Origin of the sequence: Kaistella pullorum (genome assembly GCF_014837035.1) — a bacterium.
In the GTDB taxonomy this organism is placed as follows: Bacteria; Bacteroidota; Bacteroidia; order Flavobacteriales; family Weeksellaceae; genus Kaistella; species Kaistella rhinocerotis.
Genome location: NZ_JACSPS010000001.1, coordinates 287060 through 402402 on the forward strand (window position 1 = coordinate 287060; position 115343 = coordinate 402402).

Here is a 115343-nt window from a genome sequence, read left to right on the forward strand (position 1 = left end):
TCTGGTTTGCCAAAGACCTTACGGCGTATGATGATGTGATCAAACTTCCGTTTAACATCCCTTTCCTGGGAGAACACCTGAGTATTTTCGCGATCGCGTGTACGGTGGTAATCCTTATTTATACGGTAATGACTTCGGGCAACATTCAGCAGCCACAGCAGGAAGGAATGCCGAACATGAAAGTGCTGATGTATATCTTCCCGATTACTTTCCTGTTCTTCCTGAATACTTCAGCTTCTGGTCTGTCATGGTACTATTTTGTGTCGAATGCGATTAACATTCTGATCATCCTCGTCATCAAATACTGGATTTTGGATGAGAAGAAAATACACGCGACCATTCAGGCCAACAAACAGAAAGAGCCTAAGAAAGAAGGCAAGTTCCAGAAAAGAATGCGCGAGATGATGGAAAAGGCACAGGAGCAGCAAAAACTTCAGCAACAGCAGGCTGGAAAGAAAAAATAAGTACTCCTTATTATATATAAGAAAAACCGGAAGTTAATTCCGGTTTTTTCTATTTTATTGAATATCACCCTGCGTCCTCCAATTCTTCCGCTATTGTATAGCTATAATCTAACCGGAAAGAACGGCGGTGATGTATCGTCGGGCCCAAACGGTTCAGTGCATCGCGGTGTTCACGCGTGGCATAGCCCATATTCGTTTTCCATCCATAGTCGGGAAATTCGTCGTGCAGTTTAATCATCAGTTCGTCCCGATAATTTTTTGCAATCACAGACGCACAGGCAATCGACAGTACCGATGCATCGCCTTTGATAATGCACTGATGCGGAATGAAATTGTAGGGATGAAAACGGTTTCCGTCAACCAGAATGAGTTCAGGTCTGGTTTGGAGCTGATCCAGCGCACGGTGCATCGCATGGATACTTGCGTTGAGAATGTTGTGTTCATCGATGTGCGAGGGCGGCAGTTCGGCAATTGCGTACTCTTTCACGTTATCTTTTATGTAGCTGTCGAGGTAGTTTCGGGTTTTTGCACTTAATTTTTTGGAATCATCTACCAGATTTTGCACAAATTTTTCGTCCAAAATAACCGCTGCGGCTACTACGGGACCACACAGACAACCGCGCCCTACCTCGTCGCACCCTGCTTCAAGATAATTTTCTGACCATTTTATTAGTAAGTCCATAAAAATAGGATGGTGAATTATCGATTTTTTACGATATATTTAATTATGCAAAGTTATTAAGAATTTTTTAACAAAACGTTTGTTCAATTTATGAAAGTTTTGCACATTTGTTACAATGAAAAATTTAATTTGATATGAAGAAACTAACAACAAGCGTTTTAGCAGTAGTGCTAACCTCGTCATTCGCTTTGCTGAATGCACAGGTTGACACCGCCAGAACGCAGGACATCGAAGGCGTTGTAGTAACAGCCTTGGGTATTAGGAGAGAAAAGAAATCTTTAGGTTATGCTACACAGAGCATTGAATCTGAAGATATCACCAAAACTCCAACCGCTAACTTCACAAGCAACCTTTCTGGTAAGGTAGCCGGACTTAGCATTAAAACCAGCGGTAACGTAGGCGGGTCCGTGGACGTGACGCTGCGTGGCTACAGATCAATGTCGGGGAATAACCAGGTGCTTTTTGTTGTAGATGGTGCGCCGATGATCAACAGCAGTAGTGCAATTAATACTTCAGGTCTTTCTGTAGATACCGGTAACACGATTTCTGACATCAACCCTGAGGACATCGCTGAGGTAAACGTACTGAAAGGTGCGGCTGCAACGGCACTGTACGGTTCCAGAGCGGCGAATGGTGCGATCATCATCACCACTAAAAAAGGAAAGCGTTCCAACAAACTTGATTTGGATGTCTCTTCATCAGTTTCTTATTCAGAAGTGAACAAAGAGACCTTCCCTACTTATCAGACGCAGTATGGTCAGGGTTACGGACCGTTGTACGGACCAACTTTTGATTCTTACTTCGAAGTTTACAATGGTCAGCCGCAGTCTCCAACTTATGAAGATGCGTCTTACGGTGCTGCTTATGACCCAAATTTGATGGTATATCAATACAATGCGTTCATACCGGGATCACCAAACTTCGGAAAACAGACACCTTGGGTTATGGCCAAGAATGGTCCGATAAAATTATTTGAAAAAGCATTTAATTTTAACAATTCATTCTCCATTTCAAAAGGTAATGACGTTTCATCATTCCGTTTGTCGTACCAGAACGTACAGGGCAATGATATCCTGCCAAACACAAGACTGGATAAAAACAGCTTTACCGGTAACGCTTCCTACAAGATTACAGATAATTTAACGGCTAATTTATTTGCAACCTACGTGAATCAGGAAACTGTAGGTAAAAACCCTACCGGTTATCATGGTGCAATGGGTAATTTCCGTCAGTGGTGGGCTACAAACGTAGACATTCTTGAGCAGAGAGATCTGTACTTCATGAACAGAAGAAATAACTCCTGGAACATTCAGGGACCATCAAACACGGCGCCTCTTTACTGGGATAACCCATATTTCCGTTTCTACGAAAATTATGTAAGTGATGAGAGAAACAGATTTGCGGGGAATTTCAGCTTAAACTGGGATATCTCTAGCAAGTTCAACCTATTGGGTAGAGTTTCTCACGATGGATTTACGTACATGATTGACGAAAGACGTGCAGTAGGTTCATTGCCAGATGCAATGTCAATCGGACCAGCTACAGGAAACCAGCAGTCTGGTTATGCAGTTGTAAACCAAAGAAGAAACGAGGAAAACTACGATGCTATCCTATCGTACAAGGATAAATTCTCTGATAATATCACTTTGAACGCATTAGTGGGTTCTAACGTGAACGTTCAGACATTTTATTCAAATGCTCAAGGTACGCAGCAAGCATTGTTCATCCCTGGAGTATATTCAGTAACCAACTCGGCATCTACGCCAAACGCGCCGATCGTTCGTGATACTGAAAAGAGAATCTATGGTTTATTCGCACAGGCATCATTAGGCTTTATGGACACTTACTTCGTTGAGGGAAGTATCCGTCGTGATGTTTCTACAGCATTACCTACAGATAACAACACTTACTGGTACCCATCTGTGTCTTTAAGTGCTGTAATTTCGAACTGGTCTTTCCTTCAGGATTCTGCGCTTAATTTTGGTAAAATCCGTGCATCTTACGCTGTTGTAGGTAATGATACTGACCCGAACCAGTTACTGAATACTTATTCACCAACTACAGCATTCGGAAGCCCGACTTACATCTACAATACGACGGCAAAGAACCCATTCCTAAAGCCTGAAATGACGGAAGCTTTAGAAGCAGGTATCAACTTGCAGTTCTTCAGAAACCGTTTGGGTATTGATGCAGGATGGTTCAGCACTGATACGAGAGATCAGATACTTGCATTGCCTGTGAGTACCGCGACAGGTAACGCAGCTAAATTCCAGAACGTTGGTAACATGCGTTCAGAAGGCTTCGAAATTGCTTTGAACACGGTTCCTGTAAAAACTACAGATTTCACATGGGGCTTGGATGTAAACTGGTCTAACCCACGTTCGAAGGTAACAGAACTTGCTTCTGGTGTTGAAAACATTACAATTGGTTCATTCCAGGGTGGTGTGACAATCAACGCTTCACTGAATGATGATTATGGAACTATCAAAGGTTCAGACTTCGTATATGACGGTAACGGTAATAAAGTGGTTTCAGCTGCAGGTAAATATCTTGTTACGAACACGAACTCAGTTATCGGAAACATGCAGGCTGATTGGTTTGGTAGTGTAATCAACAGATTGGCTTACAAGAATTTGGCACTTTCATTCCAGGTCGACGTAAGACAGGGCGGTGATATCTTCTCACTTGACCAATATTACGGACAGGCTTCCGGTCTATATGAAAACAGCGTATTTATCAATGATCTCGGCAATCCAGTACGTAATGCTCTTGCAGACGGCGGTGGACTTATCCTTCCGGGTGTTGTGAATACAGGTACTGCAGCGAATCCCAACTACGTTCAGAATACCACAAGAATTGATGCCAGCTACACGAATGCTTTTGGTTACCTTGCATATCCAGCAAAAGAATTTGTTTATGACGCATCTTATGTAAAACTTAGAGAAGTGGCACTTACTTATACTTTGCCTGAGAAATTCCTAAACTCTACATTTGTACAGGGAGCATCATTCAGCTTAGTTGGTAACAACCTTTGGATCATCAGCAAAAACATCCCGGACGCAGATCCCGAATCCGGATTGGCAGCTGGTAACGCACAGGGATACCAAACCAGTGTTCTTCCTACAACAAGAACAATCTCTTTTAACGTAAGACTTAATTTTTAATAAAAAATCAAATGAAAAAAATATTAATGCCATTCCTTCTAATTGGTCTGCTGCAATCTTGCGGTAGAGAATCAATGGAGGAATTAAATACAGATCCGAACAGTTACTACACCACTGTTCCGTCTACGCTTGTAACCTACGCTGAAAAACAACTGGCAGATTACGTGACCACTCCTAACGTGAACACTAACAACTTCCGTTTCTTAATGCAGTACTGGCAGGCTACTACATATGCAGACGAAAGTAGATACGACTATTCTACAAGAAACGTTTCGAACAGCGTATGGACATTCCTTTATGTTCGCACACTTAAGAACCTTGAAGAGGCTAAAAAACTGGTAAATAACTATGCGCCAACTGCTGCGGAAGCTGCAACTTGGGATACTACCAAAAAAAATCAGTTAGCTGTGATTGACTTGATGCAGGTTTACACTTATCAGATTCTTGTAGATACTTACGGTGACGTTCCATATACAGAAGCGCTGGATGTTGATAAATATCCGTTGCCAAAATATGATTCAGGAAGCGTAATCTACGAAGACCTGATTAAAAGAACGCAGCAAGACATCCAAAACATTAACACTTCTGCCGGAAGTTTCTCCTCAGGTGAAAAATTCTACAACGGAAATACGACCAAGTGGAAAAAATTCGGAAACTCATTACTGTTGAAATTGGGTATCACACTTGCTGACTCTAACCCTACACTTGCTCAGTCTACCGTGCAGGCAGCGATCAATGGAGGCGTATTCACTTCATCCGCAGATGACTTCCTGATGCCGTACAGTACATCGCCAAACTTCAGCCAGCTTTACAGTAACCTTGTTGCAAGTAACCGTAATGACTATGTTGCTGGTAAAACTTTGGTTGATTACATGAATGCGTCAGCTGACCCAAGAAGAAGTTCTTACTTCCAATTGAGAAATGGCCAGTATATTGGAGGACCAATTGGTGTAAATTCTCCGTTTTCCGGATATTCTTCGCCTGGTACATACGCGTATACACAAACAACACCGGGTATTTTGCTTAATTACACTGAAGTTGCATTTTACTTAGCTGAAGCTGCCGCAAGATGGAACATTGGTGGTAGCGCAGCAGCAAACTACGCAACTGCAGTTACAGCATCATTCCTACAGTGGGGTAAAACTGCTGCAGAAGCTACAGCGTATCTTGCTACACATCCATATGATCCAGCAAACTGGAAAAAATCAATTGGTGAGCAAGCTTGGGTAGCGATGTATGATCAGCCGATCACGAGCTGGACTTTCTGGAGAAGACTTGACTATCCACAACTTACACCAGCAGCTAATGCCGTGGCAGAATCTGAAGGTAAAGTCCCTGTAAGACTGAAATATCCAGTATCTGAGCAGACCACCAACCCAACAAACTATGGTGCTGCTTCTACAGCGATCAACGGAGACAAACTTACCTCCAAAATCTTCTGGGATAAGTTCTAATACATTTTCCATAGATTATATCTCAAACCACCCTCACGGGTGGTTTTTTTATTTCCGTATATTTGTTTTGAGAAAATATGCGACTATGAATATTAAAAATATTATTGAAAATAAAATCGGTGAAGTCATCCAAAATGTCTTTCAGATCGATGATCTTAACCATAAACATAATCTCAAACTCGAGGTGCAGCAAAACAGGAGCGGCTTCGAAGGAGATTTCAGCGTAGTCACCTTCCCGCTTGTCAAAATCGTAAAGAAAACGCCGGATCATGTGGCAACAGAGCTCGGCGATGCACTCTCCACGCAATCAGATTTTGTAGAAAGCTTCAATGTGGTCAATGGTTTTCTTAATCTCAAGATCAAGAACAGCTTCTTTCTGAACAATTTTTATTCTGCCAAAGAAAACCTCGATCAAACGTCGGATAAGCAGCAAACCGTAATGATTGAGTACTCCTCCCCAAATACCAACAAACCTTTGCACCTTGGCCATATCCGGAACAATCTCCTCGGATATTCCGTTGCGGAGATTCTGAAAGCAGACGGATATAATGTGATTAAGACGCAGATCGTCAACGACCGGGGGATCCATATCTGCAAATCAATGCTTGCATGGGAAAAATTCGGGAACGGCTCTACTCCAGAATCACTCTCGCTGAAAGGGGACAAACTTGTCGGCAACTATTATGTAGAATTCGATAAAGTTTACAAAAAGGAAATAGCAGAACTGGTTGCTCAGGGAAAAACCGAAGACGAAGCGAAAAAACAGGCTCCAATCATCCTTGAAGCCCAGAAAATGCTTCTTAACTGGGAGAAAAACGACCCTGCTGTACGCGAATGCTGGCAAACGATGAACAGCTGGGTATACAATGGTTTTGGGCAAACTTACAGCCGATTGGGTGTTGATTTCGATCAGGTTCAGTATGAAAGCGAAACGTATATTTTGGGGAAAGACATCATCCAGCAAGGCCTGTTGAGCGGTGTACTCTACCGAAAAAATGACGGCTCCGTGTGGTGCGATCTTCGCGATGAAGGCCTCGACGAAAAACTTCTGCTACGTGCCGACGGAACATCTGTGTACATGACCCAGGATCTGGGCACTGCCGTGCAGCGATTCAAAGATAACGACATCCAAAAACTAATTTATACCGTGGGCAATGAGCAGGATTATCATTTTGATGTCCTCTTCAAAATCCTCAAAAAACTTGGCTACAGCTGGGCAGAAAATCTCTTCCACCTGTCTTACGGCATGGTAGAACTTCCGGAGGGCAAGATGAAATCCCGTGAAGGCACCGTAGTGGATGCCGATGACCTGATGCAGGAAATGTATGAAACCGCGAAGGAAAAAGCTGAAGAGCTGGGAAAACTCGATGCACTTTCAGCCGACGACAAAGAAAAATCCTACGAAACGGTAGGCATTGGTGCACTGAAATATTTTATGCTGAAGGTGGATCCGCGCAAAAAAATGCTGTTTAATCCCAAAGAAAGCGTGGAGTTCAACGGAAATACCGGTCCGTTCATCCAGTACACGTATGCCCGCATCCAGTCGCTGCTTACGAAGGCAAATTATCAGGAACGAAAAATCTCGGCCTACGAAATGACTCAGACTGAAAAAGAGCTCATCATGAACATCGCCGCGTTCAGAGACACCGTTACGAAGGCTGCAGACACACTGTCCCCGGCGGTTGTGGCCAATTACGTGTATGATTTGGTGAAATCTTACAATTCTTTTTATCAGAACAATCCTATCCTGAATCAGGATGATGAAAATACGCGCCAGTTCAGGCTCGAACTCTCAGACTTAACCGCCAAAATCATCAAAAAAGGCCTTAAATTGCTCGGTATAGGTACCGTGGACCGAATGTAAAATTTGGGCGTGTCCCTTTGTTAACGGCGCGGCATCCGCCCCGCCGTTAACAGGCGGGCCGGTCTCCGGCTCCCAATCTTCGTTAGCCGCCTGGCGGCGGCCAACAAAGGATTTCCGCCTCCGCCCTCACGCGGGACCCCGTATATTTCCCACACAAATTGCAAAAAGATGCTCCTCGATTTCACCCAATATCCGGAAAAGCCATTCCTACGACCTGAAACACCATTTGAAATTAAGGTTTCAGATTTTCTGCATGATTGGTTTTCCGAAGGCGAAACCGTGCCGGTTCAGACATCTGGTTCCACAGGTGTACCGAAAATATTTGACATCGAAAAAAAACGTATGCGTGCTTCCGCCGCAATGACCTGCGATTTTCTGGGGCTGAACCCGGGTGATTCCGCACTGCTTTGCCTGCCGGTTGAATATATTTCAGGAAAAATGATGCTGGTACGCGCAGCCGTACGTAAACTAGAACTTTGGGTTACAAATCCCACCTCAAATCCGCTCGCAAACTTTTCTGAACCCGTAGATTTCTGTGCGATGTCACCGTTACAGGTCGAGAACAGCTTAGACAAACTCCACCTCATCAAAAATCTGATCATCGGCGGAGCCCAGGTTTCGGAAACATTAAAGCAAAAAATCCACAAAATATTGCATGTTTCAGGCGCGGAGGTGCGGATTTATGAAACCTACGGAATGTCTGAAACGCTTTCGCACATTGCCTTCAAGGAAATTTACCCTCATGCGCAAACGCACTTTAAAATATTTGAAGGTGTGGACCTTTCACTCGATAATCGCGGTTGTCTCCGAATCTACGCACCCACGCTCAATCCTGAAATTCTAAATACTAACGATTTAGTTGAACTGACAACAGATTCCAGTTTCAGATTCTTGGGACGTATAGACAACGTTATCAATTCCGGCGGACTGAAGATTCAGCCTGAAGTCTTAGAGTCATTGGTTAAGAAGACGATAAATAATGACGTCTTGTTTTTGGGACTTCCAGACCCAAAACTCGGACAAAAACTGGTGATGGCAATCGAAGGCCCACAGGTCAATGTAGATTCCGTGCTAATCGATCGCGTTTTAAACCAAATCGGAAGGACGTATTCAAAAAACCAAAAACCGCGCGAGATTATCTTTGTTGATAAATTCCCACGGCTGCCCAACGGTAAAATTGACCGGTTAACGCTTCAGCAAGATCTTTCAAAATCAAAATACTAAAAAAAATGAAAGATTTCACCCGGGAATTATCGTTCAAAACATCACGCAGCAGTGGCGCGGGCGGACAGAACGTAAACAAAGTTGAAACTTCGGTGACGGTGATGTGGCCGGTGTCAGAGACTAAAATGTTCAGTGCTGAAGATATTGAATTAATTAAAGATAAGCTCCGCAATCGGATTAACGCTGAGGGTGTGCTGCAACTCACCGTTTCGGAATCGCGGACTCAGCTCCAGAACAAAAAAATTGCGGTTCAAAAGCTTTTGGAACTCGTAAACAGATCGCTGGTGAGACAGAAGCCGCGAAAAGCGACAAAACCTTCAAAAAGACAGATTGAAAAACGAATCCAGGCGAAAAAGCAGATCTCCGAAAAGAAAGAGCAGCGGAAGTTCCGCTTTTGAACGGATTTGTTAATGATTGCTAAATACTTGTTTTATAGTACTTTATTCAGTATGTTTGTACTCAGACAAGAATAATACCTTGACAACACTAACCTTTACATCCGATACGAATCGTGCAGCGAGGCTATTGCAATCATTGCTATATCTGCACACAGATTCGTTCCTAAAAAGTTCCAAAGACTTTATCTCCTGAACCCTGTCCGAATGAGTGACGGGGAAACTCCATTTTTTAATTAAATTTTTCAATGCAGTAAATACAAGATCCGGCTCCCGCACGCGCGGAGGGTCTGGATTTGAATGCACTGCAAATCTTAGAACAAAAATCAAAAGAAATGACAGAACGGATAATTTTAACTACAGGAATTTACGACGCAATCAAAGATCACTTACGCAGAAAACGGGTAACAGCAGCTGAAGAAGAAAGGCTGACCGCGGAGTTGCGGAATGCAGTACAGGTTCGCCGCCGCGAACTTCCGGAAGATGTGGTGACCGTTGATACGAAAGTGACGATAAAAGACCACACCGAAAACCAGGAAAAAGAATACATTTTTGTGGGTGTAAAACAGGCTAAGCCTAAAAAGAACAAGCATTCTATCCTTTCTGACATCGCGTTGGCGACATTAGGCTATAAAGTAGGTGATGTGATTGAATGGCCTTTCGCAGACGGTGAAAGAAAAATCGAAATCCTGAAAGTTGAGCCCTGGTCGCAGAACTAAACTCGATTGTTTTTCCATAACTAAATAAAAAAAGTACAACCAAACCGGTTGTACTTTTAGTTTTTATAAATTTAAGCACTTAAGAATTTTCCAAAATATAAGAGAACATCAATGGCGCACAGATGGTCGCATCACTTTCAACGATAAACTTCGGTGTGTTGATGTCGAGTTTGCCCCAAGTGATTTTTTCGTTTGGTACGGCACCGGAATAAGATCCGTAAGACGTGGTTGAATCTGAAATCTGGCAGAAATAGCTCCAGAACGGAATATCCGTCATTTCCATATCCTGGTACAGCATCGGAACCACGCAGATTGGGAAATCTCCGGCAATACCGCCACCGACCTGGAAGAAACCAACGCCTTTTCCACCCGAATTTTTCGGATACCAGTCAGCCAGATACATCATATATTCAATACCCGACTTCATCGTTGAAGCCTTAAGTTCTCCTTTGATGCAGTAGCTTGAGAAAATATTTCCCATCGTAGAATCTTCCCAGCCCGGCACCACGATCGGCAGGTTTTTCTCCGCCGCGGCCAACATCCAAGAGTTCTCTTTCGGGATTTCGTAGTATTGTTCCAGAACGCCTGAAAGTAGCATTTTGTACATATATTCGTGTGGGAAATATCTTTCGCCCTTGGCTTCCGCGTCTTTCCAGATTTCCACGATATGTTTCTGCAGTCTGCGGAACGCTTCCTCCTCCGGGATACACGTGTCTGTCACACGATTCAGGCCTCTTTCAAGCAAATTCCATTCATCCTGTGCGGTAAGGTCGCGGTAATGCGGCACTCTTTCGTAATGTGAATGCGCAACCAAATTCATTAAATCTTCTTCAAGGTTTGCTCCGGTACATGAAATGATATCCACCTTATCCTGACGGATCATTTCGGCTAAGATCTTACCGATTTCCGCCGTAGACATAGCGCCGGCCAGCGTGATCATCATTTTACCACCGTCTTTCAGGTGCGCCACATAACCCTTAGAAGCGTCTACCAAAGCCGCCGAGTTAAAATGCAGGTAATATTTTTCGATAAATTCTGTAATCGGTTTGTTCATAATTTTTGCTTTGTGCAAAGATAAGGATTTATAAAATCTTAATTTTGAAGGATGGATGAATTGTTCCGGAAGCAGGTTTTTGAGGTGATCCGGCTGATCCCGCCCGGACGCGTCACTTCTTATGGCGCGATCGCAAAAGCGGTCGGCTATCCAAATCATTCACGGCATGTGGGCAATGCACTCAGGAATTACGGTGATGACTTTCCCGCGCACCGCGTTTGCAATTCGTCGGGACGAATTACCGCCAGTTGTCTGCAAGCTTTTACAATTAAATTATACCGTGAAGGAATTGAAGTTGTGGACGGACGAATTGTTGATTTTAAAAACATCTTCTGGAATCCCCTCGAAGAATTATAATCTAAAACTGTCGTTAAAAAACCGGCGGAAAAATTCCACCGGTTTTATTTGAAGCCTTTAGCGTGCGCAAAATAAAATTCTATTTCGCCAGTTCCTGATAACTTCTCTGGATAAAATCAGTCAACTCCTTCCCTTTCAAAAGGTTTTGCGAAAGCTTCGCCAAATCCAGCGCATGCTTAATTTGGGAAATTTTCTCTTCGGCGTTCTCCGTGGTAAGGATTTTTCCGGCCAGCTCACTGTTGGTATTCACCACGAGGTTATACATCTCCGGGAAACCGCCCATCGCGAACATTCCGCCGCCGCCCGTGGCCTGCATATCCTTCATACGGCGCATAAATTCGGGCTGAGTGATGATGAAAGGCGCATCGCTGCTGTCAAGATCTTCAAGCTGAACCGTGAATTTAGCATCTGAAATGCCTTCCTCAACGGTTTTCTTTAAAGTTTCTTTTTCCTCTTCATTCAGTTTTGAGATTACGGGCTCATCTTTTCTGATCAGATTATTGATGTGATCGGCATCCACTCTCGCAAACTGAATTTTTTCTTTCGAACCTTCAAGCTTTTGAATCAGATGCGGCACGATCGGTGAATCCAGAAGCAGTACTTCATACCCTTTGTCTTTCGCGGCCTGCACGTAGCTGTGCTGATCGTGCTCATCGCTGGCGTAAAGGATCACGAGGTTGCCGTCTTTGTCTGTTTGGTTGGCTTTAATTTTTTCCTCCAGCTCACTCCAAAGGAAATACTTGCCGTCAACATTCGGATAAAGCGCAAACTTGTCGGATTTATCGTAGAATTTATCTTCGGAAATCATTCCGTATTCGATCACGATTTTGATGTCATTCCACTTTTTCTCGAAATCTTCACGGTTTTCATTGATCAGCGAAGCCATCTTATCACCAACTTTTTTGGTGATGTAAGAAGAGATTTTCTTCACCGCGCCATCTGCCTGCAGATAAGAACGCGAAACATTCAGCGGAATATCCGGAGAATCGATCACACCTCTTAGAAGCATAAGGAAATCCGGTACAATACCTTTCACCTCATCGGTCACAAATACCTGGTTTTGGTACAGCTGGATTTTATCCTTTTCGATGTTCAGATTATTACCCAATTTCGGGAAGAACAAAATTCCTGTCAGGTTGAACGGATAATCAACATTCAGATGAATATGGAAAAGCGGATCCTCGAACTGCATCGGATACAGTTCGCGGTAGAAATTTTTGTAATCTTCGTCTTTTAATTCAGATGGCGCTTTCGTCCAGGCTGGTGTTGGGTTATTGATGATGTTATCAACTTCCTTGGTTTCAGGTTTTGCATCTTCCGCAGCATCTTCCGGCAATGGCAAAGTTTCCGTTTTTGTTCCGAATTTAATCGGGACGGGCATGAATTTGTTGTATTTCAGCAACAGCTCACGGATTCTGCTTTCTTCCAGAAATTCCGTGGAATCCTCCGCGATGTGCAGAATGATTTCAGTTCCGCGTGTAGCTTTGTCGGTTTCTTCGATTGAATATTCCGGGCTGCCGTCACAGATCCAGCGTACTGCCGGCTCGTCTTTGTAAGATTTGGTGATGATTTCCACCTTTTCAGCCACCATGAACGCAGAATAGAATCCAAGACCGAAATGGCCGATGATTCCTGCGTCTTTCGCGCTGTCTTTGTATTTCTCCAGAAATTCTTCAGCACCGGAAAATGCAACCTGATTGATGTATTTTTCCACTTCTTCACCGGTCATCCCGATTCCCTGATCGATAATGTGAAGCTTCTTGCCTTCTTTGTCGATCTTCACTTCGATCTGAGGCGTTCCGTAATCAACATTAGCTTCACCGATGTTTGTGAGGTGTTTCAGTTTCAAAGTAGCATCTGTAGCATTCGAAATCAGTTCCCGCAGGAAAATTTCGTGGTCGCTGTAGAGAAACTTTTTGATCAGTGGGAAGATATTCTCCACTGAAACATTGATATTTCCTTTAGTCATAATGGTTTAAATTTTATGGCTGGTGTTTTTCAAATTGGGTACCAGCCGGATAAGTTGGACATTTTGGCATTAAGCACAAAAAAAGACAGCCTGAAACTGTCTTTATGTATTTAAAAAAAACCGGATTACTTATTTTTAATAACTTCTCTGATCTTCAGTTCAAGCTCTTCCGCAAGTTCAGGATTGTCTTTCAGCATATCGCGCACGCCGTCACGACCCTGCCCAAGTTTCGTTTCTTCATAGCTGAACCATGAGCCGCTTTTTTTCACCACACCGGTTTCCACAGCCATGTCGAGAATTTCGCCCACTTTTGAAACACCTTCACCGTACATAATGTCGAATTCGGCCATTTTGAACGGAGGTGCAACTTTGTTCTTCACGATTTTCACCTTCACGCGGCTTCCCACAGCTTCATCGCCGGTTTTAATCGGCGCGCTGGCTTTACGGATGTCGATTCTTACCGAAGCATAGAATTTAAGCGCGTTACCACCAGTGGTAGTTTCCGGATTCCCAAACATAACCCCGATTTTTTCACGAAGTTGGTTGATAAATATCACCGTACATTTTGTCTTTGAAATCGTTCCTGTCAGTTTTCTTAAAGCCTGCGACATCAGTCTGGCGTGAAGTCCCATTTTGGAATCACCCATTTCACCTTCGATCTCCGCTTTTGGCGTCAAAGCAGCAACCGAGTCGATTACCACGATGTCGATCGCGCCGGAACGGATCAGGTTATCCGCAATTTCGAGTGCCTGTTCACCATTATCGGGCTGCGAAATGATCAGGTCATCGAGGTTGATCCCAAGTTTCGCGGCGTAATGTCTGTCAAACGCGTGCTCAGCATCTATGAAAGCGGCAATACCGCCGGTCTTCTGCGCTTCCGCGATCGCGTGCAGCGTTAAAGTCGTCTTACCCGAAGATTCCGGTCCGTAAATCTCGATGACGCGGCCGCGCGGATAGCCGCCTACGCCCAAAGCAAAATCGAGACCCAGCGATCCTGAAGGAATCACCTCAATGGTATCATCCACAGAAGCGTCGCCAAGCGTCATCACGGTACCTTTACCGTAGGTTTTATCTAATTTATCAAGCACCAGCGCGAGTGCTTTTTTCTTATCGTCAGTACTGCTCATTTTAAAATAATATTTTATCAAAAATACGAAATTTCAGACAGAAAGAGCCACAAAAAAACGCGGCAAAAAGATTAAATAAATTTTTTGTGGGAAAATTTTTGCATCGAATGAAAATATTTTTTAGATTTGCACCACCAAAATGAAAACAGACCCATGGTGTAACGGTAGCACTCTGGTTTTTGGTACCATCAGTTGGGGTTCGAATCCCTGTGGGTCTACAAAATTTTGATTAAACGCTTCGATTTATCGGAGCGTTTTTTTTAGGTCTTTGCCTAAAGTTTTGGATATCTAGCAGTCAAAAGATTAAAGTCGGTTTGACAATAATCAAAACAAAAAGGCGCAAATTTTGGTGTAGGCTTCGCATGCAGGCAAAGCCAATATTTTACAATTCACCGCACTTCAGGAATTTTTGGGAATCGGGTAACGGCAAAGAATTACTCGAGTGGGCTGAACTGACGCCCGATATCCGCAAGTTTGACCGATTTTCGCACCTCTACTATCTTGTGGATGAACCTGGAGACGCCGCCGTAAAGGAAACTTACCTCTCCATGCCGTATCCGGAGGCTTCGCGTATCATTGAAACAGCCACAAAACAGAAGATCGATAAGGATTCAGATTTGCCTCCCGGCGTGAAAAATCTGTTTCTCCAAATGCAGGAAATCCCCGAATGGTTTAATCAGGAACTTGCGAACACAGGCGCGCGCTTCTGTATGCGCAGCGGCGTGAATTCGCTCATTATCCTGCGCGATTTCTCTTTGATGGGTGGATATGATTATGCCTACCTCAACAAACCGCTTATCTTCACCGGCATCCTGAAAAAAGGCGCCGTGAAAAGATTAAAAGACACTCTCGAGTTCTGGATCCACGTAACGCGTGAAAACGGACTCCAGTTAAATTCCGAAGCCTACCAACTCACGGCGCGGACCAGGCTGATGCACTCGTACGCACGCCTTCAGATCAATAAAAAACGGGACAGCTGGGACGTTGAAAAATGGGGCGAACCGATTAATTTCTGGGATATGATCGCTACCTACACCGGCTTCAGTCTGGTGCTGATGCAGGGTCTGCGCAAACTGGGTATCGTGATCTCGCCTGAGGAGGAAAAGGGTGTATTTCATTTGTGGAAATACATCGGTTATCTGCTGGGTATTCCGCCCGAATACCTTCCCGAAAACCGTCAGGAAGCCGTAGAACAGCTCTATCTGTGGAGCACGGTGCAGGATAAAGGCGATGAAGATTCTGTGCAGCTTGCGCAGGCTTTGCTCGATGAAAACCTGGTGAATACCATCAACCGCTTCATGTTCCAGCGGCGGTTATTGCTCAAACTTCACCAAAGTATGAACTGGCATCTGCTTGACCCCGAAATCAATGAGCGGCTTCAGATTCCAAAGGTTCGCACAGCTGCCATATTTCCGCAGCTGATCATTAAAGCAAACAAAACCGTGCAGCGTTTCTATGACCTGAACGATCCTGCGAAATACCAAAAACTTGTCGAAAAAGGCCACCGCGACCAGATGAAAGTGCTTTCAGATTACATTAAGCATACGCCGGCAAGACATCATTAAATCAGGAAACGATTATAAAACTCAGTCAAAAAGCGTCGGCCGGTAATCCAGATCCACGGCCTGCAAATCACACTCGTGATTGGGATAGGCGAATTCTTCAATTTCGGCACCGCGCAGCCAGTCATTTTCCGTGGCTTTGTAAAGCACCACGGGCATCCGGTGTTTGATGTTGTGAATTTCGGCCATCAGTTCATTTGCCTGCGTTGTCACTACCGAAAATGTGGTCAATTCTTCCTCCGTTTGGGGATTTGTCCAGTGGCTGTAGATGCCAGCGAGCGAAAAAACCTCCTGGTTTTTCAGGGTCAAATAATGCTTGTGCTTTTCGCGGCCTTTGGTATCGAGCCATTTCCATTCATAAAAACCTTTGACGATGACGAGGCAGCGGCTCTCATAGCTTTTGCGGAACGCAGGTTTATCTTTGATGGTTTCAATCTTTGCATTCAAAGTTTGCCGCCGGATCTCTTCATCTTTAGCCCAAACAGGAATAAGACCCCAATTGGCAGCACTCAGCTCCTGCGGTGTTTCGTCCAGAATTACCGGCAGTTTTTCATGGGTAAAACCGCTCATGAAGGCCGTCGGTGTATAATCTGCACCCTCCGTACCGATATTGTAGATGCGCCTGATATCTTTTTTAGTAAGTGAAGAATCAACATAATAACACATAAAAACAGTTTTTAGCGACTTTGAAAAATTTAACTTTAAAAATAAAAAAACCCAGACGAAACATCTGAGTTTAAATTGATTTATTGCGATTTCTTCGCCTTGATCATCGCCTCCAGCATATCCCACATTTCCTGCGGAATCTCTTCTAGCATATTAAATTCACCCGCACCCTGAAGCCATTCACCACCATCGATTGTCACTACTTCGCCGTTCATGTAGGCAGAATAATCGGAGACAAGATAGGCCGCCAGGTTCGCAAGCTCCTGATGTTCGCCTACCCTGCGCAGGGGAACTTTCTTCCTCATATCGAATTTTTCCTGCAAATCGCCGGGCAAAAGTCGGTCCCAGGCACCTTTTGTCGGGAAAGGTCCCGGTGCGATGGCGTTGAAACGGATATTGTACTTAGCCCACTCCACCGCCAGACTTCTGGTCATCGCCAGTACGCCGGCTTTTGCACACGCAGACGGAACGACGTAAGCAGAGCCCGTCCACGAGTAAGTAGTGACGATGTTCAGCACAGTTCCCGGAATTTTATTGTCTATCCAGTATTTACCGACGGAGAGCGTACAATTCTTAGTGCCCTTCAGCACAATATCCAGAATGGAATCAAAGGCCGAATGCGTGAGTCTTTCCGTAGGCGAGATGAAATTGCCGGCAGCATTGTTGAGCAGGATATCAATCCGGCCAAATTCTTTTACCGCCGCTTCTTTCATGGCTTCCACCTCATCCCAGTTCCTTACGTCGCACTGTACACAAAGTACTTTTCCGCCCGTCTGGTCTTCGAGTTCTTTAGCTGTGGCCTGAAGTTTTTCAAGATTTCTGGAGGTAATCACCACTTTCGCACCGAGTTCCAGGAAGTATTTGGTCATGGCTTTTCCGAGACCACTGCCGCCACCGGTTACAATGGCTACTTTATCTTTCAGGGCGCCTTCGCGGAGCATGGGTTCTGTGTATTTCATAGGGTAAGGTTGAGGTTGAGGTTAAGGTTGAGTTTGAGTTTGAGGCTTAAAGTTAATGAAAATTTAAAGCGGTGCTTTTAAGATTGCTATTTGCTAAATAGTTTTGGGGAGTTGGTGGTGCATGCATTCCGGAAGAATCTTCGCAGAGATGCTTTCAGCATGACAAAAATGCGCCTGTAATTTCAAAGGAAACCAGTGGAGCAATCCCAGCTAGCTTCGAGAGCCTCAGCCACCGGATACTTAACCCAACAAAACTTCCAACGCCGTCATTGCGAGCGGAACGCAGTGGAGCGAAGCAATCCCACATTTCCAAACTCACCTTTATACTTCAGCAAGGCTTACTGCTTACAGCTTACAGCTTACTGCCTCCCGCTTATTCCGAAGTATCCGGCGCATTTTCCGGCGGCAGGGTGCGGTGCAGCAGCAAGGTATTATACTGATCGGTGAGTGCGTTGAGCTGATTGATCACCGTGGTGTAGGGCGATGGCGGCGTTTCCACCAGCGTGTGCAGCGCATCGATGCGGTCGCGCAGGGCGTAGTAAGCGACATTCACTTCCTCCCTTTTCGATTTGAGGGTCTCCGGATTGGCGGCGCCGTATTCCTGGGTTCGGGTGAGGTATTCGTCATTGAACTGGGTGTTGGCATCCTGCAGTTCGTCGAGCCAGGGCTGCAGGCTGAAAGCCGTCACCGCCGCGGCCAGTTCGGGTTTGGTGGCGAAATCGTTCAGCATATTGTTCAGCGTGGCGGTTTCCGACTGATAATTCTGGCGCGCGATTCCGTTGCCGTACATGGGCCATATTGGCCAGCAGTTTTTCGGTGTGCTGCTTTTTATCGGCTTCGTAATGGTAGGTGTAGCCCTGCAGGAAGGCCGAGATACCGTTGATGGCATTATCCCGGCGCTCATCCAGCTGCAGGATGACGCGCGTGCGGTCGTTGGCCAGGGCTTTTTTGAAGAGGTCTTCCAGCTCGTCGGTTTTGGTGGTGAAGGCTGTGAGTTTGGCGGCGATCTGCAGGGAGGCCGGATCGTTGAGGTTGATGATGCCTGCAAAATCTTTCATGTACTGCAGGTACTCTGCATTGCGGAGTTTAGGAAAATCAATAGCATTCATGACATTTGTGTTTTTAGTTAAATGAATTATTGAATGAAAAAACTGTTTTCCTGAAGATTTTTTCCCGAAAGTTCAAAGCACGCGTGCGACAACCTTTCGGATGTTCCCGAAAGTCCCAAGCAGAGGTGCAACAACCTTTCGGGTGTTCCCGAAAACCTCAAACACACGTGTAACAACTTTTCGGGAAGTCCCGAAAACTCCAAGCACGCGTGCAACAGGTTTTCGGGAAACTTAGCAGCACCGCCCCATTTTTGTGCTTAAACCAACCTGCATCGTGCTGCGCATCTACGCTTTCGGGCTCTATCAAAATTAAAAAATATATTGCTGAATTGGTAAGGTTTCAAGTGAATATTTTAAGTGTAAATAATGATACTTAGCGTATTCAGGTTATTCCGTAAAAACATTTGGCGGGAAGTGTTTGCGTGGGTGGGTTTTTTGAGTAGATTAGCGAGAGAAAGTATGATGATTTTTATACAAAGCCAACGGGAATTTGTGGGATCTATATAGTTTTGTCATACATATAAACGAGTTACCGCCCATACTACCTTCTGCCGGTCCAAAATCCGTTTTTGTAATTAATTCAGCATTGGAAATCCGGGCTTTTTCCGAGAGCAGGACAACGGGTTCCGGCATTTCGTGATCACTAAGTCGCTCCGGTATTATGTTCCTCGCGCGTACGGGCGGTAACATCGTATATGGCGGATTGCGGAAGTCTGCTTTTGTATCAGAATTTTCGCTAAGTTTAAAGTCCGGATTTTGTACGGAGATCTGGGGCAGCAGCCGCAACCCTCCATATACGCCGGACGTTAGCCGTAATTTATAAAACAGACCGTAAAACATGAAGAAAAACACAATTCTAAGAGAAATTGACAAATACAATTTTGAACAAAAAGACGGAAGAATAATTAAAACTTCAATTTGGAATGGAGTCTATACTTATCCAATGCTTAAAACAAATAATATTGGAAAAAGTAAACTTGCATTCGATGCGCATAACCTACAAAATAATGACGAAATTTTACTTTTAATTCAAAATGGGTTAACCGAAAAAGATTCATTTATTATAACCGAACGTTTCTTTTCATTAGCGGAAAGTAATTGGTTCAGTAAAAATAACCTTTCAAAAATTTTATGGAACGATATTACTTTTATAAGAATTGTGAATCATTCTATTATTGTAAGTTTAAAGAACGGAACTGAAAGTGCTTTCGATGTTGAGAGAATGTTTCCCAAAAACAAAGATAAATCTCAAAATTTAGTTAGTTTGATGCAAAAAATTTTAGAGATTTCACGAGGGCAGCGACAAACACTTATCGGCACAGATAAAACTATAACTAAAAAAAATAAAAATTTTTTATTTGGAGGAATTGGCTTTGGTTTATTATTACTTTTAGCAGGTAGTTTTTGGTTATTTTCACAAGCAGATGAAAAAAGAGACCCTTCCACTTTTGTTAACAGTGAACCACAAAAACCTGCAGTGGTTTTACCAAAATATGATACAATATGGAGTAGTGAAAATAAAAAAGATTTTACAAAATTAGTAACATTCAAACTTATAAATGTTTTCCACGAACCCTACCAAGTGACGATGGAAGCACATAAACTTTTAGGAATGGTAAATATGGGAGGAGATAGAATTATCATTCCAGTTGAAATTCCAGAAAACACAAAATATTGGATTTATCGTTTAACGTTATCCAATGCTAGAGCCGAAAGTGGAGAGGGTAATTTAGTTAATGATGTAAGTTATAGCGTCAAAAAATTATCATTAGCAGGAAAAGCAGTTAAAGAAAATGTAGAAGTTGAATCTTCTTTAACGCGTGAACTATTAAACACTATAACCGCACCAACGAAAGAAGAACCCTTCACTAATGCATATTTTATTGATAGCCAACAGCAGGCAACAAATTTTCAAGATAGTAAAGAATTTAAATATGACATAAATAATTCAATAAAAAATACTCACTCACGAAATGGATTAATCAAATTTAATAAAAATCAATTTGTCTATTTAGGTTTAGAAAATGAGGGTTACACCGATAACATATATGTAGGATTAGAAGTAGTGGCATTAATAGAAAACACAAAATACTATAAACTAGTTGAAAAGAAAATCCTTTGAAGAAATGAGTTATTTGAGAATAGAAAAATTTAAAAACATTGCAGCTCTTCTTTTTTTTGTTGTTTTAATACTTGTCTCTTTTTACTTTGGAAATCCCGAAAAAGAGAAAATTGCAGATTTGACATTTTGGGGACTAATAAAAAGTATAGTTTTAAGCCCATTCAGAGTTTTGTTTAAATGGTTCACATAAAAAAACTACGGCTAACAAGCTATTTCTATTAGCGGGGGTTGAAGTTTACATCATAAAGATTTTCACTATTTTTTCATTTTGTTATATTTACAAAGACCAGTTATCATAATCCCCGCCAACAGAAATACCCAACCGTTATGCGACATTTTATCCAAATCATTTTCTAATGAAAACTTTTAAAAGTTGTTTATTTATTTTTCTTACTTGTTGCACTCTAATTTTTGGTGGAATTTATTTGTATTTCCTGAACCTCAACAAAAGTTGTATTGTAGATCACAATAAAGTTGAACAATCATATTCACAACTTAATTTAAAGCTACAAGAAAGAAATTTATTACTTAAGAAGTTAAACACGAATGACAGCGTGAAAACTCTTATAACAAAATCTGATTCAATCCTCAAACGAACCAAAGACGCAAATCAGTTCCTTTGGACAGAATTTTATCTTAATGAGAAGACTTATAAAAATGACTCATTGAAACAATTTAACAACGAACTGAATCATCTGAAGAATATTTATAATTCAGATTTAAAAAATTTCCATTCGAACTGGACAATTTTCCCAAACAATCTTATTAAAATACGACAGAAATTTCCAAAATACAATTATCTAACTGTAGAGTACGGAGAAAAAAATCAAGAAAACATGAAAAAGAGAAAAGCTGCTGAACATTGGGTTGAAACTGGTGAATGGAAATAAAAAACCCCCGATGCGCAAAGTCTCCTGACTTTGAGCTCTTCACTCGGTGAGATTCTTCCTTCGTCAGAAATCGAAGATTTGGCGAAGCCAATGACAAATATACGTTCATTACCATGACACTAAAAAAACTGCTCCAATCCGGAGCAGTTTCTGTAACTGATATTCTGTAAGGTTTAGTACCCGAAAAGTTCTTCCAGGGTGATTTTCTTCACCTCGCCAATCTTTTTAAGATCGTCCATTTTCATGTTCTTTTCAGAAGCTACCAAAGCATACGTGTAGGGTTTCCCTGAAATGTTGGTCGCATGGAATTTCTGAAGGTCGCTCATCGTGATCCTGTCCACATTGGTGTAGAGGTCTTTGCGAATATCGTCTTTCAGACCGAGCTGCTGCGCGGCCAGATATCTGAAGATGATATCGTCCTGCATAATCCTTTCGGTCTGGATGTCCTTTTTCACTGAATTCTTGGCCAGATCCAGGTTTACCGGAAGCTGAGGCATGGTGGTCAGAAGTTCGTTCATCGCTCCTACCGCATCACCAAACTTATCGGCCTGGCTGCCCACATAACTCATCATATAGTACTGGTCGTCTTTCTTGGAAGGCTGCACATAATACCCGTAAGTACTGTAGGCCAAAGCCTTGCTCTCACGAATGGTCTGGAAAACCACAGAACCCATACCGCCACCGAAATAGTTGTTGAACACCATGACCATTGGGGTTTTTGCCGGATCGTAGGTGTCTGTATTGAGAATCCAACGGGTTTCGGCCTGCACCATATCATAATCGGTGAACAGCACCTGGGTCTTGGTCTGCGGAAGCTGTTTGAAAGTCTTCAGCGGGCCTGCCGAGGCAAAGGTTGCCGGCACTTTGTGCATGGTTCCCAGTTTGGCAGTCAGATTTTTAAGCGGTTCCGGACCGTAATAGATCACAGTCTGCTCGTAGTTGTTCAGATTCTTCATCCGGTCCACCAGTTCCTGCGCGGTAACCGCGTTGATTTCCGCATCGGAAAGTGTGTTGTTGAATTTGTTCTTCGGGCCGTACATCGCATAGCTTGTAAGTCCCTGCAGGATTGCGCCTTTGTTGGCTTTTGCATCTTTCCTGGACTTGGCGATACGTGCTTTCAGCGCTGCAAGAGCGGTTTCGTCCGGCTTAGCGTTCATTACAAGGTCTTCGTAAAGCTTAACAGCTTTGTCAAAATTCTCCTGAAGTCCTTCAATGGTTACCATCGTGTATTCTTCGCCGGTAGAAACATTGAAGCTGGAAGCAATCTTGTAGAACTCCTTTGAAATCTCTTCTGAAGATTTCTTATCCGTTCCCAGGAACTGAAGATACTGGGAAGCCAGCGACTGTTTAGGGTCATTAAGTGTTCCTACTTTGTAACGGTATCTCAGTCTGAAAAGCTGGTTTTCAGTATTCGGCACGTAAAGTACTTCCGCCTTACCAAGTTTTGATTTCTGGATGTCTTTATTAAAATCTAAAAATACCGGTTCTGAAGGTGTAGACGGCATTTCGTTCACCATTTTTACAAACGCCGACTGCTTATCGGGGTTCGTTTCAACAGGCGTGATGGACGGCTTCTCGATTTTCTGAGGGTTCTTGTTCTCCCCTTTTTTCTTAAGGATGGCCACATAATTATTTCCGAAATATTTATTGGCGAAGGCTACAACATCTTCTTTTTTGATTTTGGAGATATCATCTACATATGCAACCTGATCTTTCCAGTCCAGCTCTGCATTGAAGGCGCTTTGCAGCATGGATGCTCTGTCACCGTAACGTTCCAGACTCTGGATTTTCTCTTTCTTGATGTTATTTACAATAGAAGGAATCAGATCAGCATCAAAATTTCCTTTTTTCAGATTTTCGATTTCGCTGAGCACCAAAGTCTGCACTTCTTCCAGCGTCTGTCCCGTAGTTGGAGCTGCGGAAAGATAAAGGATTCCGTGATCCTGCAGCGTGTATGTGAATGCACTTGCACGAAGAAGTTTCTGCTTCTTAACCAGGTTCAGGTCCAGAAGTCCGGCTTTTCCGTTGGTCAGGATAGATCCCACCAAATCTGCAAGCAAAACGTCTTTGTCTTTATTACCCGGTAAACGGTATCCAATAGTAAGGTTTTCGGCATCAGGACCTACAATTTCCTTAATGATAGGAGCCGTCATTGTCTGTTCCGGCTGGAAGGTATATTTCGGAACCGGCTTGTTCTTCATGTAAGAGAAAGCCCGGTCTATTTTCGCAATGGCATCATCAGGATTAAAATCACCTGAAAGGATAACTCCCATGTTATTAGGAACATAGTAATTGTTGAAGTATTTGCGGATCTCCACAAGAGATGGGTTCTTTAAATGCTCAACGGTTCCGATTGTGGTTTGCTTACCGTAGTTGTGGTTTTTGAACAATGTGGCGAACAGAGTTTCGAAAACCTTTCTGCTGTCGGTATCCAAAGTTCTGTTTTTCTCTTCATACACGGCTTCCAATTCTGTATGGAAAATCCTAAGCACAGGATTTCTGAACCTTTCTGCCTGAACAGCAAGGTAACGGTCCAGCGAGCTGGACGGAACATCATCGGTATAAACGGTTTCCTCAAAATTCGTCCATGCGTTGGTGCCCTGGGCTCCCATTGCGGTCATCATTTTGTCGTACTCGTTGGCAATGGCATACTTTGCCGCCACACCTGAAACAGAGTCAATTTTCTTGTAGATGGCTTTACGTTTAACTTCGTCCTTAGACTTGTTGTACTGCTCGTAAAGTGCGTCAATTTTGTCGAGTTCAGCCTTTTCCTTAGCCCAGTCCAGGGAACCGTACTTATCGGTTCCTTTGAAAAGCATATGCTCCAGGTAGTGTGCAAGACCTGTGTTGGTAGCAGGATCTGTCTTACTGCCCGCTTTTGTGGCAATGTATGCCTGGATTCGGGGATCTTTCTTAGTCGGGCTCAGAATTACGGTGAGTCCGTTCTGCAGGGTATAGAATCTGGCCTGTGTAGGATCGTTGGTCACATATTTATACGTGTAACCGCCACTCTTAGCTTCCTTCCACTGGTAATCCTGCGCCTGAGCGGTGAAGAGAATCCCAACAGCAAAAAGCATTAAAAACTTTTTTCTGATCATAATATATTGTTGTTAAAATGGTATTAGACGATTATTTTATGGAATTGTTGCAAGGGGATCCGAATTTTTGATAAAAATTTCCGGCTGAAAAAACTTAAACCGTTTAAACTACAAAAAGCAGCCTTTCGCCAAATTTCTCCGGTTTTACTTCACCGTTCTCATAAGCCAGGTTTCCGTTGACAAAGGTGTGCGTCACTTCTGAGTGCAGTTTCATGCCTTCCAGCGGGCTCCAGCCACACTTATAAAGCATGTTGTCTTTAGCAACTGTCCATTCCGACTGATCATCCACCAAAACCAGATCTGCCTTATAACCTTCGCGTATAAAGCCTCGCTTTTCGATCCTGAAAAGTATTGCCGGGTTGTGGCACATTTTCTCCACAATCTTTTCAATTGAAATCTTGCCGCTGCGGAAATTCTCCAGCATCACCGGCAGTGAATGCTGCACGAGCGGACCTCCGGAAGGTGCCTTTGTGTAAACATTTTCCTTTTCCTCCATTGTATGCGGTGCGTGGTCAGTAGCAATAACGTCGATCCTGTCGTCCAGAAGTGCATCCCACAGACCCTGACGGTCAGCCCTTGTTTTAACCGCAGGATTCCACTTGATCAGGGTTCCTTTGGATTCGTAATCTTTGTTTGTAAATGTAAGGTGATGCACGCAGACTTCAGCAGTAATCTTTTTTTCACTGAGCGGAATATCATTTCTGAAAAGTGAGGTCTCCTTTGCGGTAGACACATGGAAAACATGAAGTCTGGCACCGGTCTTTTCAGCCAGCTCCACCGCTTTTGATGAGGAGATATAACAGGCTGCCTCGCTTCTGATAAGGTGATGAAATTCCATAGGTATATCGTCGCCATACTGCGCGCGGTACATTTCGGTATTCTTCCGGATCGTGGCCTCATCTTCGCAGTGAACAGCAATCAGCATTTTGGTATTGCTGAAGATATTTTCCAGAGTTTCAGGATTGTCAACAAGCATATTTCCGGTAGAGGAACCCAGGAAAAGTTTGATGCCAGCCACATTGCGCGGATTGGTTTTCAGCACTTCCTCCAGATTGTCGTTGGTACCGCCCATCATAAAGGAATAATTGGCAAATGATTTCTGGGCTGCAATCTGATATTTATCCTCCAATAAATCCTGAGTTACCGCATTGGGCACCGTGTTGGGCTGCTCAATAAAACTTGTCACTCCACCTGCAACTGCCGCACGGGACTCACTTTCAATATCTCCTTTATGTGTAAGACCGGGTTCGCGGAAATGGACCTGGTCATCAATCACACCGGGCAGCAGATATTTTCCTTCAGCGTCTATTACCCGGTCTGCATCAGCAACTATATCTTTACCGATCGTATGTATCAGGTCATTTTCGATGAGCAGGTCACTCTCTACGATTTGGTTTTCATTGACGATCCGGGCGTTTTTTATAAGGATTTTCATGGTTGTATTTAAATTTTTCGAAGCGTAAATTTAAGTTATTCGAAACACTTTTTTAGGCTAAATAAGCCTTGAAGGCAGGTTACAATTAAAGCGTCGCTTTTACGGACGGATGGTCAGATTGTCTCCATCGATTCGGTCTCAAACCGAAATCTTCCGGCACATAACCGCAAACTTGACGTTCCGAACCTAAAATTTGGGGTTCTGAGCCCCAATTTTGAGGCTGGAAGCCGCAAAAATGAAGTCTTTGGCCGCATCGATGGGGTCTAAAACCGCAAACATGCGCTCTTCAACCGCAAATTTGAAGTAGCGAAAGCCAAACTTGCCGCTCATCCAAGCTTCATTTCGCAGGTTTTAATTAAAACGATACATTTGCACAAAATTCAGGATTTGTATAAGAAATTGCTGGGACAAACTGCACTTTACGGACTTACGACCGTGGTGATCCGTCTTTTTCCCTTCATCATCAACCCTTATATCACCGATGCTTTCGGGCCGGAAGCCTATGCGCCGTTCGCTGATTTCTATTCGGTGGCAGGTGTGATCGCGGTTTTGCTGACGCACGGCATGGAGACCACATTCTTCCGATTCGCACTCGATGAAAAAAATGACCGCAAACTGATCTCAACAGCATTCTTCAGCGTGCTGGTTGCGACCTTGATTTTTCTCGCATTCTCACTAACTTTCAGGACAGAACTTGCCATTGCATTCAAGACGCCGACACAGGTCAATCTGCTCACCATCCTGGTGCTGATCCTGTCCCTCGACGCGTTTTCCGCAATGCCTTTTGTGATGCTCCGAAAGAATGAAAGACCGCTTAAATACGCCTCCGTAAAGATTGCAAACGGAGTCATTAATTTTGTTCTGGTTGTATTTTTCCTTCAAATATTGCCGCGGCTGGATGACGGTATCATGGGTTATAAGTACAATCCTTCTTTCGGCATTGGTTACGTCTTTGTGGCGAATCTGGTGGCAAGTGCAGTTACTTTTTTACTTTTATTTAAAGACATCTTCGTGGCCAAATTCCGCTATTTCTCGTGGGAACTTTGGCGCAGAATGCTGAAATATTCATGGCCGATTACAATTGCCGGGCTGGCCGGCATCATTAATGAAACACTGGACCGCCAGTTTCTGAAATTCCTGTTACCTGACGAAATTGCAAGGCACGAACTCGGCGTTTATGGTGCTGTGGCGAAGCTTGTGACTTTCGTGGTGCTCTTCCGTCAGGCTTATGTACTGGGAATTGAACCATTTTTCTTCAGCCATTCAAAAAATGAAAACGCCGGGAAAACCTACGCAAAACTGATGGATGTTTTCATTGCGGTGAATTGCCTGATCGTGCTTTTCCTGTGTGTAAACCTCGACTGGATATCGAAATTCTACCTTAACAATCCAGAATATTACGAAGGCATCGGCATTTTGCCCATTCTGTTTTTTGCCAGCCTCTTCCTGGGTATTTATCTTAATCTTTCGGTCTGGTATAAACTGGCCGATAAAACGTTGGTTGGCGCCTACATTTCGGTCCTGGGTGCAGCTGTGACGATTGCCGTGAACTTTTATTTCATTCCGAGATACGGTTATTGGGCTTCGGCATGGGCAACTTTAGCTTCGTATTTTATGATGATGCTGGTTTCGTATGTTTGGGGCCAAAGAAAACACCCGATTCCTTATAATGTGTTCAATAACGTAGTCATCATCCTGCTCACAATGATATTTTCGCTGGTGATTTACCAGAATTTCAGGAGCGAAATTTGGCTCGGCAACTTAATATTTATAGTTTTAGCCGCGATTTTAATTATAGTTCAAAAACTAATACCCGAAAGTCTTCTTCAAAAAATTAAAAGATAGAATGAATATAAAAGTTATCAATAAATCCAGACATCCGCTGCCGAAATACCAGACAGAACTTTCAGCCGGCATGGACCTGTATGCCAATATTGACGAAAGCCTCACGCTGAAACCACTCGAAAGAAAACTCATTCCTACAGGCTTATTCCTTGAATTACCCGCAGGTTTCGAGGCGCAGGTAAGACCCAGAAGCGGACTCGCAGTGAAAAACGGAATCACCGTGCTGAATGCACCGGGAACCATCGATGCAGATTACCGCGGGGAAATCGGTGTCATTCTGGTCAATTTATCTTCAGAGAATTTTATCATTAATGATGGCGACAGAATCGCACAGATGGTCATTGCCCGACACGAAACCATTACCTGGCAGGAAACTGCAGAACTTATCGAAACTTCGCGTGGCGAAGGCGGTTTCGGCAGCACTTCAAACAATATATAAAATAAAGAAACCACGCAGCTGCGTGCAAAATAATTAAGACAAATATGAAAATCATCGTTCCAATGGCGGGCCGCGGCTCCAGACTAAGACCTCACACACTCACCGTTCCTAAACCACTGATCCCTATTGCGGGCAAACCCATCGTGCAGCGGCTGGTAGAAGACATCGCGAAAGTTGCAGGTGAAAAAATAGAGGAAATTGCTTTCATTATCGGCGATTTCGGGCCGGAAGTAGAAGCTTCGCTAATCGGAATTGCTGAATCGCTTGGCGCCAAAGGCAGCGTCTACACTCAGGATGAACCGCTAGGAACAGCGCACGCTATAAAATGTGCGGAAGCCTCGATGCAGGGCGATGTGGTGGTAGCATTTGCCGATACTCTTTTCAAAGCTGATTTTGCGCTGGATAAAAATTCAGACGGCGTGATCTGGGTGAAAAAAGTGGAGGATCCATCGGCTTTCGGGGTGGTGAAACTGGATGATTATGGTTTTATCACAGATTTTGTTGAAAAGCCACAGACGTTTGTATCTGATCTCGCGATCATTGGGATTTATTATTTCAACTCCGCCGAAAAGCTGATGGATGAGATCAATTACATCATGAGCAATGACATCAAGCAAGGCGGCGAGTTCCAACTGACGACCGCGCTTGAAAACCTCAGACAGAAAGGCGGAAAATTCTCCCTCGGAAAGGTGGATGACTGGATGGATTGCGGGAACAAGAACGCCACGGTAGAGACGAACGGCAAAGTGTTGCAATATGAAAAAGATAACGTGGCGAATTATCCCGCGTCGGCCAAAATAGAGAACTGCCTTATCATTCCGCCGTGTTTCATCGGCGAAAATGTGGAGATTTCAAATTCTAAAATCGGCCCGTGCGTATCCATTGGCAACAACACGAAGATCATCAATTCAAACATCGATCATTCACTCATTCAGGAAAATACGCTGATTGACCACGGCAATCTAAGCAACTCGATGATCGGGAATTCTGCGCAGTACTTCGGGGTGGCCCGTGAGATTTCACTTGGCGATTATTCGGTGCTCGACTTCCTTTCTAAAAGCTAAATTCAGCCTGAAAATGTCTTTTGGCGTAAAGTGTGCGGTAAAACATTAGGCAGCGTTTGCCGTTATTAAAAATTCAACACTACCAAAAAAAGATACTGATTATGAAAAATTATATCATCCTTCTACTCCTTTCGTTTGCAATAGTCTCTTGCAAAACTGCCACTGCGAAGCCCGAAAAGCCAATTGCCGTACCTGTTGCGAACGCAGCGTTTTTCCGGGAAATCTCGAAGAAACCTGATTTCGATCAGGTGAAAATCAGCTCGCGGGTTGATGTAGAAACAGGTGCATTCATCCCAACACTTGATGCGACAATCTACATTGAAGATGGCCAAAAAGTTTGGATGAATATGATCGCCGTGTTCCTGAATGTGGGCCGCGGAATCGCAACACCAAACGGAATCCAGGGTTATGAGAAATGGAATAAAACATACATTGAGTCCGATTTTTCTTATCTGAACAAGATGCTGAATGTAGATTTCATCGACTTTGCGGCGCTGCAAAACCTTTTGCTCGGACGTACTTTCATTCCTGTTCAGGAGAAAGATTTCAGTTTCAGTCAGTCCGTGCAGGGATACAGGCTCAATTCTACAAAGAACATTCGCTTCGGGAGCAATGGCAACCAAGCTGATTACGCGGTAGCTTTGCAGTATTCTCCGACTTTTGATCTGATGAATGTGGTTTTGACGGATGTAAAATCTTCGGACAGGCTTGAGGTTTCTTACAGCAACTGGGTAAATTTCGAAAATATGCGTTTGCCTAAAAACGTTAAAATAAATATAAAGGGCCAGAAAACGAGCCAGATTGCGCTTGAAAACACGAAATTTGAAGGCTCGAAAATGGCGACACCGTACTCGGTGCCGGCTAACTATACGAAAACTGAGATCAAATGATAAGGAAAATAAGCTTTTTTATAGGGATTTTTTTGTTCGGAATTTTATTTTCTCAAAAAAAGGAACAATTACAAAAGCAGAATGCAGAACTGAAAAAACAAATTGCGGCGATCAACTCAAACCTGGCCAAAACCCAGCAGCAGTCGAAACTTTCGGTAGCTTATCTCAATGACGTTCAGAAAAAAATCCAGTTACGCGAAAAAGTTTATTCAAACACTCAAAAAGAAAAGAGGCTGATCGAAGACGACATCTACCTGCGTCAGCTTGAGATCAACCGCCAAAACCGTGAACTCGCCGTTTTAAGAAAAAACTATGCGGAAGTTTTGGTGAAAGCTTATAAAAACAAAGGCGTTCAGAACAAAGTCACCTTTATTCTTTCCGCTAAAAACCTGGGCGAAGCGCTGCGCCGCATCCAGTACCTGAAAGATTATTCTGATTATCAGGATAAAAAAGCTGCTGAAATCTCCGAAGCCGCCCGGAAACTCCTGGCCAATATTGAGGCCAAACAACGGTCTGTGAAAGACAAAGAAACCATTTTGACAAACCAGCAAAAGGAGTTGCAAACCATCGCAGTAGAGAAAAAGCAAAAGGAAAAACTGCTTGAAGACTTTAAGAAAAACGAAGCGCAACTCACCGCCGAACTTCGCCAAAAGCAAACCGAATCTAAAAAACTTGAAGGTCAGATCCGTTCCATAATCGCGGAAGAAATCCGTATTGCGAAAGCTAAAGAAGAAGAGCGCAAAAAAGCGGAAGCCGAGAAAATACGTCAGGCCAAGATTGCTGCAGACCGCGAAAAAGCCCGCATCGACGCTGAAAACAAAGCACGAATGGAAGCGTTGGCACTCGAGAAAAAACGAGCTGACGAAGAAGCAAAACGCCTCAAAGACATCGCTGTTAAAAAAGCTGCCGAAGAGGAAGAACGGTCTAAGATCGCCGCCGCTGCGGATCTGAAAAAAGCGGATGATGCCAAGAAAGCGGCAGATGCTGAACGCGCCGAAGCAAGACGAGCCGCAGCTGCACGGGATGCCGCGATAGCCGCTGCCAATGCTAGAGCCGCTGCAGACAAGGCCGCAGACGCCCGGGCTGCAGAAGCCTCACTTGCAAAAAAGAATGAGGAACAGAAAAAAGCCGCTGAAACGCGTGCGATGACCAACTATGGAGTGAGCAGCGCCGTAGGAAACAATTTCGCGGCGAACCGCGGGAAGATGGGGATGCCGGCGTACGGCACCATCACGCACCGTTTTGGGCGCCAGCCGCATCCGGTGTTCAAAAATATTATTGAAGAAAACAACGGGATCAAAATAGCCGTAGCAAAAGGGACCGTAGCCAAATGTGTAGCGCCGGGAACCGTCTCGCGTGTGGTAGTTTCAGGTGACGGCTCTAAGATGGTATTCGTAAAACACGGCGATTATTTCACGATCTACGCAAACCTTTCAAACGCCATGGTTTCGGCCAACCAACAGGTTTCAGCCGGTACCTCAATTGGCGCTGTGGGTGCGGATTTCGATGGAACTTACACCCTCGATTTCCAGATCTGGAACGGTACCAATCCGGTGGATCCGCTCGGTTGGGTGAATTAAAAAATAACTAACTTTGTAAAAAATTTATATAAAGTAATGGAAGCACTTACCATATTAGCCCTTTCCTGGCAGCATTTGCTTATCGTAGCCATCGTATTGCTCGTATTGTTTGGTGGCAGAAAAATCCCTGAGATGATGCGTGGTCTTGGATCCGGCATCAAAGAATTCAAAGATGCAGTGAAGGAGGACGAAAAAAAATCTCCCGAAGAACCAAAAAGCAATTCCACACCTTCGATTTAAGCAACACACTATGGGTTTTTCGGACCGTGCATGGACTATTTTCAACCAATCAATCGCAGATTACCATCTTACAGATGACGTAGATTGCGCTGCATCAAATCCATTTGAAAACGGTAGCCTTGAATGGCTTCTGTATGCAAAAAACTGGATTGATACCGTGCAGTGGCATCTGGAGGATATCATTCGGGACGAAAACATCGAACCCACTCAGGCACTCGCATTAAAAAGAAGAATTGATTCCTCTAATCAGCAGAGAACTGATTTGGTGGAATATATAGACAGCTGGTTTTACAGGAAATACCAAAACGTAAATGCAGCTGATGAGGCCAAGATCAACACGGAGACCCCAGCCTGGGCGGTTGACCGACTCTCCATTTTAGCACTGAAAGTCTTTCACATGTCGCTGGAAGCAAACAGGGATACGGCAAGTGAAGAGCACCGGAACAAATGCTCAGACAAACTTTCGGTACTGCTTGAACAGAAAAAAGACCTTACCGAAGCAATCGACCGGTTGCTGTTTGATATCGAAAACGGCCAGGTGAAGATGAGAGTTTATAAGCAAATGAAGATGTATAATGACGAAAGTCTGAATCCGGTTCTATATCAAAGAATAAAAAATGGCGAAGCCTAAATGTTACTACTTTTTACTATTCTTTATTATATCGTGCTCGGCTGAAAAAATTAATCTTTCACCCACGGGCGATACGCTATTGGGAAACAATAGTGCCTATGTGCCGTTGGAAGGTCAGAAAAACCTTGTGCTCTATTCTTCTGAAATCACCAACCTGATCAGCTCATTCCCAAAGTTCAGAAATGACGCGGTAAATCTTGAGGTGAAAAACCTAAAATCGCATCTGCGCGATTATGTGGATGCGATGAAGAACTTCAACCAGTTTGAAACCGCAAAATCTTATGCCCGTTTCGAACGTTCCTACAAAAAACTCCAGAAGCTCCGCAAGTTCCTGAACAAGGACGAAGATGAAGTGCTGAACCGCTATCTGGTTCGTATTAAAATCAACATGAACCACCTTCAGACCAATCTGCCAAAGGATTCACTATCTTTGCCTTAAATAATTTAATTTTCCGATGCTCACAATTCAGGCGGAAGCCAATGTACCTACCGAGTATGGTAATTTTCGCATGATCGCATTCTCTGAGTCTGCCACAGACTGGATGCCGCACATGGCGATTGTAGCTGAAAATACAGATTTTTCCACAGCTGTCAATATCCGTTTTCATTCTGAATGTATCACGGGTGAGGTATTTCATTCCAAAAAATGCGAATGCGGCCAGCAACTTGATGCGGCCATGAAATACATTCACGACAACGGCGGCATTATCATTTATCTGCGGCAGGAAGGCCGGAATATCGGCATTATCAATAAGCTGAAAGCCTATTCACTGCAGGAAAAAGGATTTGATACCGTGCAGGCCAATCTTGAACTTGGTCTGCCGGCTGATGACCGGAACTTTTCAGCTGCAATTGAAATTCTTAATCTGCTGAAAGTTACAGAAATCAATCTGCTTACAAACAATCCGGAAAAAGTGAAGATTGTGGAAAGCAGTAATATCAAATTAAACAAACGAATTCCGCTTCAGATCAATTCCACACTTGAAAGCAAGGATTATCTAAAGGTAAAAAAAGACTATTTCGGCCATTTTCTCGAAGATGATGACGATATAAAAAACGTAACGCTTTGAAATATTTCAAAGCGTTATTTTTTTATTTAAATGAATCTTAAAGACTTATCGCAGTTTCGAGTGCAAGCTCGATCATCGGTGTAAGTGCTTTTTCGCGCATGTCCGCCGAGATGAATTCCCCTGTTGGGATGATATCTGACACCGTTAGCAGCGTTGCAGCATTTTTTCCTAAATATTGGGCGTTCGCGAAAAGTGCAAATGCCTCCATTTCCACAGCCGTACAGTTATGCTTCACGGCAATCTCAGGTGTTCCTGGATTTTTGCGGTAGAAGATATCGCTCGTGTGGATGTTTGTCGTTTTCAGGTCAAGTGAAAGATTTCTCGCTGTGTCATTGATCACCGAGAAAACGTTACCCTGATGTGACAGAATTTCCTCTTCAATTCCCCAGGCGAATTTCGCGTAAGTTGATTCACTGGCTGCATTTTCTACGTTCAGAACATCAAAAACTTTTAGCTCCGGCGTATAGGCACCGCAAGTACCGATGCGGATGATCGTATCTACATCGTATTCTGTGTAAAGTTCATAGGAATAGATCCCGATGCTTGGCGCACCCATTCCGCTTGCACCAACGGACACTTCACGGCCTTTGTACAGACCTGTATAATAAAAAATATTGCGCGTTTGGCTTACCAGGCGCACGTCCTCCATGAAATTTTCAACAATATATTTTGCGCGCAGCGGGTCGCCGGGCTGCAGCACTGTTTTTGCGATTTCGCCTTTTTGGGCAGCAATATGAACACTCATAATTTTAAAGATATTTTGAACTTTAAAAATACAAAAAACTTTAGGAAGCGGGTTTGCTGCGGCTATGATTTAAATTATATGGGCACTTCCAAACTTTTTCCGTAATGCAGATTGCGGAACCGTCCAAACATAAAAAAACCCGCCAAAAATAGCGGGATTTTATAAGGATTTGTTTTTTTTATGGTCGGTCAGCAATCTGGAAGTGACGCAAAACCGCATTATAATCCGAGAAGTCTACATTCGCATTTTTGCCTTGAGAAGCCGGTACCAGGACGATTCGGAATCGCTGATTATTTAAATACGTGTTGGCTTCGGCACCCGTAAGTGTGGCCTGATCGAAATTTGCTTCCGTATAGATTTCAACATTTTGAGCATCAAACAGGAAATTGTAATCCAACTCACGACCGCTGCCAATAAACTCAGTCTTGGGAATCAGTTGCCATGCGGTGGTTCCGCCATTTCCGGAATTCCTATTTCGGTATACCAAAACCACATCGGTTGCCGCTATATTTATTCCCTGTTCTAAAGTGTAATTATTCGCCGCATTGAATGATCCTGTAACGTCGGTCATCACTGCATACGTATCATTATCTATGTCATCGTTCCTGTCATCGCAGCTGAAAGCAACAAATGCGAATACAGCCAGCAGCATTATTGTAAAAAACTTTTTCATGTCGGTAAATATTTTTTTGATTATTTATGCGTGGTTCAACTCAATTTGTATGCCACAAAACGCAGAGTTTTAAACTATAAATATCGTAATTTTGTTCGTTATCTATATTAAATCTTAATGAATAATTTCCGCGCTACACTCAGCTTGCTGACCGTTTACATATTTAGCCTGACCATTAATGCACAGTTTCAGCCCAAAAATATAAACAGTGGCGAACTGAGAAAAGCGAACCAGTGGGTTGAAAACACGTACAGTTCACTGAGCCAGAAAGAGAAACTTGGCCAGTTGTTCATCATAGCGCTGTATACCAACAAGGGCGAAGATTACATCCAGAATGTGCGTGATATAGTAGAAAATGAACAGATTGGCGGTTTGATCCTGATGCAGGATGATGCGGCACGTGAAATAACGCTGGTGAATGAATTCCAGCAAAAATCGAAAGTACCGCTGATGATTGGGATGGACGCTGAATGGGGCGTTTTCCAGCGGATTGCCGCAGCGCACAAATTCCCGTGGGCGATGACACTCGGGGCTATTCAGGATAAGAATTTAATAAAACAAATGGCTGCAAAGATCGCCGAAGACTGCCAGCGCATGGGCATCAACTGGAATTTTGCACCCGTGGTAGATGTGAACACAAATCCTAATAACCCGATCATCGGAAACCGCAGTTTTGGTTCCGATGTTTCAAATGTCTTAAAATCTGCCGGCGCTTATTCAGCCGGGTTGCAGGAAAACAATGTTTTGGCGGCGATCAAGCATTTTCCGGGTCACGGTGACACCAATACTGATTCGCACCATGATTTGCCTGTAGTCTCTCATAATCTGAATCGCCTGCAGAACGTAGAACTTGCGCCTTTCAAATCACTGATGGATAAAGGAATTGGCGGTGTGATGGTCGCGCATCTGTACGTACCCGCACTCGAGAAAAAAGAAGGCGTTCCAGCTTCGGTATCGAAAGATATTATCACCGGTTTACTAAAAGAAAAATATAGCTACAAAGGTCTGATCATCACTGATGCACTGAATATGGGCGCGGTAGCCAAGCGTTACAAACCCGGCGAACTGGATGCGTTAGCTTTCAAGGCTGGAAATGACATCATGCTGTTTTCAGAAGGTGTAGAAGAAGGTAAAAAGCTCATCCAGCAAGCCATCGATAAGGGCGAAATATCACAGGAACGTGTTGAGGAAAGCGTAAAAAAAATCCTTTTGACCAAATATTTCTTAGGCTTAAATAAATATGAGCCGCGAAATCCTGAAAACATTAACTACGATCTCAACAACGAATCGCACCGAACGCTGGTTCAGAACTTATACGCAAATGCGCTGACTTTGATTAAAAACACCAAGAATCTGCTTCCGTTAAGTTGCAGTGAAACTTACTATTACGTTCCGCTCGAAGAGGCGCCCTACGATACTTTTCTGGACAATTTACAGCGTGAGACGACAGTAATCTTGAAGAAAGCATCTGAGATTTCCACAATTCCTGCAAATTCTAAAGTGATTGTCGGGTTTCACAAAGACAATTCCACTGCGTACAAACCTTACAATATTTCCGCAGAATCGAAAAACATCTTAGCGAAACTTAGTGCGAACAATGACGTCATTTTGTCTGTCTTCGGTTCGCCGTATGCACTGAAAGATGTAGATATCTCGAAAGTCTCAAGCGTTTTGGTTGCGTATGAAAACAATGAGGGCTCAATGCGCGCCGCAGCAGATGCATTTGTCGGCAAAACTGCGATTTCGGGACGTTTACCGGTTTTGGTTAATGACAAATTAAAAGCCGGCAGTGGCATCGACCTGAGATCCACTCCAAAATCTTCTGCAAAGGTTCACGCAGCCAAAAAGTGATTATTTTACCAAAAAAACTGAATCCATTAAAATGAAAATAGGAATTCTCTGTTATCCTACGTACGGCGGAAGCGGTATTGTAGCCACCGAACTGGGCATGGCGCTCGCATACAAAGGGTACGAAGTGCATTTTATAAGTTCAAATCTGCCTGCGCGCCTCGATATCACCAATCCCAACATTTTCTTTCACAAAGTTAATGTGCAGACGTATCCGCTTTTCCAGTATCAGCCGTACGATATCGCGCTTTCCTCCATGATTTACCGCGTTGTAAACCTTTATAAACTCGATCTTTTGCATGCGCACTACGCAATTCCGTATGCGTACGCGGCATTTACCGCAAAACAGATGCTGAAAGAAGAAGGCAAGGATATTCCGCTGGTTACTACGCTTCACGGCACCGATATTACGCTTGTCGGGCAACATCCGAGCTATAAACATGCGGTGGAATTCTCTATAAATCAATCCGATACGATCACGTCAGTTTCAGAAAGTTTAAAGAAAGACACGCTGCAGTTTTTTAATATTAAGAAAGAAATTCAGGTCATCACCAATTTTATAGACAACAGTGATTTCGACAGTCCGAACGATTGCACGCGCCGCCAATTCGCAACCGATGACGAGAAAATCCTGATTCACGTGTCAAATCTCCGTCCTGTAAAAAGAGTCGGTGAAGTACTGACAATATTTAAAAATGTACATAAACTCATCAAGTCCAAACTGATCATCATCGGCGAAGGCCCGGATATGGAGATTATCAGCCAGTTTCTGGAAGAAAACCCCGAACTGATCGGCGAAATCCGGCTTTTGGGAAAAGTAAATGATTTATACAAAATCCTCGAACTTTCAGATGTCTTTCTCCTTCCTTCGGAACAGGAAAGTTTCGGTTTGGCCGCCCTGGAAGCAATGGCAGCACGCACACCAGTCATCAGTTCTAACGCGGGCGGAATACCGGAGGTGAACCTTCAGGGTGTGACAGGTTTTCTGGCCGAAATAGGTAACGTAGAAGCAATGAGCAACTATACCATAAAACTGCTCAGCGACGAGAATCTGCTCGCCGAAATGAAAATAAATGCAAAGGAGCAGGCGCTAAAATTCGACCTTCAGAATGTTTTGCCGGTTTATGAAAAAATGTACGCGGACACGTTGGCAACATTTGGAAAATAAACCGCCGTTTTAAAAACTTAATACCTAAACATTTTTTTCACTAAATTTCTTAACTTCGTTTGACACAAGCGTCTCAAAATGAAGGAGAAACTCCTGCAGTATCTATGGAATTTCAAAATTTTCAATAGTTTTGATTTCACGGATGTGGCCGGAAAGCCTGTTGAGATTATTGACTTTGGCAAATGGAATTTTGATTCCGGACCCGATTTTCTATTCGGTAAAATCAAATTTCAGGGCGTGACACTTGTCGGGCACATTGAACTTCACATCCGCTCCTCCGACTATATTTTTCACCGCCATACGGGAAATCCTGAATTTGAAAACCTGATCCTGCACGTAGTTTATTTTCATGATGCTGATATCCCGGAACTGGTTTCGAGGAACATTCCAACGCTGGAACTGAAGAATTATATCGATGAAACAGTGCTCGATAAATACGCTTCACTCGAAAACGCGAAAGTTTTCATCCCGTGCGAAGAAATTTTTAACGCCAAGAAAATCCCGTTTCAATTTGAAGAAGAGACTTTACTTAAAAAACTGGATCACAAATCATTAGAAATAGAAATCGCGCTCGCAAAAAACAAAAACAATTATGAAGCGGTGCTGTTTCAAAACATTGCCTACGCATTTGGACTAAAGGTAAACGCGCAAATTTTCAGGCAGTTGGCGGAAAATATTGATTTCGCTGTTTTGAATAAAGTCCGGCAAAATCTCACTCAACTCGAAGCTTTGTTTTTCGGCATGTGTGGCTGGCTGCAAAGTCCTGATGACGAACAAACCACGATCTGGAAGCGTGAACTCGACTTTCTGGTCATCAAATATCAACTTAAAACAAGCGGCGTGATACCGAAATTTTCGAAACTTCGGCCGCCGTCTTTCCCCACCGTGCGGCTCGCGCAGCTGGCTTCATTGTATCATCTGAATCAGAATCTTTTTTCGAAAGTGATGACCGCAAAAAGCGTGGGCGATATCGTAAAGGTCTTCCGAAACGTGGTGGCAAGTCCGTACTGGAATGATCATTTTAATTTTGGAAAAGTTTCAACGACTGTGGGCGAAAAAATTCTCACTGATGATTTTATCAGCCTGATTATCATCAATGCAATTTTACCGTTGAAATATACATACCAGAAAAATTCAAATGAAAATATTACAGATGAGATCATTGCGATGTACCGCAGTTTACCAGCCGAAAAGAACACGGTGATTGAAAACTGGAAAGCCCTGAAAACGCCCATTCGCGATGCGCTAGACAGCCAGGCTTTTCTGTTTCATTTTCAGCACTATTGCCAGCCGAAACGCTGCCTCGAATGTGCAATTGGGTTTCAGTTGCTAAAGCACAATTAAAAACCGAAATTTCTTCAAATAGTGACAAATCTCGTGGTATGTATTCAGCCTACGGCAACTTTTCCCCGTAAATTTGTATTAAAATCAGGCTTATGTTAGATTGGTTACGCACGCTGCTTTTACCGGCAGAAAATCCGAATATCACACAGTCCATTGTCGTCATCATGCTCGCAGTAGGCACCGGAATCTTTTTCGGCCGGCTGAAACTGGGCAAAATCACCTTCGGCGTTTCCGCGGTGATGTTCACGGGGCTTATCCTCGGGCATTTCGGATACAGGATTGAGACGCATATTCTGGATTTTATCCGGGATTTTGGACTTATCCTTTTCGTTTACGGCATCGGATTACAGGTTGGTCCGTCATTTTTCTCCTCTTTCCGTAATGAAGGACTTAAATTTAATATTCTTGCCGTATCAACCGTTTTGCTGGGCGGACTCATTACAGCGCTGCTTTTCCATTTTACAGGTTTGAAAATCGAAGATTTAGTCGGCATCATGAGTGGCTCGGTCACCAATACGCCGGGTTTGGGTGCAGCGAAAAACACGATTGAAGAACTACAGCATACCTTTCCGGGCAGACCGTTCAATGATCCTACGATTGGCTATGCGATCACTTATCCCTTGGGCGTATTCGGAATAATCGGCGTGGTGATTCTGTCTAAAATCTTGCTTAAAATTAATCCGGAAGCCGAGATGCGTCGCTTCAGGATGGCAAAGATCAACCGCGAATTACCGTTGGTTCACATGAAAATGCGTGTAACCAACCCTGAATTTTTCGGTAAATCTATTTTTCAGGCCACTAAAGATTTTGGAAGGCCGATTGTGATTTCAAGACTTAAACACAGTGGCAGTGCGGCGGTACAGTCGCCCACGGCGGATATGCTGATGCGCGATCGCGATGTACTGATGCTGGTAGGACTGGAAAATGACCTCAAAGATTTCATTGCAATCGTGGGTCGCCCGTCAACGGACCAATTCATCGAGTCTGACGAGGATATCCACAGCCGCAATATTTTTGTCACGAAGGCCTCTGCCATTCATAAAACCCTTGCAGAGCTCGATCTTTACAACACATATGACCTTAAAGTGACGCGCGTTTTTCGGGCCGGCCGCGAAATTCTGCCCCGACCATCGCTGGAATTGTTCTATGGCGACAAACTGCGTGTCATCGGCGCGAAAGATGCCATCGCAGAGGTGGAGAAGATCATTGGGAACTCTGAAAAGAAACTGCTTGAACCCGACTTTTTGTCCTTGTTTGGCGGTCTGCTGCTGGGCGTAATCTTGGGCTCCATCCCGATTGTCATTCCAAATCTTCCGGTACCGCTAAAACTTGGTTTTGCCGCCGGCCCGCTGATTGTGGCGCTGCTTATATCGAGATTTGGCGGCATTTCGTTCATCCATTCGTACATTAATAACGGCGCGATCTACTTTATGAAAGATTTCGGAATCTGTATGTTCTTCGCCGCAGTCGGGATTCACGCGGGTGACGGTTTCTATGAAAACTTCGTGAAATACAACGGCTGGATGTGGCTTCTGTATGGCTCTGCTATCACCTTCATACCATTAATCCTGATGGTGATCATCGGGCGTTTTATCCTTAAAATCAATTATTTACAGCTCGCAGGCATCATGAGCGGCAGCTATACAGATCCGGCCGCACTTTCGTTCAGCACCAATTATCTGGATTCTGACATTCCCGTGCAAAGCTATGCGCAGGTTTATCCGCTCGTTACTATTTTCCGAATCTTCGTGGCGAGTTTGCTGATTCTGCTCCTTACTTGATTTTACTTTAAATATTTAAATAAAAAAAAGCAACCCGAAAATGAGTTGCTTTTTATTTTTAAATAATGCAGGGATTATTTCTTCTCTTCAGTGCTGTCTGGGAATCGCTGTTGTGTAAACTCCCTTGAGATAGCGGCTTTCTCAAACTTTAATTTGCCCGAAAGCGTCTCAATCACCACACCATCTTCCATGATCTGCGCGATTCTGCCATGCATACCAGACGTAGTCACTACTCTGCTGCCCACTTTCAGCGCAGCCTGAAAACCTTTTTCCTGCTTTGCTTTTTTCATTTGCGGACGGATCATCAGAAAGTAAAACCCGACGAACATCAGTCCCATCATGATCATTGTAGGCATCATGGTATCTGGCGCGGCGGCCTGTAAAAATATTGAAATCATATTAACTTTTTTTTAAATATTAAGGCTGAACATCAGCTGTAAAGCCAATGACAATAGGTGACTTTTCTACGTTTGCGAATACTTCAGCCTGCTTGTTCACAAGCCCGTCAAAATTCCCTGAATCAAACTTCAGCGTAATTTTGCCTTTCTGACCCGGCATGATAGGATCTTTGGTATAATCTGGCGCGGTGCAGCCACAGCCGGGCTTCACCTGTGAGATGATCAGCGGGTTGGTTCCGGTATTTGTCACTTCGTAGATATGCTCTACCTGTTCGCCTTTTTTCACTTTTCCAAATTCAAAAGTAGATTCAGAAAGTGCCACAGTAGTTGTTGGCGCCGTAGAAACCGGTTCTGAAGCAACTGCAGTAGCCGGTTCAGAAGCTACAGCAAGAGAATCTGTAGTTACGATCTGTTCTGCGGATTGGTCTTTTTTGCAGCTTACTAAAGCTAGAGCAGCCACAACTGGCAATAATTTGACTAAATTTTTCATATTAATTTCGGTTAAAATCTTTGGTGTATTTATCTAAAATTCCATTAATGAAAATGTTCGAACGGTCTGTGGAGAAGACTTTTGAGATTTCGATATACTCATTGATGATCACACGTCCGGGCGTGAGCGGAAAGTAATCCAGTTCGGTCATCGCCGTGATAAGTATGATCTTATCGAGCAGTGAAACCCGTTCTATATCCCAGTTTTCGAGACGTGAAATGAGTTTTTTCTCCGTATCATCCCAGTGATTCAGGATTTGGCGTAAGAGTCTTCGTGCAAACTCGCGGTCGTCTTCATCCTTGATCATTTTGATCAATGTATGCGTGGGCTCATTTTCTTTGAAAAAACCAATGGTTTTTTGAATCATCGAGTGTGAGATATGCATATCATCAGACCAGCTGATCTCTTTCTCTTCCAGATGCTCGTGAAAATCTTCATTCTCCGCTACATAGCGTAAAAACAGTTTCCCGATAAACTTTTGATCGGCTTCAAAAGAGTAGCCTTCCTCTTTCATGAAATCCTGATACCGTTTCCCGGCGGTCATTCGCTGAAAGGTTTTTACCAAAAGTTCGTCGTGCAAATCCCATTTCAGTTCCTGATGCTTTGAGGTGAAAGATAACCTTTCGGTATTTTCTTCAAGCATCAAAAGAACCTGATTATTAATGAATTTCTGGTTCGGATTAATGTTTTCATCAGTTTTCAGAAATTTCTTCTTCCCAATCTCAATCTGGTTTTCCGCAAGATGCTTCAGCGCAACCAGGAAATTCAGCTGGTAGATGTACAGGTGGTAAATCTTGTCAATCTGCGTGAACATATTATTTTCAAGCACATCCACTTTCACAGGATTTTGGTAATAAGAATATACCGACTCTACAACTTTTTCACGGATCTGTCTTCTTCCTAGCATTTCAAAGAGCTTATTTTAGTGCGTGCAAAGATAGCATTTTTTTGTAAACTCACAGGTCCGCGATGGCCTTCAGCCGCGCGAAAAACAGGCTCATCAATTTTCATTTTATTACTTTTGTATATCTAATTCAAAAAACCACTCCAACCGCGCATGAACGCCCTGAAAACACTCAATCCCTACTTTTACAAGCACCGAATTCTGCTCTTTTGGGGTTTCCTGTTCATCATAGCGAGCAATTTTTTCAGTATTTACAAAGTACAGTTTGTGGGCCGGTCTGTAGATGAAATTTCGAAGACTACGACTCTTGGCTTTAATCCGCAGGTCCTGATTAATGTGGCAATTATCGTAGTGTCATCAATCCTCACAGGTTTTTTCACCTTCATGATGCGTCAGACCATCATCGTGGCTTCGCGCAGGATAGAATACGAACTTAAAAACAAAATTTACACGCACTATCAGGAACTTTCGGTAACTGATTTTAAAAAAACCACAACCGGTGACCTGATGAACCGCCTGAGTGAAGACGTAGTCGCGGTTCGAATGTATCTGGGCCCAGGCGTGATGTATGTGGTGAACTTGCTTATCCTGTTGATCATCACTTCGGTTTATATGTTGAAGACCGACGTTTCAATGACGATATGGTCTCTGGTTCCGCTGCCCATTTTGTCGTTCGTGATCTATAAGGTAAGCTCGATTATCAATGGGAAATCGAAAGTCATGCAGAAAAGCCAGTCGGCAATTTCAACGTTTGTGCAGGACAGTTTTTCCGGAATTCGCGTGGTGAAATTCTTTGCAAAAGAGAAATACATCGAGAAAAACTATGGTGCGAAAGTGAAAGATTACCAGATAAAGGCGTTGGATTTAGCAAAAACCGAGGCATATTTTTTCACGATCATACTGTTTGTCATCGGTTTGCTGAATGTGGTGATATTGCTTATCGGGGGCCAAAAATACCTTAACAATGAACTGAGCGTTGGTAAGATCGCAGATTTCTTTCTTTATATTAATATTTTAATATGGCCATTTTCAATGGTGGGCTGGGTAACTTCGGTAAATCAGCGCGCAGACGCCTCGATGCAGCGAATCAACGAATTTTTGGATATGAAAACGGACATCATTAATAAAAATAACGACGTCTACCCGATTCGTGGTGAAATCGAATTCCGAAATGTATCGTACGTGTATCCAAATACAGGAATAAAAGCACTAGATAATTTAAGTTTCAAGATTGAAGCCGGAAAGTCGCTCGCAATAATGGGAAAAACCGGGAGCGGAAAATCGACTATCGCATTGCTGCTTTGCCGCCTGATCGATCCGACAGAAGGAGAAATACTGGTTGACGGAGTAAATCTCAAAGACCACAACCTGGGCAATTACCGCAGACACATCGGCTATATTCCGCAGGAAAGCTTCCTGTTTTCAGACACGATTGAGAATAATATCGGTTTTGCGGTTGACAATCCTACGCTTGAACAGGTGACCAAATACGCTAAAAAAGCGGATGTACACAAGAATATTGTAGAGTTCAAGGACCAATATAAAACTTTGGTTGGTGAGCGCGGCGTGATGCTTTCGGGCGGGCAAAAACAACGGATCTGTATTGCAAGAGCATTGATCAAGGAACCGAAAATCCTCATTTTCGATGATTCACTTTCTGCTTTGGATACGGAAACGGAAGAAAATATCCTTCAAAATCTGGAAAACGAAATCCAGAAAAGCACATCAATCATCATTACACACCGCGATAGCAGTGCGAAGCGTGCAGATAAAATACTGAATCTCACCGAAATAGAAACTTCCGAGCCAGCTTAGATGCGAATTCTTTAGGTATAATTCCTTTTTCTTAATAAAAGTTAAAATTTTATTTTGCAATTAAAAGAATTCATTTATATTTGTCTGTATCCATTAAAAACTAAGCTCAAATGAATGATTACAAAGACCGGCAGGAAAATGAAATTTTCACTAAGGTTCTGAAGGCTGGACGGCGAACCTACTTCTTCGATGTGCGCGAGACGAAAGCCGGAGACTACTATCTGACGATTACCGAAAGTAAAAAACACTTCTCAGAAGGTGGCGAGGCCAGCTATGAAAAGCACAAAATCTACCTTTACAAAGAGGATTTCAAAAGTTTTGAGGAAATGTTCACACAGTCGGCGGAGTTTATCATTAACCAAAAAGGTACTGATGTAATCTCAGAACGACACGATAAAGATTTCAAATCGCGTTCTTATACGATAGAATCAGACGAAGAATTCGAATAAAAAATTATTCTCTTTCTATCCCTCGGTTGGGCTTAAAGGATTTGAGCGATTACACGACTGAGCGGAAAGGTAAATAGAGTTGAAAATAACGCAGCAGTGATGCTACAAAGCGTAAACACAAACAGGGAGCGGTGCTTCCTGTTTTTTGTTATAAGGATTGTCTTAAATTTCAGGACTTTTACTCGAAAAAATGCTTAGACAAAAACAAAAACGCTTCCGGTTTGCCGAAAGCGCTTTGTAAAAATCAGGGTGAATGATGGGTCTCGAACCCACGACCTTCGGAACCACAATCCGACGCTCTAACCAACTGAGCTACAATCACCGTTTTAGGTCTGCAAATATAGGCCTTTTCGAGAAATTACAAAACTATTCCGTCAAAATTTTTGAAAGCTAAAAGTTTTTCTGTGGTAAAGCCCTCCGCAAACTCCACACCGGAAAGCCGGCCAAGGTCCTGTGCACGGTAGGTCAGACTTTCAAGGAAATCTTTGGTCGCGATCGGCGTCATCGGTTCTTTGGATCCCGGATCGTAAAACTGCGTTTTGTAGGCCAGGCAGGCTTCGATCTTCTTGTCTATAAAGCCTGAAATATCTACCACGAAATCGGGCGTAATGTTTTTCCACTGAATATAACTGAAAATCTGTTTCGGGCGCCACGCAGTTTGCGGCTGACCGTCCAAAACTGTTTCAATCTTAGGCAAACCCGCCAGAAAACACGCATCTGACACGAGTTTATGCGCTTTCGCATGATCAGGGTGGCGGTCATCGATTGCGTTTGAAAACACAATCGTGGGTTGGTATTTGCGGATCATTTTCACGATCTTAAGCTGATATTCCTCTGAATTCTGAAGAAAACCATCTTTCATTTCAAGGTTTTCGCGTGCTGAAACTTTGAGGATTTCAGATGCTTTGGCGGCTTCTTCAGCACGTGTCAAATCGGTGCCGCGCGTCCCGAGCTCACCACGCGTAAGGTCTACGATCGCTACTGTTTTTCCGGCAGCGATCATTTTAGCAATCGTCCCGCCACATCCTAGTTCTACATCATCGGGATGCGCACCAATCGCTAAGATATCTACTTTTTGCATGGTATAAAGATACGAAATTGAAGATTTACGGGCTTCTGCGTTTCGGGGGAAGAGAGGCCCGACCTTTTAGCCCGGATTGCAGTGGAAATCCTTTTTTGCGGGCTGAGCCTGCGAAGCCCGCAAAAAAGATTGCAACGGAAAGCCGGACGTGTTTCTGTATGGAAACTACTTTTGTTGCTCCTCAAGCGAATCCAACGACTGATAAATGGTAGTGAGAAACTGCGCGTAAGACTGCTCCAGGCGCGTAATATCGCTGGATTTCAGATTGATTCCCGAAGTTCCGTATGGGTTGGTGTTCACAGAAAACGCTGAAAACTGAAAATACTGTACAGGCTGGTTTTCCTGCGCTGAAAGTTTGATGGACGAGCCCAAAAATTTTCGCGTTGAAACTGTGTAAACGGTGCCCGGAAGTAAAGTCTTACGGATAAAAGTACGCGGCTTGAACGCTATTTTCTCCTCATTAAATGAGATTATTTGATCCCTGTACGGTGAAGAAATAAGGTAGACAATGTTCGTTTCGGGCCGGAAATCTGCCTGTTCCACATAATAAAGACTAAGCCTGTAATGCGCCGCATCGAACTTCTGCTGCCCGCCGGTGACTGACTCAAATGGCTTGTATGCAAAGGCGTTCGCGCCAATTTGCTTGGCTTTTTTATAAACTTTCCCGAACATTTCGGCATCATCGTCTGAAAAGCCCCGCACTTCTATTTCGCCTAAATATTCAGCTTTTGTTTCCGCAGGATTGATTTTGTAGAAAACTTTATCGGTATTGCTGTGGCTGCGTTCCACATTATTTAAAATGACATTCTGAGCCACTAAAAAATGGCCAAAAAAAATCACGAAAAGGATGCTTAAGTGCTTCATTTTGTAAGGATTTCGATACAGTCCTGGAGTGAATTTTCCCAATGCTCAGGCTCAATTCCATAAGTTTCCTCAATTTTATCGAGTGCCATGGTGCTGCGTACCGGGCGTTTTGCCGGCGTGGGGAACTGTTCTGTTGTTATCGGATTCAATTTGACTGGTGATTTCGCGAATTCAGCGATCTTCTCTGCAAAATCGAACCAGGTGGTTTCCGGATAATTCGAAAAGTGGAAAACACCGTAAACTTTTGGTTCTGTTCCGATAATTTTTAAAATGGCTTCGGCTAGATCATTCGCATTGGTGGGCTGTCCGAACTGATCGTTCACAATGCCAAGCTCCGGTCTCTGCCTGAAAAGATTCAGCATCGTCTTAACGAAATTCTTACTGAATTCCGAATAAAGCCAGGACGTGCGGATTACCACCGTTTTCGGATTTGCCGCTAAAGCCAACTCCTCGCCCGCCAATTTAGAAGCGCCGTAAACGCCCTGTGGATCGGTAAATGAGTCTTCTGAATACGATATTTGCGTGTCACCATTGAACACGTAATCTGTTGAAACGTGAATTAAGACTGTTTTATATTCCGCGCAGATTTCTGCAAGGTTCTTAATGCCTTCAGCATTCACGCCGAAAGCTTTTTCGCTCTCAGTTTCGGCTAAATCTACGGCTGTGTAAGCTGCGGCATTGATACAAAAATGCGGCTTGTGATCGTAAAAATAATCGGAGACACTGTCTGCATCTGTGATATCGAGCGCCTGTGAATCCGCGAAAATAAACTCAAAACGGTCTTCAAAATCCGGCGCAATTTTTTGGATGCATTGTCCCAGCTGACCATTGGCTCCGGTGACTAAAATTTTCTTCATTGAAGTAATTTAAAACTATTTGGAAACGGACTTGTTTAATTTGCGTAATGACGCCATCCGCGACTTGAAATCAGGTTCCTCAAGATTCACAAGAAAATCTTTGAACAGATTGATGGTTTCCGGCGGCTGAATGGCTGCTCGGCGCGTCTTCATATCAAAATAAATCACCGTGAGCCATAGAACGCTGTGTATCGTGCTGCCGTCCTCGCTTTTCATCAGGATCTCCACTTTTGAAAGCCGGTCGCCAACTTCGATGGTCTTGCTCGTGATCATCACTTTCGCGTTGTAACGCACTTCTTTCAGATACGCAATCTCATTCTGGATGGTGATCCAGGTGCAGCCGGTGCGCCGCGTGTATTCTTCGTACGTGAAGCCATAGCCGTTCTCTACATGGTCTTCACGGGCATTCAGCATATATTCGAGGTATTTTACGTTGTTCAGATGACCGATTGGGTCACAGTCGCTGAAGCGTACTTTTACTACCGTTGAAAGTTCTTTCTGCATTTAAATTAAATTAAAAAACCATCCTGAAAACTCGGGATGGTTTAGGTTATCGAAGACTTTTATTAAAGACCCAACTCTTTTTTAACCAAAGGAGTTGCATCAGGACCTGCCTTGTAGATCAACGCTGTAGAATCGATGATGAAATCAAAACCGTTCGCTTTAGCCACCTTTGTTACTGCATTGTTCAGCTTGTCTATGATTGGCTTCACCGCTGCATCTCTTCTCTGTGCAAGATCCTGCTGGGCAGTCTGCTGAAGTTGCTGAAGGTTTTGCTGCTTCTTCTGAAGATCGCCTTCTTTTGCAGTTCTTTGAGCTTCGGTCATTTTTGCGCCCTCAGCCTGGTACTGCTGAACTTCTTTCTGGAAAGCTTCTGCCTGCTTGTTTAGTTCGTCGCCTTTTGTTTTGCTGAAGGTATCTAAGTCAGTGGTCATTTTTTTAGTTTCGGGCATTGCTGCAAGTACTGATTCGTAATCGATGGAAGCAAGCTTTTGTGCGTTTGCTGTTCCTACGGTTACTAACATCATTACTGCTGCGAATAATACACTTAATTTTTTCATAATTGAAGATAAATAAATTGTTTTGTTTGTTTTATAATTTTAATTTTTTCTCATCTGTTGCTGCTGAATTTCCTGGGCGCCGTTTCTGTCCCCTTCTCTCTGTATTCTTAATTTTTCGTTCCGCGCATCAGATTGCGAAGTGCCGGGCCTTTGATTTACGTTCTCAGTTTTTGCTGTTCCGGCATTTTTCAGAAGCAAATCTAATACTTTATCCGTATAATCATACCTTTTTTCGAGGAAAATGACACTGATGTTGTTGCTTTTGTCAAGAACTATGCCTAACGCATTCTTCTCTGATACCGTGCGGATTGCATTCCAAATCTGATCCTGGAAAGGCTTGGTGAGATTGGAGCGTGCGTTGTTTATTTCACCCAAAGTCCCGAAGCGGTTATTGATCATCGCCTTGATTTTTTTATCAAGATCTTCCACTTCTTTTTCCCTTAATTTCAGCTGATCGCCAATCAAAAGTACACGCTCATTCTCAAGAAGTGTTTTTTTCTTCTCAAAGTCCGACTGCAGCGTCTGAATTTCGGTCTGCCAGTTTTGGATCTGCGCATTCAGGCGTGCTTCAGCGTCTTTGTACTGCGGAAGTTTGCTAAGGATATAGTCTGTGTCCACCACACCAATCTTTTGGGCATTCAGCGTGCCGCAAAAAATAATGAAGGTGAGCGCAAATAATTTAATGTGTTTCATTGTCCATGCTTTTATAAAGATTGATTCATCAGGAAGTGTGTTTTCCAACCTGCCGGTTCTGTGCCGATAAGCGTCTTGTCAAACCCGTAAGCGAAATCGAACCCGATGAGCCCGAAAGCGCCCATATAAACACGCACACCTACACCTGCAGACCTTTTCAGCTGGAACGGATTGTAAGTTCCAAAGGTATTCCAGGCGTTTCCACCTTCCACGAATGACAGTGCGTAAATCTTAGCCGTTTGGTTCATTGAGATCGGATAACGTACTTCTAACGCAAATCTGTTATAAATTGTTGCCCCACCATATGGTGTTACGTCTTCCAGCATTCCGCCGGTAGAAGATGCATTCTCATAACCTCTTAACGGAACAAGTTCACGTCCGTCATACCTTCCACCGAAAAGACCGGTTCCACCTACGTAGAAACGCTCGAATGGCGGTGCGCCAAGGTCAGCATTATAACCGTCCAGGAAGCCCATTTCTGCGGTGCTTCGCAAAACAAGTTTGCCCACTACGGTGTTGTAAACATCGGCTTTTAATTTCACTTTGTAGAATTCGAGCCATTTGTACTTTTCAACATTTGACATTGAAGAGTAATCTTTGTCGCTGAAGAGTGAATACGGTGGCGTAAATTTCACTGTAGCTTCCACATTTGAACCCTGAGTTGGGAAAATTGGGTCAAGTCCGGCAGAATTTCGGCTTAAACCTACATTAAAGCTGAAGTTCTTTGCAGACCCGTTATATTCGGTCTGGTTTCCGAACTGGAAAGGATAATTTCTAAAATCGTAGCTCTGAAACTGAATTCCGGTATAAAGTGAGAAATAATCATCCGGCCATCTCAAAAGTCTATTCAGACCCGCGCTGGCAGAGAAAATATTGAGTTTCTGTGTATCACCGAACTGATCGGTATATCTTACCAAAGATTGGTTTACACTTACTGAAAGTGCTGTAGGTTTGGTACCGAAAAGCCATGGTTCTGTAAATGAAATACCGTAATTCTGGAAGTACTGGCCCGCCTGCGCCTGAATGGAGAGTGTCTGGCCGTCACCCTGAGGAACCGGTTTGAAATCTTTAAATCTCAAAAAGTTTCTCAGCGAGAAGTTATTAAAGGTAAGCCCAAGAGTACCGATAAATGAGCCGCCCCCGTAACCCGCCTGAAGCTGAACCTGCGAAGATCCTTTCTCTACCAGTGTCCAGTGGATATCTACTGTGTTGTCCTGCGGATTAGGGCTGATATTCTGTCCAACCTGCTGAGGATCGAAAAACTGCATCCCCGCTAAGTCAAAATACGTTCTTTTAATGTCGCTTTTCGCGAAAAGACTTCCGGGTTTTGTACGGAGTGAGCGTAAAACCACATGATCGTGTGTTGTAGTGTTTCCACTCCAGGTTACACGGTTCCAAGTCGCTTTCTCGCCTTCAGAAATCCGGATTTCCAGATTGATTGAGTCGCCAACTACGGATTTTTCGATAGGTGTAACGTTTGAAAAAAGATAACCGTTGTTCATGTAGATCGACTTGATGTCTGAGTCGTCTTCTTTACCGCCGTCTTCGCCAACTTTCTTGTTAAATCCTACCGCATCATAGATGTCGCCGGTTTTATAGCCTAAAACTTTCTGCAGATAATCTGTCGGGAACGCGGTATTTCCAAGGAAATTGATGTCGCCGATGTAATATTTTTTCCCTTCGTTCAGTTTTACATTGATCTCAAAATCATTCTTCTGGTTTCTCCAAACCGAGTCTGATACAATCTTGGCATCGCGGAAACCGAGTGAACGGTAATAACTGATCAGGTTGTTTTTATCCTCTTCATATTTTTCCTGGATGAATTTTGAAGGTTTCAGGATACCTTTAATACCAAAGCGGCGTTGCTTGGTATCTTTAAATGCTTTGTTGCGGAGTTTTCTGTCTGAAACGCTTTCATTACCTTCAAACTCGATGTGGCTGATCTTCACTCTCTTGCCACGGTCTACATCAATCGTCCAGTCTATCAGTTCGGGATCCTGTGCGTTCACCTTCTCCTGAATGGTCACCTTCGCGTCAGCATAACCTTTTTTCACATATTCTTTCGGGATATTGGTCTGAAGTGTCGAAACCAGATTCTGGGTGATCTTAGTTCCGGGCTTCAGGTTGTTATCCTTTGCAAGTTTCTCGCTTTTTGTCTTTCCGATACCTTTCCCGGTAAATTTCACTTCACCAAGGTCCTTTAAATCCTGAAGATTAAATCTTAAGACAATTTGGTCGCCCTCAATGCTCTGGATGTAAACCTCAACCTCAGAAAAAGATTGTGTTTCCCACAGTTTCTTGATCGCATTGCTGATCTTCTGTCCCGGAATTTCCACGGTTTCGTTCTTATTCAGACCGGTAAACCTGAGGATCTGTGCGGGGCTGTACTTTTTTACACCATCTACCACGATGTCTTTCAGGATGTAGGTCCCGGCTTCGTTCTGCGCGTATACCGGATTGTTGTCCTGTGGTGTTTGCGTGGGAGTGGTCTGGCCATAGAAATGTGCCGAAGCCACAAACATGATGATGGGTAAGAATTTAAACTTCATTTTTTATGTTGCTAACTGTCTTTTTTTTAAATATTTTCTTCGAGCTGCTCACTGGTCTTACCGAATCGGCGCTCTTTGTTTTGAAAGTTGTAGATACATCTGAAAAAATCCTCGCGCCCGAAATCAGGCCACAAGATATCCAGGAACTGCAGCTCAGCATAGGCAATCTGCCAAAGCAAAAAGTTGCTGATCCTCACTTCTCCGCTGGTACGGATCAGCAGGTCTACCGGCGGAAAATCTTTGGTGTACAGATGATTTTCAAAGACCTCTTCGGTAATTTCATCTTCCGTGAGTTCACCGGCTTTTACTTTTGCGCTGATTTGTTTCACCGCATTCAGCATTTCGTTCTGCGAACCGTAGCTTAGCGCCAGGATTAGATTTCCCTGTTTATTTTCTTTGGTGATATCTACGAGATGCAGCATCTGCTCGCGAACAAGCGGCGGCAGCTTCTCTATATCACCAATGATATGCATCCGCAAACCTTTAGTGAAAATCTCTTCAGCTTCCAGGATAAGCGTCTCAGAAATGAGACTCATTAAGGTATCTACCTCATCTTCAGGCCTGTTCCAGTTTTCAGAAGAAAACGTGTAAAGTGTAAGGTAAGGAATATGGATCTCGTTACAGGCGTTTACCGCTTCACGTACTGCCTTGATGGCGTGCTTGTGCCCAAAAGTTCTCTTTTCGCCGCGCGATTTCGCCCATCTGCCGTTACCGTCCATTATTATGGCAACATGCTGTGGCAGGCGCTCCGGGTTTATTTTGTCTTTAAATGTCTGCATCTTCTAATCTCCACAATAACACGGCGGCCTACCGAATGAATAGCTGATACCAAGGGTTACCGAATTGACCCAGTCCTTGGAATTAGGGTTACCTACCGTACGGTTTTTAAGAAAATCCGCTACACGGCCTTCGGCAACCTCAAGAAAAGGGGTTTCCTGCAACAGCGATTTCGTAGTGCTTCCCGCTGCCAATATATCTTTGTTGTAAGTCACCTGCAGACTGTTTTCATCTACGACACTGTAATCAATCGAGTCTGAAAAAGTAGGTCTGAACATGAACTCGCCGAAAAGTGCCCAGTTGTAATTAAATTTATATTTTAAACCCACACCAAACGGAACACCCATGGTGATTTGGCTTACAGACTGATAATCTCCCTGTCGGGTTACGAAATCCTCGCTGTCAACAGGCGTCTGCGCAGTTCCGCCGGCGTCTCTTCGGAAATCGTGTTCCAGAGCGATTTGAGGCGTGTTGCTTAGCATCGCACCCAGACCCGCAAAAATGTACGGACTAAGCATGCTTTGCTGCTCGTCATTTACCGGCAGGAAATTGTATTCGAAAATAGCATCGGCTTCAATTATTGAATTGGTTCCCCAAAGTTTCCTCCTGTTGCGGTAGGCCTCTTTTGCCGCGCCATCCGCGAATTGAATATGGCTGTACCCGACATTGAAACGCAGGGTTTGGTAAGGATTAAAATTCATCCTGTAAAGAATGCCACCGTAAAACGGGATACCGAAATCACTGATATTGCCTAAAGGTTTCTGCAGCACATAATTGGTCCGGCCAATATCGCCAACCAAATTGCTCGCGCCAAGCTGAACCCCCAATTCATGCCGCTGCCCAAAAGAGAGCGCGGAAAGCAGCATCACAGCAAAAAAGGAAAAAACATAAGTCCTCCTTCTAAACGATTGAAGATCAATTTTCATAAATAATTTTGCAAATATAGGACATTTTGTGGTTAAGCAAATTCTTAATATTTAGTTAAATACCAACAATAAAGCATAATTTACTTACCTGAAAAACGGCAGAAGAACATATTTATGATTAAACAGTTCAAAATCATTTTAAAGCCGGAATTAAGATATTTTACTTTTGTTTGAAAAATGTGCGGATTCTGTCGCGGATTCTGATCAATAAAGGCTGCTGATAGTTCTTATCCTCATCGAAATACCCATAACCGTAACCATAACCGTAGCCGTAGCCATAGCCGTAACCCTGTTTCGCCTCGAAAGCGTTGTAGATAAGGCCCAGGTTTTTCACTTCCTGTGAATGATATTTCTCGGTGATCATCTTCAGCATATACTTTTCGGTATATTCGTGCCTTACCACATAAATGCTGGCATCTGCATAATTCATCAGTTCAAACGGATCTGCCACAAGACCCACCGGCGGAGAATCTATCACGATAAAATCATAATGATTTTTAAGTTCTTCAATGAATTCCCTGTTGCGCTCGCTCATCAGCAGTTCGGAAGGATTCGGCGGTATAGGACCCGATGTAGCGACATGAAGATTGGGGATCTTAGTCGTGTTGATGATTCTTTCGATCTCTACTTCGCCGGTAAGATAATTTGAGATACCGTATTTATTGTCAATTTTAAAATCACCAAAGATCTTCGGTTTCCGGAGGTCCATCCCAAGCAATATCGTTTTCTTTCCGCTTAAACCTAAAACGGAAGCGATGTTGATTGAAATGTACGTCTTTCCTTCACCACCGACCGACGAAGTGAGTAAAATAACTTTCGACTGTTTATCCTCTTTATGCAGAAAACGGAGATTAGCCCGAACACCGCGGAAGGCCTCTGAAATAGACGAACGAGGCTGTTCCAGCACGGTAAGATTGTTTTCATGTGAATTCTTGCCAATGACGCCAAGCAGTGGAATGCGTGTCGCTACTAAAAGGTCTTTTAAATTTCGCACGCGTGAATCTAAAACCTCAGCAATACCCAGAAACAGCAGTGGCAGGAGTACCAATCCACCGATGATGGTGTATTGTGTCCGCTGAACATTGGGCGCGATGGGCCCCTGGCCCAGGTTTTTGGCCGGATCGATCACGGTAATGTCAGATTTATTCGTTGCAACACGCATCTGCGTCTCGTTTTGCTTTGTCAGCAGGATGTTGTACGTAGATTCTATCATATTATAGCCCCGCTCTGCGTCGAGATAGCGGCGCTCTTTTTCAGGATAGGATGCCATTCCGGCACTTTCCGCCGCAATTTCGCGGTCGATCTTAGCGATTTCTACCGCGTAGACATTGTAATAATTCCGCAATGAACCGGTCGAGCTTCCGCGGGCCTCATTTATCAACCTGTTAATCTCGCGCATCGGTTCAGAATTGGGAGTATAGATCAGCGCCAGTTCACGTCTTTTCTCGTACAGTGCTTTTAGTTCAGAAACCGAAGCGGAAAACACACCGTCTTCCACACCGGCTGCACTCGGACTGATCATACGGTCGAGGTTTTGCGACGAAAGTGAGGTGCGAATACTGTTCAGCGAATTGAGTTTTGTGAGAAGATCAGCCTTTTTGAGCTGAAGGTCTTTAATATTTTTAATGGTCTTTTCATCACGGTCTTCGATGTCATAAAGCCCTTCCGAAACTTTCAGCTGGTTCAAAACCGCCGCACTTGAATCCAGCTTTTTACGGATTTCGGCCAGGTTCTGGAACAGATAATCCTGCGTGTTCTTATCTACAGTGTTCTGGTCTATAAGTCTTTTCTTTTGCAGTTCATTTACAGACGTATTAAGAAAATTCACCGTGCCATTCAGGTTATAGCCGCGTTTGCTGATAAGCATTATGCTGTTGATCTCCTTATCAAACTCTACACTGATCGTAGAAACGATATTGTTCACCGTATTGTTGACGGTGGACAGTGTTAGGATGATATTATCAAGCTTTATCTGTGTTTCCTGTGGATTTGGGACAAGTTTGAATTTCAGACCGGGCGATACATACCATTCGTTTATACCAATTATACGGTTTGCAGGCCTTGGGAATGCCGGAACTCGCTGGAAGTTTTCGGCTTTGTACGAATATAGCGTGCTGCTGGGCGCCTCTTCGGGCAAGACAACTTCATAGCGGCTTTTTCCGCGCGGTATAAGTGTGATCGGATAATCTACCTGCTGAAGATGCGATTTATCAACTTCCAGAAAAACCGGTGAATCGTACTTATCGAGATAAGTCCGTTTGATGAGACCTTTTGTGGAATAATTAATAAAAAGATCAAGTTGCTGCACCAAATATTCGTTATGCGAACGCGAAAGGAGCATTTTTTTCAAATAAACACCATCCTGATTACCGGTTTGGCCCCAAATGAAATTAATTGATTGATTTGGCGTGAAATAGCTGGCCGTATTATTTGAAATACTTAAAGAAAGGTTCGAAGCGTAAATGCGTTGCGCGTAGTATTTGCTGTAAATCAGCGAGATAGTGTATCCAAGCAGGGCCATCAGCACAAACCAATACCAGTTGCGAAGTACACGGTGCAGGAAATGCTCGATATCGAACAGCGCGAAGGCACCTAAAGATTCAGATTTTGCCTTTGCTTTATTTTCTTTTTCGGGAATCATCAAAGGCGCGTTAAGATTAGATATATCGAAAGTGCCGTCGTGATGACAGAAACTCCCGTAGTAAGGGTTTGTATCGGATCTTTTCCGAAACCGTTAAGATTCTTTGCCCGCGTATTCAGCAGGATCTCATCGCCGTTCTGTACCCAATAGTAGGGCGAGTTCATCGCATCTTCACGCGTGAGGTCTATTTTCGCAATCTTTATTCCTTCGGGCAGCTTTCTGTGGATGATGATATTCGTGCGGTCCACCGTGCGGTTCAGACCACCATTGATCGCCAATGCTTCTGTAAGTGTGAGTGTGTTTTTATGTGCCTTTTTCTCACCGCTGAGGCCTACGGATTCTACATCACCCAGAATATAATAGGTTATCCCATCGGTATTAAGGCGAACCTCCGATTTACCTTCCACGAAATTCTCATTCACGCGCTGCTGTATTTCCTGCGTGATTTCTTCTAAAGTGCGGCCTTCTGCTTTCACATAGCCAATACCCATTATGTTGATATCACCTTTCGAATCAACCTTTAAACCATTAAAATAAAAAATAGAATTTCCACCCTGACCACCCTGCACATTATTTCCTACAGCGTTTTGTGCGACTCCGCCGCCGTCTGCAGAAGCACTCGTATTCAGGGCAGAATAAAACTGCGCGGCATCACCTTTTGGTGTGGTGAGCACGTTAAGCGTGAGAATATCGTTTTTAGTTACACGGTAAACAGGAACGTTGTACGGAACCAAACCTTCTTCATTGATGACTAATGTTTCGCTGGGCTGGAGATAGCGGACATCTTTAGTAGAAACACAGGAGTGCAGTATTAAGCTTAAAATAATTAAAAAATAAGGGTAATTTTTTTTCATCGATGAAGTGTGTAATAAACAAAAGTAGCAATTAATTGGTTTTCTTTCTTATAAATAGAAGTCCTTTAGGTAAATACGCGCCCATGAACCCTAATGTAATGATGACCAACAGCAGCAGATTTACGTTGATGTGCCTGAAATAATAGGCTGTGCCCACGATCATAAGGTAGTACAGCAGTATATAAAACGTGCTGCGGCGATGTGTGAGACCCAAATCCAGCAACGTATGATGTATATGGTTCCGGTCTGCGCGGAATGGCGACTGACCTTTAAAAGTTCTTATGATGAAGACATTCAGCGTATCTACGATCGGAAGGATCAGGATCGCCATCGCGATAGACGGAGCCGACTGCAAATAATAGCGGGGCACGCCGCGCAGTTCTTTATCTATGAAAATATCAATAAAACAGATGGCTGTGAACGCCAAAAGAAAACCCAAAATCATCGAACCGGTGTCACCCATGAAAATCTTTGTGTTGCGCTGGGCCGAAAGATTATAATATAAAAATGCCGCTACGGACGCAATGATGGTCCCCGACAGCACCACAAGCGGATAATTGTACTCGCCTAAATGGAAATAGCTGATCCCGAACATCGCGCTGCACAGGATCGAGTAACCGCCCGCGAGGCCATCAATACCGTCGATAAGGTTGAATGCGTTAATTAAAACAATGAAAGTGAAGATGCTGATTGCCACGCTGAAGAAATAATTGAGTTCATAAATGCCGAAAAGACCAAAAAAACTTCGCAGCCGCACATCTGAACCAATGACCATGAAGGCGGTGACAATGATTTGCGCGATCAATTTCTTATAGGCACGCATCACCACGATGTCATCCATCACACCGATGTAGAGCAAAATCACAAGCGAGGCAAACAGGAATTTGTAAATATCGAACAGTTCGAATGCAAACACCGAAGCGCAGACGCCAATAGAATAAAAAATAGCGATGCCGCCAAGATTCGGGATTTTACGCAGGTGAGAACTGCGCACGCCCGGCTCATCCATAAGGTTCTTTCGGCGTGAAATCTTCGAAATGGTGGGTATTGTGAAAAATGTCAGCAGAAAAGAACTCAGCATCCCAAAAACTAATTTCAGGTAAAACTGAGGTATGCCGGCATGCTGAAGTAAATTTTTTAATTCATCCATTTGTGTGTTTACCAAAGTGCGTTATTGTACCGGTCTACAGTGAAGCCCCCACGGTGACCGTTGCCGCTGCCAAAATAAAAAAACATCGCGATAAAATATGCCATAAAACCCAAATACAGCACTTGCCGTGTACGTCCTTCCACGGCTTTCACCAAACTCGTAAGGCAAAACATAGTCACAAAAAACATGTAAGCGCCAGGCAGTCTCACCGCAAAAATCTCATTAGACCTGAAAAAATAAAACAGCGCCAGCCCGAAAACGGCAAGATTCCGCATATACTCATACCACCAGATCTCCTCACAACCTTTTTTATCGTAGCGAATTAAAATTACAATAAAAATCAACTTCACCAAATCATTCAGGCCCGTCTCTACCTGCGTACCGTAATAGCGGTCATCCATATAACCCACATATGCACCCGATATGTCCTGAGGCGCCAATGTGCTGAAAAAATCGCCTCCGAGGCGGTAAAGTTCCAGCGGAGAACAGATCAGTGCTACGATGAGCACCCAGAAAATACGCTTGCTGTTCATCGGGATTTTCACAATCCAGTAAGCAGGAAGAAAAACGATGGAAGTTTTGTGGAAGCCGAGCGCGATGTACATGCAAAGCAGAAACATCGGCAGATTTCTGTCCTTAATGAACTTAAAAGAGGCTACGCAAACCGCAATCCCAAGTCCCTGTCGCATCTGCCCGGAATCTTCGAAAAACATGATCGGCATAAAATAAAACAGAATCGCAAGTGACGGATACGCTACATTTTTGAATATCGTAGTGAACTTCAGACTGACTGCAATGATTGCCATGATCAGCGTTACGATATAAAACGGAAAGCCAAAATCAAACACCAGCTTGTTGATGAGCACAAATATCCACTCAATTTCTTCGGTGTTTGGCTGAAACAGCGCTTTATCAAGTACATCCGCATACGTAGTGTACACAGCAAAACCCGAAAAAAGCATCCGGTAAACCGGATAATCTGCGCCTGCATCGAGTCTTAAACCAACGGCGGTGATGATCAGCACGGCGGCAATCCAGGTGTACAAGTTTACTTTTCGGTCCAGTTTAAAGATTTCCATGTAACTCGCGTAGGCAAGAAACAGGAAAATCACGATAAAAACCGGGTGCAGAATCGCCATTTATCAATTTGTGTTTTTAGCCAGCCTTTGCGGCAGGCGACGGAAACCAGCGAAATAAAGCAGGTAAAATATTTGTTTTCCGACGGGTAAAGATAAAAGATAATTTTGCCCAAAACGCTGATAACGTAATATTTCTATGATGCCCAGACCACGATTTTGCGTGAATTTTTTCAGTTCGGCCGCCATTTTCGCTGACGTTTCGGCATCTTTTACAAAAGCCCAGTATGCAAGGAAAGTATAGACACCTTCAAGGATCTGAAAGCGACGCAACTCCTTCTGCTGCCTCCTGTAACGCGATGATGAGAAATATTTCTCCACATCTTCCACCGCGCGCAGAATATCAAGGCCTTTCGAAGTATGCGTGCGCGAAATGGAATCGTTCCTTTCAAGATACCGGTAATAATATTCCGGCGAATGCGCAATGACCGTACTGTCGAGCAAAAGCTGCGGTATAAGCTGAATATCTTCGAAATGAACATCTTTTTTAAACCTTTTGTCTTTAAACAGTTCTTTCTTAAATAATTTATTGCACGCGAAATAAGAAAGGTCCGCAAATGCAGTGAGATCCTCATGAAGGACGACTTTTTCGGGCAAATTTGGAATTTGTGGAAGTTTTTGAAGTTCGTTACCGTACTCATCCACTTTCACGAGGTTGCATAGTGCAATCTGCGCATCGTGTTTTTGGCATAAAGCGTACAATTCCGCGAACATTTTAGGACTCACCTCATCATCGGCATCTACAAAACCAATAAATTCACCCGCCGCGTGGTCGAGACCAAAATTCCGCGCATCGCTCAGGCCGCCATTTTGTTTCTTTAAATGTTTAATGAGTTGCGGATGTTCATTTTCAAATTCTACAATGATAATGGGCGAAGAATCTCTACTACCGTCATCAACCACGATGATTTCAATCTCGCGCAGCGTTTGATTCACCAAAGAACCAAGGCATTTCTTCAGGTATTTCTCAACATTATAAACCGGAACGATCACCGAAACTTTCACCATAACTCAGCGTTTTTTGTACAGGTGATAATCTTTGCCAATTGGCCGAAATTCATAAATCCACTTCAGTATCTGGGGCGCATTTTGCGTCAGTTCCGCAATCTGATAGGTTTTCACGAAACGGTATCGGGAATTGAAAAATTCGGTATCGGCCTGTTTCAGTTGATAATAACTTCCTGTTGCGCCCACTTTGTTTTTTACGGTCAGGATATAATCGGGCTGAAATTTCCGCACAGAATTGACCCACCAGAAATTTTCATCGTTTTGCATTTCAGCGGTAATCTTTTTATTCACCAAACCTACTTCGTCATACGTGTAAAAACCTGTGTAAAACGGAATAATTCCGGCCGGCTCAAGCATTATGGAATGTCGTGGATCGCTATCAACACTCAGTTCTTTCGCAATTTTTCGGCGCTGCCCGTCTTCCATATAGCCTATTGCATAAGACTGCACGAACTGGAAAAGATAAAAAGTGCCGAAAAACATCACCAATCCAAGCAGCAGGAATTTTTTATTTAATGGCAGGAAATTTAGCAGATAAATAATCATTACAACAAACAAAAATACGCGCGGGAGCCAGTAATACCAATCGAAATAGGCTTGAAAGTACGCGAAAACCGAGATTTTCAGCAGGGCGTAAACCGAGATTGCGAGAATCAGAATTTTCTGCTCGCGATTGAACATTTTAGATTTAATAATTTTAAAAAGACAAACGCCTAAAATCAGCAGAAAAGACACGAAAACACCGAGCGTAAGTACCGAATATTTCTTAATCAATCCTCCATAATAAGCCCATTGAAGTACAATATGTTGCCAACTTTGGTCTAAAAAGAAATTTTTATATGCAATTTTTTTGGCTGTTATCGTATGATTCACCAATTCGCCGAAATACAGAAAATTAAACAGAACAACGCTTGAAAGCCCGATAATTCCTGCCATCAGGAAAACGTAATTGAACTTGCGGCGGATGATAAAATCAGCTAAAAACAATACACCCAGAAAAATTGCCGCGTCCAGCCGCGTCCACAGGAGAAGCAGCGGAAACACGAAATAAGCCCAATTTTTCCGGCGATAAACTGCATAATAAATCAGTCCGCAGTAGAGAAAAAACAGGATGCCGTATTCCATCCCAGCGCAGGAAGCGGTGAGCGCCGGGGGCACAATATTAAGCAAAACCACAAACAGAAATTGGCGTTTCAGATCGTCATTAAAGAACAGACGCGCAAGCCAAATGCTTCCCACCGCAAACAAAATACTGCTGAAAACCAGTAGCGGATATACGAAAAAACCCCCAAACAAAAACTGGAAAAACGCCGATACCGCCACATAAAGATGTGTGGTAGAAGCCGAGATACGCTCGGCGCCGTTAAAACCGATTACCCCGAGATCAAGGACATTTTTTGCGACACGCCATGTGATAAATGCATCCTCCTGAATGTGACGTGTAAGGAAGATTGGCACCTTTACCAATACCGTAAGCATGACCCATAATGTTGGGTTGCTGTAAAGTCTGGTTAAAGGTTTCATCATCGGCTTGTGTTTTCAGAAGTGCTAAAATTTCAGGAGCCGCGCCGGCAAATCGCCGCGGATCGCCGCTTCATATTCCTGCCGCGAACAAGGGATAAGGTTTTCACGGTTTTCATCGGAACCAAAATACCACAATCCGCTGAAACTGTCGCGCTGAAAAGTATATTGCGTGTCATCTGCCATGATATGGAAAGTTTCAAACTGCCTTTCCTTGGGATGTGAGCGCTGAATGTTAATGCCTTCCACCAAATGCCAGATCATCTGCGCCAGCAACTGATGATTCAGCTGAGATGATGAATCCGCATTAAAATTAAAGATTCCCGCACAGGCCAGATTATCACTTAGGCCGGCTTCCTTCATGTAAGCACAGATCTCGCGGCGGTTCAGGCCGTTTACCTGCGGCGTGGTAGAAAAACCGTCGCTGAAACTCTCCACCGCGTCACAGTTGACAGTCACCAAATCTGCACGCCGAAAGAAATGTTCGGTATTTTCGGTAGTGTTCATCATCTCTGCCAAACGCACCACATCAAAATCTACTTCCTTCATCAGACGCACAGAATCTACTTCGTTCAGATGCTTTTGGTAGCCAAGGTGATGATAGTTTTTGAGACTGAAATTAGCATCACTGAAGATTTTAGTTAAATAATTATTTTCCGTAATCTCCTCGCTGTTTGCCGCAAGGGAAACTATATTTGAGATTTGTGTGTATGTAAGATTTTTTCGGTGTTGGTTCAGCGCCGAAAAAAGCGAAAAAGCCAGATCGTTGCTGCCTCCGATAACGATGGGGATTATATTTTTCTTAAAGCATGCGAAGAGTAATTCCTGCAGTACAAAATGCGTATCAGCGTGCGATCTCCCCGAAATGAGATTCCCTAAATCGCATACGGGCAAAGTGAAATCGAGTTTTGACAGCTTATTTAGCTCACGCCTTACTTCGCGGTAATCAAGAATTTCAGCATCTCCATCCTTATGACCACGAAAATCTGAACAGTAAATAAGCGCGATCCCACCCTCCTGCAATTCATCCGAAACCTGGCTTCCAAACTGCCATTTTTCCGATTTCAGTTTTCTTGCAGGCATCAATATATCTTCTAAATCCATCAGGACAACCGTATTTTTTTAATGTTTAATTATATGAACAGCAAAGCCGCGCCGCACAAATGTAACGAAAAACTTGCGTCTGACACGCATCTGTTTTTTACAAAAAAGCCGCCCAAACCATAATAGTTCAGGCGGCTTCCAAATGAAAAATTTATTCAATCACTCATTCATCCGGCTAGTTTTTAATAAGTTTTTTACTTACCACGACACCGTCTTTCATCGTAATTTTTATTACGTACACACCGGCCGGTAAGTTGGCGGCAGCTACTCTACCGTTCGCAGTAACGCCGGTCTGCACCAGTTTTCCGCTGAAATCATAGATCTCATAGCTGGATCCGTCTGCATTGTGCAGCGCAAATTCTGTCTGGAACGGATTTGGAGTAATGTGGACTTCCGAACGTGTTTCCGGCATTTCGCGGGGTATCACAACCGGTCGTGCGACAGAAGGTTTATTAGGTTGTGCTGGGGTTCCAAGCAGCCTTTTTTCGTCTTTCGCACACCGTACGCTTAAGCCCGCCTGCGGATAAACGCCTGTACCCGTCTGCACTTTATCATTCTGGAAGAGCATCGCCAGGGCAAAACCGGTATTCAGGTCTGCCATAGAAGCTGTCCATAGGCCTGAACGTGTGGTTTTCACTTTATATTCACCCAGTTCACCGCGGATACCGTCCATCGGGAACTGACCGATGTTATATGCAGGATCTTCAAATTTCCAACCTTTCTGTGAAAGCGTTGCACCTCCATAATATTGTGCGATACTGTGCCACTGATCCTGGATTACACCGCTCTTGCCATACGCATCTGCTCTGTAGCCGTTGTACCATGGCGAAGTTCCTTTCGAACCTGTATAGAGATTTGTGGACGATACATCAGGTACACGCCAGCCTTCCGGACAAGGGTCGAACGGCGATTTCTTGCCGCCGTGTCCCCATCGGTTTGAAGCCTGAGCCGCATCATCTGAAACCCAGTCGCGGATTTGGTTCAAGTCATTCTGGTATTTATCGCCACCGTCAAACGGTGCACCCATTCCTACATGGTATAAAAACCTGAACGGATTTTCCACAGAATAACGGATGTTTTCCTGGATTTTCTTGCCGGGATCGGCAGTTTGTGAGCCATACGCAGAATAAGAAGTTGTAAACTCACTGTCATAGGCAGATTCTGAAAGCTCGTGGTAATAAGTATCCGTTCGCACGGGTGAATCGGTAAGGTGCGCGCCCGATGTAGGAATTCCTAAATAGACGCGGCGTCTTAAACCAGCCCCAGGCGTCGGAATCGGATCTTTTCTGCCCCACTGATAGTGCAGTCCGTTGCTCATTCCTGAATCTATATCATGATAAAGCGCACCAAGGTTACGGTCCATAAAAACGGTAGTAAGTGGTGGATGTTTACTTGCGGCAGCGTTCACGAAATTATATGTCACAGGAACAGGCTGCTCTGTAGTGTAAGTTGTCGGATAGGCTGTGGGATCATCTCCCGGCGCCCAAACATGCCAACTCCAAAGTACAGGGTCCTTTTTTGATCCGTTATGCAGAGCTACCACGGCATTTCCGGTATAGTCAGGATCAAGCAGTATCTCAATTTTTGAATCGCGCGGGTCATTTCCATCTACATTCACCGATACTTTTTTAATAAGATTCGGCGAACTGCTCCACACTACGCTTGCAACCAAGCGGTCAGCACGCGGCATTTCCTGATCTGAAAGCAACTGGTTGTGAACCGCGAACGCTTTGTTCACCGGAATCAATAACTCCGACTGTCCTACAACTATGTATGAATTAGGATTATCAATTCCTTTCGTATAATTTTCTTTGTCAGCCGTAAAATATTGGGTCGCGAAATGGCCAATCTTCGCTAAGTTAGGATCGCGCATGCAACGCACTGCGTTTCCGGTGCGCGTCGGGTTTGTTTGATTATTGAATATAGCATGCAGACCTACAGTGGTATTGGTTCTTTCCGGATCAGAAATCATTGAAAACAGTCTCGCTCCGTCAAATCCAAAAGTAGAACTCCACCAGCCACCATTAGCAGCATTATCCTGAAACATAACGCCTACCGGTGCATTTGGTGCCACAGAATTTGGATAGTAAACATAGGCACCCGGCAGAGGAAGTTGGCCAATGTTGCGGTTGCCGGCTTCAGCACTGGTGAAATCCATACCGATGCCCGGATAAACCTTAATGCCATTCAGGTGCGGATTTACAGCATCCGGGAAAAGCTGGCGGTTATTTATGTTGGTATCCGCATTGTTCCAGTCGCCTTTTTTTCCGAAGAAAGCAAGGTTGTTATTCTGGGTTTCACGTCCGTAATAAGAGGGAATCCGCCATCCGCTAGGGCAGGGATCAAGTTCAGACTTCAATTCATATGAGCGGCTTTCGCTGCTCAAAGTCTGGCTGGAACTGTTGCCGTTTCCGTTTGCACCCTTTGCATTATCAGACCAAAGGTCCCAGGTTACATAATTCGGACTCGCGCCCGGTACCTTGTAGCGGCTGCTGCTAAACCAGTTGCCGCCGGAATCTGTATTTACGATATATTTAATTGGATTTTTTACGGCGTACTGCATGTTTTTTTCGATCTCATCGAAAGGGCGCACCACTATCGGAATTGTATTTACCGCATCTATTTCCGGATGGCGCAGATTTCCGACCTCACCTGAAATGGAATAAAAATCCGCGTCTTTGTAAACCAATGGCGGAAAAGGGTCTTTCCTTCCCCACTCATACATCAGGCCGCCTGTTTTTTGCCAGTCGTGGTCTATAATCCCGTTGGCTGTTGCACCTAGATTTCGGTCCATGTACTGAATGGCAATCGGGTTACCATCTACATCAGTTTCAGTTCCGTGACCGTATGTTACACCGTTCTCGGGGTTATCGGTAACCCAAATATGCCAACTCCAGTAGATGGTGCCGTCAACCTTGAAAGCGATCACTGCATTTCCTTTGCCTTTGCCCTGGTCTATTTTTACCTTGATATTCGAATCGCTGGCATCGCCCGCAGAAACAAGGCTTACCTCGCGAACCAAGCCCGGAACATCCTCCCAGTAAATGGAAGCGGACTGAACGCCGGCTGGGATGGGCGTGGCATTTCCGTTGGTTTTCAAATAGGGATATTTAGCCCACATTTCGTAGGCTTTTTTCACGGGAATCATCAGACCGCCAAAGTTATTTTCCCTGGCCTGATCTAAATCGTAAATATAACTGTTGGGTGCTTTAGTGTAATTCGCAGTCTGCGAAAACACGGCATTTGCCAAGAGGCAAAATACTAACAGATGAAGTTTTATCATTGTAAAAAATTTTCAAATAATTATTTGATCTTTTTTTACATCTTTTGTGTTTAAAAATGGTTCTTCTAACTCACCATATTTGCTAATAACTTCTTTTCATCTGTGTGAGGGCAAATATAAAAATATATGTGGCATAATATTAACCAAATCAAACTTTTTGAATAATATTTTAAACACACCTCACTCTTTACATTGAATTTATATCCACCGCAACCCCTTATCAATGAATATAAATCCTCCCCAACACAGCGCTGGCAGGATATTTTTTGGTTTAAAAGTTTTTAATATGCATTAGATATCGGGTTTTAAAATTTTAGCCTAAAAAATCTGATAAAGTAAAAAACTGAATCAGATCTCGGGAAATTAGCGGATATAATTAAACTTATGTTTAACAATTTTCAATAGGTTAAGAATCTTTAAATTAAAAAGAATTTAAAAACAGAGCCTAACCGGCTGAAAGCATTAATCACAAATTATCAGACGAAACATCTGTTGATAAAATTAAAAATATTTTCGAATGGGAAGCATTTTTATTATTTTTTTTTTAAAATATTATAAATGAAATCCTGCAACGTCATAAAAAATGCGCCCTAACTTTAATTAGGGCGCAGTATTTAATTCAAAATACAAATCTATTTTTTCTTAGCCGTGGTCTTCTTGGTTGCAGCTTTCTTGGCCGGTGCCTTTTTGGTTTTTTCCTTAAACGCATTTTTATCCTGTGCGGTGATCCACTTTTTCACCTCATCGAGCGAAACTTCAGCAAGTTCTTCGGCCGTGAACTTTTCCTCTTTCTTGTTTTTAGGAATTTTGAACATCGCCTTACCAAATTTTATAAAGGGACCCCAACGGCCATTCTCGATCGAAATCTTTTCGTCTTCCCACTGCTTTATGTAGCGGTTGGCTTCTTTATGAAGTTTTGCCTCAATCAACTCCTCAATATCACTTTGCGATAAATTATCGAAATCATACCGTTTCGGCACGTTGATAAACAGCGATTTATATTTAATGAAAGGTCCAAAACGGCCGGTTCCTTTGGTTACATCGTCGCCTTTGTAAGTCGCAATGGGCGCGTCTGCAATCTGCTTTTCCTTAATGATTTCCTCTGCACGTTCCTGTGTAACCGAAAGCGCCTCCTCACCACGTGGAATGCTGATGAAAGCATCACCCCATTTCACGTACGGACCGAAGCGACCCACACCTACAGATACTGGTTTCCCTTCAAAATCCTGCAGATCAAAAGGAACCTTGAAAAGTTCAAGTGCTTCTTCCAAAGTAATGGTGGCTATATTTTGGGAAGGCATGAGGCTGGCAAAAATCGGGGATTCTTCATCATCCTGCTCGCCAATCTGCACCATCGGACCGAAGCGGCCAATTCGTGTGAGAACATTTCTGCCTGTTTTGGGATCTGTCCCTAAAATTCTCTCGCCATTTGCGCGGTCCGCGTTTTCTTCCACGTCAGCAATCTTAGGATGAAAATCTTTATAGAATCCCTGCAACACGTCTTTCCATTTTTCGGCGCCATTGGCTATCTCATCAAAATCCTGCTCTACTTTGGCCGTAAATCCGTAATCCAGGATTTCGGAAAAGTTTTGGGTAAGGAAATCGTTTACCACTTCGCCAATGTCGGTAGGTAAAAATTTATTCTTGTCAGCACCGAATTTTTCGGTCAGCACTTGCTTTTTAATACCTTTTTCGGCGAGCGTGATCTTCATAATCTCGCGTTCCTGTGCCAGGACTTCCCTTTTATCTACGTATTCCCGGTTTTGAATTGTTTGGATGGTTGGCGCATACGTGGACGGACGCCCAATTCCCAATTCTTCCAACTTTTTCACAAGACCCGCTTCAGTGTAACGCGCCGGCGGACGCGAATATTTTTCGGTAGCTTCTATTTTTTTGTAGCTTAAAGGCTCGGCGACAGACACTTTTGGTAATAATTTTTCCGTATTCTCTTCGTCTTCCTCGTCGGTTTTGGTTATTCCATACACTTTAAGGAAACCATCGAATACAATCACTTCACCCTGCGCTTCGAAATGATGCGGAAGTTTTGCATTACCAATCTCGATGACCGTTTTCTCAATTTTTGCATTCGCCATCTGTGAAGCGAGTGTGCGTTTGTAAATGAGCTGATAGAGCTTGTTCAGCTGCACATCCGGCACATTTTTCAATCCAAAATCGGTCGGTCTTATTGCTTCGTGTGCTTCCTGCGCAGAAGCGGATTTTGTATTATAGTTTCGCGGTTTCGAATACTGTTCGCCAAACTCAGAAATAATCTGGTTTTTTGCGTTTTCGATCGCTTCCTGAGAAAGATTTACCGAGTCGGTTCTCATGTACGTGATGAAACCTTCTTCGTAAAGTCTTTGTGCCACACGCATCGTCGCCGTAACACCATAACCGAGACGGTTACTGGCTTCCTGCTGTAAGGTTGATGTTGTGAAAGGAGCAGACGCCGTACGCGAACCCGGTTTTTTCTCAACATTCAGTACTGTAAAATCCACCGTTTGCGCCTGCGAAAGAAAGTTTTCTGCTTCACTTTCCTGTGCGAAATCTTTCTTCAGTTTCGCTGCGATTTCCTGTTTTTGGCTGTTTAAGAAAACGCCATCAACTTTAAATGTTGATTTTGCTTTAAAATCACGGATTTCATGCTCGCGTTCTACAACCAATCGCACGGCAACCGACTGCACGCGCCCGGCGGAAAGACCAGTTTTCACTTTTTTCCAGAGAACAGGAGACATTTCGAAACCAACGATACGGTCCAGTATACGTCTTGCCTGCTGCGCATTCACAAGGTTTTGGTCAATCTTCCGCGGATTTTCGATCGCTTTCAGAATTGCATTCTTTGTGATTTCATGAAAAACGATGCGCCGCGTATTGTCTTCTTTAAGTTTAAGTTCCTGCGCAAGATGCCACGCAATGGCCTCTCCTTCCCGGTCTTCATCGGATGCCAGCCACACAGTTTCAGCTTTTTTCACTGCTGCTTTAAGCTCGGTAACCAGTTTTTTTTTGTCCGCAGACACTTCATAATCAGGCGTGAAGGTCGCCAAATCTATACCCATCCCTTTTTTAGGAAGGTCGCGGATATGGCCGAAACTCGACTTCACCTCGAAATCCTTACCTAGATATTTTTGGATGGTTTTCGCCTTCGCAGGCGACTCTACTATAACAAGATTCTTAGACATTCACTAACTTTTTGCAAAAGTAGAAGTTTTTTTTTAATGACTTCCAGGTGACACGTCAGCATGCATTAAGCTCGGGTTTTGGTAGTTTTCAATTACATATACCAGGCATTGCATACAATCTTAATAAGTTAAAAAATCTTAAAATGCAATTTTTCGTAGATTTGAAAAAACCGCGAAAAAATGTCACAGTCGTTCTTTTCGCTTATCGAAAGAGATGCGCACACCCACGTTCTGCAAATGGTTCTGGGTGCGCTATTCATGCTTTCGGCGTACCATCTGTTCATGTTTTTCCGAAACAGGGACCGCAGCTATCTGCTTTACAGCTCGTATAGTTTCTTTTCATTTTTAGCATATCTCCCGGTTGCTGAGCAAGGTTTTCTGGTCACATTCTGTGAAATAACCGGCCTTGATTACAACACGAAGACTTTCTTCACCATAATTTTCAACTGCATCTATTTTTTCTTTTTCGCCGAATTTTTAGATATAAAGCCTACAAATAAAAGATGGTATAAGATCATTGTGTTTCCTGTGGCAACGTTTGCGTTGCTGGCCGTTGTGGCATTTGTGCTTGATAAAATGACCGGTCAGGATATTCTCAATTTATACAACCAAGTTTTCATCGTGCTTATCACACTGCAGACCGCGCTGTCTTTCTACATCCTGATGAAACTTCAGAACAAGCTGAAATATTACATCATTTTTGGAGGTCTCATTTTATTTGTCAGTTCTATCTTAGGCGAAAACCGCGTGCGCAATCATCCCTGGATCAATATCTCGCGCGAAACAGGAAACATCATTTATTTTGTTGGCTTGCTTGTAGAAAACCTCGCCTTTTCCCTCGCTTTAGGTCATAAACAAAAAGTGATATTTGATGAAAAAGTGGCCTATCACAAAGAGGCCGTAGAAGCACTTCAGAAGAATGAAATACTGAAAGACGAAGTGAGTCGAGAAAATGAAATCCGCCTAACTGTGGAAAACGAAAAGTTTAAGTACTTGCAGCAGATCTCGGACCTCAAACTTACGGTGCTGCAAAACCAGATGAACCCACATTTCATTTTTAATGCGCTGAATTCCATTAAATTCTGCATTTTGGAAAATGACAACGAAAAGGCCGTGAATTATCTCACTAAATTCTCAAAAATCATCCGTACGATACTGGCTGCGTCCAGGATGAAAGAATTTACTCTTGCGGAAGAACTCCATACGCTGCAGCTGTATGTAGATATCGAAAATTTGCGCTTTACGGATATCGATTTTCAAATATACGTGGCGCCGCAGATTGAACCCGACGCGATAAAACTCCCACCAATGGTTTTGCAGCCGTTTATTGAGAACGCAATTCTTCACGGTCTTTCGCATGCGGAAGAGAAACGCATTACGCTTGACATCTTTGAACAATCGGATACCCTTAAGATCCATATTTCGGATACCGGAATTGGCCGTGAAGCAGCGATGAGACTTAAAACTACGGTGGACAGCCGACAGAAATCAATGGGCGTGAACATTGCCCGCGGCATGCTGAAAAGCTACTTTGAGCCGCGCGATTTCAGCATCGAATACACAGACCTCTTCACTTTCGGGAAACCTGCGGGTACGCGGGTGGAAATCACGCTGCCTAATGCTGACTTTTAGAGCGCGGAGACCCAAAAATTTAAACAAAAAGCCTATCTTCGCAAACTTAAATAAATTAGGAACATTCTAATTGAACTGACTGACAATGAAGAAGTTTAACGAATATAAAAATCTCGACCTTACTGCTGTTGCGCAAAACATTTCCGATTTCTGGAATGAGCAGCAAACATTTAAAAAATCCGTGGAAATCCGCCAGGGAAAACCTGAATATGTTTTCTATGAAGGTCCGCCGTCCGCAAACGGAATGCCGGGAATTCACCACGTGATGGCGAGAGCGCTGAAAGATATTTTCTGCCGCTACCAAACGCAAAACGGGAAACAGGTTTTCCGTAAAGCCGGCTGGGACACGCATGGTTTGCCGATTGAGCTTGGTGTTGAGAAGGAGTTGGGCATCACTAAGGAAGATATTGGAACTAAAATTTCCGTTGAAGAATATAACCAAGCCTGCCGGAATGCGGTGATGCGTTACACCGGTGTTTGGAATGATCTGACCGAAAAAATCGGGTATTGGGTAGATCTTGAAGATCCGTACATTACCTACGAACCAAAATACATGGAAACCGTTTGGTGGCTTCTGAAGCAGCTTTACGACAAAAAACTGCTGTATAAAGGTTACACCATCCAACCATATTCTCCTGCCGCAGGAACAGGCTTGAGTTCGCACGAGCTAAACCAACCCGGAACATACCGTGATGTAAGCGACACGACCGTTGTTGCGCAGTTCAAAGTGAAAAAACTTTCGGAGAAAGCGACTCAGAAAATAAATAAAAATCAAGCTGAAATATCAATTGACACCGATGAAATCGCAGGTGCAAGTTGTGGCGGCGCGCTTCATTGGGAAGAATTCGATAAAGAAAACCAATTACCAATCCATATTCTTGCATGGACGACAACTCCGTGGACTCTACCTTCGAACACCGCGTTGGCCGTAGGAAAAGACATTGAATACGTTTTAGTGAAAACCTTCAACCAGTACACTTTCGAGCCGATCAATATCATTTTGGCTAAAGTGCTTTTGCAGAAAAATTTCGGTAAAAAGTATGCGGAAGGAACTGACGAAGATTTCGCCAATTATACAGCTGAAAGCAAAACCATTCCTTTTAAAATCATTTCCGAATTAACGGGTGAAGATTTAGCCGGTTCAGATTACGAACAGTTGATTCCATGGTTTTTACCCGCAGAAAATCCCGAAAACGCCTTCAAAGTAATTATCGGAGATTTTGTGACGACCGAAGACGGAACCGGTATCGTACATATCGCGCCTACTTTTGGTGCGGATGATGCCCGTGTTGCGAAAGAAAGCGGAATTTCTCCAATGTTGATCAAAGACGAAAACGGGAATCTTGTGCCTTTGGTTGATCTTCAGGGAAAATTTGTTTCAGGTGGAAATACGCCTGATCTTTTTGCCGGAAAATATATTAAAAACGAATATTACGAGAACGGAACTGCACCTGAAAAATCTTGGGATGTAGAACTCGCGATCCTTTTAAAGACCGAAAACAAAGCCTTTAAGGTTGAAAAATACGTTCACAGCTACCCGCATTGCTGGAGAACCGACAAACCTGTTCTCTACTATCCGCTGGATTCCTGGTTTGTGAAAATGACAGCCGTGAAAAACCGTTTGGTAGAACTTAACGAAACCATCAACTGGAAACCGAAATCCACCGGTGAAGGACGTTTTGCGAATTGGCTTGAAAACGTAAACGACTGGAATCTTTCCCGTTCAAGATATTGGGGAATTCCGCTTCCGATCTGGCGTAGCGAGGATTTGAAAGAAGAAATCATCATCGGATCAGTTGAAGAACTGATGAATGAAATCCAGAAATCCATCGCAGCAGGTTTCATGACGAAAAATCCTTTTGAAGGTTTCGAAAGAGGAAATATGTCAGCGGAAAACTATGCTAAAATCGATCTTCACAAAAATATTGTAGATGAAATCGTTTTGGTTTCAGATTCAGGAAAACCAATGAAACGTGAGTCGGACCTTATCGATGTTTGGTTTGATTCCGGCTCAATGCCTTATGCACAGCTGCATTATCCGTTTGAAAACAAAGAACTTATTGACGAAAGAAAAGCTTTCCCAGCGGATTTTATCGCGGAAGGTGTTGACCAGACACGCGGTTGGTTCTATACACTTCATGCAATTGGAACGGCAGTTTTCGATTCTGTAGCGTATAAAAATGTAATGTCGAACGGTTTGGTACTCGACAAAAACGGCCAGAAAATGTCGAAACGTCTTGGAAATGCGGTTGATCCTTTTGAAACATTGCAAAAATACGGTCCTGACGCGACAAGATGGTATATGATTGCCAACGCGAACCCTTGGGAAAACCTGAAGTTTGATGTGGAAGGAATCGATGAAGTGCGACGTAAATTCTTCGGCACACTTTACAACACTTATTCGTTCTTCGCGCTTTATGCGAATGTTGACGGATTTACCTATTCTGAAAAAGAAGTTCAAAACCGTCCTGAAATTGACCGTTGGATTCTTTCTGAACTGAATCTTTTGGTAAAAGAAGTGACCGAATTCTACAATGATTACGAACCGACGAAAATTGCGAGAGCGATCAACAATTTCGTTAATGACAACTTAAGCAACTGGTATGTAAGACTTTGCAGACGCCGTTTCTGGAAAGGAGATTACTCTGAAGACAAAATTTCAGCGTACCAAACGTTATATACCTGTCTTGAAACAGTAGCGAAAATTTCAGCACCGATTGCACCATTCTTCATGGACCAGCTTTTCCAGGATTTGAATAAAATCAGCGGTAAAGATGCTGCAGAATCTGTGCATTTAACTGATTTCCCGAAAGCGGACGAAAGTCTGATCGATCAGGATTTGGTGGAGAAAACACATTTAGCACAGCAGATTACTTCGATGGTTTTCTCTTTAAGAAAAAAAGAAAACATTAAAGTTCGCCAGCCACTTCAGAAAGTGATGATTCCGGTTTTGGATGCGAAAACGGAAGCGCAGATTTTGGCGGTATCAGGACTGATCAAACAGGAAGTCAACGTTAAGGAATTGGTATTAATCAATGCTGATGAGGCTTCGCATCTTATTGTGAAACAAATTAAACCGAATTTCAAGACCTTAGGTTCCCGGCTTGGAAAAGACATGAAAACCGTTGGTACCGCAATTTCAGGACTAAATGCCGAACAGATTTCCCAACTTGAGAAGGACGGCAAAATGATGATCGAAGGTTACGAAATCACTACCGCAGATGTGGAAATTTTGACCAAAGACATCCCTGGCTGGACGGTTGCCAGCGAAGGAAAAATCACAGTGGCGCTCGATCTTACGCTAACGGACGAGCTGAAAGCGGAAGGTGTAGCGCGCGAGTTTGTGAACCGTGTACAGAATATCCGTAAGGATAATAATTTTGAGCTGACCGACCGAATCACGGTTCAGATTGAGCACAATTCCGGGTTTGATGAGCAGTTACTGCAGAATAAGGCGTATATTTCCGAAGAAGTATTGTCAGATAAAATAGAAATTGTAAATTCACTCGCAAATTTCGCCGAGATTGAGATTGATGACGTGAGATTCAAGATAAATGTGGAAAAAGTTTAATTCATTCAATTAATTAAAAAAAGATTCAGAAGGCACCTCAAGAGAACGGATAAGAAGCAGGACAAAAGGCGGGAAATTCTGAACGAAAATTATAGCTATGGCAGAAGAAAGACAGCGGTACAGTGATGCCGATTTACAGGAATTCAAGGAGCTGATTCAGCAAAAAATAGAAAAAGCAGAACGCGATCTGATGTTGATACGCGAAAGTTTCATCAATGACCAAAACAACGGTACCGATGACACATCGCCAACTTTCAAAGCATTCGAAGAAGGTGCTGAAACCCTCAGCAAAGAGCAGAACGCCATCTTGGCCGGCCGCCAGGAGAAATTCGTGCGCGACCTGAAGAACGCGCTTGTACGTATCGAGAATAAAACTTACGGAATTTGCCGTGTGACCGGGAAACTTATCGGTAAAGACCGTCTGAGAGCCGTTCCACACGCAACGCTGAGCATCGAGGCAAAGAATCTGCAACGCTAAACCAAACTTTTCGCAATCACTCATTTAGGTTTATAATATGCTCCCGCGGCACATTGTAAACCTATTTGAATTTTAAAAAATTAATTTCAGAAGCAGTTTGGAAGCGTTACTCATTATTGCAGCCATCGGAGTTATCTTTTATTTTTTCCGGCACAGACTTCGGCGGGATGTCTTTGGGAAAACCGAAAAATACCAGTCGCAGGATGATATCTTCAATGCAGAGAGACGCGAACGCGAACGCGAGATCGACAGTCTGCTTGCTAAAATAGGCAAAAACGGCACCGATGATCTTTCTGCAAAAGACCGCCAGCGGCTTGATGAACTTTCAAAAAAATAATTAAAAAAATGGAATCACTCATAGTACATCCCAAAAACCAAATGGAGCTGAATGCACTGAAAAGTGTAATGAAGGAAATGGGAATCAGGTATGAAAAATTTCACACCCGCAATACGAAAACGGTGAAACCTGAAGTCAAGACTCAGGCAAAACCGCCGAGAACATTCAAAGACAAGCCAAAGACGGACCTGTAATGAAGAAGATAGCGCTCATCACTCTTGCCATCTTATTGGTAGACCAAATCTCTAAATTTTACATTAAAACCACATTTCATCTGGGTGAAAGCGTAGATGTACTGCCGGGTTTCAAACTCACCTTCGTGGAAAATCCGGGTATGGCTTATGGGCTTCATTTCGGCGGACTGCTGGGCAAATACGCTTTGGTCATCCTTCGTATCTTCCTCATTGGCGGAATGATTTACCTTTTCCGAAAATGGCTGAAAGAAGGCATCCACAGCAATTACCTGTTCGTCCCGATGGCTATGATCTTTGCAGGCGCAATCGGCAACCTGATCGACGGTATGTTCTACGGCCTCATCTTCGACAGCGGTACTGTTTTCGATGAAAGTGTAGGCCGCTGGATCGATTATGGCGGCATCTCAAATGTGGTGCCTTTTGGCGAAGGATATTCACATTTCATGAAAGGCTGCGTGGTAGATATGCTGCACTTCCCGCTGGTAGACTGGTGGGTACCGGAAAGCTGGCCAATCATCGGCGGTAAACATATTGAATTCTTTAAGTATATCTTTAATGTCGCTGATTCAGCAATCACCGTAGGAGGCTTGCTACTGCTTATTTTCCGTAAGAAAGCTTTCCCGGAAGGGATGGATTTTTAGATCCTACGAAGAGGTAATCTTCTTTAAATAATCATGTTTTTCAAACCAAACATTTCGATAAATGTCACGAATCCTCACCGGTATACAGGCAACGGGTACACCGCACCTTGGAAATCTTCTGGGCGCCATAATCCCCGCCATAGAACTATCAAAAAAATCGGATAACGAATCTTTTCTGTTCATCGCGAACCTGCATTCATTAACGCAGATAAAAAATGCGGCAGAACTTAAACAAAATACGTACGAAATTGCGGCTGCGTGGCTCGCATGTGGCCTCGATACTGAAAAAACCTTTTTTTACAGGCAAAGCGACATCCCTGAAGTCTGTGAACTTTCGTGGTATCTTTCATGCTTTTTTCCGTACCAAAGACTTACGCTGGCGCATTCTTTCAAAGATAAAGCTGACCGTCTGGAAGACGTAAATGCCGGCCTTTTCACCTATCCGGTGCTGATGGCTGCAGACATCCTGCTTTATGATGCAGAGGTAGTTCCGGTCGGTAAAGACCAACTGCAGCATCTGGAGATGGCCAGAGACATGGGCTCACGCTTCAATCATCAGATGGGTGAGGTGTTTGTGCTGCCGAATGCTGAGCTGCAGGAAGACACCAAATATGTACCCGGTACGGACGGGAACAAAATGTCTAAGTCACGCGGCAACATCATCAACATCTTCCTTCCGGAGAAACAGCTTAAAAAACAGGTGATGAGCATCGAGACAGATTCTAAATCGCTTGAGGAGCCTAAAGATCCCGAAACCGACAAAGTTTTCGCGATATACAAACTCATCGCTTCGCCGGAAGAGACCAGCGCGCTGGAAGCAAAGTATCTTGCCGGCAATTTTGGCTACGGCCACGCAAAGACGGAGCTTTTAAATCTAATTTTAACACGGTTCCAAAAAGAGCGTGAACTCTTCAGTTATTATATGAACAACCTCCACGAACTGGAGAACAAACTGCAGGAAGGGGCCGAAAAAACCAGAAAGATTGCAGCGGAAACGCTGGCGCGTGTAAGAGAAAGCCTTGGCGTTTGAAATATTCATGCTGAAAAGCATTAAAAAACATACGGACGCTTCAGTGAAAACGTCCGTATGTTTTGTTTAAAAGACCTGTATGTTTTTGTCCAAACGTCCTGATGAACTTTCGGCAGGGTCAGAATATATCTTTGAGTTCTGCTAATTTCTTAATGACAGTGACACCTTCCGCTTCATAATTGTCATTAAAGACATCAAAGAAAACCACTTTCAGTCCAAAGGCTTTTCCGCCCTCCACATCGGCAATCCAGTCGTCACCGATCATAGCAGATTCCTCAATCTTTGCACCGGCTTTATTCAACGCATACGCGTAAATCTCCGGATTCGGCTTGCGGACATTGATCTCATCGGCACTGGTGATGGTTTTGAAGTAATTCTTTATGCCTGAAAGTTCACATTTGCGGTACGTCACCTCTTCAAAACCATTTGAAAGGATGTGCAGCGTGTAGCCTTTGTCTGAAAGATATTCCAGCAAGCTGAACGCACCCTCCACAAGGTCGTTATAATTCAGTATTTCATCTAAAAAATTTTTTTCAAAGGTTTGCGCCAAGGTGAAATCATCGATGCCGAAAAACAGGAAAGAATCGTGAAAGCGGTGTTTACGCAGATGTTCTTTGTCTATTTCGCCATCCCGGATCTGCGCCCACAGACGTTCGTTAATGGTAAAGTATTCTTTGTGAAACTCCTCGAAGTGGATGTTATACTTGTCCCGAACCTTTTCGCGTTCAAAAATTTCCTTAAGTGTGAGGTACGCGTTATGGCGGTGATCCCAAAGTGTATTGTCGAGGTCAAAAAAAATGTGCTGCATCTTCATACAGCACAAAATTAGGTAAATTAAACCTTAGTTCTTCACCACGACCTGGTTTTTGGTTTTAGTTTTCAGCACATGTATGCTTTTGGAAAACCTCAGGAGAAAATCAACGGTGTGTTTTTTTGGTTTCAATAGCTTTTCGTTTAAAGTGTCATTTTTTTTCATAGGCTAAATGGTTTCACTAAAAACGGAAGAAACTGCCAAATAGTATCAGCGCGTCAAAATTATCTTGTGCTCATCCATTATTTTGCGTAGGTTGATAAGGGCATAACGCACGCGGCCGAGCGTGGTATTGATGCTGCTGTCTGTATGATCAGCAATCTCCTTGAAACTGAGCCCATCGAAGAAACGCAGACGGATTACTTCCTGCTGGTTCTCGGGAAGATATATGAGCATCTTCATCAGATCATCTTTGATCTGCTTGCTGATAAGCTGTTCCTCAATGTTTTCCTCACTTCCTGCGATAAGGTCAAAAATAGAGAATTCATCATTTTCATAAGATGTCTCAGAAACTTTCACGTGTTTGCTCTTCAGCCTGTAATGATCGATAATGAGATTGTGGGCGATGCGTTTAGCCCAAAGGATGAACTTGCCTTCTTCATTATATCGCCCTTCTTTTAGGGTGACAATTATTTTCATAAAAGTATCCTGGAAGATGTCGTTAGCCAACTCTTCATCCATCAGCTTATAGAAAATAAAGGAAAAAAGGTCTTTCTGGTGTCGCTCGATCAGTATGGCGAGGGACTTTTCGTTACCGCTGCGATAGTCTGAGATCAACCTGCTATCAGTATGTGTTTTCATAACTTGCTTCAATTTAGGAACCGAATTGCTGCCAACTGAACGAGTTGGTTTCCGTATTCCGGTTTTTTCAGAAGTAGAGTTATTTAATCGATAGCGTGTGTTTGAATTAGGTGTGTAAAAGTAATAAAAAAGTTAATACTCTGTTAATTTTTTTGAATCTTTTAAAGAAAATTAATTATCGGCTCAAATCCTGCAACATGACAAGCGGAAGATTCACCGTAAAATTAAAATTGAAACCTTTCAGTTCCTTCCCGTTGATGCCCTTTTTATCGATCGGGAACGCATATCCGCCGGTAACATCAATCAGGCCGAAAAGTGTTGCACCTATTTTCGGAGCTGCATATTTGGTCGTGACTTCTGCGCCTGCCAAAAAATAGTAGGAATGATAAAAATCTACATTACGCTGAAAATTAAGTAAAATATCTCCCTGCACTTTGGGCATGATGGCGAACTCCCCGTTTGCAGAACCCATCAATGCAGAGGCACCGAGGCGGTACACTACATCATCGTTCTCCAGAAAAAGAAGTCGCCCTCCTACTTCACCGAAACTTTGGTTCTGGTAAACATAGCCGGCATGCAGCAGCCTATGCACGGCCATCTGCCCACGAAGAAGGGGCGAACAACACATCATCAGGAAAAGCGGGAGTAAGAAATATCTAGCCATTTTTATATTTGGTGTAAATGGTAAAGGTAAAAAAAACTGCTTTGCACAGGCAAAGCAGTTCGGTTTTTTTTATTTTGTATTAAAGTTCAAAAGCTTTCTTGATCTCTTCTACTTTATCCAGTTTTTCCCAGGTGAAAAATTCAAGATTATCAATCGTCTTTTCATTGTCCTTGCCTTTGTTAAATGTTTTACTGGCAACATAATGCGACCTTCCCATGTGTCCGTAAGATGCTGTTTCAAGGTAAATCGGATTTCGCAGTTTCAGGTTCTGCTCGATAGCGTAAGGTCTAAGGTCAAAGATGCCTTTAAGTTTCTCAGCTATTTCACCGTCTGTAAAATCAACTTTTGAAGTACCATAAGTCGTTACGAACAGTCCGCAAGGTTCAGCTACACCTATCGCATAAGAAACCTGAACCAAAACCTCATCTGCCACCCTGGCAGCTACAAGATTTTTAGCGATATGACGCACCGCGTAAGCAGCGCTTCTGTCAACTTTCGATGGATCTTTCCCCGAAAATGCACCTCCACCGTGCGCGCCTTTTCCACCGTATGTATCCACGATGATTTTACGGCCGGTAAGTCCTGTATCACCGTGCGGGCCACCGATAACGAATTTTCCGGTTGGGTTGATATGGTATTTTATCTGATCATTGAAGAGCTCCTGTACCTCACGCTTTTGCGCAGCTTTCACTTTCGGGATCAGGATTTCAATGATGTCTTTTTCAATCTTAGCCAGCATCGCTTCTTCACTGCCGAACTCGTCGTGCTGCGTAGAAACCACGATAGAATCTATGCGGATAGGTTTGTGATCATCAGAATATTCTATCGTAACCTGGGATTTTGCATCTGGTCTGAGATAAGAAATAGCGTTACTTTCGCGTCTCAAAGCCGAAAGTTCGCGCAAGATGGTGTGTGCTAAATCCAGCGCCAGTGGCATGTAGTTTTCGGTTTCATTCGTGGCATACCCAAACATCATTCCTTGGTCACCAGCACCCTGAGCGTTGGCCTTTGTTTCAAAATCTGCATGATCTGACACACGGTCTACACCCTGATTGATATCCGGAGACTGCTCATGTATCGCAGAAATCACACCGCAGGAATCACCATTGAACATATACTCGCTTTTGGTGTAGCCAATACTGTTGATCACTTTCCGGGCAATATCCTGAACATCAAGATAGGCAGAAGATTTCACCTCGCCTGCCAAAATTACCTGGCCGGTGGTAACCATCGTTTCACAAGCTACCTTCGCAGAGGGGTCATAGGCTAGGAAATGATCAATCAGTGCATCTGAAATCTGGTCGGCCACTTTATCCGGGTGGCCTTCTGATACAGACTCGGACGTAAATAAATAGGACATATTTCTTTTGATTTTTTAATTAAAATATTAAAGAAAAAAGGGAGTGATTACAAAAGAAACTAAAATAGAAATTCTGTTTTAGCATTTTTTAGTGAGGTTGCAATCAGTCAAATTTTTCCTCTCGAATTATCGGAGGCAAATTTACTATAAATAATGCAGATTACAAATTAAACCATGCCGCTGCAACATTACTGCGGCTGCACACTTTCAAAGTCTTCGGGGCTGCGGTTGTAGTTGAGTTTTTCCTGAAGCGAATTGCGGATCGAATTCGCCATCTGATCCAGAATCTTTTGTTTATAAGTAGGTTTGTAATAGATCAAACTCACCTCCCGGAACGGGAAAGGCTTGCGAAAACGCGCCACTTTTTCCTTCTGTTCCGTTGAAAGTTGCGGCACGGCAAGTTCCGGCAATACGGTGAGACCACCAACGCGGTCAACCATTTGGATAAGAGTGCTGATATTAGAAGCCAGGAATTCCAGATTTTGCGGTTTTAAAGAGTTTTCCTTCAGCATACAGATGTTCTCGAACTGCGTCCGAAGGCAATTTCCCTCCTCCAAAAGCCACACCTTACTGTTGTTCACTTCTTCAGGCAGCACGAAGGTGTCTTTGCTATGACTTTCAGATGAATAAACCATCAGTTCCTCATTAAAAAGGAAATCCTGAAAGAATTCGTTTGCCGCATCGTATGGTGTGGAAATAATGCCCGCATCCAATTCACCGGATTTCAGCAGTTTGATGATATTGTCCGTAGTCATTTCCTTCACATCGAGCTCTATCTTTGGGTTTTCTTTGAGAAAATCAAAAATCTCAGCCGGCAGTATGTAGCTTGATATCGTAGGTATAATGCCCAGGTTCAGTTTTCCGGCAAGAACATTATTCAGCAAGCTGGCCTTATTCCGAAGTTCGTTCACGGCATCGATGACGCGCTTGGCATCTTCGATGATGTGTGTTCCAACGTCGGTAGTACGGATGGGATGCGTTGTACGGTCAAAAACTTTCACATCCAACTCGTCTTCGAATTTCTGAATCATCGCACTGAGCGTAGGCTGCGTAATAAAACAGGACTGCGCAGCACGCCCAAAATGTTTAAACTTATCCACGGCGATAAGATATTCCAACTGCTGAATATTCATAAAAGTAAATTTTTCTGCTGCAAATGTAAGCTGTTTTCTCTATTTTAATCGAAATCCGCAACTTTCAGTTCAAATTCCGTAAATTTGCACAACAATTTTTTTTCATGAGCCCTGACCATAACTTTAATGATTCTCAGAAGATTACACAACCCGCTCTCGGCTTGTCTGATTTATTGGTGAGTGAAAGCGTAGCGCGCTCTGTACGGCGCAAAATTCCCGAACGGGTGACGAACGCTAAAGGAAGCGGCGCCTTCGGTACTTTCACCGTCACTCATGATATTTCTAATTATTGCAAATCATCACTATTCTCGAAAATCGGCACCAAATGCCGCGTATTTACGCGCTTTTCGGCGATGCACGGCGAAAAAGGCAGTTCTGATGCTGAACGCGACCTGCGAGGTTTTGCGCTAAGGTTTTATACAGAGGAAGGCCATTGGGATCTGGTAGGAAATAATTTGCCTGTTTTTTTCACCAAAGAGCCACAGCATTTTTCAGAGTATATGCGTGCACAAAGTCCGGACGCGAGTACAAACCTGCGCTCCGCAGCAAAAAAATGGGATTTCTACAGCGCACATCCTGAATCTCTGCATGTTTTGCTGATGCTGATGTCGGGCCGTGGCGTGCCGGCAAACTTCCGCGAAATGCACGGCTATGGCACACATACTTTTTCTTTGATCAATAGAAACTCGGAAAGATTCTGGGTTAAATTTCATCTGATCAGCCAACAGGGCGCACACGCTTTCAACGGTGGAAGCACACAGCATAATTTTGCGCATATTGACCTTTTAAGTTCGATAAACACCGGGAATTTCCCGAAATGGACTTTAGCGATACAGGTGATGACCGCAGAAGAAGCGAAAACTTCCCGCTGGAACCCTTTTGATGTTACCAAAGTTTGGCTGCACGAGGACTTCCCGCTTATTGAAGTCGGCGAAATTGAGCTTAACGAGATTCCGACCAACTATTTTGATGATGTGGAGCAGGCGGCACTTTCCCCTGCCAATACCATTTCCGGCATCGGTTTGTCACCGGATAAAATTTTGCAGGCACGTCTTTTTTCATACGCTGATGCGCAGCGCCACCGTTTAGGCCTAAATGCAGAGCAATTACCTGTCAATCAGGATTTTTCTTCCCCTAAATATCATGCGATGGATGACGTAGCACAAAGCATTTCGTTTAAGCCGGACCAATATGACAACGAAGGTGATCACTATACGCAACCCGGACTTTTCTTTTCTAAAGTTCTGAATGATGCCGAACGGCAGATTTTGATCAGAAACATCGTCGAAGAGATGCAGCAAATAGAAGGAAGCGACGCAAAAAACATCATCAACCGTCAGCTGTGCCACCTTTTCCGTGCGAATATAGAACTCGGGATGAAGGTAGCGACCGGTTTGCAGGTGAATATCGATGCTAATATGATGAGCCATTCTCTCTAATTTGATTTAAAGACGCCGACTTTATCCCGGCCAAGTCAACAGAAACATAAACCATTAAACAAACAGAATTTAAGCATGTACGAAAATATCCTTACAGAAATTCAGGAACGCATTGCGATCATCACCATTAACAGGCCACAAAGCCTGAATGCACTGAACTCAAAAACCATAAGTGAACTGAGCGACGCATTCGGAAAATTTAATGAAGATGATCAGATACGCGTAATAGTTTTAACCGGTAGCGGAGAGAAATCTTTCGTTGCGGGTGCAGACATCAAAGAATTTTCGGACTTTAAAACGCCCGAGGCAGAGGAATTGGCGAGAAACGGACAGAATATTTTGTTTAATAAGATCGAGAACCTCAATAAACCCGTGATTGCCGCTGTTAACGGTTTTGCACTCGGAGGCGGACTTGAACTCGCTTTAGCATGCCACATCAGATATGCTTCAGAAAACGCTAAACTCGGTCTGCCGGAAGTTACCTTAGGACTTATTCCCGGATATGGCGGAACACAGCGCCTGCCGAAACTGGTAGGTAAAGGCCTGGCGAATGAACTTATCTTTTCCGCTAAGATGCTGCCTGCAGCGCGCGCGAAAGAGATTGGACTTGTAAACGAGGTTTTTAGTCCGGAAGATCTGCTGCCAAAAACATTGGAACTTGCTACGACAATTGTACGGAATTCGCCAATGGCCATTTCCAAAGCAATCGAGGCGGTAAACCTATCAGACACTGAAAAAGGATTTGACGCAGAAATAAAGTCGTTCGGGCAACTTTTCGAGATGGAAGACAAGAAAGAAGGCGTAGCCGCGTTTCTTGAAAAAAGAAAACCAGCATTTTAACAGATATCATTTGGAACCTACAAAATTCGACATCGCCTATCTGAAAATGGCGATGGAATGGGCACAACTGTCCTACTGCAAGCGGCGCCAGGTTGGCGCACTGATCGTGAAAGACCGCATGATTATTTCAGACGGCTACAACGGAACGCCATCAGGATTTGACAACTGCTGTGAAGACGAATCGGGAAAAACCCACTGGTATGTGCTGCACGCAGAGGCCAACGCGATCCTGAAACTGGCGCGCTCGACGCAATCGGCTATGGATGCTACATTATACCTTACACTTTCGCCGTGCAAAGACTGCAGCAAGCTTGCCGTGCAGGCCGGAATAAAAAAAGTGGTCTACGTAGACGAATATTCGGACAATGCAGGTATAGAATTCCTGCAAGAACATGGCGTTTCTGTACTGAGGATTGCCAAGGAACTATTAAGCTAAAACACAACAAAATGACCTGGAAGGAAAAAATAGAGGATTTCGAAAAGTTTCTGAAATACGAACGGAATTTTTCCGACAACACCCTTGATGCCTATCTGCGGGACATCCGGAAGTTACAGAGCTACGCCGAAGAAACACTGGATGTGGGCCCTCTGGAAATCTCGTATGAAAATCTGCAGGAATATCTCTTCCAGCTTTCCAAGCAGAAATTCAGCGAGCGTTCTCAGGCTCGGTGGATCTCTTCTATTAAAGCTTTTTTTAAATATTTAGCTGAAGACGAGGCCCGCGAAGACAATCCTACGACGCTGCTTGAAAGCCCTAAACTCGGGTTTTATCTTCCGGACACATTAAGTTTTCAGGATGTGGAACGCATCATCAAAGCCATCAATCTCTCTACAGATTTAGGTCGCCGCAATCATTGCATGATCGAAGTGCTTTACGGCTGTGGTTTACGAGTCTCCGAGCTGATTGACCTTAAAATTTCAAACATAAATTTTAAAGAATCATACCTAAAAGTAGACGGAAAAGGTGATAAATCACGGTTTGTACCGCTTGCCCATTTTACAGCGAAACTTATCAAACAGTATATCACCGAGGTTCGCAGCAAATATAAAGTCAACAAAAAGTGTGAGGACATCCTCTTTCTGAACAGTCGCGGTTCGGCAATGTCACGTGTGATTGTCTTTATCATCATTAAAGAATTAACGGAAAAAGCCGGAATTAACAAGAAAATTTCACCGCATACCTTCCGCCACTCGTTTGCGACGCACCTACTGCAGAATGGTGCGGATCTGCGGTATATCCAGGAAATGTTGGGTCACTCAAGTATTACAACTACAGAAATTTACACACACCTGAAAAACGAAGAACTTCGGGATGTCATCCTCAATTATCATCCGCGAAACAAGGTTTAAATGAGCGCACTGAGGTATTGCATGAAATGTGGACGGGAAACGCTGCAGTGGGATGGTGAGAAAAAATGGAGTTGTTCTGAATGCGATTTCAGTTTATTTCATAATGTTGCCGGCGCAGTAGCGGTCTTGATTAAATATAACGACGAAATTCTCTTCACACGCCGCAGCCAGGAACCGATGAAAGGCAAACTGGACCTTCCCGGTGGTTTCGTGGATCCAAAAGAAAGCGCCGAAGTCACCTGCGTACGCGAAATTTCGGAAGAGCTTAGCTACAATATTGATCCGTCCGGCTTAAAACACTTAGGCAGTTTACCAAACGTATATCATTATAACGGGACCGATTACAATACTTTGGATTTGTTTTACGAATATGCAACGGATCAAAAATTCGATGTTGAACTGGATCTTGCTGAAGTTTCGGAAACCGTTTGGCTCAAACCTGAAAATCTGGATTTAGAGGATTTGGCTTTCGAATCGCAGAAACTCTTTCTTTCCGGTTATCTCAAGCATTTAATTAAATAAAAAACACGGCTCTATAAATAATGGAGAGGCAAAACGAAAGTAATATCGAAGATCAGATCATATTTGAAGACAATCATATTTTGGTCATCAACAAAAAGGTGGGCCAACTTGTTCAGGGTGATAAGACCGGCGATAAATCTTTACTTGAACTCATTAAAAATCATATAAAAAACCGCGACCAAAAGCCCGGAAATGTATTTTTAGGACTCGTACACCGCATTGACAGGCCAACTTCAGGACTTGTGATTTACGCTAAGACCTCTAAAGCGCTGACGCGGCTGACCAAAATGGTGAAAGACCGTGAGATCAAAAAAACCTATTGGGCGGTGGTGCCGAAGAGCGATATTCCGCAATCTGCGCGCCTAATCAATTATCTACAGAAAAACGAAAAGACGAATAAATCGACTGTTTTCACCAAAGCAACCGACAACGCGAAGGAAGCCATCCTCAATTACGAAGTCATCACACAGCTCGACAATTTCATGCTTTTGGAAATAGACCTCGAAACCGGCCGTCATCACCAAATCCGCGCGCAACTTTCTAAAATTGGAGCGTCTATTAAAGGTGACCTGAAATACGGAGCACCGCGCTCAAATCCTGACGGTGGCATACATCTCCACGCCAGGAAACTTGAATTCATCCACCCTGTGACCAAGGAAAACGTGGTGATTACTGCACCTGTTCCGAAAGAAGATCCCGTGTGGCAGGCTTGCGAAAAATAGAAACAAAAAAAACCGTGCATAAAGTCACGGTTTTTTTTTGGCGGATTATGGAAGCGGATTTATCATTCCGCCATCTTCTTTTTTCTCCTGATTCAGCAAATTTGGGGCTTCTTTCGCCAGTTTGTTTTTGGTTGGGATCTTATAATTTACCGAAAAACCGAAGTTCCTGCTGTCAAATTTGTTCATCAAAACCACATTCGGCTGTGCTGCAAGTGACCGGAAAGACATTTGCTGACCATTCAGAATATCATTTGCAAACACCGAAACGCTCAATCTGTCTTTCATGAATTTCTTCGAGAGCGTCACATCAATATTGTTGCCCACTGGATTCACCGTCTGGAAATAGTAATAATTTGCATTCCGCGGAATCACGAAATAATTGATGGCAAGCTTAATGTCTTTGGGCAGAATGAACTGCGAGTTGAGATTCAGCATCAGAAATCCTTTGGTGTCGATATCAGGCAGCACGTGTTTCTGATAAGCCGCATAAACGTAGATGAAATTGATCTTATCAGGGTTGAAATTGAAATTCATAATTTCCTTCAGAGGCGTAGAAAATATCATTAAAGGGATTGGTAAGCCCACATTGAAATTGTGAACCGTAACTTCCGAGATGTTTTCCTGACGGTTTCTGATGTATTCATTTTCAAGTCCGGTCGCAGGATCTGTCACTTTTTCGCGCGTTACGAGCTGCATTACCTGGTTTTTTGCATTACTCGCGCTGTAGCCGATAAAAGCGTAATCGAACATCGAAACTTTCACTTCATAATTATCGAAAATCGTGGGTTGCAGATTCGGGTTACCGCTTGTTACGGTGTTGCCGTTCTGGTAAATGCTGTTGTTCGGATTAAGGGCAGAAATTCCCGGCAGCGTAATTTTGCGGTTGTAATTAAGCGCAAGGTAAATCTTCGGAACAAAATTATACTGCACGCTGGCATTTGGGAAAAACTGGAATTTATTAAACGGAATCAAATCTTTTTCGACCAGATTCCCGCTGGCGTCAAAAGCTCTCGAAATGCCCGAAATATCATAATTTTCGGCTCTCGTGCCCAAAATGAAATCGAACTTTTTAAGTTTTGTCTGAAATTCAAGATAGGTGGAAGCCGTTTGGCGCTCATAATCGAGATTCGTGATACCTTCGCTTTCTGTGGTGAAGTTCTGTATATCATACAATCCACCGAAACTCATCTTACCTTCATCCAGAATATTCAGCGGTTGTGAATAATCTACTTTAAACGTCGAAACATTCATTTCAGAATTATTTTGCAGTACCGCACTATTCTGCAGGCGATTGATTTGCTCAAACTCTGACGACGAATTGCTTAGGTTATACTTAAAATCTAGTTTTTTATTCTTATCCGCGAATCTTTTTTGGTAAGTGGCTACGGCTTCATGACGGACATTAAAGGTGTTCGCATCATCTTCGCTCTGGAAAGGCGTACCAAAATACCGTCCGGTACTGAAGGTATAATTGTCATTATTGTTGTGGTAGATGTCATAGTTCAGCAACAGTCGGTCTGAAGCGATATCAAAAGTCATGGCGGCCTTGGCAAAATATCCGCGGCGGCGGCCATCAGTTCTTGTCGTTGAGAGATCGTCAATTGCGGCAGACATCAGGTTCTCGCGATAATTTTGGCCCACATTAAGCTGCCACCCGAAATATTTATTTTTCGCATTTAAACTTAATGAATTATTGGTTCGGCTTCTCAACCTGTCATAATCTGTAAAACTATAATTCCCGGAGTAGGTTGCGGAAAGGTAATTTTTGGCCGTTTTAGAAGTGATGATATTCAGGATGGCGCCACCTGAAGTTGCGGGAAATTCAGCTCCCGGCTGCGTTATGATTTCGATACGTTCAACAGAATTCGCGGGCATTCCTTCTAAAAAACCGTTGAGTTCATTAGAGCTGATATTCAGCGGCCGGCCATCCATATACACATCAAGGATTTTTCCCTGATACATCATTCCGGCGAGATCGGTTACCACCAGACCCGGAAGTTTCTTCACACCTTCCATCAGCGTGCCGGAGTTGAGCTGGGGTTGTTCGGAAAAGTCGAAAATGGTACGGTCGGCTTTCTGCTCAACCGCTTTTTTAGCTTTTACTACAGTAACTCCTTCAATAGTATATTCGCGGTCTGTTTTGGGTTTTTCCTGCGCATAGGAATTAAGAAAGGTAATAGTAGAAAGAATTACGATTGATTTTTTCATAAATGGATAAGCTACTGAATTTAATTTACTTCAATTAGACCATGAAAGCGGTAAATTGTTACAAAAGCCTGCATACTGTGCGGGAATTAACTTATTTGAGATATTAAATTTTTGTTTCCGTTATTTATTTAAAAACAAAGCACAAAAAAACCGCACTGGATCAGTACGGTTTTCTGTTTTTATAAGGTTTTAATATTTCTTACAAACTGTTTTTTGCTTCTTCAGCAATCAGATTTAAAGCTGAACCAGCTCTAAACCAGCCAATTTGCTGCGCATTGTACGTATGGTTTGCAAGGATGATGTCCTTCGTTCCGTCGGCATGCTGAAACTCGAGCTGTACCGGGCGTCCGGGTGCAAACTGATCTAAATCAAGGAAGTTGATTGTGTCATCTTCGAAGATCTTGTCATAATCATCAACATTGTCAAAAGTCAGCGCAAGCATACCCTGCTTCTTAAGGTTGGTCTCGTGAATTCTCGCAAAAGACTTCACCAAAACTGCACGTACACCAAGATGTCTCGGTTCCATAGCAGCGTGCTCACGTGAAGAACCTTCACCATAGTTTTGGTCACCTACAACAATGGTTGGGATGCCGGCTGCCTTGTAAGCGCGCGCCACATTTGGCACCTCATCATATTCGCCGTTAAGACCGTTTTTCACGCTGTTCGTTTCCATGTTGTAAGCGTTGATAGCGCCAATCAACATGTTATTTGAAATATTATCAAGGTGTCCGCGGTATTTCAACCAAGGTCCAGCCATTGAAATATGGTCTGTCGTACATTTTCCGAACGCTTTAATTAAGAGTTTCGCTCCTGTAATATTTCTGCCGTCCCACGGCTCAAAAGGTGTAAGCAACTGCAGTCTGTCAGATGTCGGGTTCACGTCTACACGTACTTGTGAACCGTCTTCAGAAGGTGCCTGGTAACCATTGTCGGCTACATCAAAACCTTTAGCAGGCAATTCAAAACCATTAGGTTCGCCCAAACGAATTTGCTCACCGTTCTGGTTTGTCAGTGTATCGGTAATCGGGTTAAAATCCAGACGACCTGAAATCGCGATCGCAGCTACCATTTCCGGAGAAGCAACGAAGGCGTGCGTATTTGGGTTTCCGTCCGCTCTTTTTGCAAAGTTTCTGTTGAATGAATGGATAATGGAGTTTTTCTCTCCTTTCTCAGCACCTTCACGATCCCACTGACCGATGCATGGCCCACAAGCGTTCGTGAAAATTCTCGCTGATTCAAATTTTCTGAAAGAATCGAGGAATCCGTCACGTTCCGCAGTATATTTCACCTGCTCTGAACCTGGGTTGATTCCTAAAATTGCTTTAGGCTTCACACCTTTAGCTACGGCATCTTCTACAATCGAAGCTGCGCGTGAAAGGTCTTCGTAAGATGAATTGGTGCAAGAACCAATCAAAGCCCATTCTACGTCAAGCGGCCAGCCGTTTGCTTCGGCTTTCGCACGAAACTCAGATACTGGCGTAGCCAAATCGGGCGTGAACGGACCGTTCAGGTGCGGCGTAAGTTCATCTAAATTTATTTCAATCACCTGATCAAAGTACAGTTCAGGATTTGCATAGACCTCTGCATCGCCGGTCAGGTGTTCTGCCACTTTATCAGCAGCATCTACGATGGCCTGTCGTCCGGTAGCGGCAAGATATCTTCTCATAGAATCATCATATCCGAAAGTAGACGTCGTAGCACCTACCTCAGCTCCCATGTTGCAGATTGTTCCTTTTCCGGTCGCAGAAAGGCTTTCAGCACCTTCGCCAAAATATTCAATGATGCAGCCGGTTCCACCTTTTACTGTTAAGATACCCGCCACTTTCAGGATGATGTCTTTTGCGGAAGTCCAGCCATTAAGTCTGCCTGTCAACTTCACACCGATAAGTTTCGGCATTTTAAGTTCCCAGGCCATGCCAGCCATTACATCTACTGCATCTGCGCCACCTACACCTACGGCCACCATACCTAAACCACCGGCATTCACAGTGTGTGAGTCTGTTCCGATCATCATACCGCCCGGAAATGCGTAATTCTCGAGCACTACCTGGTGAATGATTCCCGCGCCCGGCTTCCAGAATCCGATTCCGTACTTATCACATACAGAACTTAAGAAATTGAAAACTTCGGAATTTTTGTTGATACTTTCCTGCAAATCGGCTTCCGCACCTACACGCGCCTGGATAAGGTGATCCGCATGGGCCGTAGAAGGAACAGCAACTTTTGCTTTGCCGGCCTGCATGAACTGGAGCAAGGCCATCTGTGCGGTAGCATCCTGCATCGCAACACGGTCTGGCGCGAAGTCTACATAAGAATTTCCACGCTCATACTGCTGGCTCAGGTTACCTTCCCAAAGATGGGTAAAAAGGATTTTCTCCGAGAGTGTAAGAGGTTTTCCAACGATTTCTCGGGCTTTGGCAATCCTTTCCGGATAACGCGCATAGACCGACTGAATCATATCAAAATCAAATATCATGTCTAAAGTATTTTTTTTAAAGTTTAGGAAACTCAAAATTACGACATTTTTAAGTTTTAATTCGATTTAGTCATACAGAAAATGTGTTGAAGCGATGCCGGAAATCTATTTTTGCTTACTTTTAAAAAAAATATTGATGGAATTTTCAAATGAAAGTATGGGCGCTGAGCGCAGGCCTTCGGGTTTTCCGCCAAAGAACTGGCTGGTAGAATCTATTTTGGTAACCTTGTTTTGCTGTTTGCCATTGGGCATCGTCGGAATCATCAATGCAGCCGGCGTAGAAGGAAAATTTGCGCAGGGTGACGTGGCGGGAGCACAGCGCGCTGCACAGACGGCCAAAACAATGGTGCTTGTTTCAGTTCTTGTAGGCGTGCTGGGTGGATTTTTATATTTAATCGTATTTGGCGGTTTAGCTTTTTTAGGTGCAACATCAGAATAATACCACACGCAAAATTTTACCGTGGATCTTGGCGGTCGGAATTGTCAGTTTCGGCATCCTGTATTATCACTTTGATCCGGCGGTATACGGTTTTTTTCCTAAATGTCCCTTTCTGTCGCTTACCGGGTTGGAGTGCCCGGGCTGTGGCTCACAGCGGGCGATGCATGCGATGATTCATTTAAATTTAAAGGAAGCCTTCAGCTATAATCCGCTGTTGGTGATCTCAATACCCTACATTCTTGCAGCGGTTTTTTTTAACAGTGATTTTGCGAAAGAAAGATGGCCTAAAACCAGAACTATTCTTTTCGGTTACAGAGCTATTCTGATTGTATTAGGCGTCATTATCCTTTTTGCCATATTCAGGAATTTTTAAATGGCTAATTTTGCCTTCGCTTAAACCGAGTTAACCAATGGACTTTTTAAAAATATTTTCAGTTTGGATGTTGACCTTTTGGCTTTCCGGAAACGGCTACGCTCAGGAATCGACTGCCAAGGTTCAACCCAGGGATGAATCTGCTGATGTACACGAAAACATTAAAAAAGATAAGAACGAAACGCTTCTTATCCCACAAAAATCAGACGGGAAATTCGGTTTTATCAACACCGAAGGAAAAGTCATAATCCCGCATCTGTACAGCAATGTAGGCTTCTTCGCAGAAGACTGTCAGCTGCAGAATTCCCCAAATCCGAAAGTCCGTGTTTTTGGATCGGCAAAATATGCGGCAGTAAGATATCTCGGTAAAGATTATAGGATCAACCGTGCTGGAAAACGCGTCTATGCCTACCGCGACAGCGACCTGGGAAAATGTCCTCACGAGTTTCGGAAGCAGCTGTTTCATGCCTATGTTTTTAATGATAATTATGGAATCATCGAAGATTCACGTTTTGAAAACCCCGGAGATTACCGGCAGTTCACGATCTATCCGCAATACGATTATCTGCACATACTGGAAGGCGACGACCTTGAAAATCCGATGATCATTGCTGCAAAAAACAACCGCTTTGGCATAATCGATATCAATAACCGCGTCATCGTCCCGTTCGAATATAGCGACATCAAGCGAAATTTCAGCTGGAAACTCGCACAACTGTTTGAAGTGACCAAAGATGGTCAAAACTACTTTTTCATCGACATTCAAAACAAGGCATATTAAAATTTTATTGTACTTTCGCCACTGAAATAAAGGGGTGCTGTAAAAAGCTGAGATTATACCCAATGAACCTGGAACAGGTAATGCTGTTTAGGGAAATTAAAAATGTACAATTGAAAAATGTAGCAAGCCTGTATTGTTACATTGATAAATTAAAAAGATTGCTACATTGATCTAATCGCCCCTTTTATTCAATTAATCTTAAAAAAATTAAAAGAATGAAAGGATTTTTTATTTTAGGCCTCGCTGCAGGGCCAATTTTCTACGCGCAAACCGCGCAGGACACGCTGAAAACTTACACCATTGAAAGCGTAAACTTCACCAAAAGACTTCCGGTCTCAAAAGAAATCATCAATGTTGAGCGCGATCTGGCGTTCAAGAATCTCGGTCAGGATCTGCCGATTTTACTTAAAACCCAAACCTCCGTAATTTCCACGTCAGATGCCGGAAACGGCGTTGGATACACAGGTTTCAGAATTCGTGGTGTTGGTGGAAACGGCATCAATGTAATGATGAACGGCATTCCGTACAATGATTCGGAATCCCAGGGAACTTTTTTCGTAAATGTTCCGGATCTCACCAGTTCGGCTTCACAAATCATCATTCAGCGCGGTGTAGGGACATCTTCTAACGGAGTTTCTGCCTTTGGCGCGAGTGTCAACGTGATTTCTAAAAATCCGGAGGAGAAGTTTTATATAAAATCCGACAACAGCTACGGATCGTTTAACACCTATAAATACTCCGCCGAAATCGGTTCCGGTAAATTCTGGAAAGACCGGCTGTCATTGATGGGGCGTTATACCCACGTTCATTCTGACGGATATATCGACCGGGCTTTTTCTGATCTTAATTCTTACAACTTTACCGCACTTTTTGAAGAAAACAGAACCAAAATCCGTTTGATGGCGTTTGGAGGCAAAGAAAAAACATACCAAGCCTGGAACGGAATCGATAAAGCAACTTGGGAAACCAACCCAAAATTCAACTATTCCGGGGCGATCTATGATGCGAACTGGGAAAATATTATTGGTTTTTATGATAATGAAACCGATAATTACCGACAAAATCATTATCAGCTTTTGTGGGAACAGGAACTGAACGACCGTTGGAATATGGAAACCACTTTCCACTACACCAAAGGCAAAGGTTATTACGAAAATTATAAGCAAGATGCTAAATTTTCAAAATACAATCTTCCCAATATTTTCCAAACCGGTACCGAGATTAAAAGAAGCGATTTCATCCGAAAAAAATGGTTAGATAATGATTTTTATGGAGTAGTTTCTACTTTATACGGGAAATTTGAAAACTTGGATTTCAATTTCGGATTGGTTGGTAATCAATACTATGGGCGTCATTTTGGAAATGTGACGGGAGTGTATTTCCCACAAATCGATGAACATGAATATTACAGGAACAACTCGCTGAAAAATGAAGTGGCGGGATTTGCAAAATTTATCGTTACAAAAAACCGTTTTGAGTTTTTCGGAGATCTACAGCTCAGAAACATCACCTACGACACCAAAATTGTACAACAAGGAGATGATGAAGGAGTGAATCTCGATAAGAAATGGACCTTCTTTAACCCAAAAGCAGGAATCAATTATAAAATCCCGGCAGGTAAAATTTTTATTTCCGCAGCCGTTGCGCACCGGGAACCGAACCGTGATGATCTTATTGCCAACGTCGAAACTCAACCCGAAAAACTTGTGGACTATGAAGCCGGCCTCGAAAAATCGTACGGTAAGCTTTCATTCACTGCGAATGCCTACTACATGAACTATCAGAACCAGCTGGTGCTGAATGGGCAGATCAATAATATAGGTGAATTCATCCGCGTAAATTCAGGCAAAAGTTACCGGATGGGAATCGAACTCGCAGCCGCGGCAAAAATTTCCGAGAAGTGGAATCTTGCGGCAAACGTCGCTTTGAGCCAAAACAGAAATCTTAATTTCCGCCAGGAAACTGAAGAAGGAATTGAAAATCTGGGCAACACCACCATTTCTTTTTCGCCCTCGGCAGTCGGGAATCTTTCACTTAATTTTTCACCGACATCTAATTTAACCTTAGGGATTCAGAACCAATATGTTGCAAGCCAATATCTAGACAACACCGAAGATTCAGATTTGCTTCTGCCGAGCTATTTTTTGGCCGATTTTAACGCGCAGTACCGCCTGCAGCTAAACCGTTCTTATATTGACTTTAAACTTTTACTTAATAACTTATTAAATACAAAATATGTAAATAACGGATATGTGTACGGCGGACCGGTCTATTTTTCGCAAGCCGGCACCAATTTCATGTTTGGGATGAGCTACACTTTCAAATAAGTTTTGATTAAAGTTTAACATCACGTCAACATCTTTCAATTTTTCCTAATTTTGAGTCCTAACAATTTAAAAACTCAATTATGAAAAAACTTTCTTCTTTGGTACTCATGTTAATGACTGCAATCAGTGCGTTTGGGCAGTTCACGGTGCAGGTTACAGCACCTGGGGTTGTGCAGCTTACGTATGGGGCGGCAAATGATTACTCTATTTACAGCCCCGGTTTTGAGGTGCCTACTTTCTGGGTGCACGTCTGGAGCAACGCGGGCGACAATTCTACCGGTTCAACTTACAACGATTCATGGAGTAATTCAAACGTAGAAATGAACTGGAATGCGACAGCTAATGCCTACACCGGAACGATCAACCTGAATACCAAAATTTTCACGGATGGCAACCGCGTTTTTCCGACCGGAACTACGGTAAACAATTTAGGATTCGTGTTTAAAAATCAACAGAACGGCGCTACGAACCAATCCGGTGATCTTACAGCTACAAATTTTGGCTTTACTCCCACCACTCTGGTGTCTTTGGCCGTTTCACAAAATGATGTTTCGCAGAAAGCATTTGTAGCGGACGGAAAACTTTTCACACCGTTTTTGGGTAAGATTTCTGTGACCGTTTATGATATGTCCGGGAAGATTGTTAAGTGTCTTGTTACGCAGAACACCAACGCTGGAATTGATCTAGGCATTACACAGAGCGGAAATTACGTGGCACAAATCAGCAGCGCTAAGCAAACTGAGACAGTAAAATTCAGAAAATAAATTTCAATTTTTTTATTTTATATAAAAGGCTGCAGCTCTGCAGCCTTTATTTGTTTTGAAAAAGTGCTTCAAAAGGCATAAATTTGCACGATATGGGTTTTATATCTCTCATTTTAGAATTTCTGAAGAGTAACCGCCGGCTTTCATTTGCCGGTTTCGGAACTTTTTATCTTCAAAATATTCCTGCGCAGATAGAATCTGACGCCAAAACCATTTCTCCACCCGGTATTGAAGTGGGCTTTGACGATTCCGACGGTACCGATACGGAAGATTTTGCTGCGTTTGTCGCGTCCAGGAAAGCCATTTCTGTGCAGGAAGCTGCTGCAGAAATCCTGAAACAGGTCAATTTCTGGAAAGCCGCACTTCAGAAAGAGGAAAGCCTTGCGATAGAAGGCGTCGGGAAGTTTTTTCTAAATGACAGCACACTCGTCTTTCGCGGCGAGAGGCTGCAGAATACCGCACCGGATTTTTACGGTCTTGAAGAAATTAATCTTGCTAAAATCGCCAAACCCAGCAAATCGCGGAAAGCAGATTATAAACTTGGGACATCTGCATATTGGCTTCTGCCACTGATCTTAATTATTTCTGTGCTCTTTTATTTAGGTATCGCAAAACCGGAACTGATTTTCGGCGCACGGACCCATTTTGAAACTCCGAAACCTACACCGGTGAAAGTTGTAAAACCTTCCCGTCCGGATTCTTTACAAATTCAAATAAAATCAGACCCAAGCGTCACAGACAGCATAATAAATCCGGCGAACGCCACTACATCTTTAAAAAATAAAAGTACACGATGGGGAAAATAAAAAAAGCCGCTGATTCTCTGACGGTTATGACGAATATCGTACTGCCGAACGAAACCAATTCCCTTAGAAACCTGTTTGGTGGCGAACTGCTCGCTAAAATGGACCGTTGCGCGTCTATATCAGCAGCAAGACATTGCGAGCGCCGCGTGGTGACAGCGTCTGTGAATCATGTTTCATTCAACCATCCTATTCCCGAAGGTGGCATTGTGGTGCTGGAGTCCAAAGTTTCGCGGGCATTTTCTACTTCGATGGAAATCTACGTCGATGTTTGGTTGGATGATCCTATCAATCAAAAAAAAATACATACCAACGAGGGTATCTACACCTTTGTTGCGGTCGACGAGTTTAACAGGCCGATCCCGATTCCGCATATGGAACCTGAAACGGAAGAGGAAAAACAGAGGTTTGATGCAGCTTTGCGACGTAAGGAACTGTCGCTGATTCTCTCTGGCCGAATGAAAGCGGCGGATTCCATCGAGCTTAAAAAGCTTTTCAGCAGCTAAAAAACGCCTTTTTATACAGCTTTTCGAATGAAAATTCTGCAAATTGACAAAAACCATCCGCTCCTTACCGACCAGCTGACAGCGGCTGGCTTTATGATAGAAGATGACTTCAGTTCAACTTACGCGGAAATTTGCGAGAAAATCTCCGTGTATGATGGAATTATCATCCGCAGCCGGATTCCGATTGATCAAAATCTGCTCGAGAACGCAACACAGCTAAAATTTATCGCACGCGTAGGTTCCGGAATGGAAAATATCGATTGTGAATTTGCGAAAAGCAAAGGAATCGAACTCATCAACTCACCCGAAGGAAACCGCGATTCTGTTGCAGAACATGTTTTGGGGATGCTTCTGATGCTGATGCACAGACTTCAGATCGCTGCTTCGGAAGTAAAAAACGGCATTTGGCGACGCGAGGAAAACCGCGGTGACGAACTTCGCGGTAAAACTCTTGGCGTCATCGGCTACGGCGTGATGGGAAAAGCTGTGGCCAGGAGACTTTCGGGCTTTGGCGTTAAGGTAATATTCTACGATATTCGGCCTGATCTTTCGGATGAATTCGCGGAACAGGTTTCCTTAGAAGATTTAAAAAAAGAAGCGGACATACTGAGCATTCATTTGCCCGAAACGCCGGAAACATTGCATTTTGTGAATGAAAAAATGATTTCGGAAATGCTGAAAGATTTCTATTTGGTGAATACGGCGCGCGGAAAAAACGTAAACACGAAAGACCTAGTCAATGCTTTAACTTCGGGAAAAATCAAAGGTGCATGTTTAGATGTGCTGGAATTTGAAAAACCGTCATTTGAGAACCTGGAGATTGTAAATGAAGACTTAAATTACCTCTTAAATACTGATAATGTAATCGTTACACCACACATTGCCGGGTGGACAGTTCAAAGCAAAAAGATGCTCGCACAGGTGATCGTCGATAAAATCAAAGCGAAATTTCAGCCAAATTAACATTCTTTTATGACGGCAGTCTTACCTTTTTCTGCTTAAAACCTCTTACCTTGCGTCACTTTTTAAGCTCAACTGCCTTTTTAATGACAACATTCCGAAGGATTTTTCTACTTCTTTTTTTCAGTTTACTGATTTTCTCATGTAACAAACAAAATGAGGAAACTGTACCGCCAACGGACCTTCCAAATTTCAGCGCAATAGACCTCGACGGTATCTTTAAAAATAAAGACAACCGCCTGAAAAACAAAGATTCGATCGTCAGCGTAATCGATAATTATTACGAAAAGGTTTGGGAAAAAGGGGACCTTTGGGGTAGCTTGCTCATAGCTAAAGGCGACAAAATAATCTACGAAAGTTACCGTGGCTACAGCCAGGATAACAGACAGGCGCCCATTAATGATACAGTGGCACTGCACGTAGCATCGGTTTCGAAATCAATTACTGCAATCGCGACACTGAAACTGGTGGAAGCCGGCAAGATCGGCCTACATGATCCGCTTTCAAAATATTTTCCGGGATTTCCGTATCCAAAAGTCACTGTTTTCAACCTGCTGAACCAACGCAGCGGTTTGCCCAAATATGAATATTTCGTGGAAAAGATTTCTCCTGCACCGGCAGAAGTTTCTAAAAAATTCCTGACCAACCGTGACATCGTAAATCTACTTATCCGTTACAAACCGGAGCTTTCGCGGCCCACCGATACAGGTTTTATGTATTGCAACACCAATTATGCGCTGCTTGCATCCCTGGTGGAAAAAGTGACGGGCGTTCCGTTTCCGGAGGCGATGCAGCAAATTGTCTTCCGGCCATTAAAAATGAAGGATACGTATATATTCCAGGAAAAAGACACTGCTACGGCTGCGAAATCTTTCTTGCAGCGCGGGCCTAAAGTTTATCCTTATGACAGGCTTGATGCCATCTACGGCGACAAAAATGTGTACACCACTCCACGTGACCTTTTGAATTTCTCTAAGGCACTTTATGCCAAAAATTTCCTTCGCGCAGACCTTCACAATATGGTCTTTGAGCCGTACAGCAATGAGCGTCCGGGCGTGAATAATTATGGACTCGGATTCCGGATGAAGATTTTCAACAATGGCGAAAAACTCACGTACCACAACGGATGGTGGCACGGTACTAATTCTGTGTTTGCGCATCTATTGAAGTCTAATGTCACCATAATTGCGATTGGCAACAAATATTCGCAAAGAGTTTACACGTCGCTGGCACTTTCAGGACTTTTTGAAAACTTTCCGGCAGAAACCGAAAAACTGGCGAAACTGATGCACGAAAATTCTGCACCGATTGCTCCCGTGGTACCTCCGGAAACAAACGCCGGCGAGCCTTACAGCGAATAATTTCTTATTTTTGCGCAAATACCTTTTTAATGAAGAAAGTTGTCTTTCTTTTTCTGAGTCTTCTGCTTTTTTCATGCGCACGCGTGGGATCGCCGGTCGGTGGTGACAAAGACACTTTGCCGCCGCAGGTAGTCGGTTCAAATATTGATACTTCGAGAGTGAACGTTCCGCGTGACATCCGTGAGCTCAGAATAGATTTTGATGAGTATATCACCTTGAAAGACATCAACAGACAGCTTATCATTTCTCCACCACTGCGCAAGATGACCAAGATCATCCCGTCCGGCTTGGCAAATAAATATCTGCTCATCAAATGGGATGATACCCTGCAGGCCAACACCACTTATAATTTTAATTTTGGTAATGCTATTCAGGATAACAACGAGGGTAACCCGCTCCGCTACTATAATTTTGCTTTTTCTACCGGTGAAAAAATAGACGACCTATACATCAGTGGCGAACTGAAAGATCTGATGGCAGAAGAAACTTCGGTTTCTACCGAAAAAGATTTGGTAGTAGGTTTATATACGGCAAAAGATTCTATGGAATACCGCCAGAAGCCGTATTATATAACGAAAGCAGATCCGGACGGCTATTTTGAACTCAACTACCTTTCACCGGGCACTTATCGTATTTTAGCCTTCGAAGACGGAAATTCAAACTCCGTGTATGATGCCGGAAAAGAAAATGTTGCATTTTTAAAGGAACCTGTTGTTTTGGACAAAAATATTTCAGGTCTCAATCTCACCTTGTATCCATCCCGAAAAGCGGTGAAATATGTGGAAATGAAGGAGGCGCCGGGTGGAATCCTGATGACATTTGAAGGCAATCCGCAAACGGTAAATGTACTTTCTTTAAATGAAAAACTGCAGGATTATAAGGTGACACACAAGCCAAAATCAGATTCTGTACATATTTGGTTCGATGCGCAGAAACAGGATGTGGGAATCTCGGCCAGCGAAAATTTGCGTTTCAGTTATGATGACGGTTTTAAGAAAGATTCTGTGTCACTTTTCTACCGTTACAATACGCGGAATGAGCTCACACTTTCAAATAACCAAGGTAATTTGTTAGCACCAGGTGACGGCTTTACCATTTCTTCAAATTATATTATCGACAGCATCCAACCCGAAAAGTGGACCTTGGTCTCCGACAGTCTGTCGCAGCCGTTTACCGCACGTATCAACGAAAACAACCGTTTTGAAGTAAACATTCAAAGTGAATTTAAAGAAGGCAAAAAATATTCGCTCACCGTTCCACGCGAAACTTTAAGTTCGTTTTATGTTTCGGTCCCGAAATCTTACCGTTTCGACTTCGAGGCGGATAAGACCGAAAATTACGGTTCGCTGGTGCTTACTTTAGAAAACATGCCTGAAAATACATTCTGGCTGCAACTTCTTACGGATAACAATAAGATTGCTTATTCTTCCACAGGTAAAACCGCGGTATTTACGTTTAATGCATTGAAGCCAGGAAGTTACAAAGTCCGGATCTTGGTTGATAATAACGAAAACGGCATCTGGGATTCTGCGGATTTACTCACCGACGAGTTCGCTGAAGACGTTTATATCCTCAATAAAACCATTGAGATTAGACCCTTGTGGGAAATACGTGAAACCTGGGACCTGAAAGCTGCCGAGGATAAACCCGGGCTGCAGTCATCCGGCGAAACTAGTTCTACGCCTGTAATTCCATAATGAAAATATTTCTGAATATAATTTATTGGACACTGATTGTCACCGCGCTGATCCAGTTTGTGCCCGTAGACCGAAGCAATAAACCCGTAAAGCAGGAGGAGAACTTCGTCTACCTTCTCAACACGCCACCGGCCGTACGCCAAATTTTGAAAAAAGCTTGCTATGACTGTCATTCAAACGAAACCGTGTATCCTGACTATGCCTTTGTAGCTCCAATTTCCTGGTCAGTTAAAAATCACGTAAACGAAGGTCGGGAGCATTTAAACCTTTCTGTTTGGGGAAGGTACAATCCTGATCTAAAGAAAAGTATGCTCGAAAACAGCGTCCATTCGGTAAAAGAATATGCGATGCCGCTGCCAGCCTACATCACACGTCATCCCGAAGCCAATCTTACGAAGGCTGAACGCGTGTTACTTACAAATTATTTTGAAGAAATTCTTAAATCGGGCGCGTATTAGTTACGGCGAACTGTCCTTGGGCGGTTGAAAATTGAAAGTAAAACGCCGGCAAACAAACCAATAGTCTTAATCACCGCAAACTGTGAATCCTGTGGAAGGAAAGCACCGATAATACAAAGCGCTGCCGCTGCGTACATAGGATACAGCATGTTCTTATTGGCGAGCGTAGGTGCCTGAAAATAGAAACTGGCTCCGATCAAGACATAGAAAACCTTGTTGTACAGCAGATCATTTATTTCGGGTGAAAAAAGGTTGAAAAAACCTACGATAAGGCAAAGTAATGCGGCAATCGAAAGGATTCCCTGGATGGTTTGTGTATTGGTATTCATTTAGTAACTTTCATTTTGATTAGGGAAATCAGCAGTTTTCACATCTTTTACGAATTGTGAAACTGCGCCTGTGATTTCTGTATAAAGGTCGAGGTAGCGCCTGAGGAATTTAGGCGAAAAACCGTGGTTCATCCCCACCATGTCGTGATATACCAGCACCTGACCATCACAGTCTGCGCCGGCACCAATCCCGATGGTTGGAATTGTGATATTTTCAGTGACTTTTTTCGCCAGGTTCGCCGGAATTTTCTCCAGTACAAGCGCAAAACAGCCGAGTTCTTCCAGTAATTTAGCATCGCTCAAGAGTTTTTCAGCTTCCGCTTCCTCTTTTGCACGAACTTTATACGTCCCGAACTGGTAGATGGACTGCGGCGTAAGGCCGAGGTGACCCATCACAGGGATACCGGCATTGATGATTTTCCGGATCGATTCTTCAATTTCGATGCCGCCTTCTATCTTCACCGCATGTGCACCGCCTTCCTTCATCATGCGTACCGCTGACTCAAGTGCCTTGTCCGGATTGCTTTGGTAGGAACCAAACGGCAAATCTGCAACCACCAGTGCACGCTGTACACCGCGCACCACACATTGGGTGTGGTAGATCATTTGGTCTAAGGTAATAGGAAGTGTCGTTTCAAAACCTGCCATCACATTTGCGGCAGAATCACCGATGAGGATTGATTCTACGCCACCGGCATCCACCATTTTCGCGGTAGTGAAATCATATGCCGTAAGCATGGTGATTTTCTCTTTGTCGAATTTCATTTTTCGCAAAGTTTCGGTGGTTATTTTCTTTATTTCGGAATGTACAGACATTAGGTTTGTTTTAAAATAATTATTAACCGGCTGCGCAAAAATTTAGAAATACTACAATGTCACGTGACCCAGCTTGATGAGTTTTTCGTGATTCAATATTTTTAAATTCCGCCCGTCAGCTTCGATCAGGCCGTCCTGTTTGAATTCTGAAATCAAGCGTATCGCGCTCTCTGTGGCAGTTCCCACCAAATTAGCGATTTCTTCACGGGTTAACGTGATTTTGATAAAGCCTTCCGGGTCTGTACCCAATTTCTGTTCGAGCAGCAGCAGAATTTCGGCAAGGCGTTCACGCACTGTCTTTTGTGCTAAAACTGTCACCGTATTTGAAGATTCGCCAAGTTCAAACGCAATTTTCTGTAGCATAACGAAAGACAGTTTCGGAAATACTTCCAGCAGATGAAGAAAAACATCTGATGGTAAAAAAGTAGCTTCCACGTCGGTCATCGCCTCTGCTTTTGCCTGAAACTGCTCACCACAAAGCAATGAACGATACCCAATAAGATCACCTTCTTTGATGAATCGCAGGATCTGCTCTTTTCCGTAAACACCTTGCTTGCTGAGTTTTGCGGTTCCTTTATTCAAAAAATAAACGCCGTTTGGCGTTCCTCCATCATCAAAAATGGTCTGTCCCTTGCGGAATTTCAGGTTTTGTTTTGCGTTAACATAGCGCGAATAATCTTCGGCAGACAACATTTCCTTAAACGACTCATCACTAAATACTTGTAATAGATTTTCCTCGATCAACTTTTGTTTTTCCAGCGACATATTTTATGACATTTATCAGCAAAAATAGGAATTATAAAGCCTTGGCACAAATATAATTGTCATAAGTTTGCATTCCTTTTTTGACCTTATAATGTCTGAAAACTGTTTCCACTGCGGCCAAAGTATCGTGAAAGAGCGTATTGCATTTGACGGTAAAGAGTTCTGCTGTGCGGGCTGCAAATCTGTCTATGAAATATTAAATCTAAATGACTTAGGCGATTTCTACGAACTGAACAGACAATCGGGCATACGGCCGGACGAGTCGCAAAATTCCCAGTTTGATTACCTCGACACCGCCGAAATTTTCGACAGAATCACAGATTTTTCGGAGGGTGACACTACGATAGTCAATTTCAAGATCCCGGTAATCCACTGTTCCAGCTGTATCTGGCTTCTCGAAAGCCTTCATACACTGAACAAAAACATCAAATATTCTCAGGTCAACTTTACGCGCAAGACCGTTCAGATCTCATTCAATGCTAATGCTTTACCGCTTAGCGAACTTGCAAAGTTCCTTACCAATCTTGGCTATAAACCGGTTATCACGCTAGAATCTGCCGAAAGGAAAGAAGAGAAATACGACCGTTCATTGATTTTAAAACTCGCTGTGGCAGGTTTTGCCTTCGGAAACGGAATGTTCTTCAGCTATCCTGAATATGCCGAACAGATAATGGGGACCACCGACTTCTGGATGGAAAAATACAAACATCTGTTCAGGTTTATCACTTTCTCGCTCGCCACACCGGTTGTTTTTTACTCCGCATCCGGATATTTTAAATCAGCCTGGTATGGCCTGAAAAACAAAGTCGTAAACATCGACGTTCCGATCGTTTTAGGAATCATTATGCTTTATGGCCGAAGCATTTACGAGATACTTACAGATTACGGCCCTGGCTATTTTGATACGCTTTGCGGACTACTGTTTTTCATGCTTTTGGGTAAACTTTTTCAACAGCGGACGTACGGCGCGCTTTCTTATGACCGCGATTACAAATCCTTCTATCCTATCGCCGTAACCAAAGTTGATTTTAATGGTCAGCACGAAAACATTTTGCTGTCCGAACTGGAAATAGGTCACCGAATTTTGGTCCGCAACCAGGAAATAATTCCGGTAGATGCCATTCTGATCAGCGGTGAGGGCAATATCGACAACAGTTTTATTACCGGCGAAAGTGCTTCGGTGCCTAAAAAACCGGGCGATAAGATCTTTGCGGGTGGCAAGCAGGTGGGTTCCGCGCTTGAGCTTGAAGTCATAAAAACCGTAAACCAGAGTTACCTTACGCAGCTTTGGAACAAAGAAGCATTTAAAAAACACGAGACCGGCCTTGATACGCTGACGAATAAAATCTCCAAATATTTCACTTTCATCATCTTAGGGATTACACTGATTGCCGGAATTTACTGGGCGCAGGTTGATTTTGAGAAAATGTTCCAGGTAGTGGCCGCCATCCTGATCATTGCGTGTCCGTGTGCGCTGGCACTTTCGGCACCTTTTACCTTCGGTCACGTGATGCGGATTCTGGGCCGGAATAAATTCTACGTCAAAGACACACTTACGATTGAAAAACTGGCAAAAACCACGTCGCTGGTATTCGATAAAACCGGGACAATCACATTCAGCAACAAAGCAAATATCGCACTTGAAGGTGCTGAACTCGAAGAATTTGACCTTAAAAACATCAAAACACTCCTGAACAACTCCAATCATCCGCTTTCGAAAGCTTTGTATGACTTTCTTCCGGCCAATGACGACCATTTTCCGGTGACGAATTTCATCGAAACTGCGGGTAAAGGCTATGAAGCGGATGTACGCGGACGCCATTACAGGATTGGTTCTGCGAAGCTCGTGGGTGTAAAGTCGAAAAATCTCGAAACTGCGGTGTATATCAGTAAAAATGATCAGTTACTGGCAAAATATGTCTTCAAAAACGAATACAGACCGAATTTAGCACATCTTTTTACTAAGCTGAAAACATACGCTGTGCATATCCTAAGCGGTGACAATTCATCGGAGGAAAAATCACTTGCTGAGATCATTCCAAATGCAGCTGGAATGGCATTTAATCAAAGTCCGGAGGATAAGTTGATGTACATACAGGCATTACAAAACCGCGGCGAAAAAGTGGCGATGGTAGGCGACGGCCTGAACGATGCCGGAGCGCTGAAACAGAGCGATGTAGGAATTGCGGTGGCCGATGACACGCACGCTTTCACTCCTTCCTCAGATGTCATCATGGCGGGAGTAAAACTGCCGGCTCTCCACGATTATCTAAACTTCACTAAAGATGCGATGACGATTGTGAAGATTACGTTTGGGATCAGTTTCTTCTACAACATCATCGGGCTTTCTTTTGCGGTCACCGGCCACATGTCACCTCTTTTCGCGGCAATCATCATGCCCATCAGTTCGATAAGTGTAGTAGCTTTCACGTCTGCAAGTACGTGGTGGAGGAGCCTGAAGTATTTTAGACTGAAAACAGATTAGAAGGCAAAAATGCAGGGATATTTATTTAATAATGTATTAATCAACAACTTAAGTTAAAACAGAACCGACGAGGTAATTTTATGTTAAATAGGCGACCGGTTATATTATAATATTATCATAAATTTTGAGTAATTTTGAAGCGGTTTTTCGCTAAATTTGCACTGGAATATGGATATTTTATATTTGATGATTCTCTGCAGCGTTTCAGTAGCTGTGATTTTCTTAATCATCTTTATTGTAAGTGCAAGAAAGGGACAGTTCGAAGATGACGAATCGCCCGCAGTGCGCATTTTGCTCGATAATGAAGTCGTGAAAAATGAGCCCGAAACCTCAAATGAAACTGAGCAAAAAAACAAAAAAACAGACGAAATAAGTGAATAATAATATGGAAACACAAAAGTTTAGTTACGACAACAATATTGTGCGGGCGTTCCTTTACGCGACCGTTGTGTTCGGTCTCGTAGGATTTCTTCTAGGCCTTATTGCTGCGCTGATGCTGTTCTATCCGGAACTACCTGAATTTATCTTTGGAACCGATGACACCACGATTAAAAGTTTACAGAGCGGAAATCTGCAGGGTTTGATCAACTCTCAGGGTGCATTTGGTTTTGGCCGAATCCGTATGCTGCATACCAGTGCGGTAATCTTCGCATTTGTCTGTAACGGTTTTTTTGCTGGTGCCTATTATTCAATCCAAAGATTGCTTAAAACCCGCATGTACAGTGACACGCTTTCGTGGATTCACTTCTGGGGATGGCAGCTGATGATCGTTTCGGTAGTGATTACTTTCCTTATGGGTATCAACACCTCAAAAGAATATGCAGAACACGAGTGGCCAATCGATATCCTGATTACCGTGATCTGGGTGATCTTTGGTATAAATATGTTTGGAACCATCATCAAAAGAAGGGTTCGCCACTTATACGTTGCCATCTGGTTCTATCTTGGCACCTGGGTTGCAATTGCGATGCTTCATATCTTCAATAACCTTGAAGTTCCGCTTTCATTTGCAGGCTGGAAATCTTATTCGGCTTACGCCGGTGTAAAAGATGCGTTGGTACAGTGGTGGTATGGCCACAATGCGGTAGCATTCGTACTTACGACGCCAATCCTCGGTTTGATGTATTATTTCTTACCGAAAGCTGCAAACCGTCCGGTTTTCTCATACAAATTATCAATTATTCACTTCTGGTCACTTATTTTCGTGTACATCTGGGCGGGTCCTCACCACCTTCAGTATACGGCAATTCCAGGTTGGGCGCAGGCTTTGGGAACAGGTTTCTCCATCATGCTTATTGCACCGTCTTGGGGTGGTATGCTGAACGGTCTTCTTACACTTCGTGGCGCCTGGGACAAGGTTCGTGAAAATCCAGTGTTGAAATTCTTCGTTGTGGCGATTACCTGCTACGGTATGGCTACTTTCGAAGGACCACTTTTAGCGACTAAGACATTAAATAAAATCGGGCACTTTACAGACTGGGTAATCGGTCACGTACATATTGGTGCACTTGGCTGGAACGGATTCATGACTTTTGGTATGATCTATTACCTTCTTCCAATAATGTGGAGAACTAAGCTATGGTCTGTTAAATTAGCCAACTGGCACTTCTGGCTGGGAACTTTAGGTATCATTTTCTACGCCGTGCCACTTTACATCGCCGGTTTCACACAAGGATTGATGTGGAAACAGTTTAATCCGGACGGGACTTTGGTTTACAAAAACTTCCTTGATACGGTAACGGCGATCATTCCATACTACCAGATGAGATTTGTAGGCGGATTGCTTTACATCTCCGGAGCTATTTTAATGGCGATCAACGTAGTTGCAACAGTACGTCAGGGCTCATTCCAAAAAGAAGTTCCGGCAGAAGCACCTGCACTTGGAAATATCAGTAAGAAAAGAAAAGAAGGCGAAGGCTATCACCTTTGGCTGGAAAGGACTCCGGTTCTATTGACTGTACTATCCTTTGTAGCAGTAGCAATCGGTGGTTTCATTGAAATTGTTCCTACTTTAGCGATAAAAGACAACGTACCGACGATTTCGGCAGTGAAACCATACACTCCGCTGGAGCTTGAAGGCCGCGACCTTTATATCCGTGAAGGCTGTAACGCCTGTCACACGCAGATGATCAGACCATTCCGTGACGAAGTTGTAAGATTTAACGGTAAAAACGGACAGTATTCCAAAGCTGGAGAGTTTGTTTATGACAGACCTTTCCTTTGGGGATCGAAAAGAACCGGTCCGGATCTTCACAGACAGGGTGGGAAAAACCCAAGCTCATGGCACTACAGACACATGCTTAACCCTAGGGTAACTTCCGCAGGTTCTATTATGCCTAGATATCCATGGTTGATCTCAAATGATTTGGACCGCAGTAAAATGGTAGATAAGATTAAACTTATGAAAAACAGTTTCGATGTACCGTATACGCAGGCACAGATTGATTCGGCTGATACCTGGGCGGATAACCAAGCATCGTTGATCGTAGGTCAGATTTACGCAGAAGCAGCTGACGTGAAAAAGGCCTATGAAGATAAAAAAGCAGCTGAAGGTGCAGATTTCACTCCACTTGAGAAGAAAGAGATCGTTGCGCTGATTGCTTACCTGCAAAGGCTGGGAACAGATATCAAGACAACCGAAATCAAAACTGCGAGCACGAAATAGATCTTCACATTTAAAAAAGGCAAAGCAATGATTCCTCAAAATGTAAAAGACATTCTTTCAAACTCCGAAAATACGGGCCTGTACCAAACATTGGCGCTAATATTGTTCCTGCTTTTATTTCTGGGAATTACATATTATGTGTTTTCGAGACCGAAGAAATATTACGATGAGGAGGCCAGCGCACCCCTGGACGATGACAACGAAGACAAAAACTTTTAATTTTTAAAGAAATACCCATGAAACAGAGAACGCCGGTATTCGTAACCATTCTTGTTATAGTAGCACTGCTTATGCTGGCCTGCTATATGTTTATCCAGAACTCATCATTTTTACTGTCAGCCTATTTTTGGGGCACGGTAGTGATTGTGAGTATCATCGCGATGATTCAGCACGCTATTGGAGATTTGGTAGAGAATGTTAAGTTTAAAAGACTAACTGATCAGGAAAAAGCTGAATATCTGGAAGCTAAAAAAGTTCCTTATTTCAAAGCACTTTACGAAAGTGCTTTCAAGAAACAGTCGGCAAGCGAGGAAAAAGATATTCTAATCGACCACGGTTTCGATGGTATCATGGAGCTCGATAACCAGTTGCCAAAATGGTGGCTAGGCCTGTTCTACTTCGGTGTTGCATATTGTATCGTGTATTTGGTTGCGTATTCATTTACGGATTTTGGTCACCAAATGGCTGAATATGACGAAGAATATGCGGCACAAACGGCAAGCATTGCTGAGTACATGGCCAACACGCCTCCCCCAACTATTGAAAACGCAGTCTACAGCCCTGATAACATCGCGGCAGGCGAAGAAGTTTTCAAAACAAACTGTGTTACATGTCACGGTGATGGCGGACGCGGTGGAATCGGGCCAAACCTTACCGATAATGCATGGATCAACCAGCCGGAGAAAACTTTATTTAAAAACGTTTTCCACATGGTTGAAAACGGAAGCCAGAATAACCCTACCATGCAGGCTTTCGGAAAGAACAATGTACTTTCTGGGTTCGATATCCAGAATGTAGCAGCTTATGTTTATCATATAAATCAGGAGCAACCTCCGGTAACGCCTGCAAACGGCGGAGCGGCACCGCAGGGCACACCTGCAGCCTGGGAAAAATAACGAATTTTCCCATATAATATAATCATAAACATAATGCGTTATTCAAATCAAAAAATAGCGGATTATGTTTTTTGTTTTTAAAAAAATGAGTTTTTAACATGTCGGATGATCAGTTTTTAAAAGGAGGTCAGAACCAGGTTGTGGAAGCAGAAACCTTCCGCGATTCTGTGGGAACCATGGATCAGTCAGGGAAGCGAAAATGGGTCTTTCCGCGCAAACCGAAAGGCAGGTATACCAATTACAGAACTTTGGTTGCGTGGTTCCTTTTAGCCATATTCTTTGCACTTCCATTCATCACCATTAACGGCAATCCGTTCCTGATGCTCAATTTTGTCGAGCGGCAGTTCTTTATCGGCGGACAACCATTCTACCTTCAGGATTTCTTCATACTGGCACTTGGAGCCATTACTTCAATTGTTTTTATCATTCTTTTCACCGTAGTTTTCGGCCGTATATTCTGCGGTTGGATCTGCCCACAAACTATTTTTCTTGAGATGATCTTCCGTAAAATCGATTATCTGATAGAAGGAGACAGAAACAAGCAGATGAAACTGGACAGACAGGAATGGGACGCTGAAAAAATCTGGAAGCGGTCTCTGAAATGGTCAATATTCATCATTATTTCCCTTATAATCACCCACTGGATGTTCATGTACATCGTGGGTTATCAGGAAGTATTCGAAATGGTGAAACAGGGCCCGATGAAAAACTTTACCAGTTTTCTTGTGATGATCCTGTTTACCGCGGCATTTTATTTCACTTTTGCATGGTTCCGGGAACAAGTTTGTACGCTAGTTTGTCCTTATGGCAGACTGCAGGGTGTGTTAATCGATAAACAGACAATCAACGTCTATTACGATTTTAAGCGTGGCGAAAACCGCTCGAAATGGCGCAAGGGAGAAGACCGCCGCGCAGAAGGAAAAGGTGATTGTATTGACTGCAACCAATGCGTGGTTGTTTGCCCGACAGGAATCGATATCCGCGACGGACAGCAGCTTGAATGCGTAAACTGTACAGCATGTATCGATGCCTGTGATGAAGTGATGCTGAAAGTCGGGTTGCCATTAGGTCTTATCCGATACGCTACAGAAGATGAAATAGAAAAAGAAGAATCTTTTAAATATACCGGCAAGATGAAAGCATACACTGCAGTGCTCCTTTTGCTCGTCGGTTTTTTAGGATTTCTTCTTACAAACCGCGGAAGTATGGAAGCGAAATTCATTAAACCAGCAGGTTCTACCTACTTTGTACGGGAGGGAAAGATCACGAATATCTATAATTATACTTTCCTTAATAAATCAAACCAGGACCAACTTGTAACCATTAAAGTCATAGAGCCGGCACATGGAACCATCACACTGAGTTCAGACAATAAAATATTACTCAAGCGCGACCAAATGACCAAAGGAACTGTAAATATCAGTTTCCCGGAGAAAGAGATTAAGTTTTCAAAACAAAATGTCACGATAGGCGTTTATGATCAGAAAGGCGAACTTTTAGATTCATTCGACACCTATTTTGAAGGTCCGTTCACATTACAATTTTAATAAAAATCATGTTCAAAAAATTCAGCTGGGGACACGGCGTAGTGCTGGCCCTGGGCTCATTCATAGCTTTTATCCTGTTTCTGATATTTGTCTTCTCACACGGAATGAAAAATTCCGAACTCATTTCAGATAATTACTACCAGGACGAACTCACCTATCAGGATGTCATCGATGCTAAAACTAATGCGGATGAACTGGCGGACAAACCGTCATTCAGCCAGACACCGGCGGGTATCACAATTACCTTCCCAAGCGGAACTGTTCCAGATAACCAGGAAGTAGATTTTGACCTCTTCCGTACCGATGATTCGAATCTTGACGTACACAAAAAAATAGAACTCAACAGCCAGAAAAAGTTTACAATTCCGAGCAAAGTCATCGTTGCCGGATCCTACACTCTAAAACTTAAATGGCAACAGAATAAAAAACCTTATCAGGTAGATTACGACGTGGTATGGAACTGACAATGCTTTTCGCGGCAATCGCGCTTGGATTTGCGTCCGGCTTCCACTGTATCGGTATGTGCGGACCCATTGCGCTGTCCTTGGGTCTTACAAAAAAACAGGCAACAAATTATTACCTGCAAAACCTTACTTATCAGTTTGGCCGAATCACTACATACGCCTTTTTGGGCGCCGTCCTCGGGATTGTAGGACAAAGTTTCGCGATGGCCGGTTTCCAGCAATATCTTACCGTTACGGTTGGCGTGATTCTGATCATCATGGCGCTGTTTTCATTTGGAGGAAAAGACTTCGCTTCAAAAATTCCGTTTTTTTCTTCTTTCTTATTTAAAATCAAAAAAAACCTGGGATCAATACTCCAAAAAGCAGATTATCCCTCCAGATTCACAACCGGAATCTTAAACGGTTTTCTACCTTGCGGCATGGTCTACATGGCACTTACCGCTTGTCTCGCCTCAGGCGGCATTTGGCAAAGCGCAGCGTTCATGGCCACATTTGGACTCGGCACGCTGCCATTTATGTTTGCTGTCGTATTGGCGGGAAATCTGATGACTGCTGCGTTCCGTATTAAAATTCTAAAGTTTATTCCGGTCATGATGTTCATTTTAGGCGGACTGTTTATCGTTCGCGGTCTCGAAATCGGAATTCCATACATTTCCCCGAAAAAAGAAGCACTGCAGATTCATCACAATGATTCTGATGCCCATCACAACGGAAACCACGAGACATGTCATTAATTTGGTGAATGTTTCCTTCTCAAAAATACCTTAATTGTTTCCCACTGTCTTCGGTTCTCACCATTATTTCGGCCTGTTAAAATCACTAGGACTAACTTAGGTACAGCTTTTGAATCTAAACATGAAAATTGTGTTTAAGATGACGAAAATGAAAATATGGCTGATTGCCGCCGGCGCATTTTTAGTGCAATCGTGCTCCGTAAATAGCGAAACCACCTACTTCAAAGATGCTGCAACCAGCATGGAATCTAACATTTTGATGGATCAAAGTGCACTCGGCATGCTGAGTGCAATGAACGCTGGAAGTGGAAATTTAGCCGATTCGAAGACTTTGAAAAACCTTTCGACCGAGTGGAAAAGCCTTTATGATATCCAGAAAGATGAATTGATAACCGTCAACAAAGATTCCGCTAAAGTCCTGCAGAAAATGTTTTTAAAAATAAATAAGGACAAAGGCCAAATTTACGGGCTTTCATTAAAGTATGACAAACTTTTGCCAGCCGAGATTGCGAGCTTATTCGCCCAGAACAAACAACTTAAGAGTTTGCCGTTGCAAAACATTGCCAATTGGGACGGGAAAACATTGACGATAGATACTGATAAGTTTAATACAACGGAGTTTTTAAGCCAAATGAGCAAAACGACTGCTCAGGATAAAACTGCAGCACCGAAAACCAAAAGCGACTCTCTGGAAGTGTATGGCAAACAAATGGCTCAGGGAATGCTTGGAATGATGAAAATGTTCAACATGAACTTTACCAGCACGATGAAATTTCAAAAGCCAATCACTTCAATCTCCGGAAAACATGATTTTGTGAAACAAATTGACGCGAAAACGATTAAGATTAATGTCCGGACCAGTGACCTTCTCGATAACGGAAAAGCGCTCACCAACAAAGACCGCAAGATCATAATAACTACACAATAACAAAAAAGCCACCTGTATGAGGTGGCTTTTTTTACTCTGGATTTTAATTGATCAGGTCAAACTTTGTGTACTCCGCTATTCTCGCCGGAATTCTGATTCCGTTCTCAGTCTGATTGTTTTCAAGAAGCGCAGCCATGATTCGTGGCAATGCAAGCGCCGAACCGTTCAGTGTATGCACGAGCTGCGTTTTGCCGTCGGTTCTGTAGCGGCATTTCAAGCGGTTAGCCTGGAAGGTTTCAAAATTTGATACAGACGAAACCTCAAGCCATTTTTCCTGCGCCGCGCTCCACACTTCAAAATCGTATGTCATCGAAGACGTAAAGCCCATATCGCCGCCGCAAAGCCTCAAAATTCTGAACGGAAGTTCAAGGTCTGTCAAAAGCGATTTTACGTGTTCTACCATTTCTTCGAGCGCTGCGTAAGAGTTTTCAGGCTTTTCCAGACGTAC

The 115343-nt window shown here is 43.4% G+C and carries 106 protein-coding genes and 2 tRNA genes (2 of these 108 running past the window's edge); 62 read left to right on the forward strand and 46 right to left on the reverse strand.

The window, feature by feature from the left end:
* A protein-coding gene (gene yidC, locus H9628_RS01355; protein WP_251832317.1) for a membrane protein insertase YidC crosses the window boundary here: on the forward strand, positions 1-464 show its 3' portion. It extends 1351 nt beyond the left edge of the window; the window shows 464 of its 1815 coding nt (coding positions 1352-1815); the start codon falls outside the window, past its left edge; the stop codon is at positions 462-464.
* A 64-nt stretch (positions 465-528) separates the two neighbouring features.
* Here the strand turns inward: yidC and H9628_RS01360 are convergent, their stop codons facing one another.
* Positions 529-1146 carry a ribonuclease HII gene (locus H9628_RS01360; RefSeq protein ID WP_251832318.1) on the reverse strand — a complete coding sequence of 206 codons (618 nt, stop codon included), beginning with the start codon at positions 1144-1146 and terminating at the stop codon, positions 529-531.
* A gap of 134 nt (positions 1147-1280) precedes the next feature.
* Between H9628_RS01360 and H9628_RS01365 the strand changes: the two genes are divergently transcribed.
* From H9628_RS01365 to H9628_RS01390, 6 genes are all read left to right on the forward strand, one after another.
* Entirely contained in the window at positions 1281-4310 is a 3030-nt protein-coding gene (locus H9628_RS01365; protein ID WP_251832319.1) for a SusC/RagA family TonB-linked outer membrane protein, read from the forward strand.
* Between the two features lie 26 nt (positions 4311-4336).
* Positions 4337-5764, forward strand: coding sequence for a SusD/RagB family nutrient-binding outer membrane lipoprotein (locus tag H9628_RS01370; RefSeq protein ID WP_251832320.1), 1428 nt, complete (start codon positions 4337-4339; stop codon positions 5762-5764).
* A gap of 85 nt (positions 5765-5849) precedes the next feature.
* Positions 5850-7628, forward strand: a complete 1779-nt coding sequence (argS, locus tag H9628_RS01375; protein WP_251832321.1) for an arginine--tRNA ligase — start codon at positions 5850-5852, stop codon at positions 7626-7628.
* 168 nt (positions 7629-7796) lie between these two features.
* A complete protein-coding gene (locus H9628_RS01380; RefSeq protein ID WP_251832322.1) occupies positions 7797-8852 on the forward strand; it encodes an AMP-binding protein in 1056 nt (351 codons plus the stop codon).
* A 5-nt stretch (positions 8853-8857) separates the two neighbouring features.
* The gene (gene arfB / locus H9628_RS01385) at positions 8858-9250 is read left to right on the forward strand and encodes an alternative ribosome rescue aminoacyl-tRNA hydrolase ArfB (protein WP_251832323.1); all 393 of its coding nucleotides are present in this window, start codon (positions 8858-8860) and stop codon (positions 9248-9250) included.
* 332 nt (positions 9251-9582) lie between these two features.
* A complete protein-coding gene (locus tag H9628_RS01390) occupies positions 9583-9966 on the forward strand; it encodes a GreA/GreB family elongation factor (RefSeq protein ID WP_251832324.1) in 384 nt (127 codons plus the stop codon).
* A gap of 79 nt (positions 9967-10045) precedes the next feature.
* Here H9628_RS01390 and H9628_RS01395 read toward each other — a convergent pair whose 3' ends face one another.
* Positions 10046-11020, reverse strand: a complete 975-nt coding sequence (locus H9628_RS01395) for a deoxyhypusine synthase family protein (RefSeq protein ID WP_251832325.1) — start codon at positions 11018-11020, stop codon at positions 10046-10048.
* 51 nt (positions 11021-11071) lie between these two features.
* On the opposite strand from H9628_RS01395, the gene H9628_RS01400 reads away from it, so the two are divergent.
* The gene (locus H9628_RS01400; protein WP_251832326.1) at positions 11072-11377 is read left to right on the forward strand and encodes an MGMT family protein; all 306 of its coding nucleotides are present in this window, start codon (positions 11072-11074) and stop codon (positions 11375-11377) included.
* A 79-nt stretch (positions 11378-11456) separates the two neighbouring features.
* Here the strand turns inward: H9628_RS01400 and htpG are convergent, their stop codons facing one another.
* Positions 11457-13346 (reverse strand): molecular chaperone HtpG, encoded by a 1890-nt coding sequence (htpG, locus tag H9628_RS01405; RefSeq protein ID WP_251832327.1) that lies wholly within the window; start codon positions 13344-13346, stop codon positions 11457-11459.
* A gap of 125 nt (positions 13347-13471) precedes the next feature.
* A complete protein-coding gene (gene recA / locus H9628_RS01410; protein ID WP_251832328.1) occupies positions 13472-14473 on the reverse strand; it encodes a recombinase RecA in 1002 nt (333 codons plus the stop codon).
* Between the two features lie 147 nt (positions 14474-14620).
* Between recA and H9628_RS01415 the strand changes: the two genes are divergently transcribed.
* Together H9628_RS01415 and H9628_RS01420 are read left to right on the forward strand one after the other, a co-directional pair.
* Positions 14621-14691: transfer RNA gene (locus tag H9628_RS01415), tRNA-Gln, on the forward strand.
* Between the two features lie 144 nt (positions 14692-14835).
* Complete coding sequence (locus H9628_RS01420) at positions 14836-16038, forward strand: oxygenase MpaB family protein (protein WP_251832329.1); 1203 nt, start codon at positions 14836-14838, stop codon at positions 16036-16038.
* Between the two features lie 21 nt (positions 16039-16059).
* Here H9628_RS01420 and H9628_RS01425 read toward each other — a convergent pair whose 3' ends face one another.
* The 3 genes from H9628_RS01425 to H9628_RS01435 form a co-directional block, all read right to left on the reverse strand.
* Positions 16060-16701 carry an SOS response-associated peptidase gene (locus H9628_RS01425; RefSeq protein ID WP_251832330.1) on the reverse strand — a complete coding sequence of 214 codons (642 nt, stop codon included), beginning with the start codon at positions 16699-16701 and terminating at the stop codon, positions 16060-16062.
* A gap of 80 nt (positions 16702-16781) precedes the next feature.
* The gene (locus H9628_RS01430) at positions 16782-17660 is read right to left on the reverse strand and encodes an SDR family oxidoreductase (RefSeq protein WP_251832331.1); all 879 of its coding nucleotides are present in this window, start codon (positions 17658-17660) and stop codon (positions 16782-16784) included.
* Between the two features lie 373 nt (positions 17661-18033).
* Positions 18034-18450 (reverse strand): DUF6261 family protein, encoded by a 417-nt coding sequence (locus tag H9628_RS01435; RefSeq protein ID WP_251832332.1) that lies wholly within the window; start codon positions 18448-18450, stop codon positions 18034-18036.
* Between H9628_RS01435 and H9628_RS01440 the strand changes: the two genes are divergently transcribed.
* Positions 18449-18790, forward strand: coding sequence for a hypothetical protein (locus H9628_RS01440; RefSeq protein WP_251832333.1), 342 nt, complete (start codon positions 18449-18451; stop codon positions 18788-18790). The two genes, H9628_RS01435 and H9628_RS01440, sit on opposite strands and share 2 nt — an antisense overlap.
* A 423-nt stretch (positions 18791-19213) precedes the next feature.
* Here the strand turns inward: H9628_RS01440 and H9628_RS01445 are convergent, their stop codons facing one another.
* On the reverse strand, positions 19214-19609 hold the full coding sequence (locus H9628_RS01445) for a hypothetical protein (RefSeq protein ID WP_251832334.1): 396 nt from the start codon (positions 19607-19609) through the stop codon (positions 19214-19216).
* On the opposite strand from H9628_RS01445, the gene H9628_RS01450 reads away from it, so the two are divergent.
* The 3 genes from H9628_RS01450 (at position 19608) to H9628_RS01460 (ending at position 21781) form a co-directional block, all read left to right on the forward strand.
* Complete coding sequence (locus H9628_RS01450; RefSeq protein ID WP_251832335.1) at positions 19608-20891, forward strand: hypothetical protein; 1284 nt, start codon at positions 19608-19610, stop codon at positions 20889-20891. The genes H9628_RS01445 and H9628_RS01450 overlap by 2 nt on opposite strands.
* Positions 20872-21081 carry a hypothetical protein gene (locus H9628_RS01455; protein ID WP_251832336.1) on the forward strand — a complete coding sequence of 70 codons (210 nt, stop codon included), beginning with the start codon at positions 20872-20874 and terminating at the stop codon, positions 21079-21081. The genes H9628_RS01450 and H9628_RS01455 overlap by 20 nt, the downstream gene beginning before the upstream one ends.
* 364 nt (positions 21082-21445) lie before the next feature.
* Positions 21446-21781 carry a hypothetical protein gene (locus H9628_RS01460; protein WP_251832337.1) on the forward strand — a complete coding sequence of 112 codons (336 nt, stop codon included), beginning with the start codon at positions 21446-21448 and terminating at the stop codon, positions 21779-21781.
* Between the two features lie 173 nt (positions 21782-21954).
* On the opposite strand, the gene H9628_RS01465 is transcribed toward H9628_RS01460, so the two are convergent.
* The 3 genes from H9628_RS01465 to H9628_RS01475 all read right to left on the reverse strand — a co-directional run bounded on the left by H9628_RS01465 (position 21955) and on the right by H9628_RS01475 (position 26644).
* On the reverse strand, positions 21955-24879 hold the full coding sequence (locus H9628_RS01465) for a M16 family metallopeptidase (RefSeq protein WP_262891776.1): 2925 nt from the start codon (positions 24877-24879) through the stop codon (positions 21955-21957).
* Positions 24880-24982: 103 nt separating this feature from the next.
* The gene (locus tag H9628_RS01470; RefSeq protein WP_251832338.1) at positions 24983-26314 is read right to left on the reverse strand and encodes a dihydroorotase; all 1332 of its coding nucleotides are present in this window, start codon (positions 26312-26314) and stop codon (positions 24983-24985) included.
* Positions 26315-26500: 186 nt separating this feature from the next.
* Positions 26501-26644, reverse strand: coding sequence for a hypothetical protein (locus H9628_RS01475; protein WP_251832339.1), 144 nt, complete (start codon positions 26642-26644; stop codon positions 26501-26503).
* Positions 26645-26701: 57 nt separating this feature from the next.
* Here H9628_RS01475 and H9628_RS01480 point away from each other — a divergent pair, with 57 nt between their 5' ends.
* The 9 genes from H9628_RS01480 to ribA all read left to right on the forward strand — a co-directional run bounded on the left by H9628_RS01480 (position 26702) and on the right by ribA (position 34073).
* A complete protein-coding gene (locus tag H9628_RS01480) occupies positions 26702-28159 on the forward strand; it encodes a lipopolysaccharide biosynthesis protein (protein WP_251832340.1) in 1458 nt (485 codons plus the stop codon).
* A 1-nt stretch (position 28160) separates the two neighbouring features.
* Positions 28161-28598 (forward strand): dUTP diphosphatase, encoded by a 438-nt coding sequence (gene dut, locus H9628_RS01485; protein ID WP_251832341.1) that lies wholly within the window; start codon positions 28161-28163, stop codon positions 28596-28598.
* A 44-nt stretch (positions 28599-28642) separates the two neighbouring features.
* A complete protein-coding gene (locus H9628_RS01490; protein ID WP_251832342.1) occupies positions 28643-29662 on the forward strand; it encodes a sugar phosphate nucleotidyltransferase in 1020 nt (339 codons plus the stop codon).
* 101 nt (positions 29663-29763) lie between these two features.
* Positions 29764-30552: a DUF4292 domain-containing protein gene (locus tag H9628_RS01495; protein ID WP_251832343.1), complete on the forward strand. Its 789-nt coding sequence runs from the start codon at positions 29764-29766 to the stop codon at positions 30550-30552.
* Positions 30549-32132 (forward strand): peptidoglycan DD-metalloendopeptidase family protein, encoded by a 1584-nt coding sequence (locus H9628_RS01500; protein ID WP_251832344.1) that lies wholly within the window; start codon positions 30549-30551, stop codon positions 32130-32132. Before H9628_RS01495 ends, H9628_RS01500 begins: the two co-directional genes overlap by 4 nt.
* Positions 32133-32168: 36 nt before the next feature.
* On the forward strand, positions 32169-32372 hold the full coding sequence (locus H9628_RS01505) for a Sec-independent protein translocase subunit TatA/TatB (RefSeq protein ID WP_251832345.1): 204 nt from the start codon (positions 32169-32171) through the stop codon (positions 32370-32372).
* A gap of 10 nt (positions 32373-32382) precedes the next feature.
* Positions 32383-33003, forward strand: a complete 621-nt coding sequence (locus tag H9628_RS01510) for a DUF4254 domain-containing protein (protein WP_251832346.1) — start codon at positions 32383-32385, stop codon at positions 33001-33003.
* The gene (locus tag H9628_RS01515) at positions 32990-33442 is read left to right on the forward strand and encodes a hypothetical protein (RefSeq protein ID WP_251832347.1); all 453 of its coding nucleotides are present in this window, start codon (positions 32990-32992) and stop codon (positions 33440-33442) included. The genes H9628_RS01510 and H9628_RS01515 overlap by 14 nt, the downstream gene beginning before the upstream one ends.
* Before the next feature lie 16 nt (positions 33443-33458).
* A complete protein-coding gene (ribA, locus tag H9628_RS01520; RefSeq protein WP_251832348.1) occupies positions 33459-34073 on the forward strand; it encodes a GTP cyclohydrolase II in 615 nt (204 codons plus the stop codon).
* 37 nt (positions 34074-34110) lie between these two features.
* Here the strand turns inward: ribA and deoD are convergent, their stop codons facing one another.
* Both deoD and H9628_RS01530 read right to left on the reverse strand, forming a co-directional pair.
* Positions 34111-34818: a purine-nucleoside phosphorylase gene (gene deoD / locus H9628_RS01525; RefSeq protein ID WP_251832349.1), complete on the reverse strand. Its 708-nt coding sequence runs from the start codon at positions 34816-34818 to the stop codon at positions 34111-34113.
* Positions 34819-34996: 178 nt separating this feature from the next.
* On the reverse strand, positions 34997-35491 hold the full coding sequence (locus tag H9628_RS01530) for a hypothetical protein (protein WP_251832350.1): 495 nt from the start codon (positions 35489-35491) through the stop codon (positions 34997-34999).
* 117 nt (positions 35492-35608) lie between these two features.
* Between H9628_RS01530 and H9628_RS01535 the strand changes: the two genes are divergently transcribed.
* The 4 genes from H9628_RS01535 to H9628_RS01550 all read left to right on the forward strand — a co-directional run bounded on the left by H9628_RS01535 (position 35609) and on the right by H9628_RS01550 (position 41632).
* On the forward strand, positions 35609-37342 hold the full coding sequence (locus tag H9628_RS01535) for a glycoside hydrolase family 3 protein (protein ID WP_251832351.1): 1734 nt from the start codon (positions 35609-35611) through the stop codon (positions 37340-37342).
* A 31-nt stretch (positions 37343-37373) separates the two neighbouring features.
* Positions 37374-38507, forward strand: coding sequence for an N-acetyl-alpha-D-glucosaminyl L-malate synthase BshA (bshA, locus tag H9628_RS01540; protein ID WP_251832352.1), 1134 nt, complete (start codon positions 37374-37376; stop codon positions 38505-38507).
* Between the two features lie 78 nt (positions 38508-38585).
* A complete protein-coding gene (locus H9628_RS01545) occupies positions 38586-39851 on the forward strand; it encodes a DUF2851 family protein (protein WP_251832353.1) in 1266 nt (421 codons plus the stop codon).
* A gap of 92 nt (positions 39852-39943) precedes the next feature.
* On the forward strand, positions 39944-41632 hold the full coding sequence (locus H9628_RS01550; protein WP_251832354.1) for a putative transporter: 1689 nt from the start codon (positions 39944-39946) through the stop codon (positions 41630-41632).
* A 74-nt stretch (positions 41633-41706) separates the two neighbouring features.
* On the opposite strand, the gene yajC is transcribed toward H9628_RS01550, so the two are convergent.
* From yajC to nusB, 3 genes are read right to left on the reverse strand one after another with little or no spacing between them, the layout of a single operon-like run.
* Positions 41707-42030 carry a preprotein translocase subunit YajC gene (gene yajC, locus H9628_RS01555; protein ID WP_251832355.1) on the reverse strand — a complete coding sequence of 108 codons (324 nt, stop codon included), beginning with the start codon at positions 42028-42030 and terminating at the stop codon, positions 41707-41709.
* A gap of 19 nt (positions 42031-42049) precedes the next feature.
* Positions 42050-42520 carry a DUF1573 domain-containing protein gene (locus H9628_RS01560; RefSeq protein ID WP_251832356.1) on the reverse strand — a complete coding sequence of 157 codons (471 nt, stop codon included), beginning with the start codon at positions 42518-42520 and terminating at the stop codon, positions 42050-42052.
* Position 42521: 1 nt separating this feature from the next.
* Positions 42522-43427, reverse strand: coding sequence for a transcription antitermination factor NusB (nusB, locus tag H9628_RS01565; RefSeq protein ID WP_251832357.1), 906 nt, complete (start codon positions 43425-43427; stop codon positions 42522-42524).
* A gap of 150 nt (positions 43428-43577) precedes the next feature.
* Here nusB and H9628_RS01570 point away from each other — a divergent pair, with 150 nt between their 5' ends.
* Positions 43578-45239: an ABC transporter ATP-binding protein gene (locus tag H9628_RS01570; RefSeq protein WP_251832358.1), complete on the forward strand. Its 1662-nt coding sequence runs from the start codon at positions 43578-43580 to the stop codon at positions 45237-45239.
* Positions 45240-45349: 110 nt separating this feature from the next.
* Positions 45350-45688 (forward strand): DUF3276 family protein, encoded by a 339-nt coding sequence (locus H9628_RS01575; RefSeq protein ID WP_251832359.1) that lies wholly within the window; start codon positions 45350-45352, stop codon positions 45686-45688.
* A gap of 247 nt (positions 45689-45935) precedes the next feature.
* Here the strand turns inward: H9628_RS01575 and H9628_RS01580 are convergent.
* The 19 genes from H9628_RS01580 to topA form a co-directional block, all read right to left on the reverse strand.
* A tRNA-His gene (locus tag H9628_RS01580) sits at positions 45936-46011 on the reverse strand.
* Between the two features lie 35 nt (positions 46012-46046).
* A complete protein-coding gene (gene bshB1, locus H9628_RS01585; RefSeq protein ID WP_251832360.1) occupies positions 46047-46769 on the reverse strand; it encodes a bacillithiol biosynthesis deacetylase BshB1 in 723 nt (240 codons plus the stop codon).
* A 165-nt stretch (positions 46770-46934) separates the two neighbouring features.
* Positions 46935-47633, reverse strand: a complete 699-nt coding sequence (locus H9628_RS01590) for a hypothetical protein (protein WP_251832361.1) — start codon at positions 47631-47633, stop codon at positions 46935-46937.
* Entirely contained in the window at positions 47630-48490 is an 861-nt protein-coding gene (gene rfbD, locus H9628_RS01595; RefSeq protein ID WP_251832362.1) for a dTDP-4-dehydrorhamnose reductase, read from the reverse strand. The genes H9628_RS01590 and rfbD overlap by 4 nt, the downstream gene beginning before the upstream one ends.
* Before the next feature lie 15 nt (positions 48491-48505).
* Positions 48506-48994: an acyl-CoA thioesterase gene (locus tag H9628_RS01600; RefSeq protein ID WP_251832363.1), complete on the reverse strand. Its 489-nt coding sequence runs from the start codon at positions 48992-48994 to the stop codon at positions 48506-48508.
* A 62-nt stretch (positions 48995-49056) separates the two neighbouring features.
* A complete protein-coding gene (locus H9628_RS01605) occupies positions 49057-49551 on the reverse strand; it encodes an OmpH family outer membrane protein (protein WP_251832364.1) in 495 nt (164 codons plus the stop codon).
* A gap of 39 nt (positions 49552-49590) precedes the next feature.
* On the reverse strand, positions 49591-50244 hold the full coding sequence (locus H9628_RS01610; RefSeq protein ID WP_251832365.1) for an OmpH family outer membrane protein: 654 nt from the start codon (positions 50242-50244) through the stop codon (positions 49591-49593).
* 11 nt (positions 50245-50255) lie between these two features.
* The gene (locus tag H9628_RS01615; protein WP_251832366.1) at positions 50256-52793 is read right to left on the reverse strand and encodes a BamA/OMP85 family outer membrane protein; all 2538 of its coding nucleotides are present in this window, start codon (positions 52791-52793) and stop codon (positions 50256-50258) included.
* A gap of 26 nt (positions 52794-52819) precedes the next feature.
* Positions 52820-53572, reverse strand: coding sequence for a polyprenyl diphosphate synthase (gene uppS, locus H9628_RS01620; RefSeq protein WP_251832367.1), 753 nt, complete (start codon positions 53570-53572; stop codon positions 52820-52822).
* A gap of 3 nt (positions 53573-53575) precedes the next feature.
* Positions 53576-54496 carry a DUF6089 family protein gene (locus tag H9628_RS01625; RefSeq protein WP_251832368.1) on the reverse strand — a complete coding sequence of 307 codons (921 nt, stop codon included), beginning with the start codon at positions 54494-54496 and terminating at the stop codon, positions 53576-53578.
* 160 nt (positions 54497-54656) lie between these two features.
* A complete protein-coding gene (locus tag H9628_RS01630) occupies positions 54657-57137 on the reverse strand; it encodes an exopolysaccharide transport family protein (RefSeq protein ID WP_251832369.1) in 2481 nt (826 codons plus the stop codon).
* Complete coding sequence (locus H9628_RS01635; protein WP_251832370.1) at positions 57137-57991, reverse strand: polysaccharide biosynthesis/export family protein; 855 nt, start codon at positions 57989-57991, stop codon at positions 57137-57139. Before H9628_RS01635 ends, H9628_RS01630 begins: the two co-directional genes overlap by 1 nt.
* Positions 57992-58022: 31 nt before the next feature.
* Complete coding sequence (locus tag H9628_RS01640; RefSeq protein ID WP_251832371.1) at positions 58023-59141, reverse strand: glycosyltransferase family 4 protein; 1119 nt, start codon at positions 59139-59141, stop codon at positions 58023-58025.
* Positions 59142-59149: 8 nt separating this feature from the next.
* Positions 59150-60280 carry an EpsG family protein gene (locus H9628_RS01645; protein ID WP_251832372.1) on the reverse strand — a complete coding sequence of 377 codons (1131 nt, stop codon included), beginning with the start codon at positions 60278-60280 and terminating at the stop codon, positions 59150-59152.
* 3 nt (positions 60281-60283) lie between these two features.
* Entirely contained in the window at positions 60284-61285 is a 1002-nt protein-coding gene (locus H9628_RS01650; RefSeq protein ID WP_251832373.1) for a glycosyltransferase family 2 protein, read from the reverse strand.
* A gap of 3 nt (positions 61286-61288) precedes the next feature.
* On the reverse strand, positions 61289-62812 hold the full coding sequence (locus H9628_RS01655; protein WP_251832374.1) for a hypothetical protein: 1524 nt from the start codon (positions 62810-62812) through the stop codon (positions 61289-61291).
* A 21-nt stretch (positions 62813-62833) separates the two neighbouring features.
* Positions 62834-63910, reverse strand: a complete 1077-nt coding sequence (locus H9628_RS01660; RefSeq protein WP_251832375.1) for an arginase family protein — start codon at positions 63908-63910, stop codon at positions 62834-62836.
* A 175-nt stretch (positions 63911-64085) separates the two neighbouring features.
* Complete coding sequence (locus H9628_RS01665) at positions 64086-67193, reverse strand: T9SS type A sorting domain-containing protein (RefSeq protein ID WP_251832376.1); 3108 nt, start codon at positions 67191-67193, stop codon at positions 64086-64088.
* A 632-nt stretch (positions 67194-67825) separates the two neighbouring features.
* Positions 67826-70369: a type I DNA topoisomerase gene (topA, locus tag H9628_RS01670; protein ID WP_251832377.1), complete on the reverse strand. Its 2544-nt coding sequence runs from the start codon at positions 70367-70369 to the stop codon at positions 67826-67828.
* Between the two features lie 180 nt (positions 70370-70549).
* Between topA and H9628_RS01675 the strand changes: the two genes are divergently transcribed.
* The 7 genes from H9628_RS01675 (at position 70550) to trpS (ending at position 78252) form a co-directional block, all read left to right on the forward strand.
* Positions 70550-72001, forward strand: coding sequence for a sensor histidine kinase (locus H9628_RS01675; RefSeq protein WP_251832378.1), 1452 nt, complete (start codon positions 70550-70552; stop codon positions 71999-72001).
* 85 nt (positions 72002-72086) lie between these two features.
* On the forward strand, positions 72087-75572 hold the full coding sequence (gene ileS, locus H9628_RS01680; RefSeq protein WP_251832379.1) for an isoleucine--tRNA ligase: 3486 nt from the start codon (positions 72087-72089) through the stop codon (positions 75570-75572).
* Between the two features lie 97 nt (positions 75573-75669).
* A complete protein-coding gene (locus H9628_RS01685; RefSeq protein WP_251832380.1) occupies positions 75670-76050 on the forward strand; it encodes a TraR/DksA family transcriptional regulator in 381 nt (126 codons plus the stop codon).
* A gap of 97 nt (positions 76051-76147) precedes the next feature.
* A complete protein-coding gene (locus H9628_RS01690; RefSeq protein ID WP_251832381.1) occupies positions 76148-76387 on the forward strand; it encodes a DUF6576 domain-containing protein in 240 nt (79 codons plus the stop codon).
* An 8-nt stretch (positions 76388-76395) separates the two neighbouring features.
* Complete coding sequence (locus tag H9628_RS01695) at positions 76396-76581, forward strand: DUF2683 family protein (RefSeq protein WP_251832382.1); 186 nt, start codon at positions 76396-76398, stop codon at positions 76579-76581.
* A complete protein-coding gene (locus tag H9628_RS01700) occupies positions 76581-77222 on the forward strand; it encodes a lipoprotein signal peptidase (protein ID WP_251832383.1) in 642 nt (213 codons plus the stop codon). The genes H9628_RS01695 and H9628_RS01700 overlap by 1 nt, the downstream gene beginning before the upstream one ends.
* A gap of 61 nt (positions 77223-77283) precedes the next feature.
* On the forward strand, positions 77284-78252 hold the full coding sequence (gene trpS / locus H9628_RS01705) for a tryptophan--tRNA ligase (protein WP_251832384.1): 969 nt from the start codon (positions 77284-77286) through the stop codon (positions 78250-78252).
* Between the two features lie 118 nt (positions 78253-78370).
* On the opposite strand, the gene H9628_RS01710 is transcribed toward trpS, so the two are convergent.
* The 5 genes from H9628_RS01710 to H9628_RS01730 all read right to left on the reverse strand — a co-directional run bounded on the left by H9628_RS01710 (position 78371) and on the right by H9628_RS01730 (position 83021).
* Positions 78371-79066: a YjjG family noncanonical pyrimidine nucleotidase gene (locus tag H9628_RS01710; RefSeq protein ID WP_251832385.1), complete on the reverse strand. Its 696-nt coding sequence runs from the start codon at positions 79064-79066 to the stop codon at positions 78371-78373.
* A gap of 207 nt (positions 79067-79273) precedes the next feature.
* Positions 79274-79864 (reverse strand): sigma-70 family RNA polymerase sigma factor, encoded by a 591-nt coding sequence (locus H9628_RS01715; RefSeq protein WP_251832386.1) that lies wholly within the window; start codon positions 79862-79864, stop codon positions 79274-79276.
* 175 nt (positions 79865-80039) lie between these two features.
* On the reverse strand, positions 80040-80528 hold the full coding sequence (locus tag H9628_RS01720) for a hypothetical protein (RefSeq protein ID WP_251832387.1): 489 nt from the start codon (positions 80526-80528) through the stop codon (positions 80040-80042).
* Between the two features lie 79 nt (positions 80529-80607).
* Positions 80608-81888 (reverse strand): methionine adenosyltransferase, encoded by a 1281-nt coding sequence (gene metK / locus H9628_RS01725; protein WP_251832388.1) that lies wholly within the window; start codon positions 81886-81888, stop codon positions 80608-80610.
* A 188-nt stretch (positions 81889-82076) separates the two neighbouring features.
* Entirely contained in the window at positions 82077-83021 is a 945-nt protein-coding gene (locus H9628_RS01730; protein ID WP_251832389.1) for a hydrogen peroxide-inducible genes activator, read from the reverse strand.
* A gap of 104 nt (positions 83022-83125) precedes the next feature.
* Here H9628_RS01730 and H9628_RS01735 point away from each other — a divergent pair, with 104 nt between their 5' ends.
* The 6 genes from H9628_RS01735 (at position 83126) to H9628_RS01760 (ending at position 87894) form a co-directional block, all read left to right on the forward strand.
* Positions 83126-84460 carry a catalase gene (locus tag H9628_RS01735; protein WP_251832390.1) on the forward strand — a complete coding sequence of 445 codons (1335 nt, stop codon included), beginning with the start codon at positions 83126-83128 and terminating at the stop codon, positions 84458-84460.
* A 75-nt stretch (positions 84461-84535) separates the two neighbouring features.
* The gene (locus tag H9628_RS01740; RefSeq protein ID WP_251832391.1) at positions 84536-85300 is read left to right on the forward strand and encodes an enoyl-CoA hydratase/isomerase family protein; all 765 of its coding nucleotides are present in this window, start codon (positions 84536-84538) and stop codon (positions 85298-85300) included.
* A 10-nt stretch (positions 85301-85310) separates the two neighbouring features.
* On the forward strand, positions 85311-85736 hold the full coding sequence (locus tag H9628_RS01745) for a deoxycytidylate deaminase (protein ID WP_262891777.1): 426 nt from the start codon (positions 85311-85313) through the stop codon (positions 85734-85736).
* 11 nt (positions 85737-85747) lie between these two features.
* A complete protein-coding gene (gene xerD, locus H9628_RS01750; RefSeq protein ID WP_251832392.1) occupies positions 85748-86650 on the forward strand; it encodes a site-specific tyrosine recombinase XerD in 903 nt (300 codons plus the stop codon).
* Positions 86651-87172: an NUDIX hydrolase gene (locus H9628_RS01755; protein ID WP_251832393.1), complete on the forward strand. Its 522-nt coding sequence runs from the start codon at positions 86651-86653 to the stop codon at positions 87170-87172.
* A gap of 20 nt (positions 87173-87192) precedes the next feature.
* Positions 87193-87894 carry an RluA family pseudouridine synthase gene (locus tag H9628_RS01760; RefSeq protein WP_251832394.1) on the forward strand — a complete coding sequence of 234 codons (702 nt, stop codon included), beginning with the start codon at positions 87193-87195 and terminating at the stop codon, positions 87892-87894.
* Between the two features lie 45 nt (positions 87895-87939).
* On the opposite strand, the gene H9628_RS01765 is transcribed toward H9628_RS01760, so the two are convergent.
* Both H9628_RS01765 and H9628_RS01770 read right to left on the reverse strand, forming a co-directional pair.
* Positions 87940-90102: an outer membrane beta-barrel protein gene (locus H9628_RS01765; RefSeq protein WP_251832395.1), complete on the reverse strand. Its 2163-nt coding sequence runs from the start codon at positions 90100-90102 to the stop codon at positions 87940-87942.
* A gap of 199 nt (positions 90103-90301) precedes the next feature.
* A complete protein-coding gene (locus tag H9628_RS01770; protein ID WP_251832396.1) occupies positions 90302-92578 on the reverse strand; it encodes an aconitate hydratase in 2277 nt (758 codons plus the stop codon).
* Between the two features lie 136 nt (positions 92579-92714).
* Between H9628_RS01770 and H9628_RS01775 the strand changes: the two genes are divergently transcribed.
* The 11 genes from H9628_RS01775 (at position 92715) to H9628_RS01825 (ending at position 103047) form a co-directional block, all read left to right on the forward strand.
* A complete protein-coding gene (locus H9628_RS01775) occupies positions 92715-93017 on the forward strand; it encodes a CD225/dispanin family protein (protein ID WP_251832397.1) in 303 nt (100 codons plus the stop codon).
* Positions 93018-93045: 28 nt separating this feature from the next.
* Positions 93046-93390 carry a DUF2752 domain-containing protein gene (locus H9628_RS01780; protein WP_251832398.1) on the forward strand — a complete coding sequence of 115 codons (345 nt, stop codon included), beginning with the start codon at positions 93046-93048 and terminating at the stop codon, positions 93388-93390.
* Between the two features lie 37 nt (positions 93391-93427).
* Positions 93428-94171, forward strand: coding sequence for a WG repeat-containing protein (locus H9628_RS01785; RefSeq protein ID WP_251832399.1), 744 nt, complete (start codon positions 93428-93430; stop codon positions 94169-94171).
* Between the two features lie 215 nt (positions 94172-94386).
* On the forward strand, positions 94387-96498 hold the full coding sequence (locus H9628_RS01790) for a TonB-dependent receptor (protein ID WP_251832400.1): 2112 nt from the start codon (positions 94387-94389) through the stop codon (positions 96496-96498).
* A gap of 80 nt (positions 96499-96578) precedes the next feature.
* Positions 96579-97262, forward strand: coding sequence for a T9SS type A sorting domain-containing protein (locus H9628_RS01795; RefSeq protein WP_251832401.1), 684 nt, complete (start codon positions 96579-96581; stop codon positions 97260-97262).
* Between the two features lie 92 nt (positions 97263-97354).
* Positions 97355-98068 carry a hypothetical protein gene (locus H9628_RS01800; protein WP_251832402.1) on the forward strand — a complete coding sequence of 238 codons (714 nt, stop codon included), beginning with the start codon at positions 97355-97357 and terminating at the stop codon, positions 98066-98068.
* Positions 98056-98571 carry an acyl-CoA thioesterase gene (locus H9628_RS01805; RefSeq protein ID WP_251832403.1) on the forward strand — a complete coding sequence of 172 codons (516 nt, stop codon included), beginning with the start codon at positions 98056-98058 and terminating at the stop codon, positions 98569-98571. Before H9628_RS01800 ends, H9628_RS01805 begins: the two co-directional genes overlap by 13 nt.
* A gap of 27 nt (positions 98572-98598) precedes the next feature.
* A complete protein-coding gene (locus H9628_RS01810) occupies positions 98599-99534 on the forward strand; it encodes a 2-hydroxyacid dehydrogenase (RefSeq protein ID WP_251832404.1) in 936 nt (311 codons plus the stop codon).
* Between the two features lie 83 nt (positions 99535-99617).
* Entirely contained in the window at positions 99618-100892 is a 1275-nt protein-coding gene (locus H9628_RS01815; protein WP_251832405.1) for a serine hydrolase domain-containing protein, read from the forward strand.
* Between the two features lie 29 nt (positions 100893-100921).
* A complete protein-coding gene (locus H9628_RS01820; RefSeq protein ID WP_251832406.1) occupies positions 100922-102589 on the forward strand; it encodes an Ig-like domain-containing domain in 1668 nt (555 codons plus the stop codon).
* Positions 102589-103047 (forward strand): heme-binding domain-containing protein, encoded by a 459-nt coding sequence (locus H9628_RS01825; protein WP_251832407.1) that lies wholly within the window; start codon positions 102589-102591, stop codon positions 103045-103047. The genes H9628_RS01820 and H9628_RS01825 overlap by 1 nt, the downstream gene beginning before the upstream one ends.
* Here H9628_RS01825 and H9628_RS01830 read toward each other — a convergent pair.
* The 3 genes from H9628_RS01830 to H9628_RS01840 are packed head-to-tail and all read right to left on the reverse strand — an operon-like array spanning position 103044 to position 104957.
* Positions 103044-103376, reverse strand: a complete 333-nt coding sequence (locus H9628_RS01830) for a hypothetical protein (protein WP_251832408.1) — start codon at positions 103374-103376, stop codon at positions 103044-103046. The two genes, H9628_RS01825 and H9628_RS01830, sit on opposite strands and share 4 nt — an antisense overlap.
* Entirely contained in the window at positions 103377-104192 is an 816-nt protein-coding gene (panB, locus tag H9628_RS01835; protein WP_251832409.1) for a 3-methyl-2-oxobutanoate hydroxymethyltransferase, read from the reverse strand.
* A 51-nt stretch (positions 104193-104243) separates the two neighbouring features.
* Positions 104244-104957, reverse strand: a complete 714-nt coding sequence (locus tag H9628_RS01840; protein ID WP_251832410.1) for a Crp/Fnr family transcriptional regulator — start codon at positions 104955-104957, stop codon at positions 104244-104246.
* 91 nt (positions 104958-105048) lie between these two features.
* Between H9628_RS01840 and H9628_RS01845 the strand changes: the two genes are divergently transcribed.
* The 9 genes from H9628_RS01845 (at position 105049) to H9628_RS01885 (ending at position 114895) form a co-directional block, all read left to right on the forward strand.
* Positions 105049-107442, forward strand: coding sequence for a heavy metal translocating P-type ATPase (locus H9628_RS01845; protein WP_251832411.1), 2394 nt, complete (start codon positions 105049-105051; stop codon positions 107440-107442).
* 168 nt (positions 107443-107610) lie between these two features.
* Positions 107611-107823: a cbb3-type cytochrome oxidase assembly protein CcoS gene (gene ccoS, locus H9628_RS01850; RefSeq protein WP_251832412.1), complete on the forward strand. Its 213-nt coding sequence runs from the start codon at positions 107611-107613 to the stop codon at positions 107821-107823.
* A gap of 4 nt (positions 107824-107827) precedes the next feature.
* Positions 107828-110107 carry a cytochrome-c oxidase, cbb3-type subunit I gene (gene ccoN / locus H9628_RS01855; protein WP_251832413.1) on the forward strand — a complete coding sequence of 760 codons (2280 nt, stop codon included), beginning with the start codon at positions 107828-107830 and terminating at the stop codon, positions 110105-110107.
* Between the two features lie 27 nt (positions 110108-110134).
* Positions 110135-110326, forward strand: coding sequence for a CcoQ/FixQ family Cbb3-type cytochrome c oxidase assembly chaperone (locus H9628_RS01860; protein WP_251832414.1), 192 nt, complete (start codon positions 110135-110137; stop codon positions 110324-110326).
* A gap of 17 nt (positions 110327-110343) precedes the next feature.
* Positions 110344-111222: a cbb3-type cytochrome c oxidase N-terminal domain-containing protein gene (locus H9628_RS01865; protein WP_251832415.1), complete on the forward strand. Its 879-nt coding sequence runs from the start codon at positions 110344-110346 to the stop codon at positions 111220-111222.
* 98 nt (positions 111223-111320) lie between these two features.
* On the forward strand, positions 111321-112769 hold the full coding sequence (gene ccoG, locus H9628_RS01870) for a cytochrome c oxidase accessory protein CcoG (protein ID WP_251832416.1): 1449 nt from the start codon (positions 111321-111323) through the stop codon (positions 112767-112769).
* A gap of 8 nt (positions 112770-112777) precedes the next feature.
* Positions 112778-113233 carry a FixH family protein gene (locus H9628_RS01875; protein WP_251832417.1) on the forward strand — a complete coding sequence of 152 codons (456 nt, stop codon included), beginning with the start codon at positions 112778-112780 and terminating at the stop codon, positions 113231-113233.
* Positions 113224-113967, forward strand: coding sequence for a sulfite exporter TauE/SafE family protein (locus tag H9628_RS01880; RefSeq protein WP_251832418.1), 744 nt, complete (start codon positions 113224-113226; stop codon positions 113965-113967). Before H9628_RS01875 ends, H9628_RS01880 begins: the two co-directional genes overlap by 10 nt.
* A 121-nt stretch (positions 113968-114088) precedes the next feature.
* Positions 114089-114895, forward strand: coding sequence for a hypothetical protein (locus H9628_RS01885; RefSeq protein ID WP_251832419.1), 807 nt, complete (start codon positions 114089-114091; stop codon positions 114893-114895).
* Between the two features lie 43 nt (positions 114896-114938).
* Here the strand turns inward: H9628_RS01885 and serS are convergent, their stop codons facing one another.
* Positions 114939-115343 carry the 3' portion of a serine--tRNA ligase gene (gene serS / locus H9628_RS01890; protein ID WP_251832420.1) on the reverse strand. The gene runs 864 nt beyond the window's last position, so the window shows 405 of its 1269 coding nt (coding positions 865-1269); its start codon lies off the right edge, out of view — the gene reads right to left on this strand; the stop codon is at positions 114939-114941.

Coding starts and splice junctions, on each gene's coding strand:
- H9628_RS01360 (WP_251832318.1), bottom strand. CDS start 1,146: ATGGACTTACTAATAAAATGGTCAGAAAATTATCTTGAAGCAGGGTGC.
- H9628_RS01365 (WP_251832319.1), top strand. CDS start 1,281: ATGAAGAAACTAACAACAAGCGTTTTAGCAGTAGTGCTAACCTCGTCA.
- H9628_RS01370 (WP_251832320.1), top strand. CDS start 4,337: ATGCCATTCCTTCTAATTGGTCTGCTGCAATCTTGCGGTAGAGAATCA.
- argS (WP_251832321.1), top strand. CDS start 5,850: ATGAATATTAAAAATATTATTGAAAATAAAATCGGTGAAGTCATCCAA.
- H9628_RS01380 (WP_251832322.1), top strand. CDS start 7,797: ATGCTCCTCGATTTCACCCAATATCCGGAAAAGCCATTCCTACGACCT.
- arfB (WP_251832323.1), top strand. CDS start 8,858: ATGAAAGATTTCACCCGGGAATTATCGTTCAAAACATCACGCAGCAGT.
- H9628_RS01390 (WP_251832324.1), top strand. CDS start 9,583: ATGACAGAACGGATAATTTTAACTACAGGAATTTACGACGCAATCAAA.
- H9628_RS01395 (WP_251832325.1), bottom strand. CDS start 11,020: ATGAACAAACCGATTACAGAATTTATCGAAAAATATTACCTGCATTTT.
- H9628_RS01400 (WP_251832326.1), top strand. CDS start 11,072: ATGGATGAATTGTTCCGGAAGCAGGTTTTTGAGGTGATCCGGCTGATC.
- htpG (WP_251832327.1), bottom strand. CDS start 13,346: ATGACTAAAGGAAATATCAATGTTTCAGTGGAGAATATCTTCCCACTG.
- recA (WP_251832328.1), bottom strand. CDS start 14,473: ATGAGCAGTACTGACGATAAGAAAAAAGCACTCGCGCTGGTGCTTGAT.
- H9628_RS01420 (WP_251832329.1), top strand. CDS start 14,836: ATGCAGGCAAAGCCAATATTTTACAATTCACCGCACTTCAGGAATTTT.
- H9628_RS01425 (WP_251832330.1), bottom strand. CDS start 16,701: ATGTGTTATTATGTTGATTCTTCACTTACTAAAAAAGATATCAGGCGC.
- H9628_RS01430 (WP_251832331.1), bottom strand. CDS start 17,660: ATGAAATACACAGAACCCATGCTCCGCGAAGGCGCCCTGAAAGATAAA.
- H9628_RS01440 (WP_251832333.1), top strand. CDS start 18,449: ATGGGCCATATTGGCCAGCAGTTTTTCGGTGTGCTGCTTTTTATCGGC.
- H9628_RS01435 (WP_251832332.1), bottom strand. CDS start 18,450: ATGTACGGCAACGGAATCGCGCGCCAGAATTATCAGTCGGAAACCGCC.
- H9628_RS01450 (WP_251832335.1), top strand. CDS start 19,608: ATGAAGAAAAACACAATTCTAAGAGAAATTGACAAATACAATTTTGAA.
- H9628_RS01445 (WP_251832334.1), bottom strand. CDS start 19,609: ATGTTTTACGGTCTGTTTTATAAATTACGGCTAACGTCCGGCGTATAT.
- H9628_RS01465 (WP_262891776.1), bottom strand. CDS start 24,879: ATGATCAGAAAAAAGTTTTTAATGCTTTTTGCTGTTGGGATTCTCTTC.
- H9628_RS01470 (WP_251832338.1), bottom strand. CDS start 26,314: ATGAAAATCCTTATAAAAAACGCCCGGATCGTCAATGAAAACCAAATC.
- H9628_RS01475 (WP_251832339.1), bottom strand. CDS start 26,644: ATGAGCGGCAAGTTTGGCTTTCGCTACTTCAAATTTGCGGTTGAAGAG.
- dut (WP_251832341.1), top strand. CDS start 28,161: ATGAATATAAAAGTTATCAATAAATCCAGACATCCGCTGCCGAAATAC.
- H9628_RS01490 (WP_251832342.1), top strand. CDS start 28,643: ATGAAAATCATCGTTCCAATGGCGGGCCGCGGCTCCAGACTAAGACCT.
- H9628_RS01495 (WP_251832343.1), top strand. CDS start 29,764: ATGAAAAATTATATCATCCTTCTACTCCTTTCGTTTGCAATAGTCTCT.
- H9628_RS01500 (WP_251832344.1), top strand. CDS start 30,549: ATGATAAGGAAAATAAGCTTTTTTATAGGGATTTTTTTGTTCGGAATT.
- H9628_RS01505 (WP_251832345.1), top strand. CDS start 32,169: ATGGAAGCACTTACCATATTAGCCCTTTCCTGGCAGCATTTGCTTATC.
- H9628_RS01510 (WP_251832346.1), top strand. CDS start 32,383: ATGGGTTTTTCGGACCGTGCATGGACTATTTTCAACCAATCAATCGCA.
- H9628_RS01515 (WP_251832347.1), top strand. CDS start 32,990: ATGGCGAAGCCTAAATGTTACTACTTTTTACTATTCTTTATTATATCG.
- ribA (WP_251832348.1), top strand. CDS start 33,459: ATGCTCACAATTCAGGCGGAAGCCAATGTACCTACCGAGTATGGTAAT.
- deoD (WP_251832349.1), bottom strand. CDS start 34,818: ATGAGTGTTCATATTGCTGCCCAAAAAGGCGAAATCGCAAAAACAGTG.
- H9628_RS01530 (WP_251832350.1), bottom strand. CDS start 35,491: ATGAAAAAGTTTTTTACAATAATGCTGCTGGCTGTATTCGCATTTGTT.
- H9628_RS01535 (WP_251832351.1), top strand. CDS start 35,609: ATGAATAATTTCCGCGCTACACTCAGCTTGCTGACCGTTTACATATTT.
- bshA (WP_251832352.1), top strand. CDS start 37,374: ATGAAAATAGGAATTCTCTGTTATCCTACGTACGGCGGAAGCGGTATT.
- H9628_RS01545 (WP_251832353.1), top strand. CDS start 38,586: ATGAAGGAGAAACTCCTGCAGTATCTATGGAATTTCAAAATTTTCAAT.
- H9628_RS01550 (WP_251832354.1), top strand. CDS start 39,944: ATGTTAGATTGGTTACGCACGCTGCTTTTACCGGCAGAAAATCCGAAT.
- yajC (WP_251832355.1), bottom strand. CDS start 42,030: ATGATTTCAATATTTTTACAGGCCGCCGCGCCAGATACCATGATGCCT.
- H9628_RS01560 (WP_251832356.1), bottom strand. CDS start 42,520: ATGAAAAATTTAGTCAAATTATTGCCAGTTGTGGCTGCTCTAGCTTTA.
- nusB (WP_251832357.1), bottom strand. CDS start 43,427: ATGCTAGGAAGAAGACAGATCCGTGAAAAAGTTGTAGAGTCGGTATAT.
- H9628_RS01570 (WP_251832358.1), top strand. CDS start 43,578: ATGAACGCCCTGAAAACACTCAATCCCTACTTTTACAAGCACCGAATT.
- H9628_RS01575 (WP_251832359.1), top strand. CDS start 45,350: ATGAATGATTACAAAGACCGGCAGGAAAATGAAATTTTCACTAAGGTT.
- bshB1 (WP_251832360.1), bottom strand. CDS start 46,769: ATGCAAAAAGTAGATATCTTAGCGATTGGTGCGCATCCCGATGATGTA.
- H9628_RS01590 (WP_251832361.1), bottom strand. CDS start 47,633: ATGAAGCACTTAAGCATCCTTTTCGTGATTTTTTTTGGCCATTTTTTA.
- rfbD (WP_251832362.1), bottom strand. CDS start 48,490: ATGAAGAAAATTTTAGTCACCGGAGCCAATGGTCAGCTGGGACAATGC.
- H9628_RS01600 (WP_251832363.1), bottom strand. CDS start 48,994: ATGCAGAAAGAACTTTCAACGGTAGTAAAAGTACGCTTCAGCGACTGT.
- H9628_RS01605 (WP_251832364.1), bottom strand. CDS start 49,551: ATGAAAAAATTAAGTGTATTATTCGCAGCAGTAATGATGTTAGTAACC.
- H9628_RS01610 (WP_251832365.1), bottom strand. CDS start 50,244: ATGAAACACATTAAATTATTTGCGCTCACCTTCATTATTTTTTGCGGC.
- H9628_RS01615 (WP_251832366.1), bottom strand. CDS start 52,793: ATGAAGTTTAAATTCTTACCCATCATCATGTTTGTGGCTTCGGCACAT.
- uppS (WP_251832367.1), bottom strand. CDS start 53,572: ATGCAGACATTTAAAGACAAAATAAACCCGGAGCGCCTGCCACAGCAT.
- H9628_RS01625 (WP_251832368.1), bottom strand. CDS start 54,496: ATGAAAATTGATCTTCAATCGTTTAGAAGGAGGACTTATGTTTTTTCC.
- H9628_RS01630 (WP_251832369.1), bottom strand. CDS start 57,137: ATGATTCCCGAAAAAGAAAATAAAGCAAAGGCAAAATCTGAATCTTTA.
- H9628_RS01635 (WP_251832370.1), bottom strand. CDS start 57,991: ATGAAAAAAAATTACCCTTATTTTTTAATTATTTTAAGCTTAATACTG.
- H9628_RS01640 (WP_251832371.1), bottom strand. CDS start 59,141: ATGGATGAATTAAAAAATTTACTTCAGCATGCCGGCATACCTCAGTTT.
- H9628_RS01645 (WP_251832372.1), bottom strand. CDS start 60,280: ATGGCGATTCTGCACCCGGTTTTTATCGTGATTTTCCTGTTTCTTGCC.
- H9628_RS01650 (WP_251832373.1), bottom strand. CDS start 61,285: ATGGTGAAAGTTTCGGTGATCGTTCCGGTTTATAATGTTGAGAAATAC.
- H9628_RS01655 (WP_251832374.1), bottom strand. CDS start 62,812: ATGATGAAACCTTTAACCAGACTTTACAGCAACCCAACATTATGGGTC.
- H9628_RS01660 (WP_251832375.1), bottom strand. CDS start 63,910: ATGGATTTAGAAGATATATTGATGCCTGCAAGAAAACTGAAATCGGAA.
- H9628_RS01665 (WP_251832376.1), bottom strand. CDS start 67,193: ATGATAAAACTTCATCTGTTAGTATTTTGCCTCTTGGCAAATGCCGTG.
- topA (WP_251832377.1), bottom strand. CDS start 70,369: ATGTCTAAGAATCTTGTTATAGTAGAGTCGCCTGCGAAGGCGAAAACC.
- H9628_RS01675 (WP_251832378.1), top strand. CDS start 70,550: ATGTCACAGTCGTTCTTTTCGCTTATCGAAAGAGATGCGCACACCCAC.
- ileS (WP_251832379.1), top strand. CDS start 72,087: ATGAAGAAGTTTAACGAATATAAAAATCTCGACCTTACTGCTGTTGCG.
- H9628_RS01685 (WP_251832380.1), top strand. CDS start 75,670: ATGGCAGAAGAAAGACAGCGGTACAGTGATGCCGATTTACAGGAATTC.
- H9628_RS01695 (WP_251832382.1), top strand. CDS start 76,396: ATGGAATCACTCATAGTACATCCCAAAAACCAAATGGAGCTGAATGCA.
- H9628_RS01700 (WP_251832383.1), top strand. CDS start 76,581: ATGAAGAAGATAGCGCTCATCACTCTTGCCATCTTATTGGTAGACCAA.
- trpS (WP_251832384.1), top strand. CDS start 77,284: ATGTCACGAATCCTCACCGGTATACAGGCAACGGGTACACCGCACCTT.
- H9628_RS01710 (WP_251832385.1), bottom strand. CDS start 79,066: ATGAAGATGCAGCACATTTTTTTTGACCTCGACAATACACTTTGGGAT.
- H9628_RS01715 (WP_251832386.1), bottom strand. CDS start 79,864: ATGAAAACACATACTGATAGCAGGTTGATCTCAGACTATCGCAGCGGT.
- H9628_RS01720 (WP_251832387.1), bottom strand. CDS start 80,528: ATGGCTAGATATTTCTTACTCCCGCTTTTCCTGATGATGTGTTGTTCG.
- metK (WP_251832388.1), bottom strand. CDS start 81,888: ATGTCCTATTTATTTACGTCCGAGTCTGTATCAGAAGGCCACCCGGAT.
- H9628_RS01730 (WP_251832389.1), bottom strand. CDS start 83,021: ATGAATATTCAGCAGTTGGAATATCTTATCGCCGTGGATAAGTTTAAA.
- H9628_RS01735 (WP_251832390.1), top strand. CDS start 83,126: ATGAGCCCTGACCATAACTTTAATGATTCTCAGAAGATTACACAACCC.
- H9628_RS01740 (WP_251832391.1), top strand. CDS start 84,536: ATGTACGAAAATATCCTTACAGAAATTCAGGAACGCATTGCGATCATC.
- xerD (WP_251832392.1), top strand. CDS start 85,748: ATGACCTGGAAGGAAAAAATAGAGGATTTCGAAAAGTTTCTGAAATAC.
- H9628_RS01755 (WP_251832393.1), top strand. CDS start 86,651: ATGAGCGCACTGAGGTATTGCATGAAATGTGGACGGGAAACGCTGCAG.
- H9628_RS01760 (WP_251832394.1), top strand. CDS start 87,193: ATGGAGAGGCAAAACGAAAGTAATATCGAAGATCAGATCATATTTGAA.
- H9628_RS01765 (WP_251832395.1), bottom strand. CDS start 90,102: ATGAAAAAATCAATCGTAATTCTTTCTACTATTACCTTTCTTAATTCC.
- H9628_RS01770 (WP_251832396.1), bottom strand. CDS start 92,578: ATGATATTTGATTTTGATATGATTCAGTCGGTCTATGCGCGTTATCCG.
- H9628_RS01775 (WP_251832397.1), top strand. CDS start 92,715: ATGGAATTTTCAAATGAAAGTATGGGCGCTGAGCGCAGGCCTTCGGGT.
- H9628_RS01785 (WP_251832399.1), top strand. CDS start 93,428: ATGGACTTTTTAAAAATATTTTCAGTTTGGATGTTGACCTTTTGGCTT.
- H9628_RS01790 (WP_251832400.1), top strand. CDS start 94,387: ATGAAAGGATTTTTTATTTTAGGCCTCGCTGCAGGGCCAATTTTCTAC.
- H9628_RS01795 (WP_251832401.1), top strand. CDS start 96,579: ATGAAAAAACTTTCTTCTTTGGTACTCATGTTAATGACTGCAATCAGT.
- H9628_RS01800 (WP_251832402.1), top strand. CDS start 97,355: ATGGGTTTTATATCTCTCATTTTAGAATTTCTGAAGAGTAACCGCCGG.
- H9628_RS01805 (WP_251832403.1), top strand. CDS start 98,056: ATGGGGAAAATAAAAAAAGCCGCTGATTCTCTGACGGTTATGACGAAT.
- H9628_RS01810 (WP_251832404.1), top strand. CDS start 98,599: ATGAAAATTCTGCAAATTGACAAAAACCATCCGCTCCTTACCGACCAG.
- H9628_RS01815 (WP_251832405.1), top strand. CDS start 99,618: ATGACAACATTCCGAAGGATTTTTCTACTTCTTTTTTTCAGTTTACTG.
- H9628_RS01820 (WP_251832406.1), top strand. CDS start 100,922: ATGAAGAAAGTTGTCTTTCTTTTTCTGAGTCTTCTGCTTTTTTCATGC.
- H9628_RS01825 (WP_251832407.1), top strand. CDS start 102,589: ATGAAAATATTTCTGAATATAATTTATTGGACACTGATTGTCACCGCG.
- H9628_RS01830 (WP_251832408.1), bottom strand. CDS start 103,376: ATGAATACCAATACACAAACCATCCAGGGAATCCTTTCGATTGCCGCA.
- panB (WP_251832409.1), bottom strand. CDS start 104,192: ATGTCTGTACATTCCGAAATAAAGAAAATAACCACCGAAACTTTGCGA.
- H9628_RS01840 (WP_251832410.1), bottom strand. CDS start 104,957: ATGTCGCTGGAAAAACAAAAGTTGATCGAGGAAAATCTATTACAAGTA.
- H9628_RS01845 (WP_251832411.1), top strand. CDS start 105,049: ATGTCTGAAAACTGTTTCCACTGCGGCCAAAGTATCGTGAAAGAGCGT.
- ccoS (WP_251832412.1), top strand. CDS start 107,611: ATGGATATTTTATATTTGATGATTCTCTGCAGCGTTTCAGTAGCTGTG.
- ccoN (WP_251832413.1), top strand. CDS start 107,828: ATGGAAACACAAAAGTTTAGTTACGACAACAATATTGTGCGGGCGTTC.
- H9628_RS01860 (WP_251832414.1), top strand. CDS start 110,135: ATGATTCCTCAAAATGTAAAAGACATTCTTTCAAACTCCGAAAATACG.
- H9628_RS01865 (WP_251832415.1), top strand. CDS start 110,344: ATGAAACAGAGAACGCCGGTATTCGTAACCATTCTTGTTATAGTAGCA.
- ccoG (WP_251832416.1), top strand. CDS start 111,321: ATGTCGGATGATCAGTTTTTAAAAGGAGGTCAGAACCAGGTTGTGGAA.
- H9628_RS01875 (WP_251832417.1), top strand. CDS start 112,778: ATGTTCAAAAAATTCAGCTGGGGACACGGCGTAGTGCTGGCCCTGGGC.
- H9628_RS01880 (WP_251832418.1), top strand. CDS start 113,224: ATGGAACTGACAATGCTTTTCGCGGCAATCGCGCTTGGATTTGCGTCC.
- H9628_RS01885 (WP_251832419.1), top strand. CDS start 114,089: ATGAAAATTGTGTTTAAGATGACGAAAATGAAAATATGGCTGATTGCC.